Source organism: Salibacter halophilus, assembly GCF_008806325.1.
Classification (GTDB): Bacteria; Bacteroidota; Bacteroidia; order Flavobacteriales_G; family Salibacteraceae; genus Salibacter; species Salibacter halophilus.
Genome location: NZ_WACR01000009.1, coordinates 1 through 115,343 on the forward strand (window position 1 = coordinate 1; position 115,343 = coordinate 115,343).

General features: G+C 41.9%; 94 protein-coding genes and 2 tRNA genes (1 of these 96 running past the window's edge). 61 read left to right on the plus strand and 35 right to left on the minus strand.

Translation table 11 applies throughout. From position 1 onward, the window contains the following. Window positions 1-312, minus strand: a 312-nt coding sequence (locus F3059_RS10855; RefSeq protein ID WP_151169143.1) for a hypothetical protein, incomplete at its 3' end; no start/stop codon positions are given. A gap of 119 nt (window positions 313-431) precedes the next feature. On the opposite strand from F3059_RS10855, the gene F3059_RS10860 reads away from it, so the two are divergent. After that, a complete protein-coding gene (locus tag F3059_RS10860; protein ID WP_151169145.1) occupies window positions 432-782 on the plus strand; it encodes a helix-turn-helix domain-containing protein in 351 nt (116 codons plus the stop codon). 376 nt (window positions 783-1,158) lie between these two features. Here the strand turns inward: F3059_RS10860 and F3059_RS10865 are convergent, their stop codons facing one another. From F3059_RS10865 to F3059_RS10875, 3 genes are all read right to left on the minus strand, one after another. Continuing rightward, entirely contained in the window at window positions 1,159-2,217 is a 1,059-nt protein-coding gene (locus F3059_RS10865) for a nucleotidyl transferase AbiEii/AbiGii toxin family protein (RefSeq protein WP_151169147.1), read from the minus strand. Window positions 2,218-2,222: 5 nt separating this feature from the next. Beyond that, window positions 2,223-3,026: a DUF6577 family protein gene (locus F3059_RS13840; protein ID WP_317132368.1), complete on the minus strand. Its 804-nt coding sequence runs from the start codon at window positions 3,024-3,026 to the stop codon at window positions 2,223-2,225. 265 nt (window positions 3,027-3,291) lie between these two features. Then, a complete protein-coding gene (locus F3059_RS10875) occupies window positions 3,292-3,801 on the minus strand; it encodes an acetyl-CoA carboxylase biotin carboxyl carrier protein subunit (RefSeq protein ID WP_151169151.1) in 510 nt (169 codons plus the stop codon). 148 nt (window positions 3,802-3,949) lie between these two features. On the opposite strand from F3059_RS10875, the gene F3059_RS10880 reads away from it, so the two are divergent. Further along, window positions 3,950-6,580, plus strand: coding sequence for a M1 family aminopeptidase (locus F3059_RS10880; RefSeq protein WP_151169153.1), 2,631 nt, complete (start codon window positions 3,950-3,952; stop codon window positions 6,578-6,580). On the opposite strand, the gene rnhA is transcribed toward F3059_RS10880, so the two are convergent. After that, window positions 6,581-7,060, minus strand: coding sequence for a ribonuclease HI (gene rnhA, locus F3059_RS10885; RefSeq protein WP_151169155.1), 480 nt, complete (start codon window positions 7,058-7,060; stop codon window positions 6,581-6,583). It lies immediately after the preceding gene. Between the two features lies 1 nt (window position 7,061). Next, window positions 7,062-7,937, minus strand: coding sequence for a M23 family metallopeptidase (locus F3059_RS10890; protein ID WP_151169157.1), 876 nt, complete (start codon window positions 7,935-7,937; stop codon window positions 7,062-7,064). Between the two features lie 137 nt (window positions 7,938-8,074). Here F3059_RS10890 and porW point away from each other — a divergent pair, with 137 nt between their 5' ends. From porW to F3059_RS10945, 11 genes are all read left to right on the plus strand, one after another. Further along, the gene (gene porW / locus F3059_RS10895; RefSeq protein ID WP_151169159.1) at window positions 8,075-10,741 is read left to right on the plus strand and encodes a type IX secretion system periplasmic lipoprotein PorW/SprE; all 2,667 of its coding nucleotides are present in this window, start codon (window positions 8,075-8,077) and stop codon (window positions 10,739-10,741) included. Between the two features lie 54 nt (window positions 10,742-10,795). Beyond that, window positions 10,796-11,221: a bactofilin family protein gene (locus F3059_RS10900; protein WP_151169161.1), complete on the plus strand. Its 426-nt coding sequence runs from the start codon at window positions 10,796-10,798 to the stop codon at window positions 11,219-11,221. Further along, a complete protein-coding gene (locus tag F3059_RS10905) occupies window positions 11,181-11,402 on the plus strand; it encodes an AtpZ/AtpI family protein (protein WP_151169163.1) in 222 nt (73 codons plus the stop codon). Before F3059_RS10900 ends, F3059_RS10905 begins: the two co-directional genes overlap by 41 nt. After that, entirely contained in the window at window positions 11,399-11,788 is a 390-nt protein-coding gene (locus F3059_RS10910; protein WP_151169165.1) for a hypothetical protein, read from the plus strand. The genes F3059_RS10905 and F3059_RS10910 overlap by 4 nt, the downstream gene beginning before the upstream one ends. A 102-nt stretch (window positions 11,789-11,890) precedes the next feature. Beyond that, window positions 11,891-12,976 (plus strand): F0F1 ATP synthase subunit A, encoded by a 1,086-nt coding sequence (atpB, locus tag F3059_RS10915; protein WP_394349551.1) that lies wholly within the window; start codon window positions 11,891-11,893, stop codon window positions 12,974-12,976. A 36-nt stretch (window positions 12,977-13,012) separates the two neighbouring features. Beyond that, window positions 13,013-13,228, plus strand: coding sequence for an ATP synthase F0 subunit C (gene atpE / locus F3059_RS10920; protein WP_151169169.1), 216 nt, complete (start codon window positions 13,013-13,015; stop codon window positions 13,226-13,228). A gap of 87 nt (window positions 13,229-13,315) precedes the next feature. Next, on the plus strand, window positions 13,316-13,810 hold the full coding sequence (locus F3059_RS10925; RefSeq protein WP_151169171.1) for a F0F1 ATP synthase subunit B: 495 nt from the start codon (window positions 13,316-13,318) through the stop codon (window positions 13,808-13,810). A gap of 9 nt (window positions 13,811-13,819) precedes the next feature. Next, window positions 13,820-14,377, plus strand: coding sequence for an ATP synthase F1 subunit delta (gene atpH, locus F3059_RS10930; protein ID WP_151169173.1), 558 nt, complete (start codon window positions 13,820-13,822; stop codon window positions 14,375-14,377). A gap of 28 nt (window positions 14,378-14,405) precedes the next feature. Further along, window positions 14,406-15,980, plus strand: a complete 1,575-nt coding sequence (atpA, locus tag F3059_RS10935; protein ID WP_151169175.1) for a F0F1 ATP synthase subunit alpha — start codon at window positions 14,406-14,408, stop codon at window positions 15,978-15,980. A gap of 50 nt (window positions 15,981-16,030) precedes the next feature. Beyond that, a complete protein-coding gene (gene atpG, locus F3059_RS10940; protein ID WP_151169177.1) occupies window positions 16,031-16,909 on the plus strand; it encodes an ATP synthase F1 subunit gamma in 879 nt (292 codons plus the stop codon). 227 nt (window positions 16,910-17,136) lie between these two features. Further along, complete coding sequence (locus F3059_RS10945) at window positions 17,137-17,547, plus strand: GxxExxY protein (RefSeq protein ID WP_151169179.1); 411 nt, start codon at window positions 17,137-17,139, stop codon at window positions 17,545-17,547. A 96-nt stretch (window positions 17,548-17,643) separates the two neighbouring features. Here F3059_RS10945 and lepA read toward each other — a convergent pair whose 3' ends face one another. The 3 genes from lepA to F3059_RS10960 all read right to left on the minus strand — a co-directional run bounded on the left by lepA (window position 17,644) and on the right by F3059_RS10960 (window position 22,818). Continuing rightward, window positions 17,644-19,434, minus strand: coding sequence for a translation elongation factor 4 (gene lepA / locus F3059_RS10950; RefSeq protein ID WP_151169349.1), 1,791 nt, complete (start codon window positions 19,432-19,434; stop codon window positions 17,644-17,646). A 69-nt stretch (window positions 19,435-19,503) separates the two neighbouring features. Beyond that, window positions 19,504-20,106 carry a riboflavin synthase gene (locus F3059_RS10955; protein ID WP_151169181.1) on the minus strand — a complete coding sequence of 201 codons (603 nt, stop codon included), beginning with the start codon at window positions 20,104-20,106 and terminating at the stop codon, window positions 19,504-19,506. 6 nt (window positions 20,107-20,112) lie between these two features. Then, window positions 20,113-22,818 carry a T9SS type B sorting domain-containing protein gene (locus F3059_RS10960; RefSeq protein ID WP_151169183.1) on the minus strand — a complete coding sequence of 902 codons (2,706 nt, stop codon included), beginning with the start codon at window positions 22,816-22,818 and terminating at the stop codon, window positions 20,113-20,115. A gap of 148 nt (window positions 22,819-22,966) precedes the next feature. On the opposite strand from F3059_RS10960, the gene pdxA reads away from it, so the two are divergent. From pdxA to F3059_RS11000, 8 genes are all read left to right on the plus strand, one after another. Then, on the plus strand, window positions 22,967-24,016 hold the full coding sequence (pdxA, locus tag F3059_RS10965; protein ID WP_151169185.1) for a 4-hydroxythreonine-4-phosphate dehydrogenase PdxA: 1,050 nt from the start codon (window positions 22,967-22,969) through the stop codon (window positions 24,014-24,016). A 54-nt stretch (window positions 24,017-24,070) separates the two neighbouring features. After that, window positions 24,071-24,601 carry a YceD family protein gene (locus tag F3059_RS10970; protein ID WP_151169187.1) on the plus strand — a complete coding sequence of 177 codons (531 nt, stop codon included), beginning with the start codon at window positions 24,071-24,073 and terminating at the stop codon, window positions 24,599-24,601. A gap of 3 nt (window positions 24,602-24,604) precedes the next feature. After that, window positions 24,605-24,796, plus strand: a complete 192-nt coding sequence (rpmF, locus tag F3059_RS10975; protein ID WP_151169189.1) for a 50S ribosomal protein L32 — start codon at window positions 24,605-24,607, stop codon at window positions 24,794-24,796. Between the two features lie 54 nt (window positions 24,797-24,850). Further along, window positions 24,851-25,792, plus strand: a complete 942-nt coding sequence (gene plsX / locus F3059_RS10980; RefSeq protein ID WP_223274601.1) for a phosphate acyltransferase PlsX — start codon at window positions 24,851-24,853, stop codon at window positions 25,790-25,792. Between the two features lies 1 nt (window position 25,793). Continuing rightward, the gene (locus F3059_RS10985) at window positions 25,794-26,783 is read left to right on the plus strand and encodes a beta-ketoacyl-ACP synthase III (RefSeq protein ID WP_151169191.1); all 990 of its coding nucleotides are present in this window, start codon (window positions 25,794-25,796) and stop codon (window positions 26,781-26,783) included. A 51-nt stretch (window positions 26,784-26,834) separates the two neighbouring features. Beyond that, entirely contained in the window at window positions 26,835-27,389 is a 555-nt protein-coding gene (gene accB, locus F3059_RS10990) for an acetyl-CoA carboxylase biotin carboxyl carrier protein (protein ID WP_151169193.1), read from the plus strand. A 24-nt stretch (window positions 27,390-27,413) separates the two neighbouring features. Continuing rightward, the gene (gene accC, locus F3059_RS10995; RefSeq protein WP_223274602.1) at window positions 27,414-28,781 is read left to right on the plus strand and encodes an acetyl-CoA carboxylase biotin carboxylase subunit; all 1,368 of its coding nucleotides are present in this window, start codon (window positions 27,414-27,416) and stop codon (window positions 28,779-28,781) included. Between the two features lie 62 nt (window positions 28,782-28,843). Continuing rightward, window positions 28,844-30,355, plus strand: a complete 1,512-nt coding sequence (locus F3059_RS11000; protein ID WP_151169195.1) for a glycosyltransferase family 39 protein — start codon at window positions 28,844-28,846, stop codon at window positions 30,353-30,355. Here the strand turns inward: F3059_RS11000 and dxs are convergent. Genes dxs through mvaD form a run of 4 tightly spaced genes read right to left on the minus strand, consistent with a single transcriptional unit; the run spans window position 30,345 to window position 35,114 of the window. Beyond that, window positions 30,345-32,171, minus strand: coding sequence for a 1-deoxy-D-xylulose-5-phosphate synthase (gene dxs / locus F3059_RS11005; RefSeq protein ID WP_151169197.1), 1,827 nt, complete (start codon window positions 32,169-32,171; stop codon window positions 30,345-30,347). The two genes, F3059_RS11000 and dxs, sit on opposite strands and share 11 nt — an antisense overlap. Before the next feature lie 23 nt (window positions 32,172-32,194). Then, on the minus strand, window positions 32,195-33,079 hold the full coding sequence (locus F3059_RS11010; protein ID WP_151169199.1) for a geranylgeranylglycerol-phosphate geranylgeranyltransferase: 885 nt from the start codon (window positions 33,077-33,079) through the stop codon (window positions 32,195-32,197). Further along, window positions 33,076-34,026: a mevalonate kinase family protein gene (locus F3059_RS11015; RefSeq protein ID WP_317132366.1), complete on the minus strand. Its 951-nt coding sequence runs from the start codon at window positions 34,024-34,026 to the stop codon at window positions 33,076-33,078. Before F3059_RS11015 ends, F3059_RS11010 begins: the two co-directional genes overlap by 4 nt. After that, window positions 34,023-35,114, minus strand: a complete 1,092-nt coding sequence (gene mvaD, locus F3059_RS11020; protein ID WP_151169201.1) for a diphosphomevalonate decarboxylase — start codon at window positions 35,112-35,114, stop codon at window positions 34,023-34,025. The genes F3059_RS11015 and mvaD overlap by 4 nt, the downstream gene beginning before the upstream one ends. A gap of 168 nt (window positions 35,115-35,282) precedes the next feature. On the opposite strand from mvaD, the gene F3059_RS11025 reads away from it, so the two are divergent. From F3059_RS11025 to F3059_RS11035, 3 genes are all read left to right on the plus strand, one after another. Continuing rightward, entirely contained in the window at window positions 35,283-35,612 is a 330-nt protein-coding gene (locus tag F3059_RS11025; protein ID WP_151169203.1) for a helix-turn-helix domain-containing protein, read from the plus strand. Further along, window positions 35,605-36,885: a type II toxin-antitoxin system HipA family toxin gene (locus F3059_RS11030; RefSeq protein ID WP_223274603.1), complete on the plus strand. Its 1,281-nt coding sequence runs from the start codon at window positions 35,605-35,607 to the stop codon at window positions 36,883-36,885. Before F3059_RS11025 ends, F3059_RS11030 begins: the two co-directional genes overlap by 8 nt. Before the next feature lie 221 nt (window positions 36,886-37,106). Then, window positions 37,107-37,559 (plus strand): ribonuclease H-like YkuK family protein, encoded by a 453-nt coding sequence (locus tag F3059_RS11035; protein WP_151169205.1) that lies wholly within the window; start codon window positions 37,107-37,109, stop codon window positions 37,557-37,559. Between the two features lie 157 nt (window positions 37,560-37,716). On the opposite strand, the gene F3059_RS11040 is transcribed toward F3059_RS11035, so the two are convergent. The 8 genes from F3059_RS11040 to F3059_RS11075 all read right to left on the minus strand — a co-directional run bounded on the left by F3059_RS11040 (window position 37,717) and on the right by F3059_RS11075 (window position 47,771). Beyond that, window positions 37,717-38,058 (minus strand): type II toxin-antitoxin system PemK/MazF family toxin, encoded by a 342-nt coding sequence (locus tag F3059_RS11040; RefSeq protein WP_151169207.1) that lies wholly within the window; start codon window positions 38,056-38,058, stop codon window positions 37,717-37,719. 15 nt (window positions 38,059-38,073) lie between these two features. Then, window positions 38,074-38,454, minus strand: a complete 381-nt coding sequence (locus F3059_RS11045) for a hypothetical protein (RefSeq protein ID WP_170265157.1) — start codon at window positions 38,452-38,454, stop codon at window positions 38,074-38,076. 128 nt (window positions 38,455-38,582) lie between these two features. After that, window positions 38,583-39,485, minus strand: a complete 903-nt coding sequence (locus F3059_RS11050) for a GYDIA family GHMP kinase (protein ID WP_151169211.1) — start codon at window positions 39,483-39,485, stop codon at window positions 38,583-38,585. Window positions 39,486-39,488: 3 nt separating this feature from the next. Continuing rightward, complete coding sequence (locus F3059_RS11055) at window positions 39,489-40,829, minus strand: hydroxymethylglutaryl-CoA reductase, degradative (protein ID WP_151169213.1); 1,341 nt, start codon at window positions 40,827-40,829, stop codon at window positions 39,489-39,491. A 140-nt stretch (window positions 40,830-40,969) separates the two neighbouring features. After that, the gene (locus F3059_RS11060) at window positions 40,970-44,575 is read right to left on the minus strand and encodes an efflux RND transporter permease subunit (RefSeq protein ID WP_151169216.1); all 3,606 of its coding nucleotides are present in this window, start codon (window positions 44,573-44,575) and stop codon (window positions 40,970-40,972) included. Window positions 44,576-44,593: 18 nt separating this feature from the next. Continuing rightward, window positions 44,594-45,736, minus strand: a complete 1,143-nt coding sequence (locus F3059_RS11065; protein ID WP_151169218.1) for an efflux RND transporter periplasmic adaptor subunit — start codon at window positions 45,734-45,736, stop codon at window positions 44,594-44,596. Window positions 45,737-45,738: 2 nt separating this feature from the next. Next, window positions 45,739-47,130, minus strand: coding sequence for a TolC family protein (locus F3059_RS11070; RefSeq protein ID WP_151169220.1), 1,392 nt, complete (start codon window positions 47,128-47,130; stop codon window positions 45,739-45,741). Continuing rightward, window positions 47,127-47,771 (minus strand): TetR/AcrR family transcriptional regulator, encoded by a 645-nt coding sequence (locus F3059_RS11075; RefSeq protein WP_151169222.1) that lies wholly within the window; start codon window positions 47,769-47,771, stop codon window positions 47,127-47,129. Before F3059_RS11075 ends, F3059_RS11070 begins: the two co-directional genes overlap by 4 nt. Before the next feature lie 185 nt (window positions 47,772-47,956). On the opposite strand from F3059_RS11075, the gene asnS reads away from it, so the two are divergent. From asnS to F3059_RS11090, 3 genes are all read left to right on the plus strand, one after another. Then, window positions 47,957-49,399, plus strand: coding sequence for an asparagine--tRNA ligase (gene asnS / locus F3059_RS11080; RefSeq protein WP_151169224.1), 1,443 nt, complete (start codon window positions 47,957-47,959; stop codon window positions 49,397-49,399). 140 nt (window positions 49,400-49,539) lie between these two features. Further along, complete coding sequence (gene rpoN, locus F3059_RS11085) at window positions 49,540-51,003, plus strand: RNA polymerase factor sigma-54 (RefSeq protein ID WP_151169226.1); 1,464 nt, start codon at window positions 49,540-49,542, stop codon at window positions 51,001-51,003. Continuing rightward, window positions 51,000-51,620: a hypothetical protein gene (locus F3059_RS11090; protein ID WP_151169228.1), complete on the plus strand. Its 621-nt coding sequence runs from the start codon at window positions 51,000-51,002 to the stop codon at window positions 51,618-51,620. Before rpoN ends, F3059_RS11090 begins: the two co-directional genes overlap by 4 nt. On the opposite strand, the gene F3059_RS11095 is transcribed toward F3059_RS11090, so the two are convergent. Beyond that, window positions 51,617-52,351 (minus strand): porin family protein, encoded by a 735-nt coding sequence (locus F3059_RS11095; RefSeq protein WP_151169230.1) that lies wholly within the window; start codon window positions 52,349-52,351, stop codon window positions 51,617-51,619. The two genes, F3059_RS11090 and F3059_RS11095, sit on opposite strands and share 4 nt — an antisense overlap. A gap of 103 nt (window positions 52,352-52,454) precedes the next feature. Here F3059_RS11095 and F3059_RS11100 point away from each other — a divergent pair, with 103 nt between their 5' ends. Beyond that, window positions 52,455-54,782 (plus strand): T9SS type A sorting domain-containing protein, encoded by a 2,328-nt coding sequence (locus F3059_RS11100; RefSeq protein ID WP_151169232.1) that lies wholly within the window; start codon window positions 52,455-52,457, stop codon window positions 54,780-54,782. 134 nt (window positions 54,783-54,916) lie between these two features. On the opposite strand, the gene F3059_RS11105 is transcribed toward F3059_RS11100, so the two are convergent. Then, window positions 54,917-55,114, minus strand: coding sequence for a hypothetical protein (locus tag F3059_RS11105; protein WP_151169234.1), 198 nt, complete (start codon window positions 55,112-55,114; stop codon window positions 54,917-54,919). Between the two features lie 286 nt (window positions 55,115-55,400). Beyond that, window positions 55,401-55,474, minus strand: a tRNA-Ile gene (locus F3059_RS11110). Window positions 55,475-55,553: 79 nt separating this feature from the next. On the opposite strand from F3059_RS11110, the gene F3059_RS11115 reads away from it, so the two are divergent. Continuing rightward, the gene (locus F3059_RS11115; protein WP_151169236.1) at window positions 55,554-56,195 is read left to right on the plus strand and encodes an HAD family hydrolase; all 642 of its coding nucleotides are present in this window, start codon (window positions 55,554-55,556) and stop codon (window positions 56,193-56,195) included. Here F3059_RS11115 and mce read toward each other — a convergent pair. Both mce and F3059_RS11125 read right to left on the minus strand, forming a co-directional pair. Next, the gene (mce, locus tag F3059_RS11120; RefSeq protein WP_151169238.1) at window positions 56,163-56,564 is read right to left on the minus strand and encodes a methylmalonyl-CoA epimerase; all 402 of its coding nucleotides are present in this window, start codon (window positions 56,562-56,564) and stop codon (window positions 56,163-56,165) included. The two genes, F3059_RS11115 and mce, sit on opposite strands and share 33 nt — an antisense overlap. Window positions 56,565-56,583: 19 nt before the next feature. Next, window positions 56,584-57,636 (minus strand): NAD(P)/FAD-dependent oxidoreductase, encoded by a 1,053-nt coding sequence (locus F3059_RS11125; RefSeq protein ID WP_151169240.1) that lies wholly within the window; start codon window positions 57,634-57,636, stop codon window positions 56,584-56,586. 96 nt (window positions 57,637-57,732) lie between these two features. On the opposite strand from F3059_RS11125, the gene F3059_RS11130 reads away from it, so the two are divergent. From F3059_RS11130 to purD, 9 genes are all read left to right on the plus strand, one after another. Beyond that, window positions 57,733-62,154, plus strand: a complete 4,422-nt coding sequence (locus F3059_RS11130; RefSeq protein WP_151169242.1) for a gliding motility-associated C-terminal domain-containing protein — start codon at window positions 57,733-57,735, stop codon at window positions 62,152-62,154. A gap of 158 nt (window positions 62,155-62,312) precedes the next feature. Further along, entirely contained in the window at window positions 62,313-66,497 is a 4,185-nt protein-coding gene (locus F3059_RS11135) for a T9SS type B sorting domain-containing protein (protein WP_151169244.1), read from the plus strand. Between the two features lie 76 nt (window positions 66,498-66,573). Continuing rightward, window positions 66,574-67,353, plus strand: a complete 780-nt coding sequence (locus F3059_RS11140; RefSeq protein WP_151169246.1) for an outer membrane beta-barrel protein — start codon at window positions 66,574-66,576, stop codon at window positions 67,351-67,353. 65 nt (window positions 67,354-67,418) lie between these two features. Beyond that, window positions 67,419-68,180, plus strand: a complete 762-nt coding sequence (locus tag F3059_RS11145) for a YebC/PmpR family DNA-binding transcriptional regulator (protein WP_151169247.1) — start codon at window positions 67,419-67,421, stop codon at window positions 68,178-68,180. A gap of 151 nt (window positions 68,181-68,331) precedes the next feature. Further along, the gene (locus F3059_RS11150; protein ID WP_151169249.1) at window positions 68,332-69,873 is read left to right on the plus strand and encodes an acyl-CoA carboxylase subunit beta; all 1,542 of its coding nucleotides are present in this window, start codon (window positions 68,332-68,334) and stop codon (window positions 69,871-69,873) included. A gap of 48 nt (window positions 69,874-69,921) precedes the next feature. Then, window positions 69,922-72,159, plus strand: a complete 2,238-nt coding sequence (locus F3059_RS11155; protein WP_151169251.1) for an ATP-binding protein — start codon at window positions 69,922-69,924, stop codon at window positions 72,157-72,159. Next, complete coding sequence (locus F3059_RS11160) at window positions 72,131-72,751, plus strand: response regulator (protein ID WP_151169253.1); 621 nt, start codon at window positions 72,131-72,133, stop codon at window positions 72,749-72,751. The genes F3059_RS11155 and F3059_RS11160 overlap by 29 nt, the downstream gene beginning before the upstream one ends. A gap of 116 nt (window positions 72,752-72,867) precedes the next feature. Next, the gene (locus F3059_RS11165; RefSeq protein WP_170265158.1) at window positions 72,868-73,473 is read left to right on the plus strand and encodes a thioredoxin family protein; all 606 of its coding nucleotides are present in this window, start codon (window positions 72,868-72,870) and stop codon (window positions 73,471-73,473) included. A 93-nt stretch (window positions 73,474-73,566) separates the two neighbouring features. Beyond that, on the plus strand, window positions 73,567-74,838 hold the full coding sequence (purD, locus tag F3059_RS11170) for a phosphoribosylamine--glycine ligase (protein WP_151169257.1): 1,272 nt from the start codon (window positions 73,567-73,569) through the stop codon (window positions 74,836-74,838). 58 nt (window positions 74,839-74,896) lie between these two features. On the opposite strand, the gene F3059_RS11175 is transcribed toward purD, so the two are convergent. Further along, window positions 74,897-75,082, minus strand: coding sequence for a hypothetical protein (locus tag F3059_RS11175; RefSeq protein WP_151169259.1), 186 nt, complete (start codon window positions 75,080-75,082; stop codon window positions 74,897-74,899). Window positions 75,083-75,213: 131 nt separating this feature from the next. On the opposite strand from F3059_RS11175, the gene F3059_RS11180 reads away from it, so the two are divergent. The 13 genes from F3059_RS11180 (at window position 75,214) to F3059_RS11240 (ending at window position 85,352) form a co-directional block, all read left to right on the plus strand. Then, on the plus strand, window positions 75,214-76,188 hold the full coding sequence (locus F3059_RS11180; RefSeq protein ID WP_151169261.1) for a DUF6427 family protein: 975 nt from the start codon (window positions 75,214-75,216) through the stop codon (window positions 76,186-76,188). A 38-nt stretch (window positions 76,189-76,226) separates the two neighbouring features. Further along, window positions 76,227-76,778 (plus strand): hypothetical protein, encoded by a 552-nt coding sequence (locus tag F3059_RS11185; protein WP_151169263.1) that lies wholly within the window; start codon window positions 76,227-76,229, stop codon window positions 76,776-76,778. Between the two features lie 45 nt (window positions 76,779-76,823). Beyond that, entirely contained in the window at window positions 76,824-77,558 is a 735-nt protein-coding gene (locus F3059_RS11190; protein ID WP_151169265.1) for a hypothetical protein, read from the plus strand. Continuing rightward, window positions 77,533-77,832 carry a T9SS type A sorting domain-containing protein gene (locus F3059_RS11195; protein WP_151169267.1) on the plus strand — a complete coding sequence of 100 codons (300 nt, stop codon included), beginning with the start codon at window positions 77,533-77,535 and terminating at the stop codon, window positions 77,830-77,832. The genes F3059_RS11190 and F3059_RS11195 overlap by 26 nt, the downstream gene beginning before the upstream one ends. Window positions 77,833-77,914: 82 nt before the next feature. Further along, entirely contained in the window at window positions 77,915-78,604 is a 690-nt protein-coding gene (gene purQ / locus F3059_RS11200) for a phosphoribosylformylglycinamidine synthase subunit PurQ (protein WP_151169268.1), read from the plus strand. Between the two features lie 262 nt (window positions 78,605-78,866). Then, entirely contained in the window at window positions 78,867-79,643 is a 777-nt protein-coding gene (locus tag F3059_RS11205; RefSeq protein WP_151169270.1) for a TatD family hydrolase, read from the plus strand. Then, window positions 79,627-80,682 carry an asparaginase gene (locus tag F3059_RS11210; protein WP_317132367.1) on the plus strand — a complete coding sequence of 352 codons (1,056 nt, stop codon included), beginning with the start codon at window positions 79,627-79,629 and terminating at the stop codon, window positions 80,680-80,682. Before F3059_RS11205 ends, F3059_RS11210 begins: the two co-directional genes overlap by 17 nt. After that, window positions 80,679-82,676, plus strand: a complete 1,998-nt coding sequence (locus F3059_RS11215; RefSeq protein WP_151169272.1) for a tetratricopeptide repeat protein — start codon at window positions 80,679-80,681, stop codon at window positions 82,674-82,676. The genes F3059_RS11210 and F3059_RS11215 overlap by 4 nt, the downstream gene beginning before the upstream one ends. A 120-nt stretch (window positions 82,677-82,796) precedes the next feature. Further along, window positions 82,797-82,883, plus strand: a tRNA-Ser gene (locus F3059_RS11220). 82 nt (window positions 82,884-82,965) lie between these two features. Beyond that, window positions 82,966-83,856, plus strand: a complete 891-nt coding sequence (locus tag F3059_RS11225; RefSeq protein ID WP_151169274.1) for a MotA/TolQ/ExbB proton channel family protein — start codon at window positions 82,966-82,968, stop codon at window positions 83,854-83,856. 4 nt (window positions 83,857-83,860) lie between these two features. After that, on the plus strand, window positions 83,861-84,277 hold the full coding sequence (locus F3059_RS11230) for a hypothetical protein (protein WP_151169276.1): 417 nt from the start codon (window positions 83,861-83,863) through the stop codon (window positions 84,275-84,277). A 12-nt stretch (window positions 84,278-84,289) separates the two neighbouring features. Next, complete coding sequence (locus tag F3059_RS11235; protein WP_151169278.1) at window positions 84,290-84,877, plus strand: ExbD/TolR family protein; 588 nt, start codon at window positions 84,290-84,292, stop codon at window positions 84,875-84,877. A 1-nt stretch (window position 84,878) separates the two neighbouring features. Beyond that, entirely contained in the window at window positions 84,879-85,352 is a 474-nt protein-coding gene (locus F3059_RS11240) for an ExbD/TolR family protein (RefSeq protein WP_151169280.1), read from the plus strand. 30 nt (window positions 85,353-85,382) lie between these two features. Here F3059_RS11240 and F3059_RS11245 read toward each other — a convergent pair whose 3' ends face one another. Further along, window positions 85,383-86,267 (minus strand): CPBP family intramembrane glutamic endopeptidase, encoded by an 885-nt coding sequence (locus F3059_RS11245; RefSeq protein ID WP_151169282.1) that lies wholly within the window; start codon window positions 86,265-86,267, stop codon window positions 85,383-85,385. Between the two features lie 32 nt (window positions 86,268-86,299). Here F3059_RS11245 and dusB point away from each other — a divergent pair, with 32 nt between their 5' ends. Continuing rightward, a complete protein-coding gene (gene dusB / locus F3059_RS11250) occupies window positions 86,300-87,301 on the plus strand; it encodes a tRNA dihydrouridine synthase DusB (RefSeq protein WP_151169284.1) in 1,002 nt (333 codons plus the stop codon). Here the strand turns inward: dusB and F3059_RS11255 are convergent. Next, window positions 87,271-88,503, minus strand: a complete 1,233-nt coding sequence (locus F3059_RS11255) for an ABC transporter permease (protein WP_151169286.1) — start codon at window positions 88,501-88,503, stop codon at window positions 87,271-87,273. The genes dusB and F3059_RS11255 overlap by 31 nt on opposite strands. 9 nt (window positions 88,504-88,512) lie before the next feature. Continuing rightward, entirely contained in the window at window positions 88,513-88,851 is a 339-nt protein-coding gene (gene rbfA, locus F3059_RS11260) for a 30S ribosome-binding factor RbfA (protein WP_151169288.1), read from the minus strand. 414 nt (window positions 88,852-89,265) lie between these two features. Here rbfA and F3059_RS11265 point away from each other — a divergent pair, with 414 nt between their 5' ends. Both F3059_RS11265 and F3059_RS11270 read left to right on the plus strand, forming a co-directional pair. After that, window positions 89,266-90,744, plus strand: coding sequence for a T9SS type A sorting domain-containing protein (locus F3059_RS11265; protein WP_151169290.1), 1,479 nt, complete (start codon window positions 89,266-89,268; stop codon window positions 90,742-90,744). A 107-nt stretch (window positions 90,745-90,851) separates the two neighbouring features. Next, window positions 90,852-91,916: a VOC family protein gene (locus tag F3059_RS11270; RefSeq protein WP_151169292.1), complete on the plus strand. Its 1,065-nt coding sequence runs from the start codon at window positions 90,852-90,854 to the stop codon at window positions 91,914-91,916. Here F3059_RS11270 and F3059_RS11275 read toward each other — a convergent pair. From F3059_RS11275 to F3059_RS11285, 3 genes are all read right to left on the minus strand, one after another. After that, complete coding sequence (locus F3059_RS11275) at window positions 91,897-92,181, minus strand: hypothetical protein (RefSeq protein WP_151169294.1); 285 nt, start codon at window positions 92,179-92,181, stop codon at window positions 91,897-91,899. The genes F3059_RS11270 and F3059_RS11275 overlap by 20 nt on opposite strands. A gap of 79 nt (window positions 92,182-92,260) precedes the next feature. Next, the gene (hflX, locus tag F3059_RS11280) at window positions 92,261-93,457 is read right to left on the minus strand and encodes a GTPase HflX (RefSeq protein WP_151169296.1); all 1,197 of its coding nucleotides are present in this window, start codon (window positions 93,455-93,457) and stop codon (window positions 92,261-92,263) included. After that, on the minus strand, window positions 93,450-93,884 hold the full coding sequence (locus F3059_RS11285; RefSeq protein ID WP_151169298.1) for a hypothetical protein: 435 nt from the start codon (window positions 93,882-93,884) through the stop codon (window positions 93,450-93,452). Before F3059_RS11285 ends, hflX begins: the two co-directional genes overlap by 8 nt. A gap of 88 nt (window positions 93,885-93,972) precedes the next feature. Here F3059_RS11285 and F3059_RS11290 point away from each other — a divergent pair, with 88 nt between their 5' ends. The 5 genes from F3059_RS11290 (at window position 93,973) to F3059_RS11310 (ending at window position 99,857) form a co-directional block, all read left to right on the plus strand. After that, a complete protein-coding gene (locus F3059_RS11290) occupies window positions 93,973-97,014 on the plus strand; it encodes an amidohydrolase family protein (RefSeq protein WP_151169300.1) in 3,042 nt (1,013 codons plus the stop codon). An 85-nt stretch (window positions 97,015-97,099) separates the two neighbouring features. After that, a complete protein-coding gene (gene tnpA / locus F3059_RS11295) occupies window positions 97,100-97,528 on the plus strand; it encodes an IS200/IS605 family transposase (RefSeq protein WP_151169302.1) in 429 nt (142 codons plus the stop codon). 4 nt (window positions 97,529-97,532) lie between these two features. Further along, window positions 97,533-98,897 carry an amidohydrolase family protein gene (locus F3059_RS11300; RefSeq protein WP_151169304.1) on the plus strand — a complete coding sequence of 455 codons (1,365 nt, stop codon included), beginning with the start codon at window positions 97,533-97,535 and terminating at the stop codon, window positions 98,895-98,897. 5 nt (window positions 98,898-98,902) lie between these two features. Beyond that, a complete protein-coding gene (locus tag F3059_RS11305; RefSeq protein WP_151169305.1) occupies window positions 98,903-99,511 on the plus strand; it encodes a hypothetical protein in 609 nt (202 codons plus the stop codon). Beyond that, window positions 99,504-99,857 carry a hypothetical protein gene (locus F3059_RS11310; protein WP_151169307.1) on the plus strand — a complete coding sequence of 118 codons (354 nt, stop codon included), beginning with the start codon at window positions 99,504-99,506 and terminating at the stop codon, window positions 99,855-99,857. Before F3059_RS11305 ends, F3059_RS11310 begins: the two co-directional genes overlap by 8 nt. Before the next feature lie 58 nt (window positions 99,858-99,915). Here F3059_RS11310 and F3059_RS11315 read toward each other — a convergent pair whose 3' ends face one another. Beyond that, complete coding sequence (locus tag F3059_RS11315) at window positions 99,916-100,140, minus strand: DUF433 domain-containing protein (protein WP_151169309.1); 225 nt, start codon at window positions 100,138-100,140, stop codon at window positions 99,916-99,918. Between the two features lie 127 nt (window positions 100,141-100,267). Beyond that, on the minus strand, window positions 100,268-103,408 hold the full coding sequence (locus F3059_RS11320; RefSeq protein ID WP_151169312.1) for a T9SS type A sorting domain-containing protein: 3,141 nt from the start codon (window positions 103,406-103,408) through the stop codon (window positions 100,268-100,270). Window positions 103,409-103,713: 305 nt separating this feature from the next. Here F3059_RS11320 and metG point away from each other — a divergent pair, with 305 nt between their 5' ends. Then, on the plus strand, window positions 103,714-105,786 hold the full coding sequence (gene metG, locus F3059_RS11325; protein ID WP_151169314.1) for a methionine--tRNA ligase: 2,073 nt from the start codon (window positions 103,714-103,716) through the stop codon (window positions 105,784-105,786). Between the two features lie 247 nt (window positions 105,787-106,033). Next, window positions 106,034-115,343 carry the 5' portion of a T9SS type B sorting domain-containing protein gene (locus tag F3059_RS11330; protein ID WP_151169316.1) on the plus strand. The gene runs 1,373 nt beyond the window's last position, so only the first 9,310 of its 10,683 coding nucleotides appear in the window; it begins with the start codon at window positions 106,034-106,036; the stop codon falls past the right edge of the window.

Sequence of the window (115,343 nt, forward strand, 5' to 3'; positions counted from 1 at the left end):
TGTAGCAAAAGGAGATTCTTCACTCATTTTCCAGGTTTGAAATACTTCAACCGTATTAGAAGTGTAGATGTAGTCCCCGTCATCATTGTAATACGATTCTGTAGCGACCACTTCGCCCTCAAAGATGTAAGGCGCGTTTTCCACCCCGTTCAGGATCTGATTGTGTAAAAAAGTACTGTCGGTGATAACTGATCCGGGATAACAGAAGTTTGCCATCAACAGGATCATGGCGGTGAGCAGGGTTGTTTGGATGGTGTGCCTGCCCGTCAACTTTTTCGTTGCCGTGTTTTTTGTGCGCATTGCGTGTTTCATAAGATATAGAATTTTAGTTGATAAGTTGGAACTAAACTCTCTATTTGCTCACACAATTTTGTGTTTTAAAGTTCAGCATTTGAACTATTATGACTAATTTTGAAGTAAAACTACTTATCATGATCACAGATGTAGGCAAAAAGCTGAAACACATAAGGGAATTGAAGAACTATTCACAAGAATACATGGCCAAAGAGCTAGGGATTTCCACGCGGGCCTATTCGAAGATTGAGTCGGAAGAAACACAGTTAACGATCAAACGACTCAATGAAATAAGTGAAGTTGTTGACATTGATCCTCAAGAGATACTGGGCTTTGATTCTAAATTCGTGTTTAATAATAACCCGAATCAAAAAGAGTGTAGTTATGTCGCCTACAACAACACATCCGTTGATCAGATCCAGGCGCTGTACGAGAAGTTATTAGCAGAGAAGGACAAGCGTATTGAGGAGTTGAAGGCAATGAAATAGGTTTCTTTAGCTGTTCGCTATTGCTCACAGTTGTTTCTTAATGTCCTTTGTCCCCGCTGTTATAAGCGGGATTTCGAGTAAACCCTCAACTTGACACAAAGGACTCAACCGAGCTGAAAGGCGAGCTCATGAGCACCTTATAAATTATTATTTAGCGAATGAAAGTCAAGACTCATCAGAGGCGATTTTTCTCCGTCCTGTACAATAGTGTATTATCTAAATCGCGATCCCGTTCCTCACGTCACGCGGATATAAGATTTTCTAAAATCTGACAAGAATGTCAGATTGAGAAACTCTAATACTCCGCACAACCGCTACCTATCAATGATTGATTAGTCGGGAGCATCGATTGGTGTAGAGTTAGGATCAGTTGAGTTTATGATTGATCATGTATTAATGAGGTGTGATACCAGTAAAAGAAAGCTTCTGGATTTGTTTTCTTTAGTTTATTTAAGCGTGTTTCAAAAGGCTGTTTAATTTCCCATTCAGCAATTTCCTCAGGATTGGAAAAACGATGTATTTCTTTCGAATCATTTTTGATCATGGTTGCGAGATAGGCTGATTTTGCTGCCGGGATCATCGCTTTCTCAAGATGGAAACTTTCTGAAAAAATGTAATTTTTGATATTTTGAATACCTCTTTGTAGTTCGGGAAAGTTATTTTGTCCTGTTTTTCCTCTTGTAGCTATTGTCATAGCTGCTTCTAAAGTATCTTCCAGAACGTTATTTGAAGAGAGCCTGAGACCTCTATACGATAATTCTGTTTTGGCAAAGCGATCGAAAACTTCAGATACTATTTCGATGTTTTCAATCATGTCAAACAAATGGCCTATATCAAATAATTGCTTGATAATTTCCACTTCCTTTCCACGACCGTATGGTACACCAGTTGTTCCCGGAGCAAATGCTGTTAATTTATCTCCCAGTATTGCTTCAGCTGTAGGAATGGTTACAGAAGAAGAAAGATCACCATCTTTCGTAAAAGGTGATGAAATTTCTATTTCAGTTGTATGATCTCCGTAATGACTTTTTTCATACAGGATATCTAGTAAAATATACTCACTTTTTGCCCGTGTATTTGTAGTAGGAGTGTAGTAAAACTTGTAATGGACCTTGTCTATATTCGATTTAGTTGTTCTGTTATCTTGCTTGTATTCTGTGAAATCAGAGTTTTCGATGATTTCATCAAAAAGATCTTCGATTTGTTCTGGCTTTTTTGAAACGATAATATCAATATCAATCGAGAATCTTTTTGGTTTTGGGAGCAATAGCATAAGCGCTGTACCTCCTTTAAAAATAAAATTCAAATCGCTGTTTTGAATTTGTTCGAGAAGGTAGAGCGCACGCACGACTTTTTCTACCAGTATTGGATCTGACTTTTGTTTTTTTGCAACCTGATTTATCCATTCTTTTGTAAGTGATTCGGGATGCATCATTTTAATTAGATATTATTTTTAGCCTTGCTAATAATTTTCTGTATTTCTGGTTTTTTTGATCTCCGATTAGCATAGCGCAGCATTTTTGGTTCATTGATGTGGTACTTTTCTAAAGCAGTTTCATAGATGCGTATCATTTCAGTTCCCTGATATGCTGCAAATAAGTCAGGATCACAGAAGATGTCTACTAACATCTTCTCGATGGTTATTGTATGAACTTCATTGACCCTTTGAGTAGGAGCTTCGGTTATTAAAGGGACGATAATAATCGGATCTTTAATGTTCGTTACATATTTGTCGATTATTTCTTTTGAAGGATCTAAAAACACATTCTTTCTTTTGTCTTTTAAGTCATAAAATACCGACTCCATAACTTCTCTGTCAACTTCCAGTAGTGTGTGAAACTTGCCGGGTTGATGGAGCATAAATTCATTGATCCATTTAGTAGTCCACAGGCTGGCTTTTATATAAGGAAATTGTTTGTTAACAGTATTGAATAGATGTTTGAGTGATTTATCTATTTCCGGTACGAACGTTTTGACTTTACTTTTTGAAAGGGAGTAGTTTCCTCTCGAAATTCGCTGAAGTACTCCTCTTTGAGTGAGTTTGTATATTCTCCAGTCAATCGTTGAGCGCTTTGTTTCCTCTTCAAATTGCTTGTAAAAGTCAATCAGATCCTGAATGGTGATTTTACTTTTGTTAGTAAAAGTATCTCTCAGCTTATTGATATGTAAAGATCTATCTGTGATTTTGTGTTGAGTTTTTACAAATATAACAAAAACTAAGATTCGGCAGTAAGTGCACTTTATTGCCGAATCTTAGTTTTCTATCGTTGTTTGGTGCGTTTTTCTGATGTCCTTAGTCCCCGCTGTTAGAAGCGGGGTTTCGAGTAAACTCTCTACTTGACTCAAAGGACCGTATGCAAGAACCATCAGAGGCGGTTTATCTTTTAGATTCAACGCTTGATGGGGTTCAAATTGAGGGTTCAAGATGAAAACGGGATATGTAAATCAATTAAAAAGCCCCGATAGCATTTCGCTGTCGGGGCTTTATTATTTGAGTTTGTCGTGAGGCTTAAACGTCAAACGAAATGAGCGTGGCATTCTTTTCAACAGCATTGCCTTTATCAACATCAATTGATTTGATAACCGCATCAGTTGGTGACTTGATCACGTTTTCCATTTTCATGGCTTCCAAAACGACTAAAGGCTCTCCGGTTTTGACTTCCTGTCCGGCTTCAACCTGAATATCAAGTACCATTCCCGGCATTGGCGCTTTTACATCAGAAATTTGTTGATTGGCCAAATCGGCAAGTCCCATTTTATCGAGAAGGATATCGAATTTATCGCGGATATCCAGTTCCAGGACCTTTCCGTTGATCTTGATCTTTGCAGCCTTTTCTTCACTGTCGTAACTCACAATTTCTATGTTGTATGAATTACCTTCGTGAATCAAATGGTAATGCGTGTTGTCAATTTGTATGAGGTCGAGTTCAAAATCGCTGTCGTTGACTTTACCGCTCAACAAGTCATTTGCTGTGAAATCAACCGAATATGAATTGTCGTTTATTTTTACTTCATGCATGCCACAAATATAATTTAGTTTTACGCTCTCTAAACCGAAAAACGGAGAAAACAAAAGTAGTGATGAAACCGGCACGATAAAAATTGTCTCAATTGAGGGTGTTTCTTAATTGTGCGGTTCCATATCAGCTACATCAAAAGCTTAAGAGATGAAAAGAATATTAGCAGTTGCAGCCGTATCGTTGACGTTTACATCTTGTTCTTTATTGAATATTGGGTCAGAACCGGAGCCTACAAAAGTGGTGGAGCTGGATACGCTTCACGTGGAGGAACCATCTCCACGTCAGCCATACAAGGCCGCTGAAACACGTGTGGCAGATCTCATTCATACAAAACTCGATGTCAAGTTCGACTGGGAAAAGCAATACCTCTACGGAAAAGCCTGGCTTGATTTTACTCCGTATTTCTACGACATGGAGTCGTTTAAGATTGACGCCAAGGGCTTCGATGTAAACGAAGTCTCGCTGGTAAGTGGATCTGACCGTAACCCGGTAGACTACAACTATGATGGCAGCCAAATTGAAGTTTATCTCGACAGTGCTTATACTCGCAACGATACTTTCAAGCTTTTCATCGAATACACAGCAAAACCCAATGAGCTGGAACTGGAAGGAAGTTCAGCCATCAGCGATGCAAAAGGACTTTATTTCATCAATCCGCTAGGGGAAGATCCAAACAAACCAAAACAGATTTGGACACAGGGCGAGCCCGAGTCGAGTTCTTGCTGGTTCCCGACAATCGATTCGCCAAATGAGAAATCGACACAGGAAATCTCGATCACCGTTCAGGAGAAATACAAAACGCTTTCTAACGGAAAACTGCAGTTCTCAACAGTAAATGGTGACGGAACCCGCACTGATGTGTGGGCACAGGAAAAGCGTCACGCACCATATCTCTTTATGATGGCTGTTGGTGAGTTTGCTGTTGTGGAAGATTCGTGGAGAGACAGCATGCTCGTGGATTATTATGTTGAACCGGAATACGAAGAACACGCACAGGCAATTTTTGGGGATACGCCAGAGATGATAGAATTTTACAGCGAACTGTTCGATTATCCGTATCCGTGGGCCAAGTACTCGCAAGTTGTTGTGAGAGATTACGTATCGGGCGCTATGGAAAACACATCAGCAGTGATCTTTGGTGAATTCGCACAAAAGACAAAACGCGAACTGATTGATGATAGTCCGGAAGATGTTATTGCACACGAGCTCATTCACCACTGGTTTGGTGACCTCGTAACGTGCGAGTCATGGGCAAACCTGCCGCTCAACGAGAGTTTTGCTACTTACGGAGAATACCTGTGGCGCGAACACAAATACGGCAGGGCAAGTGCTGATATGCATCTTCACCAGGATTTACAGGGTTACCTGAGAGAATTTAACAGTGGAAAGCATGTGGATTTGATTCGTTTCAATCACGACAAACCGGGCGATATGTTCGATGGCCATTCGTATGCAAAAGGTGGTCGCGTTTTACACATGCTCCGCAAGCATTTAGGAGATGAAGCGTTCTTTGCCGGACTCAGCCACTACCTCAAAGAAAATAAATACGAGCCGGTAGAAATTCACCAGTTGCGCCTCGCAATGGAAGAAGTTTCCGGAAGAGATCTAAACTGGTTCTTCAACCAGTGGTTCCTCGATGAGGGTCATCCTCAACTCACCGTTCAGTACGATTACATTGACTCAACAGGCGTTCAAAAAGTTAAAGTAACGCAAGATCAGGATGCGACAGAATTCCCGATATACAAACTACCCGTCCAGGTTGGATTCTTCATGCCAAATGGAGCGTTGATCGTTCATACAATTGAAATTGATAGTTTGGAACAAACATTCAGTTTTGATTTTCGGTCAGAGCCGGAATGGATTAACTTCGACCTGGAGAAAATGTTGCTGGCCGAGATCGATGAGCAAAAGCCGGTTGAGGATTGGGTAGCTCAGTACAATGAGAGCTCACTCTTCTACGCGAAGCTCACCGCACTCAACGAGATTCAAAAGCACTTGCGCAAGAATGATGAAGCCGCTAAAACAGCTATTGCTGCTCTTGAAGATCCAATTTCAGGAATTCAGGAAAAAGCGCTTTCTATGTTGAAGGTGATGCCTGCAGAATACGACACAATTGTTGTTGGAAAATTGAAAAAGCTGGCTAAAGACGATGAGGATTCTGAGGTGAGATCAACAGCGATCAACCTGTTGCCAAAGTACGCTGATGAAGAAGTTGTTCCGCTTTTGGAAAACGCACTTGAAGACAGCAGTTATTACGTTCTTGTTTCGACACTGGACGCACTTTACAAAATCGACCCGGCAAAAGGACTCGAAAAAGCTGAGAATCTTGAAGACGCTGAAAGTGGCGAAGTTTTGATGACAGTAGCCGGAATTTACCTCGAAGAAGGTGTTAAAAAAGACGATTATTTCCTTTCGTTAGACAAGAAAATTAAAGGTTTTTCACGCATTTCGTATATGTCGTTGTTGAGCAACTACGCAGCCGAGATCGGATCTGACCAGTTCAGAGACAAAACACTGAAAATTCTCGACAAAGAAGCCAATGCTGATCAACAGTGGTTTGTACTTTATTATGCAGTGGACGGAATGGTTCGCATTCGCGATGCGTACGAAACAGAGCTCGAAACGATCAATGAGAAATACGGTGAAGAAGAGTCAATGGAGCAAGAAGATACTGATCGTGTAAAAGCGATTGAAACGAAACTCGCTGACATTGAAAGCAAGTTTGAAGTGCTGAGGGAAAAGATCGAGCATCCTCGCGTGCAGATGTTGTTGAACTAACTAAAAAAGCTTCTGCGAAAAAACATCGGGGTTTTCAAAACCGTGATCTATTTCCAGGTTTTTTCCCGATGCTGCCTCAACGGCTAACTTATCGCAACGCTCGTTTTCAGGGATGTTGGCGTGTCCTTTTACCCATTGAAAGCGCACATTGTGTTTGGGATAAATTTTGAGAAACCTCGACCATAAGTCGGGGTTTTTCTTGTTTTTGAACCCTTTCTTTTGCCAGTTGAATACCCATCCTTTTTCTACAGCTTCAACCACATATTTTGAATCGGAATAAATCATTACGCTATGACCGGTTCCCTTGAGCGTTTCAAGTGCTACGATAACAGCTAAAAGCTCCATACGATTGTTGGTGGTCTTGCGAAATCCTTCACTGATTTCCCTGCGGTGATGGCCGCTCATCAATACAATGCCATATCCACCCGGCCCCGGGTTTCCCAATGAAGAACCATCGGTGTAAACGGTGATTTTCGCCATACTAAAAGTTGATGTACAATTCCGGATTCAGAGCGCTGCCATTTTCCCACAACTCAAAGTGAAGGTGAGGTCCGGTCGTGTTTTCGCCTGTGTTTCCCACAATGGCAATTGCGTCCCCGGCTTTGACAGATTCGCCCGATTTTTTGAGTAAAACAGAACAGTGTTTGTAAACAGAAACGAGATTGTTGCGGTGCTGAATTTGCAAGACGTAACCGTCATCTGTTGTCCAACCTGAAAAAATAACCGTACCATCGAGAACGGCCTTAATCGATTCGTTGTCTTTAGTGGCCACATCAACGCCAAAATGCTCCTCGTCTGTATTGTAAGATGCAGTTACTGTTCCTTTTACCGGGGTAAAGAAAAGATAAGCTCCTCCAGTGTTGTTCGGACTCAGAGCCGAGTTGATCGTGTATTTTTCCGCTTTTTCCACGTTTTGCCGAAGGCTGCTATCGGCCGGGGTGCGGGTATCTTCGATTGATTCCACGTTGATATTGGTGTCCTGAGCTTGTGAAACCGAATCAACTGGGACACCTCCTGATAAAATGATGCGCAAATTGCTGATGTAGCTCTCGCGCATATTCAATTCTTGCTGGAGAGAGTCGGCTTTTAAAACGGCATAAGCAGCGTTGCGTTTTGTTTTAATATCAGAGTAACCGGGAATATATTCGCGTAGTGGCGTAAAAGCGATAATTGTAGTAACGGCTGTAATGAGAATGATAACCAACAACCCCACGTATGTAAATACGTTCAATGGAGTGAGCCGGAATGAGAGCCGCTCCTCAAATGTATCGTCATTGAGGATAACAAGACGGTACTTGTTCTTCAGCTTTTTATAAACCTTTTTTTTGGGTTTGTCGTCTTCTGTATCCTGATTCATAACTGCGTTGCGAAAGGCAAATATCGAAAAATATAGACAGCCAAAGGTTACATTATTTAGAAATACGCTCGTTTAGTTAATGAAATAAAATATTTTTGGCTCTTTTGAGTTAACGCAAGCAAGAGCAAGCTAATTTAGTGACAATCAATCAACGCATACAGAGTTTTATAATTGTGGTTCTGACCGTAACGGCAGTAAGTGTGTTTTTTTCGCACTGTTCTACCGAAAAAACGGGTTGGGCACACCGCACATTTCACAATGTGAACGCACGATTCAATGGCTATTTCAACGCTAAAGAGCTTATGCGTTTTGATGAAATTGATCTCCGCGAAACAGAAGATAACTACGATGATTTGTTGCCTGTTTTTAAAGGATCGGTTGAGGAGAACAGGCAGCCGATGCTGGGCGACATGGAAACTGTGATTGAAAAATGTACCAAAGTCATCAACTATCACTCGATTGAAAAGCGCGGCAAACAGTATGTGAAATGGATTGACAACTGCTATTTCCTCATGGGGAAAGCCAATTATTACAAGAGTGAGTATGTTGAAGCTCACAATTTTTTCGACTACGTTTCAAAAAAATTCAAAGACGAAGACTCTCAGATTCCGGCTATGCTGTGGCTCGCGCGAAACAACCTGGAACGTAAGCGATACGAGGATGCAGAAAAAGTCTTAAGGCTTGCCGAGAGCAAACCCAAAATCACTGAGGAGCAACTCATCACGTTGAGGCTCATCTATGCCGATCTCTACATCAGGCAAGAAAACTACCTGCTCGCCATACCAGAGGTTCGTTATGCCATCGTCAAATCAAAGGATAAAGATCGCAAAGCGAGGTTGTCGTTTTTGCTAGGTCAGTTGTACCAGAAAGTAGGCGAGCACCAAAACGCCAGCGATAAATTCAAGGAAGTTATTGAATACAACCGCGATTACCGTCAGGTTTTTTACGCCAGAATTGAGCGTGCTATGTCCTACAGTGGCGGTTACGGAGCTTCATCTGTAAAAGAGGAACTCAATGACATGCTCGTTGATGAAAAATACATCGAGTTCCGCGATCAAATATATTACGCCCTCGCTGAGGTTGCACTCAAGGAAGGTGATAAAGAAAAAGGAATTGAGCTGTTGAAGAAATCGGCCAGTGTGAGCCAAAACAACAACAAGCAAAAAGGGAAATCCTTCATGAAGCTTGCCAAGATCTATTTTGGCGATTTGGAGTACCAAAATGCGCAGCGCTATTACGACAGTACGCTGGCTTTTATTTCTTCAGAACACCCCGAGTACGAGTCCACAGTCAAGCTTTCAAACAACCTGAATGAGCTGGTTACGCAAATCGAAATCATCGAGACACAGGATAGCTTGTTGAGAGTTGCCAATATGCCTGAAAAGGAAAGGCTCTCTTTGCTGGATGACATCATAGAAGCTCGCAGGGAAAAAGAGCGCGAAAAAGAAGAATTCAATACGAAAAATGATTTCGGTCAGAACCAAACGGCAATGGACCAGGGACCAAAAACCCCGGGAATGGGCGGAAACAAGTGGTACTTCTACAGTCCCACTGCTAAAGGTTTGGGAGCGTCAGAGTTTAAACGGATTTGGGGATCGCGTAAAAATGAAGATAACTGGAGGCGATCTGACAAAAGCACAGTTCAGGTTGATTTTGCTAAAGACAATAGTCAGAACCAGAATGACTCGGCCGGAGTTTTTGTCAACGCATCAGGCGATACAGTAAAGGCTTCAAATGATTGGGAAGAGTACGAATACTACCTGAAAGATCTTCCATTTTCAGAAGAGAAGAAAGAAGCGGCAAATGAAAAAATCATCGATGCGTATTATGAGCTCGCCATCATTTACAAAGAGAAGTTACAGGATGAGCTCAAGTCTATCGAAACCCTCGAAAAACTAAACAGCCGCTTTCCAGATCACAAACACCTTGTGGGTTCGTACTTCAGGTTGTACCGCATGCATGAATCGGTTGGTAACAGTGCGCGATCTGAAGAGTACAAACAAAAAATTCTCAATCAATTCCCTGACTCTGATTACGCCAAAGTAATTGAAGATCCGTACTACCTGGAGCGTGAAAGTGAGTTGACAAAAGAAGCAAAAGAGTTTTACAAAAAAACATACGGCTATTACAACCGAGAGCTTTATCTGCAAACAATGCGTAGCAGTCAAAAAGGAATAGACCTTTACAGTGAAACAGAGTACGGTCCCAAGTTTGAATTGCTCCATGCCCTGGCGGTTGGAAAAGAAGAAGGGCGTAAAACAATGATCAGTGAGTTGCAAACGCTCAGTAATAAATACGACACCACTGAAATTGGTAAAGAAGCTGCGGAGTTGATTGCCGCGGTACAGTCTGTTGAAAAGCGCGAAGAGGAAGCAAAAGCAGCCGAGGCGAGGAAAGAGCAGCAGGAAGAAGCTAAGAAAAACACAAACTACAATTACAATCCAGGTGAGCGTCACTTGTTTGTCGTATTCCTACCAACAGGCGGAGGTGCCAATCCGCGTACTTTACGGATCGGAATATCGAATTTCAACAGGCAAAATTACAGCAGCAGTGAATTGGAATTACAGCCAATTCAGCTCAAGCCCGACACGCAAATGGTGAGCGTCAAGGATTTTGAGTCTGCTGAAAAAGCCATGACCTATTACCGCACCTTCAGCAATGACAAAATAAAACTCGCGATGATCAACCAGGCCGAATTGCCCCGGTTTGTTATCAGCTATAGCAATTACGCCACTTTTTACAAGCGTAAAGACATACAGGAATATTTAGAATTCTTTAATAAAAAATATGCTGAGTATTTATAGTCTCTCAACCAAGAGTGTTGTGAATCACTATATTTGCACCAAATAACCAGCTCAATGTTTAAAAGTAAGAACGAAATGGCAAAAGGGAAGAACGAAGGAGATCTGGGTTCCAGAAATCATATTGCGCAAGGGACTTCCATCAAAGGAGATGTTATTACTGAAGGCGATATTCGCATTGACGGTAAACTCGAGGGAACTGTCGTTTCTAAAGGAAAAGTCGTGGTCGGAACCACGGGCCATATTGAAGGAGAGATTAAATGCGATAAAGCGAATTTCTCTGGCCGTGTAAAAGGGAAAGCCACCGTTTCAGAAATGGTTTCTATTCAATCATCAGGATCATTTAGTGGAGAGCTCGTTTATGGTAAGCTTGGTGTTGAGCCGGGTGCCGAGCTGGAAGGCACATTCGTGATTGCAGGAAAAGTAAAAGATATGAAGCGCAATGACGAAAAAGAACAAAAACGATCAGAAAAATCCGCTTGATTCCTTTATAAGGTATTCGGCAAGTGCCATTCAAATGGGAGCTGCCATAGCGATTTGCGCTTATGGCGGTGTCAAGCTCGATGAATGGCTTGATACCGAACCATGGTTTACAGTGGGGCTTTCGTTATTCGGTGTATTTGGCGGACTGTACCTGGTTCTGAAAGACCTGATTAAACAGTGAAACAGCATTTAACTTTTTCGATAAAGCTCACCATCCTTGGAGCAGTTCTCTATTTTGGCAGCGACCTGTTCTTATTATCACTGTCAGATCCAAACTTCAAAGCGCCATCATTCGCTGATCATCTGTTTCTCTGGGTTATCTCGGTGTTGACGATCAATGTTTGCATTATTCTGAGCAAAAGATTGCCAAAATCGGTTGGCTTTGGGTATGTAGGTCTCGGAATGCTAAAGATCATCGCGATTCCACTTTTTCTTTTAGATGAATTCATGAATCAAACAGATGCAACCGTTCCGTTTCTATTGCACTTTATGGTGCTCTATTTCATTTACATGATAGCGGAAATAATCTTGCTCAAAAAGCTCCTCGATAAGCAGTCGTTTTCATGAAAAATGAGCCTTAAATTTTTTCCTTTAGAAAAAGGTTTGCGGGTAAAACTTTATAGCTAAATTTGCAGCAATTTTTGAGAGGGATACGTCCAACCAGGATAAATGTACAAAATGCAATATTTCAAGGGTTTACTTAAGTCGCTGGTACTTATTTTTTTGTCTGCAACCGTAGCTATTCAGGCTCAGGCAAGTCAGGATGAGGGAAAAGAATTCAATCCGGGAGATGTAATCATGCATCACATTGCCGATTCTCACGGTTGGCACTTGTGGGATTATACAGATGAAAACGGAGAAAAGCATGCTGTAAGTATCCCGCTCCCCGTTATTTTATTTCATAATGGCGGATTAGACATGTTCATGTCGAGCGCTTTTCATCACGGTGAAGAGCCTGTTACAAAAGGTGATGTTACCTATATAATGCATCACAGTGACATTTACATAGCCAATGAAGCAGGTGGGTTAGATTTCGATGAAGAGCATCACCCAACCAATGCACAACCTTTAGATCTTTCTATTACCAAGAATGTATTCATGATGTTGTTATCTGGCGTGTTGCTGCTCGTTCTATTTGGCGGAGCTGCACGATCTTACAGGAAATCGACAAACGGTTCGCCAAGAGGCCTTGCTTCTTTCCTGGAACCACTTGTGGTTTTTGTTCGTGATGACATTGCTAAACCAAACATCGGTGATAAATACCACAGATTTATGCCTTACCTGTTGACCATTTTCTTCTTTATATGGATCAACAACCTGATAGGGCTTATTCCATTTTTCCCGGGCGGAGCTAACGTAACAGGAAATATCGCTTTCACACTAACCTTATCAGTTTTTACATTCATCGTGACGAATGTAAACGGAAACAAGCACTACTGGAGACATATTTTTGCAACTCCGGGTGTGCCTATAGCAGTATTGCCGATTATGGCGCTCGTTGAGTTCATCGGAATATTTACAAAGCCTTTCGCGTTGATGGTTCGTTTGTTTGCGAACATCACAGCAGGGCACATTATTATATTGTCACTGGTTTCATTGATCTTTGTTTTTGAATCAGTGTTTATTTCGCCTATCTCGATAGGTTTTGGATTGTTTATGAACGTGTTGGAGCTACTTGTAGCTGCTTTGCAGGCTTACATCTTTACATTGCTTTCTGCGATGTTTATAGGTGGAGCTGTAGAGGAACACCATTAATTGTGGATTTATTTGTTAAACTATAAATTGTAAATTATGACTATTACAGGAATTGCAGCTATTGGTGCTGGGTTGGCAGTAATTGGAGCCGGTTTAGGTATTGGAAAAATCGGTGGACAGGCTATGGAAGCGATTGCTCGCCAGCCAGAGATGGCCGGAAAAATTCAAACAGCAATGATTATTGCTGCAGCGCTTGTTGAGGGTGTGGCTCTCTTTGCCGTTGTGGTTTCATTGTTGGGAACTCTTGGCTAAAAACCAAAAAGCAACAAACTTTTAAAAGTAGAGGATGTCAACGATTGGTTGCAGCCTCTACTTTTTCTTACGAAACAGTAATTTACCATGAATTTAGTTACACCAGATATAGGATTGATCTTTTGGACAACGCTCACGTTTCTCATCTTACTTTTTCTTTTGAAAAAGTTTGCATGGAAGCCGATCTTGAACATGGTTAAAGAACGTGACGAGTCTATCGAAAATGCGTTGAACGCAGCTGAAGAAGCCAAAAAAGAAATGGCAGTTCTCAATGCTAAAAACGAAGAGTTGCTTCAGGAAGCTCGTGAAGAACGTGACAAAATGTTGAAAGAAGCACGTGACACTAAAGATAAAATGATTAGTGAAGCGAAGTCACAGGCTCGTGAAGAAGGAGATAAGCTAATTAGGAATGCACGTCAATCAATTGAAACTGAGAAAAAGGCTGCATTAGCTGATATTAAGAATCAGGTAGCTACACTTTCTGTCGAGGTTGCTGAACGTATCCTCAAAGAAAAGCTCTCTGAAGGTGATGGGCAGGAAAAGCTCGTTGAAAAGTATATTCAAGACATCAACCTGAACTGATAGTAGGTAATGAAAATTACAAAAGCAGCATCACGTTATTCTAAATCTCTGCTCGAGTTAGCAGTTGAAAAGGATCAGCTCGAAAAAGTGCTCGAAGATATCAACTCGATTTCTGCACTTTTATCAGAGTCAAGAGACCTTTCGACCTTTCTCGTGAGCAAGGTTGTGAATGACGACAAAAAAGAAGAGATAATGCGCTCCCTGTTCAGCGGGAAAGTTACGGATCTGACCATGAATTTCATTTCTCTGCTTGCCCGTAATAAACGAGCCAATATTCTTGCTGAGGTTTTTGAAGACTTCAAAGAACGTTATAAAATACACAAGCGTATTCTTACAGTTCAGGTGACAAGTGCAGCTGAGCTGAGTGATGATATGCGCAAAAAGATCAAAGACGCGATCAAAGCAGAAAACTGGAATGAGATCGTAATTGAGGAAACAGTTAATCCCGATATTATTGGCGGATTCATCCTCAAGACAAACGATTTACAGTTTGACGCAAGCGTAAGCGCACAATTACAGGAAATTAAACAGTCATTTTCAAACAAAGATTATATCGCCCGTCTTTAAGGGCCTGAAATATTAAAGTTCATTAACGATGGCAGAACTAAATCCAGCAGAAGTTTCAGCAATATTAAGGGAACAACTTTCCGGTTTCAAAAGCGATGCTGAACTCGAAGAAGTAGGAACGGTATTGCAAGTAGGTGACGGTATCGCTCGTATCTACGGTTTAACTAACGTTCAATCTGGTGAGCTGATTGAATTTGAAGGAGGCAAAAAAGGTATTGCACTCAACCTCGAAGAGGACAATGTGGGTGCTGTATTGCTCGATTCTTCAAACGATATCAACGAAGGCGACACTGTAAAACGTACAAAGCAAATTGCTTCGGTCAGAACCGGAGAAGGCATTGTAGGTCGTGTTGTAAACACACTCGGTGAGCCGATTGACGGAAAAGGCCCTATTGAAGGCGAAACTTATGAAATGCCACTCGAGCGTAAAGCACCGGGTGTTATCTATCGTCAACCGGTTGATGAACCTATGCAAACAGGTATCAAGTCGATTGATGCGATGATCCCGGTAGGTCGTGGACAGCGTGAGTTGGTTATCGGTGACCGTCAAACAGGTAAAACAACTGTTACGATTGATACGATCATCAACCAAAAGGAATTTTACGATAGGGGAGAGCCTGTTTTCTGTATTTACGTTGCAATTGGTCAAAAAGCATCAACTGTAGCGCAAATCGTGAATACTCTCGAAGAAGCAGGAGCAATGGACTACACAGTAGTTGTTGCTGCTAACGCTTCAGATCCGGCTCCAATGCAGGTTTACGCTCCATTTGCCGGTGCGGCAATCGGTGAGTATTTCAGAGATACTGGTCGTCCAGCATTGATCGTTTACGATGATCTTTCAAAACAAGCGGTTGCTTACCGTGAGGTATCACTTCTTTTGAGAAGACCTCCGGGACGTGAGGCATTCCCGGGTGATGTATTCTACCTTCACTCTCGTTTGCTCGAGCGTTCAGCAAAAGTCATCGACAATGATGAAATCGCTTCTCAAATGAACGACCTCCCTGATGTATTAAAAGACAAAGTAAAGGGTGGCGGTTCATTGACTGCACTTCCAATTATTGAAACTCAGGCAGGTGATGTTTCTGCATACATTCCGACAAACGTAATTTCGATTACTGACGGACAGATCTTCCTCGAGTCTAACCTGTTTAACTCAGGTGTTCGTCCAGCGATTAACGTGGGTATTTCAGTATCACGTGTTGGTGGATCGGCTCAAATTAAATCGATGAAGAAAGTTGCCGGTACATTGAAGCTCGATCAGGCCCAGTACCGTGAGCTCGAAGCTTTCGCCAAGTTTGGATCTGACCTTGATGCAGCTACTAAAGCTGTTCTCGATAAAGGTGCGAGAAACGTTGAGTTGTTGAAACAACCTCAAAACTCTCCTCTCCCAGTTGAAGAGCAAGTTGCCATTATGTATTGTGGTACAAAAGGACTTCTTCAAAAAGTGCCGGTTAATAAAGTACGTGAGTTTGAAGGTGAATTCCTCTCGCTTATGCGCAACCAGCACCAGGATGCACTCAGCGATCTCAAGTCAGGAAAACTGACTGATGAGGCTGTTGGTACTATCGAAAAAGTTTGTGCTGATATTGCAGCAAAGTATTAATTGAATGATGAGACTATCGCTTTTGGCGGTAGTCTTTAAAATGATATTAGATGCCTAATTTAAAAGAGGTTCGTAACAGGATCACTTCGGTAAACTCCACCAAGCAGATTACTTCTGCTATGAAAATGGTGGCGGCTGCCAAGCTCAAAAGAGCTCAGGATGCTATTACACAAATGCGTCCTTACGCTGAGAAACTCAGTGAGATTTTGGGTAATGTAAGTGCCAGCCTTGATGTATCTGAGAATGCTTACGCTGAAGAACGCGAAGTGAAAAAGGTTTTGATCGTTGGTGTAACATCAAACCGCGGGCTTTGTGGTTCTTTCAATGCTCAAATCAACAAGAAGATCGATAAGTTCATCAAAAATGAACTCAAGGATGTACATGTTGATGTTGTGACTGTAGGGAAAAAGGCTCAGGATTATTTCAGAAAACAGCAATTGCTTCTCGAAGAGGGTGGTTCTATTCCTCAGGAATCGAATGACATCTTTGATAATCTCGAGTTTGGTGTTGTTTCAGAACTCGCTGAAAAGATCATGGATGCTTTTTTAAATGGCGAGTACGACAAAGTTTACATCGGGTACAACCAGTTTAAGAATGCCGCTACTCAAGTATCGACAATTGAACAGTTCTTACCTGTTGTTACTCCTGAAACGGATGAAGCGTCATCAGAATACATCTTTGAGCCTAATAAGAAGGACATCTTAGATGAGATGATTCCCAAGTCGCTCAAGACTCAGCTCTTCAAAGCGATTTTGGACTCTAACGCATCAGAGCACGGTGCCCGAATGACTGCGATGCACCAGGCGACTGAGAATGCGACAGACTTGTTGAAAGAACTCAAGCTTTCTTACAACAAAGCGCGTCAGGCAGCTATTACAAAAGAAATTTTGGAGATTACTTCCGGTGCCGAAGCACTCGCGGCAGATTAATCTTTCAAAAAACGATTCAATACAAAAAAGCCCATTCCGAAAGGATTGGGCTTTTTTAATATCTAACTAAATTACGGTTGGATATGAATAGCTTAATGAAATATAAACCATTAAGAAGTTAAGGTTCATTAAGCATAGATTAATGCTCTGAACAAGGAGATCTATTGATAGGTTTTTGATTGTATTACATTCTCGCTAGTTTTATAATCAATCTTAACCACTGATCAATGACTAAGCGAGAAGTAACTCAGTTATCATATGAAGTAACAGGATCTGCTATCAAAGTCCATAAAGAGTTGGGCCCCGGCCTGCTTGAAAGTGTCTATGAAAAATGCCTAAAGTTTGAATTAGAGCTAAACGGATATGATGTTAAACAGCAGCTTAATATACCTGTGAAATACTCCGGAGCTACTATTGAAACAGATTTAAAACTTGACTTACTGGTCAACAATACGATTATAGTAGAGCTAAAAGCTGTGGAAAGACTTTTACCTGTCCATGAGGCACAAATTCTGACTTATATGAAACTTCTTGGAAAACCTCAGGGACTGTTGATTAATTTTTTTACGAATAATATATCATCATCCATGAAGCCTTTTGTAAATGACTTTTTTACTGAGCTCCCAGATGATGGATAATCCAATTAAAGCAAAGGGAATTGCTCTCCTGAGAGCAATTCTTAATGACTCTTCATCTCTTAATGGTCAAAAAATAAACACTCTCTTTACAGTTCACTAATTATCCAGTTGCAGAACAGCCATAAATGCACTTTGCGGAACTTCGACATTTCCTACCTGGCGCATTTTCTTTTTCCCTTTTTTCTGTTTTTCAAGGAGCTTTCGCTTTCGTGAAATATCACCACCGTAACATTTAGCGGTAACGTCTTTTCTCAGGGCTCTGACCGTTTCCCTCGCGATAATCTTACTTCCCACAGCAGCCTGAATAGCGATTTCAAATTGCTGGCGCGGAATCAATTCACGCAACTTGGCACAAATCTTTTTACCGAGTGTGAATGCATTGTCTTTGTGGATGAGTGCGCTGAGTGCATCGACCTGGTCTCCATTGAGCAGGATGTCCAGTTTAACGAGGTTTGACGCGTGCAAACCGATCGGGTAGTAGTCGAATGAAGCATAACCTTTTGAAACCGTTTTGAGCCTGTCGTAGAAGTCAAAAACGATTTCAGCGAGCGGTAGTTCAAAAATGATTTCTACGCGATCCTGCGTGAGATATGTCTGATTTTTCATAATACCGCGCTTCTCGATACAAAGGTTCATCACCTGGCCTACAAAATCTGCCTTTGTAATGATTTGGGCCGAGATAAACGGTTCTTCGATGTAATCGATATCTGCAGGATCGGGAAAGTCTGATGGGTTAGTAATGGCTTGCTCTTCACCACTTTTGAGGTGAGCCATGTACGACACGTTTGGAACGGTAGTGATCACAGTCATATCGAACTCGCGTTCGAGACGTTCCTGGATGATTTCCATGTGCAACATACCCAGGAATCCACATCTGAAACCAAAGCCAAGCGCTGCTGAAGACTCCGGTTCAAATGTGAGTGAGGCATCGTTGAGTTGAAGTTTTTCCAGCGATTCGCGCAGTTCTTCGTATTCATCAGTATTGACTGGATAAATCCCTGCGAAGACCATTGGTTTTACATCCTCAAAGCCTTTTACTATTTTATTCGTAGGACGGTCAACGTGCGTGATTGTATCACCCACTTTCACCTCTTTGGCGACTTTAATTCCGGAAATAATGTATCCCACATCACCGGCTGATATTTTGTCTTTAGCTTCAGGCTTGAGTTTGAGTACGCCAATTTCATCGGCATCGTACTGTTTTCCGGTGTTGACGAACTTTACTTTGTCGCCTTTTTTGAGTTCACCGTTATAAACCCTGAAATACGCTTCAATTCCGCGGTATGGATTAAAAACCGAGTCGAAGATCATTGCCTGCAACGGTTCTGACGGATCACCTTCAGGAGCCGGAACTCGTTTAATGATCGCATTGAGCACATCGAGTACGCCTTCACCTGTTTTACCGCTGGCTTTTAAAATGTCTTCGTATTCGCAACCGATCAGATCCACAATTTGATCAGCTACTTCCTCTGGCATGGCACTAGGCAAGTCCATTTTGTTCAGAACCGGAATTATCTCCAGGTCGTGTTCAAGAGCGAGGTAGAGGTTTGAAATCGTTTGAGCCTGGATTCCCTGTGTGGCATCCACAATAAGGAGTGCTCCTTCGCAAGCTGCAATGGAACGCGAAACTTCGTAAGAAAAATCAACGTGACCGGGCGTATCAATAAGGTTGAGCTTATAGGTTTCGCCATTGAAGTCATAGTTCATTTGGATAGCGTGCGACTTAATGGTAATGCCGCGTTCGCGTTCGAGATCCATATCATCGAGGAGCTGTTCCTGCATCTCGCGCTCGGTAACCGTTTTGGTTTCTTGTAAAAGGCGATCAGCAAGTGTACTTTTACCGTGATCGATATGTGCGATGATGCAAAAATTGCGGATGTTCTTCATATCACTCTTCATAATTCCCGCAAAGATAGGTTGAAAACAGGAGCTTGTATAATTTCTGTAATATGTGTGTCAGGAATTTTGAGACTGCTCCAAATAAGAAGCAACGTATTTCCCGATTATATCGAATTCGAGGTTGACAACAGTGCCTTTTTTAAAGCTTTTAAAGTTGGTGTGCTCGTAAGTGTACGGAATTATAGCTACTGAAAAAGCGCCTTTTTCTGATTTGACTACTGTTAAGCTTGTTCCGTTGATTGTGATTGATCCTTTTTCAACAGTAATTAAGTTGTCTTTTGGTTCGTATTCAAAATGAAACTCCCAACTTCCGTCAACTTCATTAATATCGGTAACTGTTGCTGTTTGATCTACGTGACCCTGAACGATATGGCCATCTAACCTGCCGTTCATTTGCATGCAGCGTTCAAGGTTGACGAGGTCGCCTATTTTCAACAACCCGATATTGGATCTGTCCAACGTCTCTTTTATAGCCGTCACGGTGTAGCGGTTCTGACCGTTATCGAGATCAACCACTGTGAGGCAAACGCCATTGTGCGCTATACTCTGGTCAATCTTGAGTTCTGGCGTCATTTCAGCCTCTAAAGTAATGTGTAAATTTTCTCCCTCTCGCTCCAGCCCGGTTACTTTACCGAGCTCTTCAATAATTCCTGTAAACATATTGTGTTAATCCGTTGGATATGTTTGTTCCTGACGGAGCAAAGTTACGTGACCTTTTATTAATCGCGGTTGAATACCGGATAATCTAATTTCATATACCGTACAGGTGTAATAATAGACTCCTGGTGGGCAGTCGCCTCCCTGCATTTCGTTAGTTCCATCCCAGCGAATATTTGGGTCATTAGTCTCAAATACTTTTTCTCCCCAGCGGTTGAAGATTTCCATTTCAACACTTTCTACATATCGGTAAGGGAAAGGAACCAGGTAATCATTAGAACCGTCACCACCTGGCGTGAAAACATTTGGAAGTCGATATTCAGGACAGTTATCCACACAAACCGAATCTGTCATCGGGCTTTCATTCCCAAACGAGTCAATTGCTGTGATGGCGTAGCAACCGGCTACACTCTCGAGATTATCAAATCGAACGGATGTGTTTTCAGGCCCCGGAACATTTTCAAGGATCTGAAAGTCTCCTTCATTTCTGAATGGTTTGAAGTAAACATTGTAGCTCACTACATCATCAACCGTATCGCAAAGGTTATTTGGATTTTCCCATTCAACAATATTGGTAAACAATTCGCAATCACTGTCTATCATGGCATCACCTGGAGGACATGGTGGCTGATTGTCTTCAGGTATAATGCATGCTTGCTGAGAATAGTTTTTCAGCGGAGACAAAATATTATCAATAGAATAATCACCAATGGTCAGAACCCGGTAGCAATACTCGCTTCCATTAGCCAGGCCGGTATCGACATAAGTGAGAACTGATGTAGTGTCTAGCGTATCATAAGATCCTGTGTTGTCGTTGAAGCGATAGAAAACGTACTGATTATTGATCCATGGAACGCGCTCATCGAAAGAGAGAATAACTTTGTTATCCTGCCCTGTTCCTTCGAGGAAAACTGACGAAGCGATTGATGAACCACCAACACGCTGCCCATTACTGTAAATGTCAATTCGGTAAGTATGTTGGTTGTCTCGTGTATTCAGGTTTGAATCCACAAAAATGGTATCCAGGTCGCTGAGACTGTTTTCAGTAGGAGTTGTGTAAATTTCACTAAAATCATTGATCAATGTGCTCCTGAAAACTTTGTAGCTGTAAGGACCAGTGTACTGAGTTGTGTCGAGTTCAGTTGGAGTGGACCACATCACTGTATCAGATCCACTTTGGTTGTCCGTGTTATTTACACTAACTCGCGTAATAATAGGAACTTCTCGTTTAAGCTGAGAACAAAATTCATTTGATACAATACTTTCAGATCCGTCTTCAAAGTAAGCGTAAACCAAATAACAGTAACGAATCCCGTTTTTGAGTCCGTTCCCGTTATCGTCATCGTAGTAATTTGTAATTGATGGATCTTCAATGTCAGCTATTTCTTGATATCCGAGTGATGCAGGTACCCCTGTTTCACAAGAGGAAGGCGAGTAGCCTAGACTGTCTACATTTCGGTAAATTCTGTAACCAACAGCATTATTACAGGAGTTGTAATCCCAACCGAGTTGAATGCCATTACCCATTGGTTCTGCCTGCTCATTTGTAGGAGGAGGACCAATAACACTTATTTTCCAAGTTTCGTAGTTTGCCAGTGAAATGTGAGTTGGGTTGAAAGGATTGTCGTCAACGGCTCTGAATACAACATCATAATCCTTTTTTCTGATGTGTTGACATTGAGTGTTCCACCTAAAACTTCCACTGGTTGATGGAGAAGGAGCAGGCGGACTAAAGCTCGCTTTATTACCCTGCACTAAAAATGGATCTCCCGTAGCAGTAATTGTCACTTCATGTCCTGTGTTAGGGTCGCTTGCAAAAACAGTTCGGTTTAAAACAGCTCCGGCAATCACGCAGGTATCGTCAGTATTCGTAATCACAGGAGGATCATTTAAGCAATCGAGCACCGTGATCTGAATATCACGAAGAACACTTCCCACTTTTCTTATTCTACCATTGACCTCGCGGTATTCTTCGATTAAAACAGCCACATTGTACTCACCACTCCTTTGAGGAACAATCCACTGAATAGTTCCCGTTTCAGGGTCTACCGAAATATTATTGTTAGGCCCCGGATTAATTTCATCCGGAAACACAAAGTTTGGAAGTGCTTTTGCACTGTCACCAAGGCTTACAGCAAGAGAGTAAACTAAACTATCACTCGTTCCGCTGTTGCTTATGTCAGCATCTACTGCTCCGGGGTTGTGTTCGTAAACCTCTCTAAGGCAGGCATCGTCAACAGGAGGGTTGGTCAGAACCGGAGAAGAGTTTGGTACACCGCTAGCGTAGATGAAAAGCTCACTCTTGAGGGCAAATTGTTGAAGGACAGAATTATCGATGTTTTCAATTCCTTCGTTACGGTTTGGGTCAACCATTGTGATTTCATACTGCCCTACTGAAGGATACGTGTGCTGAGTAGTGTACTTATTCATTTTGATATCGCCACCCAGTGACACTCCGATGTAGCAATTTCGCTGTTGATCGAAGTTTCCGTTGACACGAGAAACAGTTTCCATTGTGCCATCACCAAAATAAACATCCAGTGCGCACCTGTCAGCAGGGCGAGAAGATTCTTTCGTGTAAGTAGTTACCGTAATTTCATACGTAAAACCACTTATATGGCGATAGGTGATTTCTCCTGCACGGTTGTGAGTAGCCCATGCAGCAGAAACTGTCATGAATAAAATCGAGAATAAGAGATAAAACTTTTTCAACATAAAAATAGAGTAAGCGCTATAAAAACTTCTGGCTCCGAATATTTAGAACGGTAAAGTTACAAATATGTTGGCTTTTAGGAAAGACGAAAATTAGTATTGAATCGTTTGCTGTCATGAAAAGAAGTTTTTGATGTGTTAACTTTGTGGCATGCCAACAAAAAAGAGCAAACTCAAAATAGGAATTTCTTGTGGAGACATAAACGGGATAGGTCTTGAAGTCGCACTAAAAGCCCTTGCTGATTCACGAATGCTGGATATGTGCATTCCTGTTATTTACGGGTCAGTCAAAGCTGCAACCTTTTACAAGAACAGGGTCGACATGAAAGATCTCGTCTTTAATATTACTGACAGTGCCGAAAACCTCAATAAGAGAAAGATCAATTTTGTCAATTGCTACAAGGATGAAGTTCGCGTGGAATTTGGTGAATCCACTCGTGAGGCAGGAGATTTGGCATTTCGATCGTTGAAAGCAGCAACTGAAGATTTAGCAGCAACGAATATTGACGTCCTAGTTACAGCACCAATCAATAAAGATAATATTCAATCGAAGGACTTTGATTTTCCCGGGCATACGGAGTTTTTAGCCAATTATGCAAATGAGGAAAACCCACTCATGTTGCTCGTGCACGAAAACTTTCGCGTAGGAGTAGTCACAGGTCACATTCCACTCAAAGAAGTTCCGGAAAAAATATCGAAAGAACTGATTTTGAAAAAGCTTGAAATCATGAATAAGTCTTTGATTCAGGATTTCAGTTGCACAAAACCAAAAATAGCTGTTTTAGGACTCAATCCACATGCAGGCGATAATGGTCTTCTCGGGGATGAAGAAAACAAAGTGATCAAGCCGGCCGTAGATCAGGCAATGGATAACGATATTTATGCATTTGGTCCATTCCCCGCTGACGGTTTCTTTGGCTCAGGAATGCATCACAAATACGATGGCGTTTTAGCTATGTATCATGATCAGGGGCTCGTTCCGTTTAAAACCGTTTCGTTTGGCGGAGGAGTCAATTTTACAGCGGGATTGCCAATAGTCAGAACCTCACCTGATCACGGAACAGCATACGACATTGCCGGTAAAGGAGTGGCAGATGAAAGTTCGTTTAGAGCGGCCATTTATGAGGCAACCGATATTTACAATAGCCGAAAACGCTATCGTGAAGCAGCTTCAAACCCGCTACAGCCACAGAAGATGTAGAAGTTTGAATAAAAAGCGTTATTTCTCAAAAAGTTTTTAATTTTGCAGTCCTTTATGGAAAAGCGGCAAATGCTTAAAGAATTTGAAATTCAATTTGCTGGCCTTAAGGTAGGTGAGCATAATTTTGATTTTCAAATCGACAGGTTGTTCTTTGATTGCATTGAATACAGCGATATTGATGATGGTGAATTTACCGTTTCATTGAAAATGCAAAAGGAAGCGAATATGCTTCTGCTGGATTTTGAAATAAACGGAGATCTCATCTCAACGTGTGACAGGTGTTTAGATCCTGTTCGTTACCCCGTTGAACTGGAAGAACAATTAATTGTGAAGTTCAGTGACGAGGAAGAACAGCCAGATGACGAGCACCTTTATCTCATACCCACTGATGAGCACACATTAAACGTGTCGCAAATGATTTACGAGCTTATTCGTGTGCATGTCCCATTGACTGTGACTCATGAAGAAGGCGAGTGCAATCAAAAAATGATCGAGCAGCTCGAAAGAGCAAAACCGCAAAAAGAGGATGATGTAGATCCTCGCTGGAACAAATTGAAAGAATTGATAAACAAGGAAAATAAATAAGCTATGGCACATCCAAAGCGCAGACAATCGAAAACACGCAGAGACAAGCGAAGAACTCATTATAAAGCAGAAGCGCCAACAGTAGCTGTATGTCCAACTACAGGACAGCCGCACCTCTATCACCGTGCTCACTGGCACGAAGGCAAACTTTACTACAAAGGTAAAGTCGTGATGGAAAAAGACGTACTCGTGTAATTCGGAACACTTGTGTAAATTTGGTTTTCGTAACCAATCCCGAATTACATATACATGGTGAAAGTCGCATTAGATATTCATGGTGGTGATCATGCGCCCGATGTAAACATTATCGGAGCCGTTAATGCCATAAGTGAATCGAAAGACAACTTACATGTTTGTCTTGTAGGTGATAAAGACCAGGCGATAAAAGTTTTGGAAAGAGAAGGAGTAGACCCTTCTCTTTTTTCGTTTGAACACTGTGACGATTGCATCACAATGGGCGATCATCCTGTTCGAGCTTTTATGACCAAGCCGAATTCCAGTATCTCAAAAGGCTTCAGTCTTCTCAAAAACAGAGAAGTAGATGCTTTTGCGAGTACCGGAAACACAGGAGCTATGCTCGTTGGGGCTATGCAAACAGTAAAATCGATACCGGGCATAATCAGACCCTGCATCTCTTCTATTTTGCCTCATACTGATGGCTCCGTAGGACTGTTACTCGATGTGGGCACCAATGCCGATTGCAAGCCTGACGTCCTCTATCAGTTCGGAATTTTAGGGTCGATCTTTGCCAGCGAAGTCTACAAGATTGAAAAACCAAGAGTGGCTCTGCTCAACATAGGCGAAGAAGAGGAAAAAGGCAACCTGCTCACCAAAGCAGCCTATCAACTCATGAGCGATAACCAACTGTTTAATTTCATAGGAAATATTGAAGGAAGCGATTTGTTTTCATCAAAAGCCGATGTGGTTATTTGTGATGGATTCACCGGAAATGTTGTTCTCAAACAGGCTGAAGGTTTTTACGAGCTCATCAAAGAGCGCAATATCGAAGACGATTATTTCAATCAGTTCAATTACGAAGAGTACGGTGGCACCCCGATTTTAGGAGTCAACGGCAACGTGTTAATAGGTCATGGTAAATCGAGTGATGTAGCCGTGAAAAAAATGCTTAAACTTGCCACAGAGGTAAGTGATGCAAATTTACCTGAAAAAATAAGTAAGGTCTTTATTTAAGATGAGTCAAAAACTGCAAGCAGCAATCACAGGAGTAGCCGGTTATGTGCCGGAAAAGGTTCTGACCAACAAGGATTTGGAAAAAATGGTTGATACCAACGATGAGTGGATAACAACCAGAACCGGAATCAAAGAAAGAAGAATACTCGAAGATGGAAAGGGCCCAAGCGACATGGCCGTTCCAGCTATTAAAGATCTACTCAAAAAAACGAATACAAAACCCGAAGAAGTTGACCTCATACTTTTTGCTACAGTTACACCGGATCTTGTGTTTCCGGCTACAGCAAATATCACGGCCGATAAGGCGGGGTTGGTTAACGCTTTTGGTTACGATATAAACGCTGCTTGTTCAGGCTTCATTTACGCTCTCACTACTGGAGCAAAATTCGTGGAGTCAGGATCACATAAAAAAGTAATCGTTGTTGGGATGGATAAAATGTCCTCAATAATTGATTATCAGGATCGTGCAACCTGTATCATCTTTGGAGATGGTGGAGGTGCCGTTATGCTCGAGCCAAATGAGGAGGGTTACGGAGTTTGCGATTCCATCTTAAAAAGTGATGGGTCTGGCCGTAAATACCTTCACCAAAAAGCAGGAGGATCTGTGAAACCTCCATCTATTGAAACAATACAGGCTAGAGAACACTATGTTTATCAAGAAGGAAAACAGGTGTTTAAAGCAGCAGTGAGCAATATGGCAGATGTTTCTCGCAGAATAATGGAACGAAATAATCTCAAAGCTGAGGACGTGGCATATTTAGTTGCTCACCAGGCAAACCTCAGGATTATAGACGCTACCCGCAACGCGATGAACCTCGATGAGGAAAAAGTAATGATCAACATCCAGCGTTACGGAAATACGACAAACGGAACTATTCCACTATGTTTATGGGAGTGGGAAGACAAACTCAAAAAAGGAGATAATTTGATTTTGGCAGCTTTCGGAGGTGGGTTCACCTGGGGAAGTATTTACGTTAAATGGGCGTATTAGTAGAATCACACGATAAAATTTTACCTTTACAAGTCATAAAAACAACAGGCTATGGATTTGAATGAAATTCAATCACTGATAAAATTTGTTTCTAAGTCAGGAGCAAACGAGGTAGAACTTGAAACGAAAGATTTTAAGATCACGATCAAGTCAGGACCTAAAGGAAAAAGAGGAAAACAGGCAGAAGAACCACAGCAGGTTGTTCACACGCAAATGCCAATGGCCGCGATGCCACAGCAAATGCCAATGCCTCAACAGCCGATGCCACAACAACAGCAAGCGGCTCCTCAACAACAGTCAGAACCGGCACAGCAGTCGCAGGGATCTGACCAAAAGAAAGACGAAAAAACTGAAGACGATTCAAAATACGTGACTATTAAGTCGCCAATGATCGGTACGTTCTACCGCTCTGCTTCGCCTGATAAACCACCTTATGTTGAGGTTGGCGACAGTATAAAAGAAGGAGACGTGACGTGTATCATTGAAGCGATGAAGCTGTTCAACGAGATCGAATCTGAAGTGAACGGTAAAATCGTGAAGGTACTCGTTGATGACGCTACTCCGGTAGAATACGATCAGCCGCTATTCCTGGTTGATCCTTCTTAATTTACTCACGTAAAAGGATTTGTTTTGGCTAAAAAATTGAAACTTTTCGACAAGATTTTGATTGCCAACAGGGGGGAGATTGCACTGCGTGTGATCAGAACCGCTAAAGAAATGGGCATCAAAACAGTAGCTGTTTATTCAACGGCTGATAAAGACAGCCTCCACGTTCGTTTTGCTGATGAGGCGGTATGTATCGGTCCGGCTTCGAGTACTGATTCATACCTGAACATTCCCAACATAATGGCAGCGGCAGAGATCACAAATGCTGATGCTATTCACCCGGGATATGGCTTTTTATCAGAAAATTCGAAATTCTCTAAAATTTGTTCAGATCACGGTGTCAAGTTCATCGGTGCAACACCTGAGCAAATTGACGGAATGGGAGACAAGGCTACTGCCAAGTCAACTATGAAGGATGCTGGTGTTCCCTGTGTTCCCGGTTCTGAAGGTGTCATTGACACACTGGAGGAAGCGAAGAAAACAGGGAAAGAAATCGGTTACCCGGTAATGATCAAAGCCACTGCTGGCGGTGGAGGTCGCGGAATGCGTGTTATTCGCAAAGACGAAGACCTCGATGAATACTGGGACAAAGCGAAGAAAGAGGCCGGAGCTGCATTTGGGAATGACGGTATGTACATGGAGAAATTCATCGAAGAACCACGTCATATCGAGATTCAGATTGCCGGTGATCAATACGGAAATGCCTGTCACCTTTCTGAACGCGATTGCTCAATCCAGCGCAGACACCAAAAACTGGTTGAAGAAACGCCTTCACCTTTCATGACGGATGCACTCCGCAAAAAAATGGGTGAAGCAGCGATTAAAGCTGCCAAAGCGATTGGCTATGAAGGTGTGGGAACGGTTGAATTCCTGGTGGATAAAGACCGAAATTTCTACTTCATGGAAATGAATACGCGTATCCAGGTTGAGCACACGATTACGGAAGAAGTGATCAACTACGATCTCGTAAAAGAACAGATCAAGCTGGCTGCCGGAGACAAGATCTCGAAGAAAGAATACTTCCCCAAGATGCATGCTATACAGTGTCGTATCAATGCTGAAGACCCTGATAATGATTGGCGTCCTTCGCCTGGTAAGATTCAGTCTTATCACGAACCGGGCGGACACGGAATTAGAATTGATACGCATGTTTATGCGGGATATTCGATCCCTCCTCACTACGATAGTATGATCTCAAAATTGATCGCTGTTGCGCAAACTCGCGAAGAGGCGATCCTCAAAATGAGAAGAGCGCTAGATGAGTATATTATTGAAGGAATTAAAACAACAGTTCCGTTCCATCAAAAACTCATGCGCAATGAGAACTTCATCAAAGGAAACTTTACAACCAAGTTTCTCGAAGAGTGGGATTACAAAGCTGAAGAGCTTTAATGAAAACTAAAATTTAGAATATGGAAGCCGGTTTTTAAGACCGGCTTTTTTTATTTTGTACCATGAAACTGATCAACAGACTATGGAATGATAAGCCGCTCGCGCTTATCTTGTTTGCCGGAGCTCTCTTTAGAATAATCTCGGCAATCTTCTCTGAGGGTTATGGAATGCACGATGATCATTTCTTAGTCCTTGAACCTGCACAAAGCTTTTTAGAAGGCGAAGATTATAATGATTGGTTACCAGAGAATCAGACGAATCCTATTCCTAGCGGACACAGTTGGTTTTACGTAGGTATTCATTATGTATTGCTCTATTTACTTGAATTCGTTGGAGTACTAGATCCTAAAATCAAAATGCTTGTTATTAGGATTATTCATGCAGCCTATAGCATGTTGATCATTTCGATGGGTTATAAGATAGTGCGCACAATGAGTTCATTTCACAATGCGCGCCTTGCAGGGCTTATACTGGCTTTGCTATGGTTCTTTCCAATTCTCTCAGTGCGCAATCTGGTGGAGATGGTTTGTATTCCTCCATTGATGGCGGCTACTTACCAGATGCTGAAATTTGAAGAAAAGAAAAAGTTCACGTTCGTTATACTTGCTGCTGTGTTTGCCGGACTTGCAACTGGCATTCGCTACCAAGCTGCATTATTCACACTCGGCTTTGGTCTTCTGCTGGTTATACGGCAAAAGTGGATTCCCGCTATTGTATTCAGCGTTTTTTGGGCGCTTGCCTTTTTTGCTACTCAAATCGGGGATCTGATCATTTGGCACAAGCCATTTGCAGAGTTTTCAGAATACGTTCGCTACAACATCGAGAACAAAACAACTTATTTTGACAGACCGTGGTATATGTACCTGGGAACGGTTGCCGGGTTACTGATTCCACCAGTGAGCGTCATGCTCATGTTCGGTTTTGGCTACGGAGCAAAAAAGTACCTTGCCGTTTTTCTGCCAGCATTCGTATTCTTCGTATTTCACTCTTATTTCCCAAACAAGCAGGAACGCTTTATCCTTCCTGTTTTTCCGTTTGTGATAATGCTTGGAGTTGTAGGCTGGAGCATGTGGAAATCACGATCATCGTTTTGGCAAAAACGAAACGGACTGTACCGTGGAATGTGGGTTTTCTTTTGGATCGTCAATAGCGTTTTATTGCTCTTCTTTACACCGGCTAGTACAAAAGAAAGTCGCGTTGAGGCAGCTTACTGGTTGGGGCAACAACCCGATTTTAACAATCTAATTGTAGAATCCTCACACAGTGACAGTTATGTTTCGCCTCCCACTTTTTATTTTGGTTCATGGCCAAACTATTACTACACGACAAAGAAAAAGCCGGCTGAGAGACTCGCGAATTCTGAAGATGTTCAGAACCCAAAAAACAAACCGAATTACGTGTTCTTTATGACGGAAGAGCATTTAGATGAACGGATTAAGCGCTTTGAAGAAGGCTATGGAAAAGAGATTGAACTTGTGAAAACTTTTGAGCCCAGCTACATTGATGAGTTGCTCCACGAACTCAATCCGCACAACAACAATCAAACGGTAAGGGTCTACAAGATCAAGGAGTAAATGCGTTATCAATTTGGGTTCGAATCGTGGCAGGATTCGAACCTATAACTGAGTAGAGTTCCTCTTGTGTGCCGTGCTCGATCACTTCATCCGGAATTCCCAGGATCTTTACCCTGATGCCGGGATGATGCTCAGCCACGTATTCCGCAACTGCGGAGCCGAATCCGCCTTTTTTAGCACCATCTTCCACGGTGATGAACACTTTGTGGTCTTTTGCCAGATCATCGATCAGAGCCGTGTCTAACGGCTTCACAAAGCGCATATCAGCGTGAGTAGGATTGTGCTTTGTTTCGGTCAGAGCCTTTTCCACGAGCCTACTCGTTGTACCGATCGAAAGCACAGCAACACGCTCTCCATCTTTGAGGATTTCTCCCTTCCCGATTTCCACCTTTTCAAAATCATTTTTCCAGTCGATCAGTGAGCCTCTTCCACGTGGGTAGCGGATCAGGAAACTCTGTTTTACTTCATCGAGCTGAGCGGTATAGAGTAGGTTGCGCAATTCGTGCTCGTTTCGTGGAGCGGCAATGATGAGGTTCGGGATGCAACGCGAATATGCGATATCGTAAGCTCCGTGGTGAGTGGGGCCGTCAGCTCCAACCAGTCCGGCACGGTCGATGCAGAAGATCACTTTGAGGTTCTGAATCGCCACATCGTGGATGAGCTGGTCGTAAGCTCGCTGCAAAAAGGTAGAGTAAATGGCGACTACCGGCAACAGACCTTGCGTGGCCATTCCGGCTGCGAGAGTCACTGCGTGTTGTTCGGCAATGCCCACGTCAAAAGTGCGTTGCGGAAATTCATCCATCATAAAAGTGAGCGAACTGCCCGTTGGCATGGCGGGTGTAATTCCCACCAGTTTTTCGTTTTGGTGAGCCAGCTCAACAAGGCTCTGACCAAAAACATCCTGGAATTTAGGAGCTTTTTCGCCCGGTTTTTCCTTTTTGAGCACCTTGCCTGTTGCCGCATCAAAAATTCCGGGAGCGTGCCATTTCGTTGGATTTCCCGTTTCGGCCGGTTCGTAACCCTTGCCCTTTTTCGTGATGACATGAATGAGCTTGGGTCCTTCGAGCTGTTGCGTTTTTTCAAAAACGTGATTCAACAATTCGATATCGTGCCCGTCAATAGGCCCAAAATAGCTGAAGTGCAAATCTTCAAAGAGGTTTGAATCGGGTTGTGGTTTTCCCGCAAAAGCCCGCTCAAGTTGGTCGTAAATACGGTTCGGTTCTGACCGGTACCTATCGACTGAAGATTTGAGGAACTGGTTGAGTGCCCCAACGCTGGGGTCGATGCTCATGCAGTTGTCGTTGAGCACAACGGTAAGGTTAGTCCCGGCAGTTCCAGCGTGGTTGAGTGCCTCAAACGCCATTCCCGCCTGCATCGCGGCATCGCCAATAACGGCCACGTGTTGGCGCTGCTTTTTTTGGAGCTTATCGGCCAGGGCCATTCCCAGCGCTGCGCTGATGGATGTTGAGGAATGCCCAACACCAAAGGTATCGTATTCGCTCTCGGCTCGCTTTGGAAAGCCCGATAGTCCGTGCAGTTTGCGGTTCGTGTGAAATTGCTCTCTCCGTTCCGTGAGTATCTTGTGTCCGTAAGCCTGGTGACCCACATCCCAAACGAGTAAATCATTTGGCGTTTGGTAGATGTAGTGCAGTGCCACGGTAAGTTCCACGGTTCCCAGGCTGGCTCCGAGGTGACCGCCATGTTCTGCCACGATGGAAATGATGAATTCCCGCAACTCGCGGGCCAGTTCATCGAGATCTGACCGTTGCAGTTTTCGCAAATCCTGTGGATTGTCGATGGACGATAACAATTTCATTGGGTACAAAGGTAATGATGCGGTTAAACCAGCGGGATACTCAAAATGCCGAGTGCCAGAATTATTTTATAAAGCGTGTTGATGACCTTGAAATCGGCTTGTTTTTTGGCACGGTAAACGAGTATTGAGCTCATTAAAACCATGATGATCGCAGCTCCAAAGTAAATTGCAACTTTATCGATGGCGTAGGTGAGGTAGAGCAAAACGGGCGGAATGGGAGTGAGCGCCATTGCGGTGTAGAGCAATCGCTTTGTTTTTTTGATCCCGAAATCGATGGGAACTGTGTGGTAACCGTAAATGACATCGCCTTTTTCGCCCAGGATGTCTTTGATAATCTCCCTGATAAATTCAATGATGGCGATGAACGCCACGTAAAAGAAAATAGCGTAGTTGATGTTGTCGAAGTAAACTACGATAATGAGGAACGGGGCAATGGTCAGAGCCACAGCTGCAATATCGTTCAGAACCGAGATCTTGCGCATTTTGTGACTGTAGAACCACAGCGCGATGGAAAACAAAAAGTTGAAGAGCATGATCCGCTTGGAAACGTAAAAACTGGTGATCATGCCTAGCGTGTTGAACAGAAAGTAGAAATTGAGTGCTGTTTTTTCGCTGATGAGCCGGTGAATGACGACTTCTCCCGGTTTGTTGATGATGTCGCGCTCCACATCGTAAAAGGCGTTGATGATAAATCCCGAAGCGATTATGAACGAAGAAGAGAGAACCACCAAAAATAATTCCGGATCGAGGATCACGGTGAGCCAGTCTTTATCGGGGTTTAAAATAAATACCGATGCGAGATACTGAGCCAGTATTAAAATGAGGATGTTGTACCACCTGACGAGAGACAGAAGGGCGAAAAACTTAAATAGTGCAACACGCTGGCGCCTATTTAAGATCCTTTTCAAAACTTGTAAATTACCTCGAGTTCGTGATTTTTAAGGAGCGATTTGGCTTTTTCCAGGTCTTGCGTAAAACCGAGGACAAACCCTCCGCCACCTGAGCCACACAATTTGAGATAGTAAGCGTTCGACTCCAATCCCTGCTTCCAAATTTTGTGGAATGCTTTAGGAATCATCGGCTTGAAATTATCGAGGATCAGACCCGATAAATTCTTGAGGTTTTTGAATAGCGGCTTGGTATCGCCTTTCAGGAATGCGTTGATGCATTCATCGTTGTATTTTTTGAACTGCGATTTGATCATGTTGCGAAAACCTTCCTGCTTCATCTTTTCCATAAAGATGTTCACCATCGGTTGAGTTTCGCCAGGTGTACCGGAGTTGAGGAGGAAGATCGCGCCTTCTTCAGCCGAGCTGTCATTTGAGGCGGGAATTCCCACTGTGCCCAAATCCCCTTTTCCTTTGATGAGGATGGGAAGCTTGAGGTAGCATATTAGCGGATCAATACCCGAGCTCTTGCCGTGAAAGAACGATTCCATCTTACCGAAAATCTCTTTCAACTCAACAATTTCATTTTTCCCGATTTCTTCTTCTGACTGACCAAATTTATCGATCGCGTATTTGTCGTAAATGGCTGCTACGATAGCTCCTGAACTGCCCACTCCGAATCCCTGCGGAATGGTAGAGTCGAAATACATACCCTTTTCGATGTCTTTTTTGAAAGCTTCCACATCGATTTTCGCATGAAAATCCGGCTCGTTCACCAGGTTCTGAAGGTGAGTGGCGTATTCATTGAGCGCTTTTTGTGATTTTTCTTTCGCTTCAAAGTTTTCTGATGAAAATTTGAGTTCACCGCGAAATGCTTTGTAGGGAATAGACAACCCCATTGAGTCCTGGATGATGCCGTACTCACCGAACAAGAGAATCTTAGAATAAAATAGCGCCTCTTTAATCATGGCATTAATTGTTGAGGGCCTTCACCCACATTGTCGCAAATATAATTTTTGTCTTCACAATAAACAATGAGTTCATTCTGAATAAACTCGAGAACTATTGGTTCAGCGCTCTCAGGGTAGAGGAGATGAACGTTTGCTCCCGCGTCTAAAGTGAAGAACAACTGAGTACCTGTTTCTGTTCGCCAGTTGCGCACTTTTTCAATGACAGCGAGTGTGTTGGGCTTCATGAGGATGAATGATTCAGGCCCGCTCATCATGAGTGCGTGAAGCATTAACGCTTCTTGTTCAACAAGGTTTCCAAAGGCTTCAATATCACCTTTTTCCAGGATGTGTTTGAGTTCTGTAATGTTGTTGTTGGCGGTTTGGTAGCGCTCATCACGAAAAGGGTGTTTGTCGAGCAAACTGTGACCAACTGTGCTGGAAACTGATTTCTTTCCCTGATCGATGAGAAGTATGGTATCGCGAAAAGTGTGAAAGTCTTTGTGGACTTCCTTTTCGGGAACTTGAATAGCGTAGAGGTCAGATCCGTTGGCGTACTCGTGATGCTGACCCCACATGGCGAATTTCGAGTAAACTGAACGGCTTGCACTTCCCGACCCGATGCGGGCGAGGAAAGAGGCTTTTTCGTAAAAGAAGTCGCTGTCAACATTTCCGTTGAGTTCTTTCTCGAGCGACATGCAGCAAAGTGCCAGCGCGCTCATCCCTGATGCTGACGATGCGATTCCGCTCGAATGGGGAAACGAGTTTTTGGTGTGGATCTGAATGTGGTAATCCTGCAAAAACGGCTGAAAGCCACGAATTTTATCCAAAAAGGAAAATGCTTTTTGTCCGAACGCTTTTTGCTCTTCGCCATCGAGGAAGAGCTGAAGGTTTTGGCGATCGCTGCCTCGTTTTCCAAATATTACCGTTGTGGTTGTTACGCATTGTGATAGCGTAAAACTGAGCGAAGCGTTTGCCGGCAACTGATCGCCTTTTTTGCCCCAGTATTTTACCAGCGCAATATTGGAGGGCGACTGCCAGGTGTATTCTGCCTGCTCAACGGGGCTGTTGATTCCCCTGAAAATAAAATCTGCCGTTTCCTTCATCATTATGAGTTGTGCAAAAGTACGGATTTGGTTTTGTTGATGAAGTGGTTCAACAGATGAATTGAGGATTGGTTTAGGAAGCAATTTAAAAATAAACCAGAGTGAAAAATAATCTATAACGTATCATTATACAAACAAAAATGACTATTATTGTTTTAATAAATAAACATTATGGCGAATAAGAGTCCTGTTTTATTACCGAAAATGCAACGACTTTTAGCTGAAGTTGGAGAAAATATAAGACTTGCCCGGTTGAGGAGAAAGCTCAGTAGTGAGCAAATGGCTGAGCGCTCAGGTATGGGACGGTCAACTTATGTGAAAATTGAAAAAGGAAATCCTGGAGTGAGTATTGGGTATTACTTAAATGTCCTCAACGTGTTAGGGTTGGAGAAAGATTTTTTACAACTTGCTAAAGATGATGTATTGGGCCGTAAGTTACAGGATGCTAACCTAAGTACGAAAGAAAGAGCTCCAAAGAGAAAGAAAAATAGCAATGAGTAAGCGGGAAACCAAAAGGGACGTATTCGTATTTGCAGATTGGAGAGGAATGGAAGAACCTACTCTAATGGGGGTGTTACATTCAGAATTGCTTCGGGGGAAAGAGGTGTTCGCATTTGAATATGCTAATGACTGGTTGCAATCGGAACACGCTTCGTGGTTAGACCCTGATCTGGGGTTGTTTTCAGGACCTCAACACATTAGAGGTGAAAAGCCGAATTTTGGTTTGTTTCTGGACTCTTCTCCTGATCGATGGGGACAACTTTTGATGCGAAGACGGGAGGCAGCTTTGGCCAGAAAAGAAGAACGCTCTCCTCAAACACTTTTTCAAACAGATTATTTGCTTGGTGTTTATGACGAACACCGGATGGGAGCTTTGCGCTACAAGCTCGATATTAATGGCTCATTTTTAAATGATAATAAAGAGATGGCTGCTCCCCCGTGGACATCAATTAGGGAGCTGGAAGAAATCAGTTTACGTTTAGAAGATGACGAGATAATCAATGACCCTCATTATTTAAAGTGGTTAAATATGTTAGTTGCTCCAGGCTCATCCCTGGGTGGAGCTAGACCTAAGGCAAGTATTCTTGATTCAAATGGTCACCTTTGGATTGCTAAGTTTCCAAGTCGTAATGATGAATTTGATATAGGGGCATGGGAGAGATTGACCTACGAAATGGCTATTGATGCCGGAATAAATATGGCAGAGTCAAAAGCAAAAAAATTCTCGAGTAGACACCATACTTTTTTAACAAAGCGTTTTGACCGAACAGATAAAGGCGAAAGGATTCATTTTGCTTCAGCCATGACTCTATTGGGATATTCAGATGGTCAAAATTATCAGTATGGAGTAAGTTATTTAGACCTTGTTGAATTCATAATGGAAAAGGGAGCAAATGTGGATGAAGATATGGAAGAGCTGTGGAGGAGAATTATTTTCAGTATATGTGTTTCAAATACAGATGATCATTTGCGAAACCATGGTTTCATATTAACTCCTGATGGCTGGGAATTGTCACCTGCCTACGATATAAATCCTGTTGAAACAGGTTCAGGGCTGAGTTTGAATATTTCTGAAGATGATAACTCATTGAACTTAGATTTGGCTATAGATGTGTGTGAGTATTTCCGCTTATCTAAAGATCGGGCTTATGAGATTATCAAAGAAGTTAAAAAAGCTGTTTCAAGTTGGAGAATAAAAGCAAAGCGATACGGAATATCAAAAGCAGAACAAGAACTAAAAGAACGAGCTTTTCTAGCTACAGAAACAAAATGAATAGATATGAGTATTTTGTATTCATTCCTTACACACCTGCAAGTATTTTACAAGTTTAATCATTAAGGATAATCACAATTTGAGAAAAACTGATCACGCGCTTTTAAATTGGATTCAGGGTCAGGCCATTTTAATTCTCTAGCCAATACTATTTGATCGGTTTAACCAACCCATTTAGCAACTTATTCCAAATCTTCTTATCTTCCCCAAAACAAAAGCACATGAAATTCAAGATGATGCAGACGAAACGGGAGGTTGAGTTGAAATCTTACTTACTCTCGTTTTTGGCTAATAAATGGGATTACACGATTCATGTAGGTTGTGATAGTCAGAATTTTTCATCTAAAACGGTTTACGTCACTACGGTGGTGATTCGCTTTCAGAACCGTGGGGCCCATGTGCTTTACAAAAAGGAAGTTGTTCCCAAGATTTTGGATATGTGGACGCGCCTGTGGGCTGAGATCGAACGATCTGTTGAACTGGCTACTTATCTGGAGGAAGAGTGCGGAGTGGAGGTGAGCCAGGTCGACATGGATTTCAACGAAGACCCTCAATTCCCGAGCAACAAGGTGTTAAAAGCCGCAAGCGGCTATGTGAGCAGTTTGGGTTTTATCGTGAAAGCCAAACCGAATTTGCTTATGGCTACTTGGGCTGCGAATGTGTTGTGTCATTGAGTTGTTAGGGAAATAGGTTGCTTTTGCTAAAGCAAAAGAATGAGATAGGTTTTTCGCATTTGCGAAAAACGATATAGATTTCTCGCTTTGCTCGAAATGAGGTATGTTCTCTCGTTGTGGCTCATGAGTCGTTTTACTCAAGAACGTGGATTGGACTTCAGGAGGAGACTGATATGTTTTCCTTTATTTGTGATATCAGCTTTTGTAGAGTGGCTTTTTTGAACTGGGTGATTTTCTTGATAATAAGAGAGCGGTGAACAGTAAATAATTCATTTGTTCTCACTTCACTTTCTTTTCTGAGTTTAATGTCAATTTCATTCTGATTGATGTGAAAGGACAATTCGTCATTCCTGATGACAGATGTTATTTTAGCGACAATCAAATTTTGCCTGTTTATAGAATCCTTTGAAATGATGACAACTGGTCTTTTTTTAGATCTCGATAGATCAGTGTAAGGATAAGGAAGTAGTACAATATCACCCTGATTAAAGTTTTTCATCGGTGGAGAACAATTTTAGTAATTATCCCAGTGATCATCTTCTTCAGAATCCCAGTCTTCTGACAAAACCGGGGTTGAGATTTTGTAATGATGGTGTTTATCTGCTAATTCTTCCAGTGTTTTGTGGAGCTCTTTAACTGAGGCAAGGAAAGTTTGAAAACTGTCTTTTATTGCTCTAAATTTTTCATCGTTTGAAGATTCCAGTGATTTTTCAAATTGATTAATTACAGGAATCATTTTTTCAAGCAAGAGAAGTTCTTTTTCTGCTTCTGAATTTTTTAGGTTTCTTGATTGAGAAACAGCTCCGCGTATTCTGAGGTTAGCATCTTCGATTTTTGAAATAGCAAACTCTTCGTAGTCGTTCCACACTGAATCAGTGTATTGGAGGGAAGACATTATTCCGAGTGTTTCAAAAATGAAATGGTTATATACATGACCGTAACTCATATTTCAAAATTACGGAAATATTTGGAGATTGATTCTTGAGCCGGATCATCGATCGTTTTTGGTGCCTGAAACAGTATTTAAATCACCATTTCCTCAAATGGAATAATGGTATCAAAGCCTTTATTTGAAAAGTAATTGAGGGCTTCTTTGCGGGTGGCGAGGATGAAATCTCCGCCCCAGGCGCCAAGTGATTTTATCGCTCCGGGATAATCGCTGAATTGTTTTTCTCTGATAGGTTGTTTTCCGATAGCTTTTCCGGTTGTTTCCTCGAGTTGATTGAGGGTTTCCTCAAAACTGTTAAGATCATCAACCTGTGTTAGTTTATCGGTCAGAGCCGTGATGTGATTAGCGGTCACTTCACGATCGAATTCGAGTTTGTGGTAATTCCCCACCTCTTTTTGACTGTCTTGTTTTTGGTTGAGGTAAACGAAAAAGAGTTCGTCAGCAAACGGTGGGTTGAACGCTACTTCTTCAACTTTTGGCTCGTTGTTTTGGAGCTGGTAGAAGATGGGTGAATTATGTTGTGCGCAGGCTACATCGTAGCCGCTTCCGCCCATTGTTTGGCGAAGTAACTCGAAAGAATTTACTCCCGCCCATTGAGCCACACAGGAGATCAGGGTTGAGCTTGATCCTAGCCCCCACTTTCTATTGAAATCGAGCCGTGTGGTGATTTCGTAATGCTTTTGACTGGTTAAAAATGAGGGATTCAGGATAGAAGCGTAGCGGAGAATGCTCTGTAAATTTCGGGCTGCTTGTTCGTCACTGGCACTGAGGATTTGGAAGTTCTTGTCGAACCACACTTCAAGCCATATACGGTCGTTTTCGTCCATCGCGCGCCATTCAACTTTACGCTGATTGGCATCGCGGGTTTGTACGTCCAGGCTCTGACCGTAACGAGTGGGAACAGCCAGTGCTTTGGCACCGTCTAAAACGAGGTACTCGCCCGATATCAGGAGCTTGCCGTTTGCCCTGAATTGCATGCTTTACTTTTTTAGCTCTTCAACTGATGAAACGCCACGCATCTCGCAAAACTTGTTCACGATCATGTTGTAGTGGGGAACTTTGTCCTTGAAGAACTTTTTCATTTCTTCTTTTTCTTCGTTAGTGGCTTCCAGCTTATTGAGAATGTTGAGCAGGTGCATTTTCATGTGTCCCTGCTGAATGCCGGTAGTCACGAGAGCACGCAACGCACCAAAGTTTTGTGCGAGTCCGCTAGCGGCCACAATACCCATCAATTCTTTAGCCGATGGATTATCGAGAAGCTCATGAGCCAACTTTACAACCGGATGCAGGTTTGTGAGTCCGCCCACAGTGCCGAGCGCCATCGGAACCTCGATCCAGAACTTGAACATGCCATCCTCCACAGAGCAATCTGTGAGTGATCGGTACTGTCCGCTACGTGATGCGTAAGTGTGACAGGCAGCTTCAATTGCGCGGAAATCATTTCCGGTTGCAATTACCACTGCATCGATTCCATTCATAATGCCTTTGTTGTGCGTGGTAGCACGGTAAGGTTCAATGCGGGCAACGTGAACAGCACGCTCAAATTTTTCCACAAATTCTTCGGCTGAAACACCATCGGTTTCGAGAAACTCTACCGGGCAGGAGACTTCAGATCTTACCAAACACTCAGGCGTGTAGTTCGAGAGAATACACATGATGATTTGGATGTCCTTTTCTTTTTCGGTGAAAATATCAGATTCGCTAACTGCTTCCTGTAACGTGTTGGCAAACTGCTCCAGGCAGGTATTGATGAAGTTGGCTCCCATGGAGTCAACCGTTTCAAAAGTCGCTTTAATCTGGTAGTAGTTGGGTTCTTCAAATGTCTTGTTAATGAGCATGAGATCCACAATTCCGCCACCGCGCTTGCGCATGTTTTTGGTGATCTCAGCAGTATCGGCATAAAAACGGTCTTTTACCGAGTTGAAGAATTCCCAAAGCTTGTTGTAGTCGCCATAGTATGCAAAATGAACGTGACCTACTTTTTTGGTGGATACCACTTCGCTTTTGAAGCCTCCGCGGTCATACCAAAAGCTGGCTGCCTTAGCGGCTGCTGCAACAACTGAGCTCTCCTCAATTGCCATGGGCATAGCGTAAACCTTATCGTTGATCTTAAAGTTTGGCGCCACTCCAAAAGGCAGGAAGTAATTCGTGAGCGTATTCTCGATGAATTCATCGTGAAGCTGCTGTGTTTTTGGGTCGTTGTGCCAGTATTTTTGAAGCGTTTGTCGCGCCTCATCGGGATTGTTGAAATAGTTATTCGTGAGCCATTCGATCTTGGCTTCTTTCGTCATTTTGGAAAATCCCTGTACTCTCTTTGACATGGTCGTTCTTTTTGCGAAATATACTGCGAAAGTAACGCATGTAAAATGAAATTAGTTTACATGAAAAGGGATTTAAGTTTTTTTAGCTGATGGGTAATAACGGTCAGAGCCGGGACTTCACTCCGGCTCTGACTGTTAATTTATTCACCACTCAACTTGTACTTGGCTTTGTTGAGCAAGAAGTACATTACAGGTACGATAATGAGTGTGAGGAACGTGGCAAACGTGAGACCAAAAATGATGGTCCACGAGATAGGTCCCCAGAACATTACGTTATCACCACCCACATAAATATTGGGATCGAGTGTTTTAAAGAAACTGAAAAAGTCGATGTTCAAACCGATTGCGAGCGGAATCAACCCAAATATGGTCGTGATTGCCGTTAGCAATACCGGACGCAAACGCGTTTTACCGCCTTCTTCAATTGCTTTTACCACTTCATTAAATGGAAGTTTTTCATCGTCTTCGAGTTCCAGTTCTTCTCTCCTTCTATCGATGATGAGGTTGGTGTAGTCGATCAGTACGATCGCGTTGTTCACCACGATACCGGCCAGCGAGATAATCCCGATCATGGTCATGATCACGATGAAGTCCATCTGGAAGATTACAAGTCCAAGGAGTACGCCAATCAAACTGAAAAGTACCGAAGTACCGATAATAAACGGAGTACTCACCGAGTTGAACTGCATCACAATGATCATGATGATGAGGAAGAACGCGATAGCTAGAGCCGTGGTGAGGAAGTTCATCTCCTCGGCCTGCTCTTCCTGCTGACCAGTAAACTTGTACGTAATGCCTTCGCTCATGTCGTAATCCTTGAGGTGGGTCTTGATGTTGTTTACCACTTCAGTAGGGTTGTAACCATCGAGTACGTTTGACGAAATTGTGATAATACGCTCTAAGTCTTTGCGCTTCACCGCACTAAAAGTCGATGTTTTCTTTGCTGTTGCAACTGAAGAAATTGGAACCTGCACAATTCTACCCGTTGAAGGATCTCTGAAAGTGATGCGTTGGTTCATCAATATTTCTGAGTTGTTGCGCAACTCTTCTTTCAACCTGATATTGATCGGGTAGTCGTCTTCACCTTCTTTGTAGGTGGAAACTTCTTGTCCGTACACGGCCGTACGCAGCGCATTACCTATTTGGCCGGTTGACAATCCCAGTCTGCGCGCTTTAGCCCTGTCGATATTTACTTCGAGCTGCGGTTTACCCTGTTCTACATCTAATTTTAATTCTTCAATACCTTCAATGTTGGCATCTTTGATGTACGATTTTATGCTCTCAGTTTCCTGCATGAGCGCGAGGTAATCGTCACCCTGCACCTCGATGTTAATCGGTTTACCCTGAGGTGGACCAGCCTGGTTTTTATCGACTGATATTTTAGTTCCCGGGTATCCTTTGAGCGAGTTACGGATCTCTGTTTGTACATCGCTTGTCAAAATTCCTCTACGCAACTGGAACTTTTCAAATGAAACTGTAATCCGTGCTTTGTGTGGTGTACTTCCCATTTGTGGACCTTGCATAGGGTCTGATGTTCCTTCACCTACCTGTGCGATCACTGACTCTACGAGGAAGTCTTCTTTTTCACCCGTTTCAGGGTTTACAGCCTGGTATTGTTCAAGCACTTTCAGAACCTTTTTCTCGATGTCTTTCGTGATCTCATTCGTGTATTCAATATCAGTCCCAATCGGTTTTTCGATGTAGATATTGAGGTACTGCGGTTCATTCTCAGGGAAGAACAGGATCTTTGGCGTAAACTTGATAATGAGTACGATCGAAAGGATTAGAGCCAAAGTGGTTCCGACCAAAAATGCAACCGGCTTTTTGCCGCTTAGCGCATATTTGATAAAGCTGTCGTAGAAGTTTTCCATTGCCGGGATGATGCGGTTTTGAAAAAAGACAGTTCCCGGATAAATCACAAAACTGTTCAACAACAGGAATGTGCCGGTTATACCGATGAAGTTGGCCGATACGTTTTGGCCTGTTACAAAGAAAATTCCGGAAAGAATCAACAGCCCGATTGCCGGCTTTATGACTTTCTTTCGGTTGGTGTTTTTCGATATAAACGCGTAGTCTTTAAGTGTCAAGATGAGAATTACTGAAACGATTGCACCCGCAATATAATTGAGTGCTCCGGCTTCAGGTTGGTCACCCGCAATGTCAATGAGCATTGCCACAATAATGACTACTCCGTAAATGATGAGTCGCTTCGTTGGGATCTTTACATCTTGTTCATCGATCTTCATAAATTTAGAAGTGAGCACGGGGTTGATAACCAGTGCTACAAATAATGATGATGACAAAACAATGATGAGCGTAATAGGAAGATATTGCATGAAGTTCCCCACAACGCCAGGCCATAAACCGAGCGGAATAAAGGCTGCCAACGTAGTGGCTGTTGAGGCGATAATTGGGAGTGCAACTTCTCCAACACCTGCTTTTGCTGCCTTGAGTGGCGGATAGCCTTCATCCATCAATCGGTAGATGTTTTCAACTACTACAATTCCGTTATCCACTAACATCCCGAGTGCGAGTACGAGCGAGAACAACACAATTGTATTCAGGGTTACGCCCATCGCGTTGAGGATAAAAAATGACAGGAACATCGAGAGCGGAATGGCAACTCCCACGAAAAGTGCGTTTCGTAACCCGAGGAAGAACAAGAGCACAGCAACAACGAGAATCACACCAAAAATGATGTTGTTGGCGAGTTCGTCAACCTGTGTTCTGGTTTGGTCACTTTGGTCACCGGTTATCGAAACCTGGAGGTTTTCAGGGAATTCGTTATTCTGTGCTTTTCCAACGATTTCATTGATCGCATCAGAAGCTTCTAGTAGATTGGCACCACTTCGCTTCATTACATCAACCATCACAACTGTCTCGGTGTACTGGCGAGCGTAGCTTTCTTTTTCTTTTTGCTGGAAAGTAACATTAGCAATATCGTTGAGGTAAACGATATTCCCGCTTTCGTGCTTGACAACAATGTCCTCAATTTGTTTGTAGTCTTTGAATTCACCCAAAACACGAATTGAGCGCTCAAAGTTATCAGTGTTGATCTCACCTCCAGAGATTGTGAGGTTTTCGTTTGAGATGGCTCCGGCTACGTCATTGAAGCTGACTTGCATCGCGTTCATTCGATGAATGTCGAGATTTACAGCTACTTCTTTTTCAGTGTACCCGCGGATATCTACACTTGTGATTTGCGGAAGATCTTCGATTTCTTCCTGTAGGTATTCAGCGTAATCCTTGAGCTGATCCTGTGAGAACTCTCCTGAAAGGTTGATGTTCATGATCGGAACCAGTTCTGAGAAGTTCATCTCGAACACATTCGGTTCTGACGGTAGATCATCTGGGAAGTCTGAGTCGGCTTTTGCTTTATCAACTTCGTCTTTGACTTTTCGCAGAGCTTCATCAGGCGTTATGCTGAAATCGAACTTTACCTGGATAGATGAATACCCCTGAATGGATGTACTGTTAATTTCATCGATACCGGAAATCGTGTTGATCTCTTTCTCGAGTGGTCTGGTGATCAGTTTCTCAATATCGAGGGCTGAGTTTCCGGGATATGGTGTGCCAACGTAAATCTCCGGTGTTACAACCTCTGGGAAACTCTCCTTGGGCATGCTCGTGTATGAAATGATACCCGCAATCAGGATGATGGCGGTGAGGACAAATACTGTCACTCTGTTCTCTACAGAGAGTGAGGAGAGTTTAAACTCTTTTATTTTTTCTTTTAGGTTACTCATTACCTGTTCGTTTGAGTGTTATTGCTGTAGTGTTACAACCTGGTCTTCTTTCACGCTTCTCGCTCCTTTTGAAATCACGAGCTCATCACCTTTAAGGCCTTCTTTGATGTGCGTTTTGCCACCGTAGCTCAGTCCTGAAGTGATGTACTTGCGCTTCACTTTATAAGTATTGTCTTTGTGTGGCTTGAGCGTGTAAACGTAGTCTTTACCTTCAGCCGTTTGCTGGACGAGATTCGACTCAATGACAACTGCAGAATCTTGCTGGAAGTCTTTAATCATTAGTCTTGCCAAAAGATTTGGCTTAAGCTGGTCTTTTGGGTTCTGAATGTTGACACGCGCCATGAATGTACGGTTATTGGGGTTGATGTACTGACCGGTACGTGCAATCGTTGTGTCGATTTCAAGATTGAGAGCATCGAACTGAGCGATCACTTGCGTTCCTTTGTCAACAGTTCCTATGTAGCGCTCTGATACATCAGCTTCAATGTACATATCACCGAGGTTGATGATACGCATGAGCGGCATTCCCGGAGATGCCATTTCACCTTCTTTCGGGAAAATTTTATCGATGGTTCCGTTGATTGGCGATTTGAGGTTAGCCATATCGAGCTGACTATTGAGCGTATTGAGTCGGCTTTCTAGGTTTTCTTTTCTGTTTTTTGCTTCGAGATAGCTCACTTCAGAACCGATATTTTTGTCCCACAGTCTCTTTTGGCGCTTATAAATTTCTTCAGCCAAAGAGAGTTGTGACTGAACTTCTTTGATGTTGTTGCGAACAACTTCTGCATCAATTTTGAGTAATAGTTGTCCTTTTATTACATCGTCACCTTCATTCACTAAAATGCTCAGGATCTCGCCAGATGTTTCTGCATACACCTGGATGTTTTCTTTAGCTTCAACATTACCGTATACTTCAATGAAGTGCTTGAAAGTTTCGCGATGAGCACTTACAGCTGCAACACGGTTTAGCTTTTTGGTAGAATCGAGCTTAACGATTTCCTTTTGAATTGAGTCGAGTGTTGTTTTGATCTTGTCGTACTCTTTTGTGAGGCTGTCCTTTTGAGTTGTTAGTTCACTCAATACAGGGTCTTTTGCCGTTTGGTCAGATCCGCACGAATACAAGAGTAAGGCCGTACTTAAAATTGCTAGATAAGCTCTCATGATTATAAGTTGTTAAGAATTTGATCTAAATTGGTTTTGGATTCTATAAGGCTGTTAATGCTATTGATATATTGTGCCTGGGTTTGGAAAAACTGTCTCTGAGCCTGAGCTAGGTCGAGGCTAGATGAAACACCTTCTTTGTACTTGAAGGTTTGCTTGTTGAGTATTTTACGGGAAAGCTCCAGACTTTCTTTGTTGTTTTGAAACTCGTTCAAAGTTGTAAGGTAGTTAGACTTGGCCTGTAGGAACTCGACTGAAAGCTGTTGAGAAGTTTGTCTCAGATCAACTTCAGCTTTTTCCATCTCAATTTTGGCTTGTTGTATTTTGTAGTGGCGCATCAGGCTTGAAAAAATAGGAACCTGCAAACTAAGACCCCATACTGTTGATGGATACCAAAAATTATCATTACTCACTTCGAGTTCATTACTCAGGTAGTTTTGATTGTAATTGAAGAAAGCATTGAGTTTTGGAAGAGCTTTTGCCTGCTCGTTTTTGTAATTCAAATATTGTATTTCTTTGTTAGTGGCTGCAATACGGTAATCGATATTGGCTGCCGGATTGAAATCCTGGTTTTTGGCATCGGGTGAGTTGCCGTAAGCGAGAATAGCATCCAGGCTATCAGTTAGCGTGACTGTTGTGTCAACCGGTAATCCCATTTGATATTTGAGGAGGTGTAGCGAAATATCGGTGAGTCGTTTCGCTCGCTGAACCTGGTTCTGAGTAGATTGAAGCAAGATTTTCAGTTGGTCTACGTCTTCTTCTGCTGTAAAACCTTCTTCATAGAGAGCGTTTGTTTCGTTGTATGTTTTCTCAAGTGTTTCGAGGTTGCTCTCAAGAGTCTTGAGGTTTTCAGTTGAAACGATAACGCCAGTATAGGCCTGAGTAACCCCCGATACAATTTCCTGTTCGGTTTTAACCTTTGCGTTTTTGCTTAGTTCACGATAGGTTTTGGCAGCTCTCAACCCAACAATATAAGAACCATCAAATATTAATTGATTAGCTGATACACCAGCACTCATGTTGTATTTCGTTCCAAATTGAGCCGGGATATATTCAGGGTTTGGCGGCTGAACCTGTGACGGTTCAATGACATCGTAATCGACAAGCGAACCACCAACAACGGGCGAAATAAAGTTAGGAACTACCTGAGTTGGAATGTCGATGAAATCATTGAACTCTGCCGAGCCACTTATTTGTGGAAGGCCAATAGCAGTCGTCTCGCGAACACGGTCACGAGCAGCCTCAACATCCATTTGCGCTTTTTTGCTAAAATAGCTGTGTTCTAAAGCGTATTTTTTCGCTTCTTCAAGACTGAACTCCTGTTGACTAAACCCCGCTAACGCAGCTGTAACGGTAATTATAGTAAGCGATATAGCCTTTAAATAATTCATCATTTATCGTTATTTTCCGGTAATAATTGTTTCTTAATTTTCTTGAGATACTGAAATCCTTTTTCACTAGCTATTCCTCTCATGTGGTAACGGAAAGCTTCAACCTGTACTCTTGGGATGGCTTCATTGCAATCCTTTGAATGCTGGGAGTGTAGGACAGCATCTATTAAAGTGCTGTAGAAATACCCAATCAGTTGTGGATTGGCATCCTTGCGGTAAAGACCCTCTTCTATTCCTTTATTAATATTCTCAACAATGCATTTGCTTATAAATTCACCTTTGAACTCATTGAAGGATTTAAAGGCCTCAGGGTAATATTTTTCCAGATCGTAAAAGATAGATGGGTGTATTTCGAGAAGCATATTAATGACAAAATCTGTAATTGCGTACATCTCATCAATAGCGTTGAGATTTTTGCTCATTATTGCTTCAACATGATCAATGTGCTGGCATTCTCTATGAATGGCGCACTGTTTTACAAGGTCGTGCTTGTTATCGACAAATTTGTAAAGTGTTTTCTTGGAAATACTGAGTTCGCGAGCAATGTCATCCATCGTCATGCTCTTGATCCCGTTTTTCATAAACAGCTCAGTAATAGCAGGAACAGTGCTTTCTTTCCAGTCTTTTTCTTCTCCTTTTGCCATAATTCGCGACAAATTTAAGTGAAACTTTATACGTACGTAGGAAACGAAATAAGTAAAAAATGTTTCCGTGGTTTTTTATCTTGACAAGTGGTCAGCTGGTTAAATGAATAAATCGAGTAGTTTCAAAAGGCAAAATCAATAGCTACTTTTGCGCTTCTTAAAATCGTTTATTGAAGGAATTGAAAATGGAACGAATAAAAATTGATGCTTTATTAAAGTCGGAGCCGGTAGGTGAAAAAAAACTCGTAAAGGGTTGGGTCAGAACCAAAAGAGGTAGCAAAAGTGTGAATTTCATCGCGCTGAATGACGGTTCTTGTATCCACAACCTGCAAATCGTTGCCGATACTGAGAATTTCAGTGAAGAAGTTTTGCGCAAGGTCACAACCGGAGCTGCTATTTCAGTAGTTGGTGAGATCAGTGAATCTAAAGGATCTGGTCAAAGCGTTGAGATGATTGCTGAGGAAATCGAAATTCTTGGCGTTGCTGATTCTGAAAAGTATCCACTACAACCTAAAAAACACTCGCTAGAGTTCTTGCGTGAAATCGCTCACCTGAGGTTTAGGACAAGTACATTTGGTGCTGTTTTCAGGATTCGCCATGCACTTTCATTTGCCATTCATGATTACTTCAATAAAAACGGTTTTTACTACTTAAATACGCCAATCATCACCGGATCTGATGCTGAAGGAGCCGGAGAAATGTTTCGCGTAACAAACTTTGACCTGGATAATATTCCAAAAAACGAAGAGGGGAAAATTGACTTCAAAGAAGACTTCTTTGGTCGTGAAACGAACCTAACTGTTTCGGGTCAGCTCGAAGCTGAACTTGGAGCTATGGCACTTTCTCAGGTTTATACTTTTGGCCCCACATTCAGAGCCGAAAACAGCAATACATCACGTCACCTGGCTGAATTTTGGATGGTTGAGCCCGAGGTTGCTTTTGCAGATCTAAAAGATGATATGGATTTGGCTGAGGATTTCCTCAAGTACATTGTGCAGTATGCTCTAGACAATTGCGCTGATGACCTTGCGTTTTTAGAGAACCGTATTGAGCAGGAGGATAAGCAAAAACCAAAAGATCAACGCCAACCGATGTCGCTCACTGAAAAACTCAAATTCATCGTTGAAAATGAATTTGAGCGTGTTACTTACACTGATGCGATTGATATTTTGAGAAATTCAAAACCCAATAAAAAGAAGAAGTTCAATTACCTCATTGAAGAATGGGGAGCTGACTTGCAGAGTGAACACGAGCGCTTTTTGGTAGAGAAACATTTCAAAAAACCAGTTATCCTTTATGATTACCCTGCTGATATCAAAGCATTTTACATGCGCCAAAATGATGACGATAAAACTGTGGCGGCTATGGATATTTTGTTCCCGGGAATCGGGGAGATTGTTGGTGGTTCACAACGTGAGGAACGCCTTTCGGTTCTGACCGAAAAAATGAAAGATTTCAATATTCCTGAAGAAGAAATGTGGTGGTACCTCGATACGCGTAAATATGGAACGGCACCTCACAGCGGTTTTGGACTGGGTTTTGAACGACTCGTTCTCTTTGTAACCGGGATGAGTAATATTAGAGATGTTATTGCTTTTCCAAGAACTCCAGGAAGTGCAGAATTTTAAACTTAGAAAACGTTAGAGATAATTAAGGGATGCTAAAATTTTTTGGCATCCCTTTTTTATGCAATGAGAATTGGTTACTTTTCAATCAAAATTCGTGCCACTGCTTTTTCGGCTGCACGTTTAGGGGAAATTGAATCGTCATGTTAGAGCAAAAACTACAGCAAAAGTTACTTCAAAAGCTATCTCCACAACAAATTCAGTTGATGAAGTTGTTGCAGGTTCCCACAGTTGCTATTGAGCAGCGGGTGAAAGAGGAGATGGAGCAAAACCCGGCTCTCGAAGAAGGTACCGCATCTGAAAACAATCAGGAGGATGGCGAAGAGTACAGTGATGTTTACGAAGAACGCAGTGAGGCTGAGCAGGATTTTGATTTCTCAGATTATACGGATGATGATACTCCGGCTTACAAATACACTATCAAGAATAAAGGCCGGGATGATGATGAGAAGGGTGTTCCGTTAAGTGGTGGGTCAACTTTCCACGATAGATTAACTGAACAACTAGGGTTGCAGTCAATCGATGAAAGGGAACACAGAATAGCTACTCACCTGATCGGTAACATAGATGATGCGGGGTATTTGAGACGAGAACTCATTGCAATTGTAGATGATTTGGCTTTTACTCAGAACCTCATGACAGATGAGAGCGAACTTGAAAAGTTGCTGATGATTATTCAGGACTTTGACCCTCCTGGTGTTGGAGCGCGGGATTTGCAGGAGTGTTTACTTCTGCAAGTTGAGCGTAAAATCAAGAAACGGCCTAATGACGAAGGTCTATTGCTGGCAGAGTCAATTCTGGACAAAACGTTTAAAGAGTTTACCAAAAAGCACTATGACAAAATTCTGGCTAAGCTCGATATTGAGGAAGAGGAACTCAAAGAGGGACTGGATGAGATTTTAAAATTAAATCCAAAGCCGGGGAATAGTCTCAGCAACAACGCTGAACCTGTAGAACATATCGTTCCTGATTTTACTATAACCAACGATGACGATGAGTTGCAACTTCAACTCAACGGACGAAATGCTCCTGAGCTCCGTGTGAGTCCGCAATACAGCGAGATGTTTGACGCCTACAACAAAAACAAGAAAGCCGCTACAAAAGAACAAAAAGATGCTCTGGTTTTTGTCAAGCAAAAGCTCGACTCTGCTAAATGGTTCATTGATGCCATCAAACAACGTCAACAAACTTTACTGATGACGATGGAGGCAATTATGGAGCGCCAGCGAGAGTATTTTTTGACTGGGGATGAAACCAAGTTGAAGCCGATGATCCTTAAAGATATTGCCGAAAAGGTACATCTGGATATCAGCACGATTTCACGTGTGGTAAACAGTAAGTATGTAGAAACTCCCTACGGAACTTTTCTTCTAAAGAGTTTTTTCAGTGAAAGTATTTCTACTGATAGCGGAGAGGAAGTGAGTACGCGAGAGGTGAAGAAAAAACTACAGGATTTGATCGATGAGGAAGATTCACAGAAACCACTTACCGATGATCGCCTTGCTAAATTGTTGAAGGATCAGGGGTATAACATAGCCAGGAGAACAGTTGCGAAATACCGCGAGCAACTTCAAATTCCGGTTGCCAGATTGAGAAAAAGTTTATGAGTCAAAAAATAGCAAAGTTCATCTCAGTGTTATTTCATCCGCTAATCATGCCAACGTATGGCGTGCTCTTGCTTTTTAATTTCGTTGATGCATACTTTGTTTACACGATTAATGAAACTGCACGAACATTCATTTTATCAATCGTTTTTCTCAATACTTTTCTGCTTCCTGTTGGGTTGATTCTCTACCTCCTCAGAACCAAAAGAATTACCGATATTCAAGTGACAAACAGGGAGGAGCGCTGGCTCCCGATTATCCTCACCACACTATTTTACGTGACAACCTATTATCTCCTCGATGAATTTGGAATGAACCGTATTGTAATGTTGATGCTGGGAGCGGGAATTCTATCGATAATTGCTGCATTTTTCATCAATTTGGTGTGGAAAATCAGCATGCACATGGTTGGACTGGGAGGCTTAGCCGGAGTGTTTTACGGTATGGCACAAATGTTAAATGTCCCTGTTGTTCTGGTATTGCTCGCACTTATTTTGATTGGTGGCATAGTTGGTTATGCCAGACTTGTTCTAAAGCAACATACGCTCAACCAATTATTGGTCGGAGCCGTTTTGGGCTTCGTAGTGAGCTATTTAGTATTTGAATTTGGTGTTGGTTAAAATGGCGTTATCGTTACACCAATTGATAGTTGAGTAGCTTCTGGGCCGTGTCCTTCATTAAACAAAGGACTTAAACCGTAGTAAGCATTTAAGCCAACTTTCCCGTATCCGGCTCTAAAGTAAGCACCATAACGAAATTCGTGAAGATCAGGGAAGATGTACGTTTTGTACTTGTCTTTTCTGTTGTTATCGATCACTAGTTTGTCGTGAACGTCAAATTGCCAACCAGCTTTGAAACCCAATGTGAGTTTCCAGCGGTGTCCGCGATTGTCTTCGTTAGATCTGTAGCGTAACTCTAAGGGTATATCGAGGTAAGTGAGAGCAACTTTATTATTGCGGTAATCTACTGAATCTGGGAGTTTTTGGAAAGTAGAATAATCCTCTTTCTCATCATTTCCCACTCTTCTTATTTGTGAGTTGCTGTAGTAGCTCTGACTACTGATACCTCCACCAATAGCAATGGCAAAATTGCTAGTCATGATTGGCCTGTCGTAGAGGAGATAAAAACTCATGCCATTATTCCATGGTTTGAAATCAAGGCCATTGGGTTTGTTTTCAAACATGAGCATTTCATAACCGAGGTCAACCACAAAGTTGTCCATTTTTTCCATCGGTTCTTTCGGTTGTGTTGTGGTTTTAGTACTAGTTGGTTGTTGATTTTGGCTCTGACCAAAAATGGAAACAGAAATCGCCAACATTGATATAGTGAAAGTTATTACCTTTATCCTCATTTAATTGAAAATTTGGCCACAAAGCTATAATAATTGTAGCTGAGTAATTGTAACCAACTTAATGCTTTTTTATTGCGTTTATACTACAAGAGAATAACCTGTTATGAAAAACTTAATATACTTCCCACTTCTTTTCTTGTCTATCATTGTTAATGGTCAGAGCCTTAGTGATTATCAAAAAATTGACTCAACGAAAGTTTTCAATTTTGGTGTAGAGCGCGATTATCCTTGGGCAGGTGGCTTTAACAATCCTCAGTTTTCACAAATAGACCTTAATAAAGATGGGTTTGATGACATTGCTGTTTTCGATAAAACAGGTGACAGGGTTTATACATTTTTGAATGATGGTGTTCAGGGGCAGGCTGATTATAGTTATGCGCCTGAATATGAGAGATTCTTCCCTGATACATTGCGTAACATGATGTTGATGCGAGACATGAATTGTGATGGGAAAATGGATATTTTCACTCAACGTCCTAATGGTGGTGGGATTCGTGTTTATGAAAATATTACACCATCTAGCATTAATGATTCATTGAGCTTTGAATTGATTCATTCTGACCTGGAAGCGACCTTCTCTGGCGGACAGACCTTTGTTTATTTATTATCCAGCGATATACCAATTATTGAGGATATGGATGGAGATGGAGATCTCGATATTGTTTCAGGACATAATTTTGGAACTTATTTCACCCTCTACGAAAATGTAGCCCCAAATTGTGATACACTTATTTATGATAAAGTTACAGGAAATGCTTGCTGGGCAGGCTTTTTTGAAAATGTTTACGGAGAAGTTATTCTGAACGATTCTTTTTGTCAAACCTATCGATTGGGCAATCATATACCGCCTTTATATGATCACAATCAACATAGAGGAGCTGAAAGACATGCCGGTTCTGCTCTATCAGCTTTTGATTTGAATGCAGATGGATTAATGGATATTGTGCTAAGTGATGTTGACCGGCCCGGTGTAAAAGGGGTTTTCAATGGAGGAACCCCTGATTCTGCTTACATGGTTTCTGTCGATACAGCTTTTCCTTCAAACTCATTGCCGGTAGATCTTCCTAACATGAGTGCTATTTCCTTTATGGATGTTAACAATGATGGTTTGGAAGATTTCATTGCAGGGCCAACTCAGCGCGATCAAAGTAAAGATGTTGAAAATGCCTGGTTGTACCTAAACACAGGAACATCAACGAATCCGGTTTTTACTTTTAATAGAAAGGATTTTCTTTCACGACAGATGATTGATCACGGTACTGGGTCTTATCCAAAATTTATTGATGTAGATAAGGATGGATTGAAAGACGTCCTGGTAGGGAACACAGGGTTTTTTCAGAACTACAATAGTTTAGCTTTTAAAACGGTGTGGAAAAGCCAATTGGCTTATTTTAAGAATACAGGTGATTCAATACACCCAAAGTTTGATTTTATTACAGATGACTTTGAAAATATTGGGCAACACAATATGGAAGGACTTTATCCTGCATTTGGAGACTTGGATGGAGATGGTGATCTAGACATGTTAGCTGGAAAAATCAACGGTGAAGTAGCATTTTTCAGGAATACATCACCAGTGGGGTCACCAATTCAGTTTACATTGGTTGATTCATCTTTTATGAAGATCCAGGGTTCACCATTTTTTACTCCTGAGCTATATGACTTAGATCAGGATGGAGATTTAGATATCCTGGCGGGAAACAATAATGGCTCTATTAACTATTATGAGAACATTGGCAGTAGTTCCAATCCACAATTTCAATCTTCAGTGACTCAGCAAAACCTCGGTGGAGTATTTCATAAGAGGCCTGCATATCCCGGTAATTTAGCATTGTCTATAATTCCATATCCTACTGTTAATTCCAGTGAAAAGCTTATTGTTTCATCTTATGAATATGGTGTTTTTGTTTATGACTTTTTAAACCCTGATACATCAGGCAATTACCCTGTGATAGACTCAATGATGGTTAAAGGAAGGCAAATTGCAATGACTGGAGATGTCGTTACTTACGCAAATGACTCTATTGAACTTATATATGGAGAAAAGACTGGAGGATTGACTTATTTAGCATTGCCACATACTTTTCAGGATACTACTTCAAACGATACTCTACCTGATGATACTATTCCTGGTGATACAACTGATACTACCGGGATTTGGATAAATAACATCAATCAGTATGTAAAGGTTGATGTATATCCAAACCCAACGAATGATGTTTTCTACATTGACGTAGCTACTAAGGGAAGAGAAACGGTGCTACTCTCCGTTTATGATATAAAAGGTGTTTTGGTTAAAGAGCGCAGGCTTACAGTTAACAAAAAGTTGACTAGAGAAGAATTTGATTTAAGTGGTTACGAATCTGGGGTTTATTTGGTTAGGCTATTGTCTCAAGAGGGAGTGGTTACCAAAAGAATCACAAAAAAATGATAAGTGCGTGCAACCTATTTTGATTGCGATGTATCATAATTAGTGAAAGGTTCGCACGATTTACTTTCAAAGGGTAAAATAAAAAAAGCCGCAATTTGCGGCTTTTTTTGTTGTTGTATGAGGAGAGCGAACGCTTATGCTTCAGCGTTCTTTTGGTCGAATTTCTTTTTTATTCCATAAGCTGCTCCAGCAGCGAGTAATAATTCAACTCCCGGGATAGGTGCGTAAGGCGTGTTATTTCCTGATCCGGGTGGTGGAGGTGGAGCAAAGAGCAAGTGACCACTGAAAGTGAAAACTGCTATCGCGATGGTTGTTTTAAGTAGTTGTTTCATAATTCCCCTTATTATTCCCTTATTTTCTGTTATCAAAAGTATTGTAACAGTATGCTGTAGAAGGGCTTAATACCCGAGCTAGGCTATCAGTTGAGATAAGAGGAGCATAAGAAGTGTGAAATGCGGAATAAAGTGCAATTTGTTTTTTTATAAACTGCTTTTCATTATGAATTCGATCACTAGTGAACTGCAACAGGATGGTTGTTTCTGGATATTGACTTTAGGAGAAATAATTATGCTTTGCAAAATGGTTGAGAAAAACTATTGAAAAGCATAAGGGAAAAAGTGGGCCCAGCTGGGCTCGAACCAGCGACCACCTGATTATGAGTCAGGTGCTCTAACCAACTGAGCTATGGGCCCAAGTGAAAGTGATTTTCACTTTTGAAGGGCGACAAAAGTAATAAAACAAAATGGAATTATTGAATTAAGTTTGTCCACCATGGCCATAGAACAGAGTAAACCGACAGTAATAATTGATTTTGGAGGTGTTTTATATGCCATTAATTTTAACAGGTGTGTGGATTCCTTTAAAGAACTTGGAATAGCCGATTTTGAAAACCATTATTCAAAAGCATCCCAAAGTGGTTTGTTTCAGGATTTTGAAAAGGGCTTGTTAAAAGTAGACCAGTTTTTGAATAAACTCAATACTCAAATTGAAGTTCAGCTCGATAAAGAAAAGGTGATATCAGCATGGAACTCGCTGTTAGTTGGCTATTTGGATGAAAATCTTTCGGTTCTGACCGAAATGTCAAAGGACTACAACTTGATTTTACTCAGCAATACAAATGAGATCCACCATGCTCAGTTTTCCCTTGAATTGGTTGAGTTACACAACAAAAAGTTTGAGGAATTATTTGATGAGGTTGTTTTTTCTCATCAGGTAAAAATGAGGAAGCCTGATGTTGAGGTGTATGATTTAGTAAAATCACATATTCCACAGAATTCAAAAGTCGTTTTTATCGATGACTCCATTCAAAATGTAGAATCGGCAGAGAAAATGGGAATAAGCAGCTTTCATTTTGCCCAAAACCAGTCGTTAAAAGATCAATTACCCGGCATCCTGGCAAAGCTCAACGAGTAAGCCGTTTGCAGATTTTGGATGAATAAACACGATGAGTTTGTTATCGGCTCCCTTTTTGGGTATTTCGTTGATGAACTGAAAACCTTCCTTTTTTAATCTGTCTATTTCGGCATAAATATCATCAACCGCAATGGCCACATGGTGAATTCCTTCCCTGTTTTTTGATAAATACTTTTCAATTGCACTGTCTCCGCTTATACCGGCCAATAGTTCAATTTTATTTTCTCCCAACTTGAAAAAAGAGGTCTTCACTCCCTCACTGTCAACTACTTCTTCCTTGTAGGCTGGTTCGCCCAGTAGCCTGGAAAAAACCTCATTTGATTTATCAATGTCTTTTACCGCTATGCCAAGGTGTTCTATTTTATTCATCACGCAAAGTTTGATACAATTATAAAAACCTTTTTACATCTACTTCAGAGTCTATTTGACTTTTGTTTTCAATGTGATCAACTAGTTGTTCAGCGAGTAAAGGCGCCATCAAAATAGCTTTTGATCCCATTCCGCTGAAAGCAAATGTATTTTCATAGTGTGGGTGCGGACCTATCACCGGCCTTCTTCCTTTGATAGCCGGCCTTATACCTACTTTGTGATCCACGATTTCAAATTCCGTATCACCAATAAGCTCTTTTAGTTTATCGATTAACTCTGACTTCCCCTTTTCGGTCAAATCCGTTGTCATGTCAGTATTTGAGTACGTAGCTCCTATCTTAAAGGTGAGCTCGCCAACAGGTAACATGAAAAATCCTTTTGAAAGGATTTTGTCAACTTTTAGGGTTTTACTTTTAATGGTCAGAACCTCACCTTTAACAGGCTGAAATGGTAAGTCCTCAAATGGTTGAAAATCTCTTATGTTTAATCCGTTGGCGAATATCAGCGCATCGAATTCTTCGGTTTGGTTGCTGTGATTGACTTGGACTTTCTTTCCGAATGACACCTGGCTCTGACCGATATTGACTTCCAGCAATTGATTTCTTTTTTTGAGTTCTTCCCTAAAGTCATTGAGCATTTTATTGGTATCGACATAGCCGGCATGAAATAATTCAGCTCCTCCGAATCTGTTACGGATTTTTCTATCGAGGTTTCCTTTATATAAGGTATTGTTCATGAAATTGGAAAACGGTTCATCAGCTGCTTTTGAGAACCAGTTGTTTTGTTCCTCAGCTGATGAGAATATCCTGAGATAATTCATAGGGTAGTAGAACTTAGAATTGGAAAAAATTTCAATTCCTTTATAAGTAGGTCCTAATGACTCTATGAATTTTTCAGCATTCCATGAAAGTGAAGGCCTGCGAAAAGTGACCGGATTCCAAATACCGGCAGCTACACGGGAAGGTGAATTTGGGTTGATTTGGTCAAAAACTGTTGGTTTGAAACCTTTTTTTATTAATTGGAAGGTGATTATTGTACCTGAAATTCCCTGTCCTAACACGGCTATTTTCATGCTGTTGCTAATTAATCGTTAAAAAAATTTAAACCATGTACAACGAAAATATTACCTTTCGCGTCTTCAAAGAGGAAACAAAGAAATTATATTCTTATGAAAAGGTTATTGTTAGCGTTAATTATTGGGTTTTTTACTCTTTTGAGTAGTAATGAGGTAAAAGCTTCTCACTTTTCTGGAGCTGATATCAGCATTGAATGTATTGGGAATGATTCGTTTTTGGTTACAATGAATTTGTTCAGGTATTGTGGAGGTGCTTCTATGCCAAACTCTGCAACTTTTCAATTTGATAGTCCCTGTGGGTCATTTTCACAGAATGTTCAACGAGACACAATTTTTGAAGTTTCTCAGCTTTGTCCGCAGGCATTGTCGCAAAGTAACTGTAATACTCCACCCGGAACCCTTCCGGGGATGCAACAGGGTATATTTGAAACTATTGTAGTTTTACCTCCATGTAGTTCTGGAGGATGGACAGCTTCATGGTCGAGTTGCTGCCGAAATTCAACGGATAATATGCAAGGACAGGATGGGTTTTATATTTCTTCTGAAATTGATAATGATGAGGCTCCTTGTAATAACTTGCCCATATTTAACGCTCAGCCAATTCCTTATGTATGCGCAAACCAACAGGTGGTTTACAACTTTGGCGTTTCAGAAATTGATGGAGATTCATTAGATTTTTATCTAAGTCACCCATTAGATGGTGCAACGGCTCAAGTTCCTTATCAGGCAGGGTACACTCCTACAAGTCCTATTAATGTACCTGTTGTTTTAGACTCTCAAACAGGGCAGCTTACTTTTACTCCTCAATTATTAACTCCATCAGATGATATTTGGGTGTTGAAAGTATGTGTGGATGAGTATAGAAATGGCGTTGTCATTGGAACAACTTGTAGAGATGTTCAGTTCGTTGTTCAAGATTGTGATAATTATCAGCCTTATCTAATTAGCCCTGGTATTCAAAATTTCACGGGTTCAGGGTCTCAACTAGATTCTAATTCAGTTATCGCTTGCATAGGTCAGTCGTATTCATTTGATATTCAGTTTTCAGATTCGTTACACCCTCTTCAATCTTTTGGTGATTCTGTAACGTTGAATACAAATGCTGGAGCTGTATTACCTGGCGCAACTGTAACTGTTACTAATGGTGATACTGCAACTATGAATATTTCCGGAACAGTGCCTCAGAATGCGGCTCCATTCACTAGTTTTTCGATAAATGCAGTAGATGATGCCTGTAATATATCAGGTATAGCGAGTGTGCAATTTGATATAACAGCAATACCAAACACTTATGCTGGTCCAGATCAAATTCTTTGTAACGGTGTTGATACAGCAAATATAACTGTTGTAGGTGGTGATACATTCACGTGGTCTGTTATTTCAGGGGATCCTATAAATCCAGGTGTTAACTTTAAAGATACAACGGGCACAAACGGTAAAAATGTATGGGCTTTCCCAAATACTACAACTACTTATCAAGTCGTATCGAATCTTGCTTCTGGATGCGGTAATACAGATACTATAACTATTATTTCAGCACCGAACTTTAATTTATCAGCAGTTGGTGATACGGCAGTTTGTCCGGCAGATTCATTCTACAACTTCCCACTTGACGCCAGTACAGATAGTAACTTTGTTTATTCTTATCAATGGTCTAATGGGGCATTCCTCAATAATGATACAATACAAACTCCTACAGCTACTATAACTGAAACGCAAACTTTTGGCGTTACAGTTGAGAGTGATTCAGGTTGTATTAAAGAGGACGATCTTACTGTAACATTTACACCTCCGTTCCCTACCAATGCAACTGTTGATTTTGCTGATAGCGTATTGTGTAATGGAGATTCAACAGCTGCGTTTATCGATTTTGGAGCACAGATAAACAATAACTGTGGTCCTGCATCTACTCCCTGCCCTGGTAATGTTAATCAAGGAGTAATTGGAACCGGAACAAATGCAATTGGTGGTACAACTTATCCGGCACCATATGGTAACTGGTTTTGGGGAGCAAGGCACCAGATGCTTTATACTGCAGCTGAGCTTCAAACAATGACAGGTACTGCACCCGGGGCTGGAGCCAAACTGACAAGTTTTGGTTTAGATGTAGCTCAACTTGGCTCTCAAACAAATTATCAAAACTTTGAGATTTATATCACTTGTACAAGTTCAAATGATTTAAATAGTGGTTGGGCCACAGGCTTGACTCAAGTTTACAATTCAGCGGGTGAAACTATCTCCACAGGATGGAACGACTATACATTCTCTCAAGCTTATGATTGGGACGGAACTTCTAATCTTGTGGTTCAGGTTTGCTTTAATAATTCATCCTTTGTTACTAATGGTAACGCTTATACAAACACGACAGCAACTCCATTTACAAGTGTAAGGTATTCAAGAGCTGACCAGTCAGGTGTATGTGCGAATAATGGGCTCTTTCAATCAACATCATCTGACCGTCCTAACGGGAGATTTGGATATTGCACAGGATTTGATCCTGCGTCTTTCAACTATCAGTGGTCACCAAACGTGGCTATTTCAAACACCGGTATTTACAGTCCTGATGTATATCCTGGGGCTACAACGACTTATGAAGTGATTTACAATGATACTTTTGGAGCTTGTGTTGATACTGTTTCAGGAACTATTCCAGTTGTGAATTCTTATAATCCTTCATTTGAATTGGATTCTGCATATTGTGTAACCGAAGATCCTGATACTGCACTTCCATTTACACCGGGCGGTGTTTGGACAGGAGATGGTATCACTGATTCACTAGGGGGTGTATTTGCACCGGGAGTTGCTGGTGACGGAACAGCATTTGTAACTTATACACTTGCAAGTCCAGCCGGTAACTGTGTTACAGATACAACTTATGAGATTGAGGTAATCCCATTGCCTGATGCAACTTTAACATCACCAGACTCATTGTGTTATACTGGTGGCCCATACACTTTACAAGCTGCAACACCAGGTGGAATTTGGTCAGGCCCGGCAATTGTCGACTCTCTTACTGGTGAAATCGATCCGAATGAGGTTCAACCTGGTCAAACATTTATTGAGTATGAAATTTTTGAGCCATGTTATATAAATGAGGTAACGAGTGTTTTCCTCTACGAAGCTTACGAGTTCAACTTTGTAGATACTCCCAAAACAGTATGTATAAACGATACTCTAATCCTCAATAACTATAATAGAGTAACAACAGGTAATGCCGGTCCGGGGCCAATCGAGTATACCTGGAATGGACCTGGTATAACGAATACTGATAGTGGGTTCTTTGACCCTTCATCGCTCAGTCCGGGTAGGTTTACACTTTCATTAACTGCTGCTGACCCTAACGGGGCTTGTGCAACTACTGATAGCATGGGAGTGGTTATCTACCCAGTAGATACTCCAAAAGTTGTGAATAACCTGATTTATTGTGATAATACCGACAAGGGGAACATTAATATCAATACAGGTTTTGGTCAGGGTAATTGGACTATCAATCCTATTCCTCCAACGACTGCAACGTTACTGCCTAACCAAACAACAGGTAGGTTTAACCCTCAACAAATAGGTCCGGGTATGTGGTATCTTGAGTATACTTACCAAAACATTAACGGATGTATTGGTGAGTTGAATGACACAATTGTGATTCAAAACACTCCAGACAAACCTCAGTTTGATGATACAACATATTGTGTAGGTGACTTTATCACTGTTACTGGAGAGTATGATAATCCTGATAGTGTCCTTTGGTATAGCGATGCACCAATAAACAGTTCAAACTTTATTGGAAGCGGAATGCCTTTTGAATACGGAAGTGCACTAGATCCAACAAGTGTTAATGAAGTTACGATTTACGCCAGAGAAACCAACGGTGAATGTAAGAGTGGACTAGCTACTTACACACTGCCAATCTCTGAGACACCAAACTCTAATTTCTATAGAACATATGTTGACAGTAACAATGTAGAGCAGGTTGCTGATACATTTGACTTTATTAAAGGGAGGTCTCCTTTCTCTATTACATATGATCCTGTAGCACCGCTTGATCAGTATGATTTTGAATGGGATCTTTGGTTGGGTTGCGACCCGTCTCAATCTGCTGATGGACAGTATGGCTGCCCGATCGTAAATACAGAGGATCCTGTTGTTTCATTTACTTATGAGAAGGAAGGTCTTTACAGAGCTCGTTTAGTCGTTACAAATGACTTTGGCTGTTCTGATACGTCATTCTCTAATCATGAAGTGTTGTTCTCTGGAGAAATACCAAACGTATTTACTCCAAATGGTGACGGTGTAAATGATGAGTTCATTATTCCGGGTGCTGGTGCACTCAGAGACTTTAGAGTTGAAATTTACAACCGTTGGGGACGCAAAGTGTACGAATGGACAGATCCTCAGGCCGGCTGGGATGGTGAAGGCCATAATGACGGAGTTTATTTCTACGTTGTAACAGCCAAGAGAGGAAACGGAGAAGATTATATTGAAAAAGGAAATGTTACACTTGTAGGTAACGGAAACTAGACATACATCTTCAAATATTATATTGAGCAAAACCCTCCGCAATAGCGGGGGGTTTTGTTTTTGTTAAAGTTTTAATGCATTTTTGATTAGATATGACCCAACCAGTTTCAAGCAGTTGCGTCTATTAGGTGATTTTACCCTAATAATTAGTGTCAATTATGAAAAAAATAATATTTCTATTTGTTTTAATGCTGTCAATGGCAGCTTTTAATAACAAAGCAAAAGCTTCTCACGCTGCTGGTGTTGAGTTGAGTTTGTCTTGTCTAGGAAATAATCAATACCTGGTTACTTTAAGTTTTTTTAGGGACTGTAGTGGTATTTCTGCTCCTGCAGGTCCGGAACAAGTCGATTTTACCAGCCCCTGCGGTAATACTACCGTGAATATACCGCTTGACACCATGTATGAAGTTTCTCAAATTTGTGATTTACAGATTGGTAATACGACCTGTCAAAATGGTAGTTTGCCTGGTATTGAGAGATATATTTATGAGGGGGTTGTAACTTTATCTCCATGTCCGGCCGGTAACTGGGTTGGTTCATGGTCTTTAAATGCCAGAAACCCAAACAACAATACAAATGGTGGTAATCTTTACATAGAAACTACAATCAATACTAATGTTACACCATGTAACAATTTGCCGGTATTTACGGCAGATCCAATACCGTATTATTGTGCCGGCTCACCAGTTAACTTTAACCCGGGAGTAGTTGAACCGGATGGTGATTCATTAGATTTCTATTTTGGAATGCCGTTAACAAATGCAAATCAACCTATTGTCTATACGGGTGGATATAGTAACACAAACCCATTTCCTGTTCCTGTGACTATAAATAATCAAACAGGGCAAATATCTTTCAATCCTACAGCAGCAATGACATCTTTTCCAAATCCTTTTTGGGTGTTGAAATTCTGTGTGGATGAATACCGAAATGGAGTTTTAATTGGGACTACTTGTAGGGATATTCAATTTAGTATTTTACCGGCTGCTAACTGTGGTAACACACCTCCCTATATGTTAGACCCGGGGATTCAAAACTTTAGCGGTTCAGGAACTCAAATTGATTCGAATTCTATTCAGGCTTGTTATGGTCAGTCTTTCTCGTTTGATATTCAATTTGCTGATTCATTATTGCCGACTCAATTGTTTGGAGATTCTGTAGAGTTGACAACTAACGCGTTATCTGTTTTCCCTAACCTGACAATTACAACTAGTACTAATGCACCCGTTGGTGATACTGCTACAATGCATTTTTCTGGTACAGTTCCGGTAGGAGCACCACCATTCAATGTATTTACAATCTTTGCCTCAGATAATGCCTGCCCGTTATCGGGTATTGCAAGTGTTCAGTTCGATATAACCGCCATACCATCAACGAATACAGGTCCTGATGATACTTTATGTGGTTTCCTAGATACTCTATTCCTCAATCCAATTGGAGGTGATACTTTTACTTGGGAGGTTCTTTCAGGGGACTCGATGATCATGGGACAAAACTTTAGTGATACCACGGGCACTGATGGTGGTAATGTATGGGTAAAACCCACAAATCAAACAACTTATAAAGTTACTTCCAACTTACCGGGCTCGTGTCAAAATACCGACACGATCACTGTTAGTGTTCGCCAAATTGACTTAGGTCCAGATACTATGCTTTGTAGAGGCGATACTTTAACACTCGGTGCAACAGGGACAGTCCCGTGTGGATCAGGAACACCAGTTTACAGTTGGTCTCCTACAACAGGGCTAGATAACCCATCATCGCCCAATCCGGTTCTGACCGTGGGGAGTTCACAACAAACCACAACTTATCAATTGATTTACGATGATGGTTGTGGATGTCAAACTGTCGATAGTATGACTGTTGAAGTTAGTGATGTAGAAGTGCAGAGTTTAGCATGGAATAATCCTAACTGTTTAGATTCTACAGCTTCTATAACCTTGACAGAGCAAGGTGGGTTCCCACCTTATCAATACAGCCTTGACTCACTGACGGGTTATCAGGCGAGCAATCAGTTTAATAATTTACCTATTGGCTATTACAATGGTTATGTTCAGGATTCACTTGGATGTATTTCTCCAGCGGCCTACGATACAATTATCGATCCGGGAGTGGAGTTAGACAGTGCTAAATTGAGTGATGTTACATGCTTTGGAGCCCAAAATGGTGAAATTGAGGTTTTCGCTTCAAGTGGTGCTACACCATATACATACAGTATTGATAGTGGAATGACTTTTCAGGGTAGTCAAACTTTCCCTGGACTTAACCCCGATACATTTAATATTGTAATAGAAGATAATAATGGGTGTAGAACGCTTTCACAAGAAGCAATTATTGAAACTAACAGTGAACTATTTGTCGATTCTATTATCAGTGAAAACCTGAACTGTTTTGAAGATTACACAGGTTCTATTGATGTGTACGCTCATGGCGGAACACCCCCTCTTGAGTACAGTATTGATAATGGAAACACATGGTCTCAATTTGGGTCTTTTGACTCATTATTAGCCGACAATTATGTTGTAATTGTTCGTGACTCCTTCCAGTGTGAAACAGCACCACAGGTTATCAATCTAACGCAGCCTAGCAAAATTGATATCAACTTAACTGTTGAAAACGATACTTGCTTCCAGGCATGTGGCGGACAGGCATCTGCCACTGTGAGTGGAGGTGTTATGCCTTATGCTTTTGATTGGAATGGCTATGGATCTAACAACTCAACTTCATGGAATTTATGTTCAGGTCCTGCTTATGTCCTGGAGATAACAGATGATAATAACTGCGTAGCAGATACAACATTCACAATCTCTGAACCTGACGAGTTGGTTATTGATTCAATAGCTGAACGAGACCTTGAGTGTAATGGAAATAACAATGGTCAGATCCAAATCTTTGCTAGCGGAGGTAGAGTGCCATATTATTACAGTATTGACGGAGGTCAAAGCTTCCAGTCGAGCAATAACTTTACAGGATTAACAGCCGGCACTTACAATGTTGTGGTTCGTGACTCAGCTTACAGATGTCAGGTGCTCGGTGAAGCTAGCCTGATTGAACCATCACCGGTTGAAGTTAGCGTTCCATTTAACGAAAAAACAATTTGTGTAAGTAACTGTATAAACCTATCTGCTTTTGCGAGCGGAGGTACAGGAAGTCAGTACAACTTTGTTTGGACAGGAGCTAGCAGCAATGGTCAGGTTGTGACTGTTTGCCCGGGTCAGGATACAAGCTATGCTGTCTATGCTGAAGATGAAAACGGTTGTGCTTCTAATGTTGAAGTGTTTGAAATCTCAATTCGTGATTCACTTGATGTAGAACTCGAAGATGAAGTAAATATTTGCCCTGGTGAAGAAGCATTCATCAGTGCTATAGGCAGTGGTGGATCAGGTAGTGGTTATCGTTACACATGGTCTCCAATTACCGGATTATCAGGAGGAGTTGGTCAAAGTGTAACAGCTTCACCACAAAGTTCAACAACTTATACAGTAGAACTTACTGATGATTGCGGTTCACCTTCAGTTACTGATACTATTAGAGTTAGCGTTAATCCACTTCCTCAAGTTGATTGGTCTGCAAGAGACACACTGGAAGGTTGTGCACCTTACACGAATCTGCTGACAAACCAAACACAAAATGCTCAATCAGTAAGCTGGAAAATTGGTGAAGAAATTACAGCATCAGGCTTTACTGCTGAGATTATCGACTTACCAGCAGGACAGTATGATGTAACAATGGAAGTAACAACAACTGATGGTTGTGTTGATTCTAAAACCATCAAGAATTACTTCAATGTTATTCAAAACCCGATTGCTGAATTTAGCATGACTCCAAACCCAACAACAATCTTTAACACGATGATTCAATTCCAGGATCAATCGACTGACGATGTTGTTGAGTGGGACTGGGATTTTGCAAGCCTGGGTAGCTCTCAGGAACAAAGTCCTGTATTCCAAATGCCGGTTGAAGGTGACTCTGGTACCTATCCGATTACTCTAACTGTAGAAAATGCAGAAGGATGTACTGATGAAGTTACCAACACCTTGAGAGTAGGTGCTGAGTTTAACCTTTACGTTCCCAACTCATTTACACCAAATGGAGATGGTCTTAATGACATTTTCAAAGCCGAAGCTATTGGAGTAAATCCTGACCGCTTTAGCATGATCATCTTCAACAGATGGGGTGAGGTTGTATTCCAAAGCAATACACTCGATATTGGCTGGAGAGGAACTGTAAATGGTGGAAACCCGGCTCCGGCAGGAAGTTATGTATGGAAAATTACAGCCAACGACATAACCGATGAACGCGATTTTAAAGAACAAACCGGTTATATCAACTTGATTCGATAAATCGGCATAGTAATTGATAATTGAAAACCCTCTTCTTAATTGGAGAGGGTTTTTTTAATGCACTAAAACAATAATTATGAAAAAGTTGAATTTACTTTTACTCTCTGGTGGGTTATTATTGAGCAGTTTAACCTTTGGTCAGAACGCACTCAAAATCAAAAAAACAGATTCAGACACTGCTGATGAAGGAACTGTAAGTTTCTTCTCAAAAGGAAGAAACAGAGTTTTTGAAGGAATAGAGTTCGGATTTACATGGGCAAGTTACACTGAGAACGAGCTCAATACAGATGTTCCAGATGCTATCAAAGGATTTGAAATTGACCCTGCTACATCCATAAACTGGTCAATCAACCCGTTTGAAATGGATGTGAGAATTTTCAAGGAATATGTCAAATTTTCAACTGGACTGGGATATACAGTGAAAAACTTCACGCTCAAAAACAATTACTTCGTTACCAAGCAGAATGATTCTGTAATGGCCTTTGAGCAACAGAATCAGGATTATGCTAAGAACAGGTTCAGAACCGGTTATTTGACAGTCCCGCTAATGTTGCACTTCAATACGAATGAAGATCCGGCAAAAGCCTTTAGATTAGGTGTTGGAGTGTTAGGCGGTATGCGTCTTTTCCAAACGTACCGGGTGAAGTATTTTGATGATGGTCAAAAAGTGAAAACCAATTACAACCGAAATTGGAACACCAATCAATTCACTGCAGACTTGAGGGGTTTAATAGGATATGGCCCAGTTAATTTATTTGCCACTTATTCTGCGGTACCACTTTTTGAAAGTGGAAAAGGACCTGAAATGTACCCGATTACATTTGGAATTAGCTTCGTCAATTCGTTCAAAGATTAAAGAGTGGCCATTTTTCCTTTAATTGACGGTTTTCTTATTTTTGACCTTCCAAAAATTAGATAGGCATGGCAGGACACAGTAAGTGGGCAAACATTAAACATCGAAAAGGGGCGCAGGATAAAAAACGCGCTAAGATCTTTACTCGATTAATCAAGGAGATTACAGTTGCAGTTAAAGAAAGTGGTCCTGAGGAAGAAAGCAATCCACGCCTGAGATTAGCGGTTCAAAATGCCAAGGGCCAAAACATGCCCAAAGACACAATAGAAAGAGCAATCAAAAAAGCAAGTGGTGCTGATGGCGATAACTATACTGAAGTCCATTTTGAAGGCTATGCACCTAACGGAATTGCTGTTGTGGTAGAAACAACCACTGATAATAACAACAGGACTGTTTCAAATGTGCGCTCAATTTTCAATAAGTATGGAGGATCGTTAGGAACTAAAGGTTCTCTGGAGTTTATTTTCGATAGAAAGGGTGTTTTTGAAATCAACCGTGAGAAGCTTGAAGGTAAAGACCTGGAAGAGCTTGAAATGGAGTTGATTGATGCCGGACTCGAAGAGATGGATAAATCTGATGATGAAGTGATCACTTTATACACTTCTTTTGATGATTTTGGCAACATGAACAATAAACTCGAAGAGTTAGACATAGAGGTGAAAAGCGCAGAGGTCCAGCGGATTCCCAACAATACCGAAACGCTTGATGTAGAGAAAGCCAAAAAGGTTCTGAACGTTATTGAAAAATTTGAGGAAGATGATGACGTAAACACAGTTTACCACAACCTCGAACTTACTGATGAACTCCAGCAAGCTCTCGAAGAAGAGTAAGAGAGAATTTATAAAATAACATGAATAAGGAGAAGCTGCTTGGTTTCTCCTTTTTTTTGTTTTTGAAGGCACAAATCCGGATAAATCCAATTCTAATCGGGCTAACTAATCTTACTTTTCTATTTTTACACCGCTATTATAGACATGACGTATGGATAAAAAGATAGAAGAACTCAAGAATAAAATCGAAGAAGCCAAGAAGGGTGGAGGTGAAAAGCGCATTGAGAAACAACACGAGAAAGGGAAACTAACTGCTCGCGAGAGAATTCATTTTTTATTAGATGAAGATTCTTTCGAAGAAATGGGGATGTTAGTAACTCACCGTTCAACAAACTTTGGATTAGATAAACAAAAGTTTTTGGGAGATGGCGTTGTTACGGGTTACGGAACAATTAATGGTCGTCTTGTTTATGTCTTTTCACAGGATTTCACTGTACTTGGTGGTTCACTTGCTGAGGCACACGCTGAAAAAATTGTGAAGATCATGGATCTTGCAATGAAAAATGGCGCGCCATTGATCGGGTTGAATGACTCCGGAGGAGCGAGAATCCAGGAAGGTGTTGTTTCACTAGGTGGTTACGCTGACATCTTCTATCGCAATACAAGAGCATCTGGCGTTATTCCACAGTTGTCTGCAATTATGGGCCCTTGTGCAGGAGGAGCGGTTTACTCTCCGGCTCTGACCGATTTCATCTTCATGGTGGAAAATACTTCTTACATGTTTGTGACCGGACCAAATGTTGTTAAAACGGTGACACACGAAGAAGTTACGGCAGAAGAACTAGGTGGTGCAAGTGCACACGGAACCAAGAGTGGTGTAACACAATTTACAGCTGCTAACGAAATTGAAGCGATCAATCAAATAAAAGAGGTCTTTTCATTCATTCCGCAAAACTGCGAGGAAGAGCCGCCATCTTTACCTTACGAACCGGCTGATGAAATTCGCAAAGAATTGAATGAGATTGTTCCTAATAGCCCAAACCAACCGTATGATATCCGCGAAGTGATCAACGGTACAGTTGACGCAGATTCATTCCTGGAAGTTCACAAAGACTTTGCTGAAAATATCGTAGTTGGTTTTGCCCGTTTGGCAGGGAAAACAATTGGAATTGTAGCAAACCAGCCGGCAGTATTGGCAGGTGTGCTCGATATCAACTCATCTAGAAAAGGCGCGCGATTTGTGCGTTTTTGTGATTCATTCAACATTCCACTATTGACATTTGAAGATGTACCGGGCTTTCTTCCGGGGACTGATCAGGAATGGAATGCGATTATCACGAATGGAGCCAAGTTACTTTATGCATTTAGTGAAGCCACAGTGCCACGTGTAACGGTGATTACGCGTAAGGCCTACGGTGGAGCTTATGACGTAATGAATTCCAAGCACATTGGTGCAGATATGAACTACGCGTGGCCATCGGCTGAGATTGCAGTTATGGGGTCAAAAGGAGCGGCAGAGATTATCTTTAGAAAAGAAATCCAAAATGCTGATGACCCTGAAGCTAAACTCAAAGAAAAAGATGAGGAATACGCTGAAATGTTTGCAAATCCTTACAATGCAGCAGCACGTGGTTACATTGATGAAGTAATTGTTCCGGATAAAACACGTGAAAAACTCATAAAAGCATTTAAAATGCTTGAAAACAAGGTGGATAACCTCCCCAAGAAAAAGCACGGGAATATCCCGCTATAAAACAAGTGGTTCAATAACTCACACAAATGCTTATCTTTCGCCTAAACTATGCTGTTTAAGTACCAAAATATAGCAGTACTGTTTTGGGCGCTTGTACCCATTTTACTTTTCGGTCAGAACCGAAGCCAGCTTACAGAGCAACTCAAGCAGGCTAGCTCCGGCTCTGACCGAATTGCTATCCTCTCAAAAATTGGTCAACTCCATTACGAAAAGGGAAATACTGATAGCGTCTATCATTACGCTGAGTTGATCAGTAAGACTGATCAGGGGCTTGAAGCTTTTGTCAATTCTCAATACCTCAAAGCTTACGGAAAAACTTTAGAAAAAGACAGGGAGGAAGTTTTCTTCTTGTTGGATAAAGTTCAAAAAGCAACCAGAGATAAGAATGATAGCCTGTGGGCTCAAACGCTCTATAAAAGAGCCTACTTCAATTATCAATTCAACGACTTTATATCGGTTTCAAAAGACTTGAGGCTGAGCATGAAACTAGCCGATTCACTCGATCTGGTGAGTCAGCAAGTTGCTTCTCATATTTTAAAAGCAAGTATGCTCGTGAAAATTGGCGAGTTGAATGATGCACTTGAAACAGCCAAGGAGGCAGAGAAGATCAATGCCATTTTGAATGATAAAGCGAATGAAGCTACCATAGATAAACTTCTCGGAAACTGCTATTATCATCTCGGTAAATACGAGCAGTCACTTCAGGCATATTTTCGATCTGCCCGGTATTACGAGAATAAAAAATACATGCTGGAAGCGGCCAATATTTATTCAAACATCGGCACTATTTATCAGAGCCTGAAAAAACTCGACCAGGCAGAATCTTACACGCTAAGGGCAAAAAAGATTTACGCTGAAAATGGCTACAACACAAAAGTGGCCAACAGTTATGTCAATTTGGGCGGTATGTTTACAAAGACAGAGCCCGAGAGAGCTCTTGATTATTTCAATAGCGCTAAAAAAGTATTTGAGAAAAATGCTGATTCTGCAGGTTTGGCTAAAGCATTCAACAACATAGCCAATGTCTATTATTACGAGACAAAGTACAAAGAAGCTCTCGAGTTTTTCAAAAAGTCTCTCGCAATAAATAATTCACTCAACGATCAAAAAGAAGTTTCTCGCTTGCAAACAAACCTCGGCTACACTTACATGATGCTGAACAATAAAACAGAGGCTGAGAAATACTTTAAATCCGGGCTGTCGACAGCTCGCAAAATTGACGGCCTTGCAGAGATTACGGCTTCCATGGAGGGCTTTTCTGATATGCACGCTCATTTCAATGAATATGAGAAAGCTTTGGAATATAAAGATCGCTATATCGCATTTAAAGACTCAATGCTCAATGTCAGGATGAGCGAAAAAATAGCAGAGCTCAGGACCCGTTATGAAACAGAACAAAAAGAAAGTGAGATAAAATCACTCAACAGGGAAAGAGAAATAGATCAACTCAAATTATCTCAGCAAAAAATGGAACTGGAGCAGAGTAGAAACCAAATCATCTACCTGATTATTTTTATTTTACTGAGCTTTTTCGTGTTGTACGGAGCCTATAAAAGAATCTCGATGAAACGAGAAAGAGAGTTTCAAAAAGCAATCATCCATGAACAAAAAGAAGGACTTGAAGCAGTAATCAGTGCTCTCGAAAATGAAAGAAAACGCATTTCTCGGGATCTACACGATGGAGTAGCCCAAACGCTTACCGGACTCAAAATGTCTTTTGAGCGATTCTACGATACACTTCACTTTCAAAACCAAACGCAGCGAAAACGATTTTCTCAATCTATCGAGTATCTCAACGAAGCCTGTGATGAAGTGAGAACCATTTCACACGAAATGATGCCAAAAGGCCTTCAACAATTTGGGTTGATTACTGCTTTGCAAGATATTCTCAGTAATATGTTCAACAACTCAAACATGAGTTTTACGTTCGATTTTTACGGTATGAAAAGCCAGGACAGACTGCCTGAAATGGTTGAACTCAGCGCTTACCGTATCGTTCAGGAATTACTCAACAACATCGTAAAACATTCTGGAGCAAATAAAATCGACATCAACCTCTACCGGAATGAAAAAGACCTCGTCATAACTGTTGAAGACGATGGCAAAGGCTTTTTGCCCGATATCGAAAAAGACGCCAAAAAAGGAAAAGGACTGTTGAATATACGCAGCCGTGCCAATTCGCTCAATGGAGATGTTGGTTTTGAGCCTGGCGCAACAAAAGGTACAATTGCCACTTTAACATTACCTTTGAAAGGTGATGCAAACGATCAGAACCATACTGGCTGATGACCACGAACTCGTGGCTGAAGGTATTAAAAGCCTTCTTGAAGCAGTTCCGCATATTGAAGTTCTTGCTGAGACACGAAACGGAAAAGAACTACTACAATACGCAAAAGCACTCTCGCCTGATGTAGCGCTTGTGGATCTGAACATGCCGGTAATGGACGGTTTTGAAGCCATAAAAATTCTCAAGAGTGAACAACCATCAGTCAAAACGATAGCAATTACCATGTTTGCAGAGAAACCCGTAGCTGATCGAGTTATGGAATTGGGTGCCATGGGTTACGTTTTAAAAAATAGCCCGGTTGAGGAATTAGTTGAGGCAATTGAAAAAGTAAACAATGGAGATACTTATTGTTCTGTAATTAAAACGAGTAAGCGATCTTCAGTAATAAACGAACAACTGACAAAAAGAGAAATCCAAATCATCGCTTTAATTGCAGATGGTAACACAAACCGCGAAATCGCTGAAAAACTCAATATCAGTCACCGCACTGTTGACACTCATCGCACGAATATTATGCGAAAACTCGATATTCACAATTCAGCAGCTTTGGTCAGAACCGCACTGAAAGAGGGTATTATAACACGCGATTAACATTTTTAAAGACTGAAAACGATCAGAATAACTTAAATTTGAAGGAGTGATTAAGCATCCGCAAACAAACTAAAACGTTTATAAATCAAATTGACAAAGTCATAAATAACATGATTATGAAAAAGAAACTATTCATATTACCACTTTTAATAGCTGCATTCTTTGCTTTTACACCAAAGCAGGGAATTGAGATTGGTGAAACAGCAGAAGGACTTCACCACAAAGTAACTGAGCTCGATGGTGATGAAAAAATGCTACGCGAATATCTAAAACCACAGGGATTGCTCGTTGTCTTTTCATGCAATACCTGTCCGTTTGTTGAAGCCTGGGAAGATCGCTACAACGAGATTCACGAAATGGCTAAAAAAGAAGAAATCGGAATGGTATTGATCAACTCGAATGAAGCATTCAGAGGAGATGAAGATTCACCGGAGAACATGAAAGCTCACGCACTGGAAGAAGGTTACACAATGCCTTATGTAATCGATAAAGATCACAAGATTGCTGATGCATTTGGAGCTAAAACAACTCCGCACGTTTTCTTACTCGATAGAAACCTCAAACTCGTTTACAAAGGAGCGATTGATGATAACTACGAAAATAAAGATGAAGTGAAAAAGCAATACCTGAAAGATGCGATCACAGCGATGGCTTCAGGAAAAGAAATTTCACCTCAAACATCAAAAGCGCTCGGCTGCAGTATAAAACGAGTAAAGAAATAAATAGAATTTAATAATTCGAGAACCCCGCAAATTTTTGCGGGGTTTTTTTAATCCCAAAAACACCGTTTCTTTGCCTTCTCATCAATTAAAAATATGAACGTACTTGTAATAGGATCTGGCGGAAGAGAGCATACGCTCGGTTGGGCAGTGAAGAAAAGCCCAAAAGTTGATAACGTAATATTTGCACCCGGTAATGCTGGTACAATGGAAATCGGGCAAAACCTCGATGTTGCACCAACAGATTTTGAAGGTCTCAAAAAAGCTGTTTTAGACAACAATATTGAAATGGTTGTAGTTGGACCTGAGGCACCGTTGGTCGAAGGAGTTGTCGACTTTTTTAAGGCTGATGAAAAGCTGAAAAATGTCGCTATAATCGGACCTGGGAAAGAAGGAGCACAGCTCGAAGGATCAAAGGATTTTTCAAAGGAATTCATGCAGCGAAATCAAATTCCTACTGCTCGCTACAAAACGGTTGATAAGAGCACGATTGATGAAGGCAAAAACTTTTTAAGTTCGCTCAACCCACCATTTGTACTCAAAGCTGACGGACTAGCAGCCGGCAAGGGGGTTCTGATCGTGAAAGAATTGGAAGAAGCTTGCGAGCAGTTAGAAAACATGCTTGATGGTAAGTTTGGTGAGGCCTCTGAAAAAGTTGTGATCGAAGAATTTTTAGACGGAATTGAACTTTCGGTATTTGTTCTCAGTGATGGAAAAGACTTTGTCCTGTTGCCTGAAGCGAAAGATTATAAGCGAATTGGCGAGGGCGATACAGGCCTCAACACTGGCGGAATGGGAGCAGTTTCGCCTGTTCCTTTTGCCGATGATCAGTTTCTCGAAAAAGTGAAAAACCGCATCATCATTCCAACGATTGACGGTTTGCGCATTGAAGGAATCGATTATAAGGGTTTCATCTTCGTTGGGTTAATGAATGTTGGCGGAGATCCATATGTTGTGGAGTACAATGCCAGGTTGGGCGATCCTGAGACTGAAGCGATTTTGCCTAGAGTAAAAACTGACCTGGTAGAGCTTTTTGAAGCAGTTAATGGTCAGAACCTGGGCGAAATGACTTGCGAGATTGATGATAAAGCAGCAGTCTCTGTGGTGCTCGTTTCAGGAGGTTATCCTGAGAAATACGAGAAGGGAAAAGTTATTAGCGGCTTAGAAGAAGATGGTGATGAGCTCATTTTCCATGCAGGAACGAAGCGCGATGGTGATGATGTTTTAACAGCCGGAGGTCGCGTAATCGCTGTAACAGCCCTCGAAAAATCAACTGAAAAGGCATTACAGAAGGCAATGGAAAGGGCTGAAAAAATCAACTTCGATAAAAAGTATTACCGAACTGATATCGGGAAAGATCTATTGTAAATAAAAAAGGCTGATTTGGAAGAATCAGCCTTATAATATTATCCTTGATGGAACGATCTTACATCAACGTTCCGTTTTGTTTAGCTTCTTTGTTGTACTTCTGTTGCATAACTACCCATCCGGTTAGCACAACTGCGATCAACACGATGAAAAACCAGTTGACATAATTGTTTCCTGCTTTGAGGAGTTCAAAAGTAAGTGTGACTAAATCGCCAATTCCGTAAATCAATTCGTTCCAGGTCATAGCTTAAAATTTCGTGCTTTTGTGGCAAAAATAGCCAAAAAAACGTCAAATCCATTTTTGAATGGAATAGTTTTTTGCGGTTCTGACCAATGAGCTGCTGTATTTCTAAAAGTCTGCTTTTCTTTGTGGTCATGACAGCCAATTTTTTCAAGACGAGTCAGCCCGCAACATTTTTCCTGGCGCCACTTATTGTAGTGGTCACAAGACTTGCTTTTTTTGGCGATGTTGATTTTGATCACGATCACTGGTATTCAACTCCGCTCTATCAAAAAGTATTCAATTGGGTATTGTTTGCTCCCTGGTTTGAATGGTTACTTGCCACGGTAATGGTAATTGTACAGGGTTTTTTGTTCAACGCGATTATCAATGCTCGCGGACTACTAGAGCGAGTAAATAGTTTGCCGTTGATCGCTTACATGATCATGGCTTCGTTTTTTGCTGAGCAACTGTATGTTTCTCCGGCATTAATCGCTAATTTCTTTTTGCTTTTTTCTATGAAGAAAGTGCTCGAGTTGCCTCAACAAGTCAACACGCGAGGAAAAGCTTTTGATGCTGCATTTTACGTGGGAATTGGTTCTCTGTTTTATGCTCCGGCACTTTGTGCTTTTGTTATGGTGATTGCAGGACTCGCATATTTCAAGTCTTTTGTTTGGCGCGATTACTTTATAACATTGATTGGCGCTGTAACTCCCTGGTTGTTTTATTATGCGTTCATTTATATTACGGACGCAAATTGGGAAACTCCTTTTCAGATAAATGACTCTGTAATTCATGAAATCAGTCTGTTCGAAGGAGCAACAGTTGTATTGGCGGTTGAATTGTCCTTGATTCTAGTATTTATTCTTCCTTCTTTTTTCAAAAGTGTTCGATTGAATATCGTCAGAGTCAGAAAAAGTTATTTGCTCTTGTTTTGGTGGATGATACTGGTTTTGTTGAGTTGGTATATTTTCAATGTACAAACACATCAACAGCTCAATTTGATGGTAGCTCCATTGGCAATCATGATTGCAAATTATTTCTATTACGCTAGAATTGTATGGATGCGTGAATTGTTGTTCTACCTTTTAATTGCTTTAGCTTTATTCAATACGTGGTTTGTGAATTGAATTGGTATATTTGAGTTTTACCATTTCAATTGTTCACCATGTACTTAACCAGATTAACATCATTCATAGTATTCTTATTTATATTCAATGTTGCTAATTCCCAGTCAATTCAACAAGCTCGAGATCTCACCGTGGGGTCAAAATCAATTGAATTTGATGTGCATTGTGTTGAGGCAAGTGACGGATCAATGTACTGCCTCACTACTTCCGGTACAAATACAGCGCAAGATAATGGGTTAAAGACTGATACTGCTTATGGCGGAGCAGATTATTGGCTCTATAAGTTAGATGAAAACGGCAACTTTTTGTGGGATCGCACTTTTGGAGGTGGTGAATTTGATCGAGCAAAAGATATTGTAATTCATGACAATCATCTTTTTTTATTAGGAGATAGCGAATCAGCAGTTTCTGGTAATAAAACATCAATAAACAAAGGCGATGGCGATTATTGGATAGTAAAAACTGACTTACAGGGAAACAAGTTGTGGGACGTGTCTATTGGAGCTGATACTCTAGAGTATTTATTTAAAGGCTTAATTACAAACGACAACCAATTGCTACTTTGTGGTCACTCCTTCTCATCACTTTGAGGTGACAAAACGGAGCCGACTATTGGAGGAATTGATATTTGGCTGGTGAAAGTGAATACTGAAGATGGAACGTTTGAATGGAATAAAACCTTAGGCGGCACCGGAGATGATGTGCCAAAATCTTTATCTCAGGATTCATTGGGGAATTACTTACTGGCTTGTACATCTAACTCTCCTCAAGGTTTAGGTAAAACAGCTCAAAGATACGGAGGGTCAGATTTTTGGTTGCTCAAACTCGACTCTAATGCGAATAAGGTTGAGGATTTTTCTTTTGGAGGAAGTGGGTTTGAGACTGAAATACGTATGACTAGAAATGGTAATAAAACCTACCTGATAGGTTATTCTTCTTCTACATTCTCAGGAAACAAAACTGTTTCTGTGGTTGGAAGTGGCGATTACTGGTTGCTCCAATTAGATGAAAATTTTGAAATTGACTGGCAAATATCTCTTGGTGGTGACCAAAGTGGAGAAGACTTTAACAGTGAGATTATAGCTTCAGGGGATAATGATATTTACGTTATAGGTTCTTCTAATGCTTTACCTGGTACCGGCAATATTGGTAATAACCCAGAATACGGGGATATGGATTATGTAGTTTTCAACCTCGATACTCTAGGCAATATTGACTGGACCTTTAGAACAGGAGGAAGTGGAAATGATTTTAATACAGAAGCTATACTGCTTGATAATAATCAGCTTTTCATTGCTGGTCGATCAACTTCAGGGGCTTCAGGGATGAAGTCAGAGCCGGCCTATGGTCAATTGGCTTGTTTGGCTTGATGTTCCTTTGTTCATCAATGAAAAGATTGGCTTATCTGAAAACAAAGTGTCGATTTTTCCAAATCCTTCAAGTGACTTTCTGAAGTTTGAATTGAATAATGAAACCAATTTTACAAGTTGGGAAATTGTATCGCTTTCAGGAAGAATCATCATAACAGGAAAAATCAAAAGCGGCTACAATTCAATCAATCTAACTGATATTTCACGGGGGACATACCTTCTCAACTTGAAAACGGAAAATGGTGTTCTGAACAAAAAAATTGTAAGACAGTAGAGTCATTTTCATAAATACAAGTTCAGTGTTGAAGCTCTAAAAAAACATCTACCTTTGCACCATTCTTTAAAAACTGGAAAAAATGAAGTTTGGAGTAGTCACTTTCCCGGGATCTAACTGTGATCAGGACATGGTTTACACACTGCGCAACATCATGGAGCAGGAGGTTGTTGAACTTTGGCACAAGGATACCGATTTGCAAGGTGTTGATTTTGTCGTATTACCCGGTGGGTTCTCTTATGGTGACTACCTCAGATCAGGAGCCATTGCCCAGTTTTCTCCCATCATGGAAAAGGTGATCGAGTTTGCGAATAATGGCGGATATGTACTCGGTATTTGCAACGGCTTCCAGATCTTATGCGAAACAGGCATTTTGCCGGGAGCTTTGCTTCACAATGAAAACCAGCGCTTCATCTGCAAAAATGTTTACCTCAAAGCATCTACAAGTAAATCGCTTGTTACGGCTAATGCCGATTTACACAAAGCTTATAAAATTCCAATCGCGCATGCTGAAGGTCGTTACTTCATCGACAATGAAGGACTTCAAAAACTGAAAGATAACGATCAGATCCTTTATCAGTACTGCGATAAAGATGGTCACATCACGCCAGATGCCAATCCAAATGGATCGGTAGATAACATTGCCGGTGTAACCAATGAAAAACGTAACGTATTTGGCATGATGCCTCACCCTGAGCGAGCTGCTGATGAAGCACTCGGAAATACAGAAGGCAAACTCATGTTCGACTCCATTTTAGAGCAGGTTCAGTAAAAATAGTGTTAGAAAAACTTAGTAGCTGACCATTCAGCTGCTTAGTGACTCTTACATCCACGCACTTGCTGCGGGACGATCGACTGCTAGAAATTCGAGCAAGGTTGCCGTCAGCCTTGATCTTTCAGTTTTTTGGATCAAGCCAAAAAACAATAAAAATTCAGTGAAGCGAGCTTGATGAGTATTTCAATTACCAAAAAGATACACTGTATTTCAAAGATTATTTGATTATTACTTCATGCGGATTGCTAATTTTGGCTTCATGCAATTCATTGATACGCATACACACATTTATTTGGAGGACTTCAAAGAGGATTTCTCTGAAATAATTTCGAAGGCAAAAGAGGAAAATGTCAAAAAGTTTTTTCTCCCTAACATCGATGCCAAAACCATCAAAGATGTAAGAGCACTCTACGAGTCAGATCCAAAAACTTATTATCCAATGGCCGGTTTGCATCCCTGTTCAGTAAAAGAAGACTGGCAGGAACAATTAGATCAGCTTCGGTCAGAGCTCGACACGGGTGACTACATAGCCGTTGGTGAAATTGGGATGGATCTGTACTGGGAAAAGAAATTCAAACCCGAACAGGAAAAAGCATTTCTCGAACAGGCTTCATGGGCTAAAGAAAAAGGACTGCCTATCGTTATTCATGTGCGAAATGCCTTTGACGAACTCTTTGAGTTAGTCGATCAAATCAATGACGATAAGCTTTACGGGATTTTCCACTGTTTTACAGGAACAAACGAGCAGGCGAAAAAAATCCTCAACTACGGAGGATTCAAGTTGGGAATTGGCGGAGTTGTTACGTTCAAAAACGCGAAGTTAGATAAGGCTCTGACCGATATTCCTTTGGAAAATATAGTTTTGGAAACCGATGCACCTTATCTGGCTCCTCATCCAAATCGCGGAAAGCGTAACGAGCCATCATATATACCACTGATCGCTCAAAAAATGGCTGAGATTCACGATGTCAGCATCGAGGAAGTGGCACGCATAACAACGCAAAACGCAAAAGAAGTTTTTGGAATTGACGAATAAAAAGCCGCACATATTAGTTATTTACACCGGTGGAACAATCGGGATGGTGGAGGAAACGGGAAGTAGAGTTCTGCGTCCATTTGATTTCACGCACCTCACTCGTCAAATTCCCGAGCTCAACAAGCTCGATTATGTCATAAACACCATCGCACTCGACAATCCGGTAGATAGCTCGAATATGAACCCGGTCATTTGGCTCGGACTGGCACGGATTATCGAAGAAAATTATGCAGATTACGATGGGTTTGTCGTTCTGCACGGTAGTGATACCATGTCTTACACGGCATCAGCATTGAGTTTTATTCTCGAAAACCTGGATAAGCCCGTGATTTTAACCGGTTCGCAATTGCCAATTGGTGTGATCAGGACTGATGGCAAAGAGAATTTCCTTACCGCTGTAGAAATTGCCGGAGCTCGTGATGAAGAAGATAGGCCAATGGTACCGGAGGTTTGTATTTACTTCGAGTATAAATTGTACCGTGGAAACCGATCTCACAAATACAGCGCTGAAAACTTCCAGGCTTTCAACTCACCCAACTACCCGATTTTAGCTGAGGCGGGAGTTTCTATCAAATATTACAAAGAGAATATTGCCGGTTACAACGTTGAAGATTTGGTTGTCAATAATGTCTTCAACTCTGATGTAACGGTTTTACATATTTTTCCGGGTCTCAATGAAGAAGTCGTTCGCTGCATTTTGCTCAACGAAGCTGTGCGCGGAGTAATTCTCCACACTTACGGAGCCGGTAATGCGCCCACATTCCCGTGGTTCATCGATTTGTTAAAAGAAGCCGTTGATCAGGGTAAATTGCTTTACAATGTTTCACAGTGTCAAACAGGAAGTGTTGATCAAACGCGTTATGAAACGGGAAAAGCACTCAAAGATTTAGGAGTAGTAAGCGGGAAAGACATTACTTTAGAAGCCGCTATTACGAAAATGATGTACCTCCTTGGACACAACTTAGATGACGAAGAAATAATCTATTATCTCAGTAACCCGTTGCGCGGTGAAATGATGTCAGGAGCCTATTACCTATGAGTCAAAAGAAGCTTATACATATTGTTCTGGTCGTTTTGGGCTTTATCATGTACGCTCAAACAACGAGCTATGAATACGCTCTCGATGACAAGATGGTCATCACGAACAATCAAATTACCCGCCAGGGATTTGAAGGTATTTCAAAACATTTCCAGCACGATGCAATGGATGGCTTTTGGGCATCAGAATACGGTATTCCGGTTGAAGAGCTCAACGACAAATCACGAGTGTCTGGTGGCAGGTATAGGCCTTTGACATTGACAACTCACAGCATTGAATGGGCACTTTTTGGTCAGAACCCGGGAGTGAGCCACACCGTAAATGCATTGCTTTACGGATTGTTAGGCCTCTTGATTTTCATGTGGCTGAGAGCACTTTTTAAGGAAGAAGAAACCGATCCGCTCAAAACCGTTTCCTTTTGGGCAACTGTCTTGTTTTTAGTTCACCCTTTACACACTGAGGTTGTAGCGAATATTAAAGGACGCGATGAAATACTCAGTATGCTCTTTGCCGTTTTCGCAGCATTCAAACTCATCAAAGGGTTTGATACAAAAAAGAGCAAAGAAATTTGGATCGGTGCCGGACTTATGTTTTTGAGTTTATTGTCAAAAGAAACGGCAGCTCCAATGGTTGGCGTTGTTCCTGTTAGTTTGTGGTTTTTCAGAAACTCAACTGTAAAAGAAATCATACAGGTTTCGTGGCAACCGCTCGCTCTAGCGTTGCTTTACATTCTTATTCGCAGTAGCGTTGTCAATCCATCACCTTCAGAACCTACAGAGTTGATGAACAATCCGTTCGTCAATGCCAGCGGGTCACAAAAATGGGCCACAATCTTTTTGACAGTAGCAGCTTATGTGAAATTGTTGTTTTGGCCCAATCCGCTCACGCATGATTACTACCCTTATCATTTACCATTCATCGATGCGGAACAGCGATATGCTGAAATGTCGCATCCAGCAGCGCTGCTCGGTTTGGCTCTGACCGCAACTTTAGCGATTTGGAGTTTGTGGGGAATTGTAAAAAGAAAGAAAAGTGCATTTGGAGCCATATTTTTTGTGGCTACATTCATACTGGTAAGTAATCTGTTATTCCCCATTGGCGTATTCATGAACGAACGTTTTATGTTCATGCCTAGTCTCGGTTTCGCAATAGCAGTCGTTTGGTTTGGGAAAAAGCTAATTGAGGAAAAACAATCCGTGGCGATCGCAGCAAAAGGGTTGTTAGTAGTGGCGATTGCAGGCTTTGCCATTTTGACTTTCGGTCGGAACCCGGCCTGGCGGAATGACCAAACCCTGGCTCTGACCGATGTAGAAGTGAGTGACGGTAGTGCCAAAGCGCACATGGCTGCTGGCGATGCTTTGCTGAAAAGGATTAGAGAAGAAAAAAATCAGCAGAAGAAAAACGAGATGATCAATGAGGCTTTTCAACACCTTCAAACCTCATTGAATATTTATCCCGGCTATTTTCCACCGCTCGATTTAATGGCTCAGGTGTATTTTCATGCCGGTAATTATACCCAATCAGCAAAGCTCTACAAACAATGTGCTGATAGGAAGCCCGGGAAGTACCAGTTCGTAAAAAACATCATCGCCTGCGCATCCCGACTCAAACAAGATGAGCAATACCAAAAAGCTGTTGAGGTTTATGATATTGCCCTTTCGGTTGATCCATCAAATACTGATGCACTTCAGCAGGGAGCTGAGGTTTATGCGAGAAACCTGGGGAATATTTCTGCGGCTAAAAACATGCTGGAAAGAGCGTTGAGTGTTGCCCCAAATGATCCACAATTATTACAAAAAATGGGAATTGTCTATGCTATGAGTGGAAATCCGGGAGAAGCAATTGGTTATTTTGAAAAAGCAATGCAGCTCGCTCCTAATGATGCATCGATAGTCAAAAACACCGGTGTGACTTACATGCAGCTTGGTAATCGCGAAAAAGGACAGGCTTTACTCAACAGAGCAAAACAATTAAAGTCCCCAACCGCACAATAGATGTAACCGTAGTAGGTTAAAAGATTTTCAGAATCGAAACCCGATACACTTTGTTGTTTTAAAAAATTTGTAGTTTAGTGGCGCTTTTTAGGCGTAGAAACCTATGTATTTAAATGTAAAGGAGAGGTGCCAGAGTGGTCGATCGGGCTCGCCTGGAAAGCGAGTGTACCTTCACGGGTACCGAGGGTTCGAATCCCTCTCTCTCCGCTCAGTGTAATATTGAGCTTGAAAAAACGTAATTAATTTAAACCAGAAATAGAAAATAACTAAAAACCAAACAGCAACAATCATGAAAAAGTTATTTGCTTTAATGGCGCTTGCAGGATTCCTAACATTTGGAGCAACTGCATACGCGCAAGAAGGCGGAGATTCAGCGCAAACTGAAGCGACAATGAACTCCGGTGACTCAACGATGGCATCAGATAATGATACGGCATCTTCTGATACAACAGCTATGGCTGATGAATCTGAAGCTACTGCATCAACAAATGAAAGTGAAGAAGCTGCAGCAGGAGACAAAGAGAAAAAGTCTGCTGAAGAACCTTCATTCCACCAGGTGGTTAAAGACAAGTTTATCGAAGGTGGACCTGGCTTTATGTCTTTCGTTGTGATTTGTTTGATTTTAGGTTTAGCGATTGCTATCGAAAGAATCCTTTACCTTTCATTGGCTACAACAAACACTAAAAAGCTTCTTGAAGAAACTGAAAGCGCTCTTAACAACAGTGGCGTTGATGCAGCTAAAGAAGTTTGCCGCAACACTCGCGGACCAGTAGCCAGCATCTTCTACCAGGGTCTCGATCGTTTTGACGAAGGAGTTGATATGGTAGAAAAATCAGTTGTTTCTTACGGAAGTGTTCAGGTTGGCCAAATGGAAAAAGGTGTATCCTGGATTTCACTCTTTATTGCACTTGCACCAATGCTCGGTTTCTTCGGTACAGTAATCGGTATGATTCAGGCATTTGATGCAATTGCTGAAGCTAACAACATTTCTCCGGGTATTGTAGCAGGTGGTATTGGAGTTGCCTTGATTACAACAGTATCTGGTCTTCTCGTAGCGATGATCCTTCAGGTATTTTACAACTACATCATTGCGAAAATTGATGCTATTACAAATGACATGGAAGACGCATCAATCGCTTTAGTTGATCTTATCGTGAAGTACAACGCTAAAAACAAGTAAGAATATGGATCGCATACCAAGAATATTAATGATAGCACTCATCGTCATTTCGGTAATTGTATTCGTTATGGCGATTGGAGTGAGCGAGGATGATCCCTCAAGCTATGGCAACGCTGATCCATTGCTCTATGTAGGCTATATTTACTTTGGCTTGACCAGTTTAGTAGCTCTGCTAGGTGCGTTGGTTGGTGTTATCCAAAAACCTCAAAATGCTAAAGGTATTTTGATTGGAGTAGGTGGTTTGCTACTTGTAGTAATCATTGCTTACTCATTATCTACCGGATCAGACTACGCTCAATATGATGAAACCACTGAAGGGTGGTCGCACTTCTCAGGAACATTACTTTATACCTTTTACTTGCTCGCAGTAGGAGCAATTGGGTCAATAATCTTCTCAGGAGTGTATCGTTTAATACGATAAATTAATACGAATATGGCAAAAAGAGACACACCTGAAATAAATGCAGGGTCGATGGCAGACATCGCCTTCCTGTTGTTGGTTTTCTTCCTGGTTACTACCACGATGGACTCTGATTACGGGTTGTTGCGTAAATTGCCACCGCCACTCCCGCCTGAAACGGTGGAGCCGCCACCAATTAAGGATCGTAACGTATTTGTCGTACTGGCAAACGCAAATGATCAACTTTTGGTGGAGGGTGAAGTCATGGAAATTTCCCAGCTAAAAGAGTCTGCAAAGGAATTTATTGCGAACCCGCAAAGAAAAGAGGACCTGCCGGCTTTTAAAGTTGAAGAAATTCCTTACTTCGGTAAAACAGAAGTTTCTAAACAGGTTATTTCTCTTCAAAACGACCGCGGTACATCCTATGACTTGTACATTCAGGTTCAAAATGAACTGGCCAGAGCATATGACGAGCTACGTGATGAGTTAGCTCGTGAAAAGTTTGGCCAATCATTCCAGTACCTTGTTGATACAGGACAAAAGAAAAAAGTAAGCGCAATTAAAGACGTTTACCCGCAGCGTATATCTGAAGCGGAACCTAAAAACACGGGAGGAAATTAATATGTCAAAGTTTAAAAAAGACGGTGGGGACAAGGATCCCGCAATTTCAACTTCTTCCCTACCTGATATTGTATTTATGCTACTCTTCTTCTTCATGGTATCCACTGTGATGCGTGAAGTAGAATTGAAGGTTTCCATTGATCAACCTGAAGCAACTGAAATTGAAAAGCTCGAAAATAAAGCACTTGTCAACTATGTGTACATTGGAGAGCCCCTAAATGCTGAGACTTATGGAACAGCATCTCGTATTCAATTAAACGATGCTTTTGCTTCAGTTAAAGAAGTTGGACCATACATTGAAACGAGAAGAGCAGAGGTTGACGAAGCTGAAGTTCCTCTACTCACCACTTCTTTAAAAGTTGATAAAGAAACTGAAATGGGTATTGTAACCGATGTAAAGCAAGAGCTTAGAAAAGTTCAGGCCCTTAAAATCAGTTATTCTACTCGCGAAAAAATGGATGCTGATAAATTTTAAGTTTGGGTTTTTAGTTTATATAAAGGGAAGTCATTTGGCTTCCCTTTTTTTGTATATAGAAAGTAACCCAACGGTCAGAGCCAGTGAGAGCGTAACACCTCCCAAAAAGAAAAAACTGATCTCGGGCTCAAAGTCTCCTTCAACCATTTCTGGTCCGTACATGTAAGAGATAACAACTGCTGTTCCGTTATTGATAGCATGAGCTACAATAGCCGGCCAAACAGAACCACTCCAAAAAACTAAATATCCGAATAAAGCTCCGAGTAACATTCTGGGTACAAAACCCAGGAACTGGAGGTGAATAGCGCTAAATATAGTGGCAGCAAGCCAAATGGAAACGTGAGCACTGTATCTCGACTGAAAAACGCGTTGTAGAAAACCTCTGAAAAAAAGTTCTTCTCCAATTGCCGGAATGATCGCAATCATGACGAGGTTAATGACCAGGTCAATCGGTTCTGACTGTTGGAGAAATTGAAGAATCAAACCCTGGCTAACTTCTTCTCGCGCTTCAATCCAATCCTGTAATCCGCTGAGGAAATCGGGTAACACGAGCTGACTGTTCAAATACCCGGTGAAGCTCACAAGCGGAAGGGCGGTAAGAGCCACAAATCCCGCTATTAGCAATGAGGGTAGAGGCCCTGTTTTTTTCAATGTTTCAAGAGGTTGTAAATGTGCAAATTTCATGGCTAAGAGTCCGGCAAAGCCAAAACCGCCAAGTCCGTAAGCCATTTGAATGATTTTCATCCCGGCAAGTCCTTTTGGATCATCAGGGTTTGTCATACCTGCCAGGCCGTCCATTCCATAAAAGATGATCGTTATTGCCACTCCCACCAGGCTTGAAATGATAATCAAACCGATTAATAATGCGAAACCCAGGAATAAATTTCGCGTTAGTGACCCGCGGACTTCTGACATGATATTCTGTTTTGTAATTTTGCAATCGAATTATGGGCGTAAAAATAGCAAATATTGATGTGGGGGACTTCCCTCTATTACTAGCTCCAATGGAAGATGTAAGTGATCCTCCATTCAGAGCCCTGTGCAATGAACAGGGAGCAGACTTGTTGTACACGGAGTTCATCAGCTCAGAAGGGTTGATTCGCGATGCAGCTAAAAGTGTGCAAAAGCTCGATATTTACGAATATGAACGCCCGGTAGGAATACAGATATTTGGTAGTGAAATCGATTCGATGCGCCAGGCTGCGCGTGTTGTTGAAAAGACAAACCCAGATATTCTTGATATCAATTACGGATGCCCGGTAAAAAAAGTAGCTTGTAAGGGAGCTGGAGCAGGTATTTTGAAGGACATCCCCAAAATGGTGGATCTGACCAAAAAGATAGTTGATGAAGTCAATCTACCGGTTACAGTAAAAACCAGGTTGGGATGGGATGAAAACTCCAAATACATTGTAGAAGTTGCTGAGCGGCTACAGGATGTAGGAATCAAGGCAATTTCTATCCACGGTAGAACCCGCAGGCAGATGTACAAAGGTGAAGCTGATTGGTCGTTAATCGCTGATGTAAAAAATAATCCAAGGATGAATATTCCGGTTTTTGGAAATGGCGATATCGACTCACCTCAAAAAGCTGTTGAATACAAAAACCGGTACGGTGTTGACGGAATCATGATCGGTAGGGCGAGCATTGGTTACCCCTGGATTTTTAGAGAAATCAAACACTATATTGCTACCGGTGAAATATTGCCACCACCAACGATTGAAGAGCGCGTAAAAGTGGCTCGTGAGCATCTTGATATGAGCGTGAAATGGAAAGGAACTCACACTGGAATAGTTGAAATGCGCAGGCATTACGGCAATTATTTCAAAGGTTATTCTCACTTTAAGCCATTCCGCACGAAACTGGTAACCTCTGATGATCTCGATGAATTGCAACAAACTTTCGACCAAATTCTCGAGAGTTACTCTTCAGACGAACCTGCTTTTGCGTAACGATTGATCAAAATACGTGTTGGAATGTATGCAGATATAGCTCCAATAATGCCAACAATTCCCATTATCGCTAAAACATCGAGTAGTTCAATTTTAATTGGGTAAGCATCAACGAGCATTCCCTGAACTTTCAATAATCCAAATTGCATTTGGAGGAACGAAACAATAAGCCCCAGTAGAATTCCTGCTCCTCCGCCAATCACAGAAATGAGAAAACCTTCAGTGAAAAAGATTTTTTGCATCAACGAGGTATCAGCACCCATACTTTTTAAAATAAGGATATCGTCTTCCTTATCGATGATGAGCATTGTGAGTGAACCAATTATATTGAAAGTCGCGATAACCAAAATGAAAGAGAGAATCATAAATGTGACCCACTTTTCTGTGTTGTTGGTTTTGTACAAAATATCATTGAGTTGAAAGCGTGTTTCAACTTCATAGTCAGATCCCACTAATTGCTCAATTTCACTCTTAAGTTGATTCAGATTTTCTCCTTCATCTGCTCGTAATTCAATAGCTGAAACCCTGTTTTCATAGTTGAGCAGGTTTTGAGCAAATGGGAGCGGAGCAAGAGCGTACTCACTGTCAAAATCGGCATTGATCGAAAAAACACCAGTGGGCGAAATTTGCTTGATCTTAAAAGCATTGGTATTCCCAATTCCCACAGATTTTGCTTTTCTATTGGCTGCATAAACGTTTAATGGCCTTGGAAAACCTTCAACCTGAACGTGTAGGTTTTGCATGAGAATATAGCCCATAACCATGTTTGGCGTACCTTTTTTTGAGTACAGTAGGTCAGATCCGTAAACGATAGCATCGTTCAAATTTGACATGCTCACAAAACTCGTGTCAACTCCTTTTAGCTTTGCAAAAGCCTGGAAGTCGGCATTTTTGAGGAGAGCGGTTTCCTCCAAAACGCGTGAGCCATTTTGAACACCATTGATGTTGAGGATCTGACCGTAATTGATCGAATCCTGATGAAAGGTTTTGCCTTTTTTGGCGGTGATCTTTATATCGGGATCAAAAGTGCTGTAGAGCGATTCAACTAAATCTTCGAGACCATTAAAAGCTGATAGCACAATGACTAAAGCCATTGCACCTATTCCCACACCCAGCATGGAAATGCCGGAAATGAGATTGATGACATTGTGCTTTTTCTTCCCGAAAAGATACCTGCGCGCTATGTGGAGAGGAAGTTTCAAATATGTTGATTAGTCGTTTAGCAAATCGTCAATACGTTCAGCGTAATCGAGAGAGTCATCGAGGTAAAAACCAAGTTCCGGAACTATGCGGAGTTGGTTCTTAACCCTTTTACCCAACAATCCTCTTATCTCAGATCCGTTAGATTTCAACTTTTCGAGATCCTGTTTTGGGTCATCAGTTGGGAAAATACTCACATATATTTTAGCAAAACTCAAGTCCGGACTCATTCTTACGATGGTAACCGTAATCATTTTGCCGGGCAAGTATTGCGTGCCGTTCTGTTGCATAATTTCGCCAACGTCTCGTTTTATGAGGCTAGCTACTTTTTCTTGTCTAATCGATGCCATGAAAATGAATTTTCAATTGGGCCAAAGATAATTAGTTGAGCCTTTTGATGGTCTATAAACCTGAGTTCGATTATTATTTATAGATTCAAATATTCAAAGAAGCCATTAATACTGCGTTTCTTTTGCTCAATTAGCCCGCTATACTTCCCTTGCTTTTAGTCGAAACTCACTATTTATATGTGGTTTGAATCCTAAACTATAAATCGAACTCAGGTTATAATTACAGAAATGCGATGATTTTACTACGACTCAAAATTTTTAAATTGTTGAAAGAGGTATATCTTCTCACAACTTAGCTGAAAAAAATACGTCTAATAAGTTGAAAGAAGCCCCTTTTGGGTGCTAATTTTCAATAAATACTTGCATAAAAGAAACTTAATAAGAAACTTTACAAACTTCAATCAATACTAGCTTATGAAACACAAAGTACTTTATTCTGCTCTAGCACTTTTAACCGCATTTGCTGCGAAAGCACAAATCACGATCGATTCATCTGATATTGGGAATGTAGGAGATAAAATCTATATGCTCAATGATACAGCGGTAAGCGGTCTTGTAGTAGGAGCCGGTAGCTCATCAGCTCAAACCTGGGACTTTACTGCTTTGTCCTATGATATTGTGGATAGTGTAGAGTTTGAAGACAAATCGAATTATTTGGTAGGGAGTCAGTTCCCAAACAGTTCATTTGCTTTAAGTCTTGAAAACGGAATTACAGCATTTGCCAGCAAGACAAACACAGAGTTTGTAATTGACGGTTTGTTTGGTGATATAACCGGGCAGGGAGTGCCAGTGGTTATTCGACCTGATGGTGGTTTAAAGCAAATTAACTTTCCATCAACTTATAATGATAGCTTTTACGACACAATTGTGATTGATTCCACTTTAGAGGTGAATCAGCAGGGAGTTGATTCTGCGAGAATCAAGAGAACTTATCAAATCCAGAGTTTAATCGATGCTTTTGGTTCACTCGAAGTTCCGGGAGAAACTCACAGCGATGTCGTTCGTCAGTACTACATGCAAACAACTACTGATTCAGTTTGGGCTTACAATTCATTCCTCGGCTGGCAATTCATTCAGGATTCTGTACAGGTTACGCACACCTATAATTATTACGCAAAAAGTCGTGACTTTCCGGTTCTCACTGTAGATGCTACCGGAGGAAGTGGCACAATTATCTCAGCTATGTTCCAGGCTGGCGGAGAACCAACACCTGTTTACACAGTAAACAATTTAACTTGCTATGAAGATAGCACCGGGTCTGTGACTGTTGACAATGTTATTGGCGGTGCTGGACCGTATTCATACAACTGGAGTAATGGTGCTACGGGAAGTTCAGCAACGAACTTAGCTGCCGGGAATTACACCGTTACGGTATATGGAGCTGTTGATTCATCAGTTACAAACGTGACTGTTACGCAACCAGATTCTATTCAAATTTCTGAAACTGTTACTCAGCAAACGAATGGTGGAGATGGAGGTGTCAATATTTCTGTTTCTGGCGGAACGGCACCATATTCATTTATGTGGAGTACAGGAGCGTCAACACAAAATCTCCAAAACCTAAATGCCGGGACTTATACGGTAACAGTTAATGATGACAACTTTTGCTCTAAATCTAAATCGTTTACGATTGATCCAATGACATCTGTTTGGGAGAAAATGAATGGTGAAGAATTGCGAGTTTATCCTAATCCTGTTGGTCAGAACCTGAGGATTGACGCTGGGAATGCGGTGAGCCTCGTAGAAGTGATGGACATCACAGGCAAAGTGGTTCTGACTGTGAGGCCGGATTCGAAATTTGTGACAATTGAAACGGCAGATTGGAACAGTGGCCTTTATCTGGTTAAGGTTTCAATGGATAATCATGAAGTAATAAGGAAAGTCGTCAGGTAAATTAACTACATAATTCATTTGAAAAAGCCATTCAGGAATTGAATGGCTTTTTTGTTATCTGTTTTCGTAAAATAATTTATTATTGACGCCTGAGAAAGTAGTGTAGGATGGCAGCAATTATTTCGGGAATTCAACAAATTGGTATAGGGGTAGAAAACATCCACACTTCATGGAAGTGGTACAGGAAAGTGTTTGGGATGAATACTCCTGTGTTTGATGACGATTCCACTGCAGAATTAATGCTGCCTTATACCGGAGGTAAACCCCGCGATAGAAGAGCTGTTCTCGCGATGAACATGCAGGGTGGAGGCGGATTTGAAATATGGCAATACAAATGCCGCAAACCGCAACCGGCTAAGTTTGATGTAAAATGGGGCGATGCTGGAATTTTGGCCACAAAGATTAAAACGGATAACTCTAAAGCCAGTTTTAATTACCACAAGAATCTTATTCCTGATTACATGATGAGCGACCTTCACAGTCGCGGAAAAAAATCTCAGCACTACTACGTAAAAGACCTTGACGGAAACATCTTTGAACTTACTGAAACAGATAGTTGGTTCAAAAACAAACTCAAGACAAATACAGGAGGAGTTCACGGTGTTGTAATCGGCTGTTCTGATATTGAAAAGTCTCTTGAACTCTATAAGAATATTCTAGACTACGATAAAGTTGTTTTTGATGAATCGGGAGTATTTGAAGATTGGGAACAACTAAATGCCGGAAAAGAACGCTACCGTAGAGTTGTGCTGCAACACAGTAAGCCACGTAAAGGTAGTTTCTCAAGACTTTTAGGACCTTCAGAGGTTGAGCTTGTACAGCCTCTTGATCGCGAACCACAAAAGATCTATGAAGACAGAATGTGGGGCGATTTGGGGTTCATTCATATTTGTTTTGATGTGAAGAATATGGAAAGCTTAAAAGAACGCTGTGCTCAAAGTGGGTTTGATTTCACTGTTGACAGTGCCAATAGCTTTGATATGGGGAAAGCTGCAGGAAGGTTTGCTTACATTGAAGACCCTGATGGTACACTCATCGAGTTTGTGGAGACTCACAAGTTGCCCATTATTGAAAAGCTAGGCTGGTATATGGATATCAGTACCCGACCTGCTGAAAAGCCTCTTCCTAACTGGATGTTGCGTATGCTGGAACTCAATCGGGTGAAGGACTAAAAACAGCATCGAATAGTGGCCCAAAAAAGTGATTGAGGACGAAGGGTAATATGATCAAAACAAAAAACACGTAAGCCTTAACAATCCAGTCACCTTTTGTATTGAATAAGCGGAAAAAGAAATTTTTAAGTCCCATTGATTTCTCCTTACTCTTACTGGGGAGTAACTTTAAATCACTCAGGAGCTCTTTCAGGAATGAGCCGGGTAGCTCAACTACTTCCTTCCAAATAGGTTTGTGATCTCGTTTGTTGTGCAAATCGTGCATGTTTCAAATATAATAGTATTCTTTTACACTATTAAAGAATACCGTAAGCTAACATGGCTTTCGTTCTAACTAATAATAATCAATAAAGAAAATTGTCATACGGGAATCGCTCAGCATGAATCGACTTGATCTGATGGTAAATCTTATCGCGCAGCTCTTTGATGTTGATGCGTTCAGCAGCTGAGATGAAAATACACGGGTGCTCGCTCTTTGCCATCCAGCTCTTTTTCAGATCCGTAAGTGATACGTTGTGTTTCGTATTAGCCGTGTGATCAAATTCACCGTCTTCCATGTGCGTGTACTGATCGATTTTGTTGAACACCATGAGCATTGGTTTTTTGTCGCCAATGATATCTGCCAGTGTTTCGTTTACTGTATCGATTTGCTCTTCGAAGTTTGGGTGAGAAATATCCACAACATGAATGAGGTAATCTGCTTCGCGGACTTCATCCAGGGTTGACTTGAATGACTCAACCAGCGAGTGAGGCAACTTGCGAATGAAGCCTACTGTATCGGTGAGTAGGAACGGTAAATTGTGAACAACGACCTTCCTAACCGTAGTGTCGAGAGTTGCGAAAAGTTTGTTCTCGGCAAACACTTTTGATTTTGAAAGGATGTTCATCAACGTGGATTTTCCAACGTTGGTGTATCCTACGAGAGCTACACGAACCAGGCTTCCGCGGTTTTTGCGCTGAGTAGCCATCTGCTTGTCAATGGTCTCGAGTTTTTTCGTGAGCCTCGTGATTTTGTTGCGGATGATACGCCTGTCTGTCTCGATTTCCTTTTCACCAGCTCCACCACGTGTTCCGGTACCACCGCGTTGACGTTCAAGGTGGGTCCACATTCTTGTGAGTCTGGGTAGAAGGTACTGAGAGCGGGCCAGCTCGACCTGTGTTTTTGCTTGTGCGGTTTTGGCACGAAGCTGAAAAATGTCGAGGATCAAAAGGCTCCGATCGTAAATCTTCACTTTCAGAGCGCGCTCAACGTTCCGTAACTGCGATGGTGACAGATCATCATCAAATATTACCGTGTCGATCTTGTTTTCTTTGATGAATTCCTTTACCTCTTCCAGTTTCCCTTTGCCTACAAAAAACTTGACATCGGGTTTTTGAAGCTGTTGGGTAAAGCGTTTATGCGTTTTAATACCTGCTGTTTGCGCCAAAAAACGCAATTCATCGAGATATTCTTCAACCTGTTCCTCGCTTTGTTGCGGAGTGATTACACCAACGAGAACTGCGTTCTCCTGCTCTCCGGCTGTGTTGATTAGTTTATCCATTAATGTACTGCCATGGAATGCGCAAAACGATTAATATCAATGCGATTCCGTAGAAGATAATTACTTGTTTGTATTTGCCACCTGAGGTGGTTTGTTTTTTTGCTCTTGATCGCCCAATCGTGATTAAAATAATGGCGATAATCATCGTGAGCGGATGTTCAATAACGTGTAATCGTTGAAAACTGTTCTTCATTACTTCGCCCATTTCACTCAGTTTCTCAGCCCATGGCCCAAGGAAAAAGATGATGAAGCCCAGTAGTAGTTGGATGTGAGAGAAAATAAGAGTTATGAGACTCAGTTTATCTTCAAAATTACCAAATGGTGTATTCTGTTGTTTTTGGATGATGAATCGGCCAATTGTAAACAGCAATAGCACCAATAATGCTATCATCAGGAAGTAGTGAGTTGTAACGAGCGAATTGTACATAATCGTGAATTTTGATGCGAAAATAAGGAATACAGAGGAATAATTTCCCCTCTGGAATTTCCCCTAATTCATTTAGATTTGTTGAGCTATGAAAAATATCTTCTTTTTCCTGTTTGCTCTGCTCATGAGTGGTGCTGCTATTGGTCAATCGACACGGCCCGAGCTCCCCGTAAGTAATCCCAAAGCCGGTGTTTATGCGCTACAAAACGCTACCGTTTACACACCTTCAGGATATGTTCAAACCGCTACACTTTTAATTGAAAAGAATAAAATTATTTCGGTCGGAGCCGGAATTAGCATACCCGAAAACGCAATCAAAATCAATTGTGAAGGGCTTTACATTTATCCTTCATTCGTGGAGTTGAACAGTAATTTTGGCCTGCCTAAGCCGGAAAAGAAAAAAGTAAAAAGACCACAATACAACCGAACTGAAAAAGGGACTTTTGGTTGGAATGAAGCGATCAAAACAACTCAAATTGCAGTTGAAGATTTTAAAATTGATAAGAAACAAGCTAAAAAGTTGCAAAAACTGGGAGTCGGATCGGCACTCACACACTACCACGATGGCATTGCGAGAGGAACGGGAGCTGCGGTTGCGGTTCTGACCGATAACGAAAACAAAGCCGTTTTTAGTCCACAGCCATCAGCTCACTTTTCGTTTCAAAAAGGTACTTCATCTCAGGAATATCCAAACTCCTTGATGGGTGCGATGGCATTACTCCGCCAAACAGCCTATGATGCAGAGTGGAGGATGAAACAGGATTCGATCTACGAGGCAAATCTCAGTCTCGATATGTGGAACAAACAGTTTGATAGCCCTATGAATTCGCTTTTTTTTCATGTTCAGCAATATCGGGATGCACTCAGAGCACTAGATCTTGCACGAGAATGGAATAAAGAATTCATCATTGCGGGAACGGGCGATGAGTACAAGCGCATTTTAGAGTTTAAAGAGCGCAATGCTTCCCGGTTTGTGATTCCGCTCAAGCTGCCCAAAGCTCCTGATGTGAGCGATCCTTACGATGCAATGTACGCTTCACTTGAGGAAATGAAACACTGGGAAATGGCTCCGTCCAATGCTGCTTCACTCAGGCAGGCCGGATTTGAAGTGGCACTTTCCACTCACGAAATTGAAAAATGGTCAGATCTCACTTTTATGGCTCGTCAGCTTCAAAAAAACGGTTTTTCAGAAAGTGACCTGATTGAAAGTCTCACGATGACTCCTGCAAAGTTCATCAATGCTGAGGAGGAAGTCGGGGCGATTGAAAAGAACAAGTTTGCCAATTTCATTATCACGAGCGACAAAATATTTTCCAAAAAGAGCGAACTGCTCGAAAACTGGGTCATGGGTGAACGCCACGAACTCAAACCGATTGGCGAAATCGACATACGGGGAGATTACGATATCAACATCGAAAATGAAATTATCAAAATTGAAGTTGGCGGGAAAAAGGAAAAAGTAGAAGCCAAAATTAAAGACGATAAAATTAAATTCAACCGCGAAAAACGACTCGTAACCCTTGTATTGGAAAAGGATGTTGCCGGGATGAAAGCTCCTATACGTCTTTCAGGTAAGATCAATTTTGGGAGTAAGATCTGGGATGGTCGCGGAAAAGATGCTGATGGTAATTGGTTTACCTGGAGCGCGATACGGCAGAAAGAATTTGATGAAGATGAAGCAGACAAGAAGGAAGAATACCTGATTAAGGCAGATGGACAAACATGGTATCCAAACATGGCTTTTGGTTTTGATTCACTTCCAAAGTCTGGTACGTTCTTCATTCGGGGAGCTACTATTTGGTCGAATGACACACTAGGAGTTTTTGAAGGTGATGTACTCGTGAAAGATGGGAAAATCGAGCAAGTTGGTAAATTCCTGCTGCACGATCCAAGCATTCCGCTCATCGGTGGAAACGGAAAACATCTCACACCCGGAATTGTCGATGAACACTCGCACATCGCCATTGAGAAAGGAGTCAATGAAGGCACACAGGCTAGCTCGGCTGAGGTCCGCATAGGAGATGTGGTCAAAGCAAATGACATTAATATTTACCGCCAGCTCGCGGGAGGTGTAACAACTTCTCAATTGCTTCACGGCTCGGCCAATCCTATTGGAGGGCAATCAGCACTCATAAAACTCAAATGGGGTGAATCGACCGATGAAATGTTGATCGATGATGCGCCCGGCTTTATCAAATTTGCGCTCGGTGAAAATGTGAAACAGTCTAATTGGGGGCCAAACTTTACAAAGCGTTTCCCACAAACCAGGATGGGTGTTGAGCAGGTTTTTTACGATTATTTCAAGCGAGCAAAAGACTATGCAAATGAATGGGCAAAGTATGACAGTCAGAACCAAAAGTTTTCGTTGCGAAAAGTGCCATTGCTGCGCCATCTTGCAGGTGAAGGCCCCGCAGCTCCACGGGTTGATCTGGAGCTTGAAGCACTGAGCCAAATTCTGGATACAAATCGTTTCATCTCCTGTCACTCTTACGTTCAGAGTGAGATCAACATGCTCATGCACGTTGCCGACAGTATGGATTTTAGAGTCAACACATTTACGCACATTCTCGAAGGCTACAAAATTGCCGACAAACTGGCTGAGCACGGGGCAGCCGGCTCAACATTCAGTGACTGGTGGGCTTACAAGTTTGAGGTGAACGATGCAATTCCCTACAATGCAGTACTTATGCACGAACAGGGCGTTCTGACCGGAATCAACTCCGATGATGCTGAAATGGGTCGCAGACTCAACCAGGAAGCAGCCAAAACAGTCAAGTACGGAGGAGTTTCTGAAGAGGAAGCACTCAAAATGGTGACACTCAATCCGGCAAAAATGCTCCACCTCGATCATCGCATTGGGAGTGTGACTGAAGGGAAAGATGCTGATTTGGTGTTGTGGGATAGCCATCCATTGAGCATTTATTCAAAACCGCTTTACACCTGGATTGAAGGTGTTCCGTATTACACTCACTATCAGAACCAGCTTGCCGTTGAAGACAACAAACAGGAAAGGTCCAGGCTGGTGAAAAAACTATTGAATGCAGCCGATAAAGGCTACCCAACCAAAACACCTGATAAGAAAACGAATAAACTCTATCATTGTGATACGTTGGTTGATGAGGTTGATTAATAACGGCCCCTCATAGCCCGCGGTTTAAACCGCGGGCTATGAGGGGCTGTTAAAATGGTTTTTGGATTTATTTAATTTGTATGAAATGCCACAATCATTCAATAAAATATGGATACACGTTATTTGGGCGACAAAATACAGAGAGCCTATTATTGAATTGGACATTGAACAAAAGGTGCATCAATTCATGTCAGATCAATTACGTGAGCATGGATGTCCGGTTAGAATAATTAACGGAATGCCAGATCATGTTCATTGTTTGTTTTTACAGAACCCAAAAAAATCTATAAGTGAAATTATTAAGCAAGTCAAAGGAAGTACATCTTTTTACGTCAATCAAAACGAATTGATAACAGGTAAATTTTCATGGCAAAAAGGCTATGGAGCATTTTCTGTTTCAGAATCTGATGTAGAAAGGGTTTTCCAGTACATTAAAAACCAAAAACGTCATCATCAAAGAAAATCATTTCAAGAAGAATTTGAAGGATTTTCTAAACTTCATGGAATAACATAACCATATGATAGTAACAACCATAACCATCGGTTTTAACCGATGGACAGAGCCAGCATCAACCATCGGTTTAAAACGATGGCTGATATCCATCCTTCTGATCTTTTTTGGATTTGAGGTTTACAGTCAGATCCCAACGCCAGCCGGAAAAGTCAAAAAGTCGATGCTCATTCTGGGTGGAACCGCTCATGTTGGTGACGGCCGAATCGTAAAGAATGCAGCGATCGGGGTGAAAAACGGGCACTTCACTTTTGTGGAAAACCAGATGTTTCAGCGAGTTGACACAAAAGAATTCGATACGATCATCAGACTAACTGATGAGCACATTTATCCAGGGTTTATCGCGCCCAATACAACACTTGGACTGAGAGAAGTGGATGCGGTTAGAGCTACGAGAGACTTTGACGATGTTGGACTTTTCAATCCAAACGTGCGCTCACTGGTCGCTTACAACACTGATTCGCGAATCATTCCCACGATCAGATCCAACGGTGTCTTGTTGGCTCAGGCAACTCCCCGTGGCGGACTCATAAGCGGTTCTTCCTCCATCATGCAGCTCGATGGCTGGAACTGGGAAGATGCGGTTTTGAAGAGTGATGACGGGATTCATCTCAACTGGCCTGAGCGGTTCGTTCAGCACGGCTGGTGGGCCAATCCGGGTGGATCTGACCGAAATAAAAAGGAAGAAAAGCAGATTGTGAAAATTGAAAAGTTCTTCACTGAGGCGAGCGCTTATTACGAGGGCGGATCTGAAAAAGAAAACCTCCGTTTTGAGGCGATGAAAGGTGTTTTTGACGGATCCAAAAGGCTGTATATTCACTGCAATCAGGCACGGGCAATTGTGCTTGCCATGGAGTTGAAGCGCGACTTTGATATTCCAAACGTTGTGCTCGTTGGCGGTTACGATGCGTATCTTGTACCTGAAGCGCTTACCGATAATGATGTGCCGGTCATTTACCAACGCCCGCACTCGTTGCCTCACCGCGATGATGATCCCATTCATTTACCGTATCAAATCCCAAAAAAACTGCAGGATGCCGGCATTTTGTATTGTTTGGATATGAGCGGGAGTATGGAAGCTATGAATCAGCGCAATTTGCCGTTTGTAGCGGGAACAGCGCATGCTTACGGGTTGGATAAAGAACAGGCCATTGCAGCTATTTCGGGGAATGCTGCCAAAATTTTGGGAATTGACGAAACGGTGGGAACGCTTGATGCGGGCAAGCAGGCCACGTTCTTCATTTCCAAAGGCGATGCCCTCGATATGCGAACAAATAAGGTGCGTCACGCCTTTATCCAGGGGGCAGAGATCGATTTGGACAATCCGCAAAAAGCGCTCTACCGCAAGTTTAAAAGCAAATACGAAAACTGAGCAACATGCGAACGCTAAAAGTTATCCTCTTTTTTGTAGTACTCACAGTCATCGGTTGGGGAGCCTGGTATTATGTGGAAAAGCAGGATCGGGAACAACAATTTCAGGAAAATGAATTGTTACGGTCAGAGCTCAGCAAACTCCACGACAAGGCTCAACGGGTTGAAGACAGCTTGCGCGACAACAATCCAGATCCGGCTCTGACCAAGTTTTCCATTGCTGACAAAGCGGATAAACTCACGAGCCATGTTCAGTACACCAAGAAAATGTTGGCTGAGCGTGCTCACATCGATCTCGTTCATTCTCCCGATTCACTTTTACTGGAAGAGCCCGAGAATGAAGATGTAGAAGCGATTTTCTTCAACGAAAACGATCGATTCAGCGATTACCACCGCGAGGAACTCATCGAAAGGCTGTCGAAATTTATCCGGTACGCTGAGGAATATTCAAACCGTGATGTAGCTGGGCTTATCCAATCCCGCGAAATATTATCGGCCAATCATGTATGTGGCGAAATGCAGGGGTCTGACTGTTACGCGCATCTCGTGAAATCACTCAACCGATTGTCTATTGAGCTGGAAAAATTCAAACTTGATTTATTGCGCAATGGCTAAGTGGCTGCTCGCTATATCATTATTCGTACTTTTTTCTTGTGACCGCGAAGAGAGAACCTGGCGGGTACAGTACGAGATCAATTTGCTCGAAAACGATCAGGCATCAGTTAGAGCCATCTACCGAAACTCAGACAATGCTGATGTGAGCGAATCACCAATTGACAAGAACATTTGGCGGTCTCCGGTCTATGACGATTTCAAAGAAGGCGATGAAGCCTACATCCGCGTGGAGCGACTCACAGGCGATGCCGATTACGAAATCTCAATCCTCCGCGATGGAGCCGTTCACGAAAGCGACCAACTCAAAGCAGGCCAAACAGAGATTGAAGTGAGGAGGGGGATTTAGGTTGAGGTCGAGGCCAAGACCAGGGCTGAGGTTGAGAAAGGAATATTGGTTTTATTCTTCATGATGCTCTCAGTAATTTAGCATCTTTATCAGCAGCATAAGCTAAACATGCAAAAATGTCTTCATCTTTGAGTTCTGGGAAATCTTCGAGTATTTCTGAGTGAGTCATCCCTTCTGCTAACCAATTCAAAACATCATAAACCGCGATTCTGGTGTTTTTAATACAAGGACGGCCAAACCGGATTTCAGAATTAATTGATATGCGTTTTTTGTAATCTACCATTAATTGATGTTTACTATCACAAAGTAACGTGATTTTATATAAGATGATTTCGGGAATAAAATTTTTAGTGTTATCAAAAAAAAGGAGGCCTCGAGCCTCCTTTAAATTCCAACAACGTAAAAGTTTTTTACTGGATAACCAGGTTGTGTTCAGATGTTATGTTCTTTCCTGTTGTTACTTTAACATGATAAACACCAGGAGACAGGTCAAGTGATAGGTTCACAAAGGAAGAATTCGGCTTCGATCTGTAAACGCTATTGCCAACTAAACTGTAAACTTCTATTTCCCTGATGTTTTCCGAGCCCGCAGAAACTTTAATATTTCCATTTGAAGGGTTGGGATAAACTTTAATCTCTGAACTGTACAGTTGGTTTTGAGTAGGCCCGCCATTGTTTTTTTCATCAGCAGAGTTTTCAGCATTGTTTGTTTCATTGCTGAATGAACCATTTCCTTTTTTGTTTGCAGAGTATCCCAAATTGAAATATTCAGCATCATCAGAACCGTTGTTTTGACAATCACCTGAAATATCACTGCCTATCTCTAATGTGTATATACCTGCATCTGAATTTTGGAAATTGTGAATATAGTATTCAAGGGTTCTGTCATTGTGATTGGGGTTGTTGTAAACTAGATTGTTGTTAGGGTCGTAAACTTTTGCATGAACAGGGAGTTTGCCCATGATAGTACTCGAAATATGAGCAGACATTCCCTCACGAACAGTAACGTTATAAGGAGTGTTATGAACTAACCATGGCTCCACGCAAAAAGTACCGTCAAAAAAGTGAATGTCTTTAAACCAGGTTGATCCTGCAAGTGTGTTGCTGTCGACAGGCTGGTATTGAGGACAACCTGCTTGTATGTTGAAGCCACAATCGTCATCATCACCTCTGCTATATGCCTCGTAAAAATCATCAGGGTTCATGCCAGACCTTAACCAGATACCACTCAGGTCTTCATCTCCGTGGAATATTGGCATTACGTTTTCACCATTAGGGTGATCTGTCAGGATTTTCATATAGCGATCAGCTGCTCCGTATGTAGATCCATAGTACGGATAATTTGAGCTAGCTCCGTAAGATGTGGGCTTCCTGAATATGCCTTCTACATCAAATGGATGTGAAGGAGAGTAGTGAGCTAAGAGTAATCGATCAGCATAGTTGCTGATTAAGCCAATTTCTTCATCCGGCACAGTGGAGTTGTTTGGTCGAATGTGATCGTCATAAGCCTCAATTTCTGTTCTGCTGGCATAAAACTCGAGAAGTAAATCATTCGAGTCTGCCAGTGACTCAGTTTCTTTTAATTCGTAGATCATATACGAGAAATGATCGACAAAGTCTGGATGACCTGAGCTTCCGGGGTTTGACCCGGGCAGCGTATTGGTTACCATCTGTTGAGTTCTCAAATCGTAATACGTCTTTGGTGAGCTGCCCTGGTAATTACTCCAGTTATTAGTATTCCAGTACTCGTATTCAAAATGGAGCACATCAATTCGCGTATCCCAGTTGCGACCGTTGTTGTAGCTTACGATCTTATTAAAGCTCTCTGATTGTTCCCCGGTAGCAGCCACATCGATAAAACCGTATTCTGTTTTGGCCATTTTAATAAATTGAGCCACTACGGTATCAACAGCCACACCCTGTCCAAAATCATAATCGCTTTTAAGGCCGTTTAGCCCGTAACATATGAGGTAATTAAAACCTAAGCCGCTCAGTTTTTCAAGGTACGGTCTCGCAAACGGCTCGTAGAGTTGAGCACTGTTATTTTCCATTGACCAGGTAATGATGTCCCTGAACATCAAATTTGAATCAGGTAATGGAGCCCCGTCATAAACTTCATCGATGTAACGGTTTTCAGTACTGTTCCATAGAGCAGGATTTTTATTCACATAAATACCTCTCAGTTTAGTAGACTCATAGTTGGGTTGTGTTGAATCAGGAAACCATTCAAAAGCTCCGGCATCTACTTTTTTACCGAGTTTTCGTGGGTTGAAGTCAAAGTCCTCAGTTAAATTTACGTCTACACCGTAATCTACAAATGGAGAGCCGCTTGTTGGACGGTAATTGACATTTGAAGGATCTTTGAAGTGTAACCCATTAACACTTTGAGTGTAATAGTTTCCTTTTTCTTTGAAGTCTATGTCTTTGTAAAAATCATCTTGATCACCAATAATAGAAAAGTATGGTGTGTATTTTTGTGGAGAAACTTCTTGACCTGAATTTACAAAGAGATTATTTTGTAATGCAAAGTAGTTGATTTTATAATTGTTTATTATGCTTTCTTGATAGATAATATTTTCAAAAGTGCTTTCAATAAATGTGTTATTGGTCACATGGGTTTCAAGTGTATCTAACGTATAAAGCCTTAAGTCTAAGGATGATTCTGAAAATATGTTATTATGTATTTCATAATAGAAATGCCTAAAATACCATGTTGAATCAGTTAAATCACCGTAAGGAAAACTTCCTGAATAAATTATGGAGCTATCAGAGGCGAAATTTCTTTCAATAAGAGCTGTTTCTCCAGAATAAGATATAACTGAATTATTAAAATCATTTTCCGTTATTTTAACATTATCAAACTGGCTGTCAGAAAGAAGTGTTGCATTTAACATGTGGTTTTTATGAAGTGTTAAATTAGATGTGTAATTATAATATCCGTCTATCTGAATTGAGTGATTAGAAATAGTGTTGAATGGAGGTAAAGAAGCCGCAAAGTTACAATTAGAAATAGTTGTTTCAGCAATCCTCATCGATCCAGAGCAGTCATAAAAGTCAACACTATCTATTAACGATGCTGATTTGAAGCCTGCAAAAACATCAGTTGAGTCAAAATCTATTTTTGAAATGACAATGGTATCTGATAATGTTGGTGAAGATGAATTATATGGGTAATAGTTATCATCAAACAAAGTAAAACCTGAGTTGTTCATTGTAATTTGCCCCATTTTTCGAGCTTCAAAATGTATATTTTTTACTTTTTTTAAAAATAATGGAGAAGACTCGGGGTTATTAATAAATTGAACTGGTGTTGAACTACAATCATCAGTAATTATAATTGGGTTGTTACTTGACCCAATAGCATTTTCAATTCTCAAAGAATCTCTAGTGCCACCTTCAATACATATTACACTACCGGGTGGCATCCCACTCGCATCATAAGAATACGTGGTAAGAGGAATCGTGACATCACAATTACACTGTGCATCTGCTTTCTGAATTGAAAACAAGAAAAGAACAACTGTGATAAAATAGAAAGTTAGCCTTTTCATAAGTGTTTATTTTAGGTTTCGCAACCAAATCTATTGTTATTTTTGTAATTAACAAAAAGTCAAAACTATATTCGTCATTATTACTTATTTGGGTTAACTTGCGTCATCGGAGTGTGGGCTATACAAAGAAACAAGTTGAATTTTACTCAATTTCATTTGACTCACTTTAAAGTGGTCAACCTATATCAGAGACGTACACAAATTCATAACTCAAAATCCATCATCCATAATTCCTAATTATATTTTCCCGCCTTCTCGCTGTGGTTATCTTTGTCGGTTCAATTTCAACTTAAAATACGAAAGTCGTGAAGCAGCCGAAAAGACATTTAGTGACAGCAGCATTACCTTATGCGAACGGACCGTTACACATCGGTCACATTGCGGGAGCTTACTTGCCCTCAGATATTTACGTGCGTTATCTCAAAGCGCGCAGGCAGGATGTTGTGTTTGTGTGCGGTAGTGATGAACACGGGGCTGCTATCACAATGCGGGCGCTCAAAGAAGATATTACTCCGCAGGAAATTGTCGATAAATACCACAAGATCAATAAAAAGGCGTTTGCGGATTTCGGGATCGACTTCGATATTTACGACCGCACCTCAACCGAGCTTCACACCGAAACAGCCCAGCAGTTTTTCCTCGACCTCGAGAAAAAAGGTTCGTTTGAAGTTGAAACGCGGGAACAGTTTTACGATGAGGAACACAAACAGTTTTTAGCCGATCGTTACATAACAGGTGAATGTCCGAAATGCGGGCACAGCGGGGCTTATGGTGACCAGTGCGAAAAATGCGGCTCCAGCTTAAATGCCAATGACCTCATCAACCCAAAATCGGTTTTGTCCGGGAAAACTCCGGTTCTGAAAGAGACCAAACACTGGTACCTGCCCATGCAGCGCCACGAAAACTGGCTCAAAGACTGGATCACGGAAGGTACGCTCGAAGGCAAAGAACACCACGACCCCAAAAAATGGCGCAAGCAGGTAATCGGGCAGTGTATGAGCTGGATCGATGGCGGACTCGCACCGCGCGCTATGACACGTGATCTTACGTGGGGAGTCCCTGTTCCGGTCGAGGGCGAGGAAGGAAAAGTGCTTTACGTGTGGCTCGATGCACCCATCGGGTACATCACGGCAACGAAACAATGGGCTGCTGAAAACGGCTCTGACTGGGAAAAATACTGGAAAGATGATGAGTCGGCCATCACGCATTTCATCGCGAAGGACAACATCGTTTTTCACTGCATCATTTTCCCGATTTTGCTCAAAGAGCACGGGAAGTACAACTTGCCCGTCAATGTACCGGCCAACGAGTTCTTGAATCTCGAAGGTGACAAGATCAGTACCTCGCGTGAGTGGGCCGTTTGGCTGCACGAATACCTGGAAGATTTCCCGGGTAAAAACGATGAATTGCGTTACGTGCTCACCAGCATCTCGCCCGAGGCGAAGGACAGCGAATTCACTTGGAAGGATTACCAAAACCGCGTGAACAACGAGCTCGTAGCTATTTTGGGGAATTTTGTGAACCGCGCCCTGGTGCTCACGCATAAATATTTTGACGGTCAGATCCCTGAGGCGGGCGAACTCCACGACATCGACCGGGAGTTGCACGATTCCGTTAGTCAAATCCCGACAATCGTAGCAGGGAAAATCGAGAACCATCGTTACAGGGAAGCGCTGCAGGAAGCGATGAAGCTCGCTCGCTACGGGAACAAATACCTGGCCGATACAGAGCCGTGGAAAGTATTCAAAACCGATGAAGATCGCGTAAAGACAATTCTGTTCAATGCCTTGCAGGTTGTAGCGAAGTTGGGAATCGTCCTCGATCCGTTTATGCCGCAAACAGCAGAGAAGTTACGTCAATATACCAACCTGGCTAAAAAAGACTGGGAACTGACTGAGAATCCCGAATTGCTCGTTTCGGGTCAGCCCATTGAAAAGCCCGAGTTGCTCTTCCAAAAAGTAGAGGATGAGGTTATCGAAAAACAGGTAGAAAAGTTAAAAGCCAAAAAAGCAGAAAAAGAAAAACAGGAAGCAATGGAGCAGTCAGAACCGATCGAGTTTGAGGATTTCCAAAAAATGGATTTGCGAATCGTGGAAATTATCGATGCCGAACCGATACCAAAAGCTGATAAGTTGTTGAAAATCCAAATATCACTCGGTTCTGAAGAGCGCACCGTAGTGAGCGGGATAGCAAAGCATTACAGGTCTGAGGAGATAATTGGCCAACGAGTGCTCTATTTGGCAAATTTGAAGCCGCGCAAAATTTTTGGGGTAAAATCACAGGGTATGTTACTGATGGCTCAAAACGATGAAACGGGCGTTTTATCTACGATTCAGCCCTCAAGGGATGAAGTAAAAGGCGGAGACAAAGTCAGTTAATAGCAAATGAAAAGGCTATCAGCTTTGAAGTGAGCGGCTTAATTTTGTACTTTAGGGACGAATTTATACCGGTGGCAGTTTTTAAAGTCACATGAAAATGCGGCTTCCAAACGAAAACCGGCATTGCAACTTAAAGGAAATGCCCTGGCGGCATGGAATAGTTAAAATGTTTTACTAGCAACGAACCGTAGGCAAAATCCGTCTAAAAGGGGTGACGGATTTACACCTAACTCTTAAAAATCAACCAATGAGAAGAATACTACTTCTAATAACGATACTGTTTTCTACACTATTTTTCAGCGAAAAGGCTTTTGGGACGCATATTGCCGGAGGCGATATTAATGTTCAGCATTTAAGCGGCAATCAGTTTGAAGTTAATATTAATCTCTATGGGGATTGTAGTGGTAACTTTGGATTACTAAATAGCGATGTTAATTTAGGGGTGTTGGGTTCGTGTTTTACTGATTTTCGTCAATTCATTCCCCTCTTAAATCCTGGGGGAACAGAAGTGAGTCAGGTATGTCCTAGTGCTATTAGTAATACCACTTGTAATAGTGGGTCTCTTCCTGGATTGTTGAGGTTTAGTTATTCGGGGACAGTTACTTTACCTTCTACAAACTGTGTTGCTACTTTTAGACTTGCAGACTTTGCAAGAAACTCAACACAAAACATAGTCAATTCTAATGGTGAGTCTTTTTATATAGAGACTAAATTGGATCTCTCAACATCTAGCACAAACTCTTCACCTCAATTTGCATTTGATCCAATAGCTTATGCGATTCAAAATCAACCTATAACGTTTAACTTTGGTGCGACAGATGCGGATGGGGATAGTTTGAAGTATTCTTTAGTTGGGGCTAGAGGTTTTAGCACTAATTCTCCAAATGCCCCATTAACTAATATTATTACTAATTCACCAACTACTTTATCATACCAAACAGGCTACAGTGCAACATCACCGATTCAAGGTATTACTCTTAATCAGAACACAGGTTCAGCATCAGCCCTTCCGACAGTGCAAGGAAATTTTATTGTTGTTGCCAAAGTTGAAGAGTTTGATAATGGAGTCTTGATCGGAGAAATGATTCGCGATATTCAAATTGTTGTGGTTTCAGATCCCAACAATATTCCTACAGCTCCTTCAACATTTACAAACTTTTCAGGTTGGGCTGATTCTGTTGATCAATCAACGATCAGCGCATATCCCGGAATGGATTTTTGTATCGATATTACCTTCTCTGATAATGATGCAGCAGATTCACTTTCTTTGGTGACTAATTTAAGTTCAGTTTTACCCGGAGCCAGTTTGAGTTTGACAGGATCTAACCCACTTACGGCAAATGTTTGTTGGACAGCTACAGCAGGGATGCCTGTGAGCAATACGGTAGTTTTTAATGTATCAGATAGTGCTTGTCCTGTCTCAGGAGTTAATTCTTATTCATTAAATGTTTTAGTCCCACCTTGTAATGGGCTTGTGGGTAGAGTGCGAACGCAAGATGCATCCTGTGCAGGGGCTTGTGACGGCTGGGCAAAAGTGAAAATGTTCTGCGGGTCAGGTAATTACACTTATAATTGGGTCAATACAAATGTAGGGCCCATACCACCAAATGATAGTGTGACCTTGTGTGCTAGTTCAACGCAGTATAACCTTGTTGTTACAGATAATTCAACCAGTGAAGTTTACAGTAAGGCGGTTTCGATTCAAGAGCCTCCCACAATTAACATTTCAAGCTCTACTAATGCAGCGAGTTGTGGGGGAGCTTGTGATGGAAGTATTTCCACGATAGTGACAGGTGGTACCCCACCTTTTAATTACAATTGGGGCGATATCTCTGCAAATACAGCATTTCGTGCAGGTTTGTGTGCAGGGACTTACGACTTAACAGTTACAGACCAAAAAGGATGTGAAAAAATTGAAAGTTATACAATTGTTTCACCACCGTCAATTAATTCATCCGTGGTTTCAGTGACTGACCCATTATGCGCTGGCGGTAGCACTGGAGAGGTAGTTGTAGAGTCTACTGTTGGTTGCGGTAATGTGCCCTCAGCAACTTGTCCTGGATTGGATACTGCTCAGGTAGGCACAGGGAATATCGTTTTAAGTGGAAATAACTACCCTGCAATTTACGGAGCTTCTAATAAAGCGGCAAAACATCAAATGGTTTTTACAGCTTCTGAGTTACAGGCTCAGGGAGTTCAAGCAGGACCTATTGAAGAGATTGCTTTTTTTGTTGGTAGTGGAAATTTAAAAGGTTTTGCATCATCGTTTGATAATTTTGAAATTAAAATGGGATGTTCAAGTGCTTCAGATTTATCTGGAGGATTTGAGGCAGGTTTAGGTCCCGTGTTTAGCGTTCAGAGTACGATGGCTATGGTAGGATGGAATAACTACCAATTTCCTTCACCTTTTTACTGGGATGGACAATCAAATGTAGTTGTTGAGGTATGCTTTACTAATAGTGGATCAGGAGTTTCAGGGGGTAACTCTCATGAAAATCTTTCGAATACCGGTCAGCCAATGACGCGTTATTACGCTGCTAATAATGATTCGGTTTGCGTTTCACCGGGTGCTGGTGCTACTTCAACACTTCGACCAAACGTGCGTTTCAAGCATTGTGCAGATCAATTAGACTACTCATGGTCACCGGCTCCTGCAGCTGGTCAAAATAACGATACGGTAACAGGACTACCTGCTGGAACTTACACGGTAACCGTGACGAACAGTGCTAACTGTTCAGATACTTTAACGGTAAATGTTACTGATCCACCTCCATTTACGACTTCAATCAGCCTCGATCAGGCGGTTTCCTGTCCCGGTGTTTGTGATGCACAGGTAACGGCTACCTCAACGGGAGGAGCTGCTCCAATAACGTATTCGTGGGATAACGGATTGCCAAACGGAGCTAATCAAACAGGGCTCTGCGGGGCAACAACATATAACGTAACAGCAACTGATGATAACAACTGTACTTCAACTGCTCAAATCACGATTACTGAACCAACAGCGATTAACCTCACAGCATCAGTAGATGTACCGGTTTCCTGTAATGGTGTTTGTGATGCGGAGATTTCAGCATCTGCCTCTGGAGGTGGAGGCGGTTTTACTTACGCCTGGAGTGGCGGTTTAGGCAGTGGTCAAACCCAAACGGGCGTTTGTGGTAACCAAACCTACACCGTAACCGTAACCGATGCGAACGGTTGTACCGAAACAGCACAGGTGACGGTCAACGAACCGGCTGTTCTAACAGCATCGATTACAACTGACAGTCCTGTTTCCTGTAACGGAGTGTGTGATGGGGAAGTAACAGCATCCGGCTCAGGCGGAACATCGCCTTACACATTTGCATGGGATGGCGGCCTCGGAAACGGAGCTTCTCAAACGACACTTTGCGGTGGACAAACATATAATGTAACCGTCACTGACTCGAGAGGATGTACAGCAACTGACCAGGTGACACTTGCTGATCCACTGGCAATCACAACGAGCTCAACAGTAAACAGTGATGCGAGCTGTAATGGAGCTTGCGATGGTGATGCACAGGTTTCAGCATCAGGCGGAGCAGGCGGTTTCACTTATGACTGGAACGGAACAATCACCGGTCAAAACCCAACGAATTTATGCGCGGGCACTTACGATGTAACTGTAACAGATGCCAACGGATGTACGGCAATCGAGCAGGTTGTAATTGCTGAGCCGGCACCGGTAAACGTGACGATCAACCTCGATCAGGCGGTATCCTGTAACGGAGTTTGTGATGGGGAAGTAACGGCATCCGCAACAGGCGGTAATGGCGGCTTCACTTACACTTGGGACAATAGCTTGCCTAACGGAGCAAACCAAACAGGGCTTTGCGGAGCAACTACATATAATGTAACCGCAACTGATGCCAACGGTTGTACGGGCACGGCACAGATTACAATTTCAGAACCATCATCGATCAACCTTACAGCAACAGTAGATGTGCAGGTTTCGTGTAACGGAGTTTGCGATGGAGAAATCTCAGCATCGGCAACAGGTGGAGCTGGTGGCTTCTCTTATGCGTGGAGTGGTGGTCTCGGTAATGGTCAAACCCAAACAGGCGTTTGCGGTAACCAAACCTACACCGTAACTGCAACCGATGCGAACGGTTGTACGGAGACTGCTCAGGTAACAGTGAGTGAGCCATCGGCAGTTTCAGTGTCGATCACAACAGATAGTCCTGTTTCATGTAACGGAGTTTGTGACGGGGCTGTGACAGCATCCGGCTCAGGCGGAACATCGCCTTACACATTTGCATGGGATGGCGGCCTCGGAAACGGAGCTTCTCAAACGACACTTTGCGGTGGCCAAACATATAATGTAACCATCACCGATGCGAGCGGATGTACAGCAACTGACCAGGTGACGTTGACAGAGCCGTCTGCAATCACAACGAGCTCAACAGTAAATAGCGATGCGAGCTGTAACGGAGCTTGCGATGGTGATGCACAGGTTTCAGCATCAGGCGGAGCAGGCGGTTTCACTTATGACTGGAACGGAACAATAACCGGTCAAAACCCAACGAATTTATGCGCGGGCACTTACGATGTAACTGTAACAGATGCCAACGGATGTACAACAACTGAGCAGGTGATTATCGGAGAGCCAAATCCGGTTGTGGCAAGCATCACGATTGATCAGCCGGTTACTTGCGGTGGAATTTGTGATGGTCAAATCACGGCTTCAGCAACTGGTGGAGATGGCGGACCATTCACATTTACGTGGTTAAATGGATTACCGGCCGGAGCTACTCAGTCTAATCTTTGCGGTGACAGTACTTATACAGTGATCGCTACAGACGGGAACGGATGTGCCGATACTACAAGTATTACACTCACCGATCCATCAACAATCAGCGTAACGGCAACAGTAGATGTGCAGGTTTCGTGTAACGGAGTTTGCGATGGAGAAATCTCAGCATCGGCAACAGGTGGAGCAGGCGGCTTTACTTACACATGGAGTGGTGGTCTCGGTAATGGTCAGACCCAAACAGGCGTTTGTGGAAATCAAACATACACCGTAACTGCAACCGATGCGAATGGCTGTAGTGAAACTGCCCAGGTAACAGTTAACGAACCGGCTGCTTTAACAGCATCCATTACAACTGATAGTCCTGTTTCGTGTAATGGAGTATGTGACGGAGCAGTAACAGCATCCGGTTCAGGCGGAACTGCACCTTACACATTTACATGGGATGGCGGTCTTGGAAACGGAGCTTCTCAAACTGCACTTTGCGGAGGTCAAACATACACCGTAACCATCACCGATGATAACGGTTGTACAGCAACTGATCAGGTAACGCTCGCTGATCCTGCGGTTCTGACCGCAACGTCAACTGTAAACAGTGACGCTTCATGTAACGGAGTTTGTGACGGTGATGCTGAAGTAACACCATCAGGCGGAACTGCACCTTATACTTATGACTGGAATGGAACAATTACTGGTCAAAATCCAACAAATTTATGTGCGGGCACTTATGATGTTACCGTAACAGACGACAACGGTTGTACAGTAATTGAACAGGTGATAATCGGAGAACCAAGTGCGGTTGTAGCGAGTATCACGATCGATCAACCGGTTTCTTGTAGCGGTGTTTGTGATGCTCAAATTACAGCATCAGCAACAGGTGGTGATGGCGGACCGTTCACATTTACATGGTTAAATGGATTACCGGCCGGAGCAACTCAATCGAATCTTTGCGGAGATAGCACTTACACGGTTATTGCGACAGATGGTAGCGGCTGTACAGATACGGCTGACATAACATTAACTGATCCGGCAACGATTTCACTTACAACTACAGTAATTAATGATGCAAGTTGTAACAGTAGCTGCGATGGAAGTGGTTTTGTAACTGCTTCTGGTGGTACAGCACCTTATACTTACAACTGGTCAAACTCAACTTCAAACGATACAATAGATAGTATTTGCGCTGGGACATATTTAGTAACTGTAACAGATGCAGGAGGATGCTCTGAAGTAGACTCGGTGATCATTTCAGAACCGACACCACTCAACTTTAGCGTCTCTATTCAAACTCCGGTTACCTGTGCTCCATTCTGTAATGGTGAAGCAGCAGCTACTGCGCCATCAGGTGGTACACCACCTTATTCATTGACATGGTCAAATGGAGATAGTGGTTTAGTAGCCGATTCAGTTTGCCCGGGATTATTGCAGGCATTCCTTGTTGATGCTAACGGATGTTCTGATACGTTAGATCTCAACCTTGCCAGTCCGGCTGCATTCTCAGTTTCGATTACATCATCTACAGATGTAACTTGCCCGGGCGGAAATACAGGTAGTGCATCAGCATCAGTTAATAACCCTACTCCAGATATGATCTACAACTGGGCTCCGGCTCCGGGTGCTGGTCAGGGTACGTTAAATGCTTCACAACTTTCAGCCGGAACTTACAGCATCACCGTTACTGATACAGTGACGAACTGTACTGATGTGGCTCAGGTGACAATCAACGAACCTGCACCGATCAATATCAACTTTACAACTACAATTCCTATTTCATGTAATGGAGTTTGTGATGGTGAACTCGATGTTTCTGCAACTGGCGGAAATGGCGGATTTACTTTCAGCTGGAGTACATCGGGAACGGGAACAACTCAAAGTAACCTTTGTGCGGGGATGTATTATGTGACTGCTACAGATGATTCTGGTTGTGTGGCAGTCGATTCATTCGATCTTTCAGAACCGGCACCGCTTGCTCTTGCCACTTCATCAAATGATGAATCATGCGCAGGTGCTTGTGATGCTACTGCAACGGTTACTCCGAGTGGAGGTACAGCTCCTTACACTTACCAATGGCCAAGTGGTGGAACAGACTCAACTGATACGGCATTGTGCGTTGGTCCGGTAACAGTAACAGTTACTGATGACAATGGATGTACAAACACAGCAACGATAAACGTAAACGGTCCGCAACCATTGGTTCTGACCGATCAAATAATTTCACAGCCGAGCTGTAATGGTGGTTGTGATGGACAGGCAAGTGTATCTGTAACGGGCGGTACTTCACCTTACTCATTCAGTTGGTCTGGTGGTGGATCCGGTACGAGTCAGTCTAACTTATGTGCCGGAACAACAACTGTAACTGTAACTGATAACAACGGCTGTACAGACACTGTGAATATTCAGCTTCAGGCTCCAAATGGAATCAACGCTACAATTGTTGAAAACCAAAGTATATCGTGTAACGGATCATGTGATGGTGAATTGGAAGTGAATATTACTCAAGGTTTAGCCCCATTTGTATTCACATGGTCTAACAGTGGTTCAACGCAGGTTCAATCAGGATTGTGTGCAGGTACTTATTCTGTGACGATTGAAGATGCTAACAATTGTATTTCGACATTGAGCTATAACCTAACTGAGCCGGCTGCAATTGTAATGAATCCATCAACTACAGATCCTAACTGCGGTGCTTGTGATGGTGTTATTGACGCGAGTGTAATAACAAATGGTGTTGCGCCATTTACTTATTCATGGTCAGGAATTACACCAAACCCGGGTAACGTTTCAATTGTAAACAACCTTTGTCCGGGAGCTTATAATGTAACAGTTACTGACGCTGGCGGATGTGCTGATACAGCTCTTATCACGCTCAGCAGTGTTGGCGCACCTGGCGGAACAATAACAGGAATTGATCCAACTTGCTTTGACTCTTGTAACGGTTCAGTAGAAGTAACACCGGTAGGTGGTACGCTACCTTACGATTACCAGTGGTCAACTTCAAATCCTAATGATACGACTGAAATAATCACAGGTGTTTGTGATGGTATTTACACGGTAACTGTAACGGATGCAACGGGTTGTCAGCTTGTGCTTGCTGATACACTCGATAATCCGGCTCCACTTTCAGCGTCATCATCAACGACTGATGTGACTTGTAACGGAGCTTGTGATGGTGAAATAGTAGTTACGCCAACAAGCGGAAGCGGACCTTATACATTTAATTGGAGTGATAGTGGCACTGATTCGGTCAGAACCGGACTTTGTGCTGATACATACTTCTTAACTATGACAGATGGTTCAGGTTGTGTTCTGATCGATACATTTACGATTACTGAACCGACAGCCATTACAAGTTCTTTTGTCGATACAACAGATGCTACTTGTTTCAATAGCTGTGATGGAATGGCTGAAGTATCAGCATCAGGCGGTAACGGATCGTTTACTTACAACTGGTCATCAGGTGCTTCAGGTAGCATTGCAAACAACTTGTGTGTTGGAGAAAACTACGTGACTATCACTGATGGTAATGGTTGTTCAATAATCGACACGATTGACATCGGTGCACCACCGGCAATTGTTATCGATACTGCAATTATTGAAGATGCTTCATGTTCTGCTGATACAGGAAGTATTGAAGTTGTAGCATCAGGCGGACAGGGAAGCTTGACTTACTCCTGGAACGGAGGCGCCTTAAGTGGTAATCCGATCACAGGTTTGTCGGGTGGAGTTTACAATCTTACTATTACTGATACTACCGGATGTAGCGTTACAGCTTCTTACACTGTAGGCAACATAGGAGCTCCTGATGTAACAATGTTGTCTCAGGATATCAGCTGTCACGGAGCATGTGACGGAACAGTTACAGCTGCAGTTGTGAATGGTTCCGGCTATTCTTACAACTGGAGTAATGGATCGAGCGGAGCTACGCAATCTGGTCTTTGTCCGGGGACTTATACGGTAACAGTTGATGATGGATCAGGATGCTTAGCGATTGAATCTGTGACATTGACTGAACCTGCTGAAATTTTCATCGACAGTATCGTGACAACACCAACAGCTTGCGGTGACTCAAACGGAGTTATTGAAGTATTTGCTCACGGTGGTGAAGGAACTCTTACTTACCTTATTAATGGAGTAGATACTGTAAACCCAATAATCAATGTAGCGGGTGGAACTTATACAGTAGAGGTAGCCGACACAACTGGATGCTCTGTATCACAAATTGTTCCGGTTCCAAACACCGGAAGCTTTGGAATTACAGTTTCAAAAGTTGATGTGACTTGCTTTGATGATTGTAATGGTCAGGCGTTTGTGAACATCGGTCCACCACCGGGAACAGGGCCTTACAGTATTCAGTGGACAACTGGAGTAAATGATACACTCAATACTTTGACTGATCTGTGTCCCGGAACTTACGGTGTTCAGGTGACTGATGAAACAGGTGGTTGTGTTGCTGTGGATAGCGTAACAATTGAAGCTCCTGCTGAGATTGAACTCGACAATGTTATTACGGCTACACCTGATTGTGGTCAGAACAACGGCTCTATTGAAGTAATTGCAAGTGGCGGTATTGGATCGTTGAATTACCAGTGGAATGGTGGTCCGGCTGATAGTGTTTACAACAATATTTCGGCTGGCTTATACGAGGTCACTGTTTCAGATGCAAATGGATGTACGCTCACGGAGATCATTCCATTGAGCAACCCAACTTCACCTTCAATCAGTGTAACTACTCAGGATGCTTCATGTAATGGAGATTGTAACGGTAGTGCTGAGGTTGCTGTTGCCGGAT

Excerpts from the sequence above, each read along its gene's own strand:
- F3059_RS10860 (WP_151169145.1), top strand. The coding sequence starts at position 432 with ATGATCACAGATGTAGGCAAAAAGCTGAAACACATAAGGGAATTGAAG.
- F3059_RS10865 (WP_151169147.1), bottom strand. The coding sequence starts at position 2,217 with ATGATGCATCCCGAATCACTTACAAAAGAATGGATAAATCAGGTTGCA.
- F3059_RS10875 (WP_151169151.1), bottom strand. The coding sequence starts at position 3,801 with ATGCATGAAGTAAAAATAAACGACAATTCATATTCGGTTGATTTCACA.
- F3059_RS10880 (WP_151169153.1), top strand. The coding sequence starts at position 3,950 with ATGAAAAGAATATTAGCAGTTGCAGCCGTATCGTTGACGTTTACATCT.
- rnhA (WP_151169155.1), bottom strand. The coding sequence starts at position 7,060 with ATGGCGAAAATCACCGTTTACACCGATGGTTCTTCATTGGGAAACCCG.
- F3059_RS10890 (WP_151169157.1), bottom strand. The coding sequence starts at position 7,937 with ATGAATCAGGATACAGAAGACGACAAACCCAAAAAAAAGGTTTATAAA.
- F3059_RS10900 (WP_151169161.1), top strand. The coding sequence starts at position 10,796 with ATGTTTAAAAGTAAGAACGAAATGGCAAAAGGGAAGAACGAAGGAGAT.
- F3059_RS10905 (WP_151169163.1), top strand. The coding sequence starts at position 11,181 with ATGACGAAAAAGAACAAAAACGATCAGAAAAATCCGCTTGATTCCTTT.
- atpB (WP_394349551.1), top strand. The coding sequence starts at position 11,891 with ATGTACAAAATGCAATATTTCAAGGGTTTACTTAAGTCGCTGGTACTT.
- atpE (WP_151169169.1), top strand. The coding sequence starts at position 13,013 with ATGACTATTACAGGAATTGCAGCTATTGGTGCTGGGTTGGCAGTAATT.
- F3059_RS10925 (WP_151169171.1), top strand. The coding sequence starts at position 13,316 with ATGAATTTAGTTACACCAGATATAGGATTGATCTTTTGGACAACGCTC.
- atpH (WP_151169173.1), top strand. The coding sequence starts at position 13,820 with ATGAAAATTACAAAAGCAGCATCACGTTATTCTAAATCTCTGCTCGAG.
- atpA (WP_151169175.1), top strand. The coding sequence starts at position 14,406 with ATGGCAGAACTAAATCCAGCAGAAGTTTCAGCAATATTAAGGGAACAA.
- atpG (WP_151169177.1), top strand. The coding sequence starts at position 16,031 with ATGCCTAATTTAAAAGAGGTTCGTAACAGGATCACTTCGGTAAACTCC.
- F3059_RS10945 (WP_151169179.1), top strand. The coding sequence starts at position 17,137 with ATGACTAAGCGAGAAGTAACTCAGTTATCATATGAAGTAACAGGATCT.
- lepA (WP_151169349.1), bottom strand. The coding sequence starts at position 19,434 with ATGAAGAACATCCGCAATTTTTGCATCATCGCACATATCGATCACGGT.
- F3059_RS10955 (WP_151169181.1), bottom strand. The coding sequence starts at position 20,106 with ATGTTTACAGGAATTATTGAAGAGCTCGGTAAAGTAACCGGGCTGGAG.
- F3059_RS10960 (WP_151169183.1), bottom strand. The coding sequence starts at position 22,818 with ATGTTGAAAAAGTTTTATCTCTTATTCTCGATTTTATTCATGACAGTT.
- pdxA (WP_151169185.1), top strand. The coding sequence starts at position 22,967 with ATGCCAACAAAAAAGAGCAAACTCAAAATAGGAATTTCTTGTGGAGAC.
- F3059_RS10970 (WP_151169187.1), top strand. The coding sequence starts at position 24,071 with ATGGAAAAGCGGCAAATGCTTAAAGAATTTGAAATTCAATTTGCTGGC.
- rpmF (WP_151169189.1), top strand. The coding sequence starts at position 24,605 with ATGGCACATCCAAAGCGCAGACAATCGAAAACACGCAGAGACAAGCGA.
- plsX (WP_223274601.1), top strand. The coding sequence starts at position 24,851 with ATGGTGAAAGTCGCATTAGATATTCATGGTGGTGATCATGCGCCCGAT.
- F3059_RS10985 (WP_151169191.1), top strand. The coding sequence starts at position 25,794 with ATGAGTCAAAAACTGCAAGCAGCAATCACAGGAGTAGCCGGTTATGTG.
- accB (WP_151169193.1), top strand. The coding sequence starts at position 26,835 with ATGGATTTGAATGAAATTCAATCACTGATAAAATTTGTTTCTAAGTCA.
- F3059_RS11000 (WP_151169195.1), top strand. The coding sequence starts at position 28,844 with ATGAAACTGATCAACAGACTATGGAATGATAAGCCGCTCGCGCTTATC.
- dxs (WP_151169197.1), bottom strand. The coding sequence starts at position 32,171 with ATGAAATTGTTATCGTCCATCGACAATCCACAGGATTTGCGAAAACTG.
- F3059_RS11015 (WP_317132366.1), bottom strand. The coding sequence starts at position 34,026 with ATGATTAAAGAGGCGCTATTTTATTCTAAGATTCTCTTGTTCGGTGAG.
- mvaD (WP_151169201.1), bottom strand. The coding sequence starts at position 35,114 with ATGATGAAGGAAACGGCAGATTTTATTTTCAGGGGAATCAACAGCCCC.
- F3059_RS11025 (WP_151169203.1), top strand. The coding sequence starts at position 35,283 with ATGGCGAATAAGAGTCCTGTTTTATTACCGAAAATGCAACGACTTTTA.
- F3059_RS11030 (WP_223274603.1), top strand. The coding sequence starts at position 35,605 with ATGAGTAAGCGGGAAACCAAAAGGGACGTATTCGTATTTGCAGATTGG.
- F3059_RS11035 (WP_151169205.1), top strand. The coding sequence starts at position 37,107 with ATGAAATTCAAGATGATGCAGACGAAACGGGAGGTTGAGTTGAAATCT.
- F3059_RS11040 (WP_151169207.1), bottom strand. The coding sequence starts at position 38,058 with ATGAAAAACTTTAATCAGGGTGATATTGTACTACTTCCTTATCCTTAC.
- F3059_RS11045 (WP_170265157.1), bottom strand. The coding sequence starts at position 38,454 with ATGTCTTCCCTCCAATACACTGATTCAGTGTGGAACGACTACGAAGAG.
- F3059_RS11050 (WP_151169211.1), bottom strand. The coding sequence starts at position 39,485 with ATGCAATTCAGGGCAAACGGCAAGCTCCTGATATCGGGCGAGTACCTC.
- F3059_RS11055 (WP_151169213.1), bottom strand. The coding sequence starts at position 40,829 with ATGTCAAAGAGAGTACAGGGATTTTCCAAAATGACGAAAGAAGCCAAG.
- F3059_RS11060 (WP_151169216.1), bottom strand. The coding sequence starts at position 44,575 with ATGAGTAACCTAAAAGAAAAAATAAAAGAGTTTAAACTCTCCTCACTC.
- F3059_RS11065 (WP_151169218.1), bottom strand. The coding sequence starts at position 45,736 with ATGAGAGCTTATCTAGCAATTTTAAGTACGGCCTTACTCTTGTATTCG.
- F3059_RS11070 (WP_151169220.1), bottom strand. The coding sequence starts at position 47,130 with ATGATGAATTATTTAAAGGCTATATCGCTTACTATAATTACCGTTACA.
- F3059_RS11075 (WP_151169222.1), bottom strand. The coding sequence starts at position 47,771 with ATGGCAAAAGGAGAAGAAAAAGACTGGAAAGAAAGCACTGTTCCTGCT.
- asnS (WP_151169224.1), top strand. The coding sequence starts at position 47,957 with ATGGAACGAATAAAAATTGATGCTTTATTAAAGTCGGAGCCGGTAGGT.
- rpoN (WP_151169226.1), top strand. The coding sequence starts at position 49,540 with ATGTTAGAGCAAAAACTACAGCAAAAGTTACTTCAAAAGCTATCTCCA.
- F3059_RS11090 (WP_151169228.1), top strand. The coding sequence starts at position 51,000 with ATGAGTCAAAAAATAGCAAAGTTCATCTCAGTGTTATTTCATCCGCTA.
- F3059_RS11095 (WP_151169230.1), bottom strand. The coding sequence starts at position 52,351 with ATGAGGATAAAGGTAATAACTTTCACTATATCAATGTTGGCGATTTCT.
- F3059_RS11100 (WP_151169232.1), top strand. The coding sequence starts at position 52,455 with ATGAAAAACTTAATATACTTCCCACTTCTTTTCTTGTCTATCATTGTT.
- F3059_RS11105 (WP_151169234.1), bottom strand. The coding sequence starts at position 55,114 with ATGAAACAACTACTTAAAACAACCATCGCGATAGCAGTTTTCACTTTC.
- F3059_RS11115 (WP_151169236.1), top strand. The coding sequence starts at position 55,554 with ATGGCCATAGAACAGAGTAAACCGACAGTAATAATTGATTTTGGAGGT.
- mce (WP_151169238.1), bottom strand. The coding sequence starts at position 56,564 with ATGAATAAAATAGAACACCTTGGCATAGCGGTAAAAGACATTGATAAA.
- F3059_RS11125 (WP_151169240.1), bottom strand. The coding sequence starts at position 57,636 with ATGAAAATAGCCGTGTTAGGACAGGGAATTTCAGGTACAATAATCACC.
- F3059_RS11130 (WP_151169242.1), top strand. The coding sequence starts at position 57,733 with ATGAAAAGGTTATTGTTAGCGTTAATTATTGGGTTTTTTACTCTTTTG.
- F3059_RS11135 (WP_151169244.1), top strand. The coding sequence starts at position 62,313 with ATGAAAAAAATAATATTTCTATTTGTTTTAATGCTGTCAATGGCAGCT.
- F3059_RS11140 (WP_151169246.1), top strand. The coding sequence starts at position 66,574 with ATGAAAAAGTTGAATTTACTTTTACTCTCTGGTGGGTTATTATTGAGC.
- F3059_RS11145 (WP_151169247.1), top strand. The coding sequence starts at position 67,419 with ATGGCAGGACACAGTAAGTGGGCAAACATTAAACATCGAAAAGGGGCG.
- F3059_RS11150 (WP_151169249.1), top strand. The coding sequence starts at position 68,332 with ATGGATAAAAAGATAGAAGAACTCAAGAATAAAATCGAAGAAGCCAAG.
- F3059_RS11155 (WP_151169251.1), top strand. The coding sequence starts at position 69,922 with ATGCTGTTTAAGTACCAAAATATAGCAGTACTGTTTTGGGCGCTTGTA.
- F3059_RS11160 (WP_151169253.1), top strand. The coding sequence starts at position 72,131 with ATGCAAACGATCAGAACCATACTGGCTGATGACCACGAACTCGTGGCT.
- F3059_RS11165 (WP_170265158.1), top strand. The coding sequence starts at position 72,868 with ATGAAAAAGAAACTATTCATATTACCACTTTTAATAGCTGCATTCTTT.
- purD (WP_151169257.1), top strand. The coding sequence starts at position 73,567 with ATGAACGTACTTGTAATAGGATCTGGCGGAAGAGAGCATACGCTCGGT.
- F3059_RS11175 (WP_151169259.1), bottom strand. The coding sequence starts at position 75,082 with ATGACCTGGAACGAATTGATTTACGGAATTGGCGATTTAGTCACACTT.
- F3059_RS11180 (WP_151169261.1), top strand. The coding sequence starts at position 75,214 with ATGACAGCCAATTTTTTCAAGACGAGTCAGCCCGCAACATTTTTCCTG.
- F3059_RS11185 (WP_151169263.1), top strand. The coding sequence starts at position 76,227 with ATGTACTTAACCAGATTAACATCATTCATAGTATTCTTATTTATATTC.
- F3059_RS11195 (WP_151169267.1), top strand. The coding sequence starts at position 77,533 with ATGGTCAATTGGCTTGTTTGGCTTGATGTTCCTTTGTTCATCAATGAA.
- purQ (WP_151169268.1), top strand. The coding sequence starts at position 77,915 with ATGAAGTTTGGAGTAGTCACTTTCCCGGGATCTAACTGTGATCAGGAC.
- F3059_RS11205 (WP_151169270.1), top strand. The coding sequence starts at position 78,867 with ATGCAATTCATTGATACGCATACACACATTTATTTGGAGGACTTCAAA.
- F3059_RS11215 (WP_151169272.1), top strand. The coding sequence starts at position 80,679 with ATGAGTCAAAAGAAGCTTATACATATTGTTCTGGTCGTTTTGGGCTTT.
- F3059_RS11225 (WP_151169274.1), top strand. The coding sequence starts at position 82,966 with ATGAAAAAGTTATTTGCTTTAATGGCGCTTGCAGGATTCCTAACATTT.
- F3059_RS11230 (WP_151169276.1), top strand. The coding sequence starts at position 83,861 with ATGGATCGCATACCAAGAATATTAATGATAGCACTCATCGTCATTTCG.
- F3059_RS11235 (WP_151169278.1), top strand. The coding sequence starts at position 84,290 with ATGGCAAAAAGAGACACACCTGAAATAAATGCAGGGTCGATGGCAGAC.
- F3059_RS11240 (WP_151169280.1), top strand. The coding sequence starts at position 84,879 with ATGTCAAAGTTTAAAAAAGACGGTGGGGACAAGGATCCCGCAATTTCA.
- F3059_RS11245 (WP_151169282.1), bottom strand. The coding sequence starts at position 86,267 with ATGTCAGAAGTCCGCGGGTCACTAACGCGAAATTTATTCCTGGGTTTC.
- dusB (WP_151169284.1), top strand. The coding sequence starts at position 86,300 with ATGGGCGTAAAAATAGCAAATATTGATGTGGGGGACTTCCCTCTATTA.
- rbfA (WP_151169288.1), bottom strand. The coding sequence starts at position 88,851 with ATGGCATCGATTAGACAAGAAAAAGTAGCTAGCCTCATAAAACGAGAC.
- F3059_RS11265 (WP_151169290.1), top strand. The coding sequence starts at position 89,266 with ATGAAACACAAAGTACTTTATTCTGCTCTAGCACTTTTAACCGCATTT.
- F3059_RS11270 (WP_151169292.1), top strand. The coding sequence starts at position 90,852 with ATGGCAGCAATTATTTCGGGAATTCAACAAATTGGTATAGGGGTAGAA.
- F3059_RS11275 (WP_151169294.1), bottom strand. The coding sequence starts at position 92,181 with ATGCACGATTTGCACAACAAACGAGATCACAAACCTATTTGGAAGGAA.
- hflX (WP_151169296.1), bottom strand. The coding sequence starts at position 93,457 with ATGGATAAACTAATCAACACAGCCGGAGAGCAGGAGAACGCAGTTCTC.
- F3059_RS11285 (WP_151169298.1), bottom strand. The coding sequence starts at position 93,884 with ATGTACAATTCGCTCGTTACAACTCACTACTTCCTGATGATAGCATTA.
- F3059_RS11290 (WP_151169300.1), top strand. The coding sequence starts at position 93,973 with ATGAAAAATATCTTCTTTTTCCTGTTTGCTCTGCTCATGAGTGGTGCT.
- tnpA (WP_151169302.1), top strand. The coding sequence starts at position 97,100 with ATGCCACAATCATTCAATAAAATATGGATACACGTTATTTGGGCGACA.
- F3059_RS11300 (WP_151169304.1), top strand. The coding sequence starts at position 97,533 with ATGATAGTAACAACCATAACCATCGGTTTTAACCGATGGACAGAGCCA.
- F3059_RS11305 (WP_151169305.1), top strand. The coding sequence starts at position 98,903 with ATGCGAACGCTAAAAGTTATCCTCTTTTTTGTAGTACTCACAGTCATC.
- F3059_RS11310 (WP_151169307.1), top strand. The coding sequence starts at position 99,504 with ATGGCTAAGTGGCTGCTCGCTATATCATTATTCGTACTTTTTTCTTGT.
- F3059_RS11315 (WP_151169309.1), bottom strand. The coding sequence starts at position 100,140 with ATGGTAGATTACAAAAAACGCATATCAATTAATTCTGAAATCCGGTTT.
- F3059_RS11320 (WP_151169312.1), bottom strand. The coding sequence starts at position 103,408 with ATGAAAAGGCTAACTTTCTATTTTATCACAGTTGTTCTTTTCTTGTTT.